This window comes from Diaphorobacter sp. LI3, from assembly GCF_022807955.1.
GTDB classification, from domain to species: domain Bacteria; phylum Pseudomonadota; class Gammaproteobacteria; order Burkholderiales; family Burkholderiaceae_C; genus Diaphorobacter; species Diaphorobacter nitroreducens.
Genome location: NZ_CP094346.1, coordinates 3,599,722 through 3,712,895, shown reverse-complemented (window position 1 = coordinate 3,712,895; position 113,174 = coordinate 3,599,722). Strand labels below are relative to the sequence as shown.

102 protein-coding genes and 1 pseudogene (2 of these 103 only partly in view) are annotated in these 113,174 nt (G+C 66.2%); 43 read left to right on the top strand and 60 right to left on the bottom strand.

From position 1 onward, the window contains the following. Positions 1-115, top strand: partial view of an IS21-like element helper ATPase IstB gene (gene istB / locus MRB47_RS17340; protein ID WP_011805003.1) — the end only. Its footprint begins 623 nt before the window's first position; only the last 115 of its 738 coding nucleotides appear in the window; its start codon lies beyond the left edge, outside the window; its stop codon occupies positions 113-115. Positions 116-240: 125 nt separating this feature from the next. Here istB (MRB47_RS17340) and MRB47_RS17335 read toward each other — a convergent pair whose 3' ends face one another. The 7 genes from MRB47_RS17335 to MRB47_RS17310 form a co-directional block, all read right to left on the bottom strand. Continuing rightward, positions 241-1,542: a nucleotidyltransferase gene (locus MRB47_RS17335; protein WP_252101311.1), complete on the bottom strand. Its 1,302-nt coding sequence runs from the start codon at positions 1,540-1,542 to the stop codon at positions 241-243. 40 nt (positions 1,543-1,582) lie between these two features. After that, positions 1,583-3,523, bottom strand: a complete 1,941-nt coding sequence (locus MRB47_RS17330; RefSeq protein ID WP_411275712.1) for a UvrB domain 3-containing protein — start codon at positions 3,521-3,523, stop codon at positions 1,583-1,585. Next, positions 3,475-3,876, bottom strand: a complete 402-nt coding sequence (locus MRB47_RS20025) for a DEAD/DEAH box helicase family protein (RefSeq protein WP_411275711.1) — start codon at positions 3,874-3,876, stop codon at positions 3,475-3,477. Before MRB47_RS20025 ends, MRB47_RS17330 begins: the two co-directional genes overlap by 49 nt. A gap of 98 nt (positions 3,877-3,974) precedes the next feature. Next, positions 3,975-4,961 (bottom strand): type I restriction endonuclease, encoded by a 987-nt coding sequence (locus MRB47_RS17325; RefSeq protein ID WP_252101310.1) that lies wholly within the window; start codon positions 4,959-4,961, stop codon positions 3,975-3,977. Next, on the bottom strand, positions 4,958-6,769 hold the full coding sequence (locus tag MRB47_RS17320) for a class I SAM-dependent DNA methyltransferase (RefSeq protein ID WP_252101309.1): 1,812 nt from the start codon (positions 6,767-6,769) through the stop codon (positions 4,958-4,960). The genes MRB47_RS17325 and MRB47_RS17320 overlap by 4 nt, the downstream gene beginning before the upstream one ends. A 55-nt stretch (positions 6,770-6,824) precedes the next feature. Continuing rightward, entirely contained in the window at positions 6,825-8,576 is a 1,752-nt protein-coding gene (locus tag MRB47_RS17315; protein ID WP_252101308.1) for an N-6 DNA methylase, read from the bottom strand. 11 nt (positions 8,577-8,587) lie between these two features. Continuing rightward, positions 8,588-8,890 (bottom strand): hypothetical protein, encoded by a 303-nt coding sequence (locus tag MRB47_RS17310; protein WP_252101307.1) that lies wholly within the window; start codon positions 8,888-8,890, stop codon positions 8,588-8,590. A gap of 267 nt (positions 8,891-9,157) precedes the next feature. Between MRB47_RS17310 and MRB47_RS17305 the strand changes: the two genes are divergently transcribed. Both MRB47_RS17305 and MRB47_RS17300 read left to right on the top strand, forming a co-directional pair. Next, complete coding sequence (locus MRB47_RS17305) at positions 9,158-10,273, top strand: transposase (RefSeq protein WP_252101306.1); 1,116 nt, start codon at positions 9,158-9,160, stop codon at positions 10,271-10,273. A gap of 33 nt (positions 10,274-10,306) precedes the next feature. Further along, positions 10,307-10,678 carry a hypothetical protein gene (locus tag MRB47_RS17300; RefSeq protein ID WP_252101305.1) on the top strand — a complete coding sequence of 124 codons (372 nt, stop codon included), beginning with the start codon at positions 10,307-10,309 and terminating at the stop codon, positions 10,676-10,678. On the opposite strand, the gene MRB47_RS17295 is transcribed toward MRB47_RS17300, so the two are convergent. From MRB47_RS17295 to MRB47_RS17280, 4 genes are all read right to left on the bottom strand, one after another. Next, a complete protein-coding gene (locus MRB47_RS17295; RefSeq protein WP_252101304.1) occupies positions 10,675-11,004 on the bottom strand; it encodes a hypothetical protein in 330 nt (109 codons plus the stop codon). The two genes, MRB47_RS17300 and MRB47_RS17295, sit on opposite strands and share 4 nt — an antisense overlap. Then, the gene (locus MRB47_RS17290; protein ID WP_252101303.1) at positions 10,995-11,642 is read right to left on the bottom strand and encodes a hypothetical protein; all 648 of its coding nucleotides are present in this window, start codon (positions 11,640-11,642) and stop codon (positions 10,995-10,997) included. The genes MRB47_RS17295 and MRB47_RS17290 overlap by 10 nt, the downstream gene beginning before the upstream one ends. 116 nt (positions 11,643-11,758) lie before the next feature. After that, entirely contained in the window at positions 11,759-12,178 is a 420-nt protein-coding gene (locus MRB47_RS17285; RefSeq protein WP_252101302.1) for a bacteriohemerythrin, read from the bottom strand. A gap of 259 nt (positions 12,179-12,437) precedes the next feature. After that, positions 12,438-13,448: a LysR substrate-binding domain-containing protein gene (locus MRB47_RS17280; protein ID WP_011804087.1), complete on the bottom strand. Its 1,011-nt coding sequence runs from the start codon at positions 13,446-13,448 to the stop codon at positions 12,438-12,440. Positions 13,449-13,670: 222 nt separating this feature from the next. Here MRB47_RS17280 and MRB47_RS17275 point away from each other — a divergent pair, with 222 nt between their 5' ends. The 3 genes from MRB47_RS17275 (at position 13,671) to MRB47_RS17265 (ending at position 16,436) form a co-directional block, all read left to right on the top strand. Then, positions 13,671-14,039: a DUF2917 domain-containing protein gene (locus MRB47_RS17275; RefSeq protein ID WP_252101301.1), complete on the top strand. Its 369-nt coding sequence runs from the start codon at positions 13,671-13,673 to the stop codon at positions 14,037-14,039. Positions 14,040-14,230: 191 nt separating this feature from the next. Beyond that, positions 14,231-15,661, top strand: coding sequence for a bifunctional UDP-N-acetylglucosamine diphosphorylase/glucosamine-1-phosphate N-acetyltransferase GlmU (gene glmU / locus MRB47_RS17270; protein ID WP_252101300.1), 1,431 nt, complete (start codon positions 14,231-14,233; stop codon positions 15,659-15,661). A 4-nt stretch (positions 15,662-15,665) separates the two neighbouring features. Further along, positions 15,666-16,436 carry a sensor histidine kinase gene (locus MRB47_RS17265; RefSeq protein ID WP_088887648.1) on the top strand — a complete coding sequence of 257 codons (771 nt, stop codon included), beginning with the start codon at positions 15,666-15,668 and terminating at the stop codon, positions 16,434-16,436. A 34-nt stretch (positions 16,437-16,470) separates the two neighbouring features. On the opposite strand, the gene MRB47_RS17260 is transcribed toward MRB47_RS17265, so the two are convergent. The 3 genes from MRB47_RS17260 to MRB47_RS17250 form a co-directional block, all read right to left on the bottom strand. Continuing rightward, on the bottom strand, positions 16,471-16,812 hold the full coding sequence (locus MRB47_RS17260) for a chaperone modulator CbpM (RefSeq protein WP_011804091.1): 342 nt from the start codon (positions 16,810-16,812) through the stop codon (positions 16,471-16,473). Positions 16,813-16,814: 2 nt separating this feature from the next. After that, a complete protein-coding gene (locus MRB47_RS17255; protein WP_047349101.1) occupies positions 16,815-17,810 on the bottom strand; it encodes a DnaJ C-terminal domain-containing protein in 996 nt (331 codons plus the stop codon). A 125-nt stretch (positions 17,811-17,935) separates the two neighbouring features. Further along, positions 17,936-18,427, bottom strand: coding sequence for an Lrp/AsnC family transcriptional regulator (locus MRB47_RS17250; protein ID WP_012655630.1), 492 nt, complete (start codon positions 18,425-18,427; stop codon positions 17,936-17,938). A gap of 136 nt (positions 18,428-18,563) precedes the next feature. Between MRB47_RS17250 and glmS the strand changes: the two genes are divergently transcribed. Next, positions 18,564-20,474, top strand: a complete 1,911-nt coding sequence (gene glmS, locus MRB47_RS17245; RefSeq protein ID WP_252101299.1) for a glutamine--fructose-6-phosphate transaminase (isomerizing) — start codon at positions 18,564-18,566, stop codon at positions 20,472-20,474. 157 nt (positions 20,475-20,631) lie between these two features. On the opposite strand, the gene MRB47_RS17240 is transcribed toward glmS, so the two are convergent. Continuing rightward, entirely contained in the window at positions 20,632-21,267 is a 636-nt protein-coding gene (locus tag MRB47_RS17240; protein WP_252101298.1) for an NAD(P)-dependent oxidoreductase, read from the bottom strand. Between the two features lie 115 nt (positions 21,268-21,382). On the opposite strand from MRB47_RS17240, the gene MRB47_RS17235 reads away from it, so the two are divergent. After that, positions 21,383-22,285 (top strand): LysR family transcriptional regulator, encoded by a 903-nt coding sequence (locus MRB47_RS17235; RefSeq protein ID WP_252101297.1) that lies wholly within the window; start codon positions 21,383-21,385, stop codon positions 22,283-22,285. Positions 22,286-22,557: 272 nt separating this feature from the next. Here the strand turns inward: MRB47_RS17235 and MRB47_RS17230 are convergent, their stop codons facing one another. Continuing rightward, positions 22,558-23,646, bottom strand: a complete 1,089-nt coding sequence (locus MRB47_RS17230; protein ID WP_011803559.1) for an IS5-like element ISDisp1 family transposase — start codon at positions 23,644-23,646, stop codon at positions 22,558-22,560. A gap of 82 nt (positions 23,647-23,728) precedes the next feature. Next, entirely contained in the window at positions 23,729-24,346 is a 618-nt protein-coding gene (locus MRB47_RS17225; protein ID WP_252101296.1) for a DUF4256 domain-containing protein, read from the bottom strand. A gap of 358 nt (positions 24,347-24,704) precedes the next feature. Here MRB47_RS17225 and MRB47_RS17220 point away from each other — a divergent pair, with 358 nt between their 5' ends. Then, positions 24,705-25,766: an NAD(P)-dependent alcohol dehydrogenase gene (locus MRB47_RS17220; RefSeq protein WP_252101295.1), complete on the top strand. Its 1,062-nt coding sequence runs from the start codon at positions 24,705-24,707 to the stop codon at positions 25,764-25,766. On the opposite strand, the gene infA is transcribed toward MRB47_RS17220, so the two are convergent. Further along, positions 25,763-26,032 carry a translation initiation factor IF-1 gene (infA, locus tag MRB47_RS17215; RefSeq protein ID WP_011804098.1) on the bottom strand — a complete coding sequence of 90 codons (270 nt, stop codon included), beginning with the start codon at positions 26,030-26,032 and terminating at the stop codon, positions 25,763-25,765. The two genes, MRB47_RS17220 and infA, sit on opposite strands and share 4 nt — an antisense overlap. 502 nt (positions 26,033-26,534) lie before the next feature. Here infA and MRB47_RS17210 point away from each other — a divergent pair. The 4 genes from MRB47_RS17210 to MRB47_RS17195 are packed head-to-tail and all read left to right on the top strand — an operon-like array spanning position 26,535 to position 32,564. Beyond that, positions 26,535-29,948 carry a response regulator gene (locus MRB47_RS17210; RefSeq protein ID WP_252101294.1) on the top strand — a complete coding sequence of 1,138 codons (3,414 nt, stop codon included), beginning with the start codon at positions 26,535-26,537 and terminating at the stop codon, positions 29,946-29,948. A 41-nt stretch (positions 29,949-29,989) separates the two neighbouring features. After that, positions 29,990-30,823, top strand: coding sequence for a CheR family methyltransferase (locus MRB47_RS17205; RefSeq protein WP_011804100.1), 834 nt, complete (start codon positions 29,990-29,992; stop codon positions 30,821-30,823). After that, positions 30,820-31,419, top strand: a complete 600-nt coding sequence (locus MRB47_RS17200; RefSeq protein WP_088887607.1) for a chemotaxis protein CheB — start codon at positions 30,820-30,822, stop codon at positions 31,417-31,419. Before MRB47_RS17205 ends, MRB47_RS17200 begins: the two co-directional genes overlap by 4 nt. Then, positions 31,416-32,564, top strand: coding sequence for a hybrid sensor histidine kinase/response regulator (locus tag MRB47_RS17195; protein WP_252101293.1), 1,149 nt, complete (start codon positions 31,416-31,418; stop codon positions 32,562-32,564). The genes MRB47_RS17200 and MRB47_RS17195 overlap by 4 nt, the downstream gene beginning before the upstream one ends. 51 nt (positions 32,565-32,615) lie before the next feature. On the opposite strand, the gene MRB47_RS17190 is transcribed toward MRB47_RS17195, so the two are convergent. Further along, a complete protein-coding gene (locus MRB47_RS17190) occupies positions 32,616-32,987 on the bottom strand; it encodes a response regulator (RefSeq protein ID WP_012655640.1) in 372 nt (123 codons plus the stop codon). A 159-nt stretch (positions 32,988-33,146) separates the two neighbouring features. Continuing rightward, complete coding sequence (gene alkB, locus MRB47_RS17185; protein ID WP_252101292.1) at positions 33,147-33,809, bottom strand: DNA oxidative demethylase AlkB; 663 nt, start codon at positions 33,807-33,809, stop codon at positions 33,147-33,149. Positions 33,810-33,991: 182 nt separating this feature from the next. Between alkB and MRB47_RS17180 the strand changes: the two genes are divergently transcribed. After that, positions 33,992-35,566 (top strand): AMP-binding protein, encoded by a 1,575-nt coding sequence (locus MRB47_RS17180; protein ID WP_252101291.1) that lies wholly within the window; start codon positions 33,992-33,994, stop codon positions 35,564-35,566. A gap of 71 nt (positions 35,567-35,637) precedes the next feature. Next, entirely contained in the window at positions 35,638-36,300 is a 663-nt protein-coding gene (locus MRB47_RS17175; protein WP_252101290.1) for a DsbA family oxidoreductase, read from the top strand. A 68-nt stretch (positions 36,301-36,368) separates the two neighbouring features. Here MRB47_RS17175 and MRB47_RS17170 read toward each other — a convergent pair whose 3' ends face one another. From MRB47_RS17170 to cphA (MRB47_RS17160), 3 genes are all read right to left on the bottom strand, one after another. Continuing rightward, positions 36,369-36,875, bottom strand: coding sequence for a CreA family protein (locus MRB47_RS17170; protein WP_012655644.1), 507 nt, complete (start codon positions 36,873-36,875; stop codon positions 36,369-36,371). Beyond that, positions 36,872-39,457 (bottom strand): cyanophycin synthetase, encoded by a 2,586-nt coding sequence (gene cphA / locus MRB47_RS17165; protein ID WP_252101289.1) that lies wholly within the window; start codon positions 39,455-39,457, stop codon positions 36,872-36,874. Before cphA (MRB47_RS17165) ends, MRB47_RS17170 begins: the two co-directional genes overlap by 4 nt. A 94-nt stretch (positions 39,458-39,551) precedes the next feature. Continuing rightward, positions 39,552-41,723 (bottom strand): cyanophycin synthetase, encoded by a 2,172-nt coding sequence (cphA, locus tag MRB47_RS17160; RefSeq protein WP_252101288.1) that lies wholly within the window; start codon positions 41,721-41,723, stop codon positions 39,552-39,554. A 251-nt stretch (positions 41,724-41,974) separates the two neighbouring features. Between cphA (MRB47_RS17160) and MRB47_RS17155 the strand changes: the two genes are divergently transcribed. From MRB47_RS17155 to MRB47_RS17145, 3 genes are all read left to right on the top strand, one after another. After that, a complete protein-coding gene (locus MRB47_RS17155) occupies positions 41,975-44,287 on the top strand; it encodes an ABC transporter ATP-binding protein (RefSeq protein WP_252101287.1) in 2,313 nt (770 codons plus the stop codon). Positions 44,288-44,303: 16 nt separating this feature from the next. After that, entirely contained in the window at positions 44,304-44,810 is a 507-nt protein-coding gene (locus MRB47_RS17150; protein ID WP_123674986.1) for a DUF1854 domain-containing protein, read from the top strand. Positions 44,811-45,005: 195 nt separating this feature from the next. Continuing rightward, complete coding sequence (locus tag MRB47_RS17145; protein WP_012655649.1) at positions 45,006-45,446, top strand: hypothetical protein; 441 nt, start codon at positions 45,006-45,008, stop codon at positions 45,444-45,446. A 100-nt stretch (positions 45,447-45,546) separates the two neighbouring features. Here the strand turns inward: MRB47_RS17145 and MRB47_RS17140 are convergent, their stop codons facing one another. The 4 genes from MRB47_RS17140 to MRB47_RS17125 all read right to left on the bottom strand — a co-directional run bounded on the left by MRB47_RS17140 (position 45,547) and on the right by MRB47_RS17125 (position 49,216). Continuing rightward, entirely contained in the window at positions 45,547-45,924 is a 378-nt protein-coding gene (locus MRB47_RS17140; protein WP_252101286.1) for an EF-hand domain-containing protein, read from the bottom strand. 31 nt (positions 45,925-45,955) lie between these two features. Further along, complete coding sequence (locus MRB47_RS17135) at positions 45,956-46,897, bottom strand: 5'-nucleotidase (protein WP_011804114.1); 942 nt, start codon at positions 46,895-46,897, stop codon at positions 45,956-45,958. Then, positions 46,894-48,123 carry a type II secretion system inner membrane protein GspF gene (gene gspF, locus MRB47_RS17130; protein WP_252101285.1) on the bottom strand — a complete coding sequence of 410 codons (1,230 nt, stop codon included), beginning with the start codon at positions 48,121-48,123 and terminating at the stop codon, positions 46,894-46,896. Before gspF ends, MRB47_RS17135 begins: the two co-directional genes overlap by 4 nt. Positions 48,124-48,184: 61 nt before the next feature. Continuing rightward, positions 48,185-49,216 carry an LLM class flavin-dependent oxidoreductase gene (locus MRB47_RS17125; protein ID WP_252101284.1) on the bottom strand — a complete coding sequence of 344 codons (1,032 nt, stop codon included), beginning with the start codon at positions 49,214-49,216 and terminating at the stop codon, positions 48,185-48,187. A 196-nt stretch (positions 49,217-49,412) separates the two neighbouring features. Here MRB47_RS17125 and MRB47_RS17120 point away from each other — a divergent pair, with 196 nt between their 5' ends. Further along, a complete protein-coding gene (locus MRB47_RS17120; protein ID WP_252101283.1) occupies positions 49,413-49,949 on the top strand; it encodes a CZB domain-containing protein in 537 nt (178 codons plus the stop codon). Between the two features lie 117 nt (positions 49,950-50,066). On the opposite strand, the gene MRB47_RS17115 is transcribed toward MRB47_RS17120, so the two are convergent. The 10 genes from MRB47_RS17115 to gspG form a co-directional block, all read right to left on the bottom strand. Beyond that, on the bottom strand, positions 50,067-51,455 hold the full coding sequence (locus tag MRB47_RS17115) for a GspE/PulE family protein (protein WP_252101282.1): 1,389 nt from the start codon (positions 51,453-51,455) through the stop codon (positions 50,067-50,069). Between the two features lie 11 nt (positions 51,456-51,466). Beyond that, complete coding sequence (gene gspD, locus MRB47_RS17110) at positions 51,467-53,809, bottom strand: type II secretion system secretin GspD (RefSeq protein WP_252101281.1); 2,343 nt, start codon at positions 53,807-53,809, stop codon at positions 51,467-51,469. Positions 53,810-53,813: 4 nt separating this feature from the next. Beyond that, positions 53,814-54,626: a type II secretion system protein N gene (gspN, locus tag MRB47_RS17105; RefSeq protein WP_012655654.1), complete on the bottom strand. Its 813-nt coding sequence runs from the start codon at positions 54,624-54,626 to the stop codon at positions 53,814-53,816. A gap of 16 nt (positions 54,627-54,642) precedes the next feature. Then, the gene (gene gspM / locus MRB47_RS17100; protein ID WP_252101280.1) at positions 54,643-55,188 is read right to left on the bottom strand and encodes a type II secretion system protein GspM; all 546 of its coding nucleotides are present in this window, start codon (positions 55,186-55,188) and stop codon (positions 54,643-54,645) included. After that, a complete protein-coding gene (gene gspL / locus MRB47_RS17095; protein ID WP_252101279.1) occupies positions 55,185-56,414 on the bottom strand; it encodes a type II secretion system protein GspL in 1,230 nt (409 codons plus the stop codon). Before gspL ends, gspM begins: the two co-directional genes overlap by 4 nt. Positions 56,415-56,473: 59 nt before the next feature. Further along, positions 56,474-57,619, bottom strand: a complete 1,146-nt coding sequence (gspK, locus tag MRB47_RS17090; RefSeq protein ID WP_411275710.1) for a type II secretion system minor pseudopilin GspK — start codon at positions 57,617-57,619, stop codon at positions 56,474-56,476. Continuing rightward, positions 57,616-58,293, bottom strand: a complete 678-nt coding sequence (locus MRB47_RS17085; RefSeq protein ID WP_012655658.1) for a type II secretion system protein J — start codon at positions 58,291-58,293, stop codon at positions 57,616-57,618. Before MRB47_RS17085 ends, gspK begins: the two co-directional genes overlap by 4 nt. 151 nt (positions 58,294-58,444) lie before the next feature. Continuing rightward, positions 58,445-58,843: a type II secretion system minor pseudopilin GspI gene (gene gspI, locus MRB47_RS17080; protein ID WP_252101277.1), complete on the bottom strand. Its 399-nt coding sequence runs from the start codon at positions 58,841-58,843 to the stop codon at positions 58,445-58,447. Beyond that, the gene (locus MRB47_RS17075) at positions 58,840-59,385 is read right to left on the bottom strand and encodes a Tfp pilus assembly protein FimT/FimU (protein ID WP_196995986.1); all 546 of its coding nucleotides are present in this window, start codon (positions 59,383-59,385) and stop codon (positions 58,840-58,842) included. The genes gspI and MRB47_RS17075 overlap by 4 nt, the downstream gene beginning before the upstream one ends. A gap of 33 nt (positions 59,386-59,418) precedes the next feature. Continuing rightward, entirely contained in the window at positions 59,419-59,871 is a 453-nt protein-coding gene (gene gspG / locus MRB47_RS17070) for a type II secretion system major pseudopilin GspG (RefSeq protein WP_187148606.1), read from the bottom strand. Positions 59,872-59,921: 50 nt separating this feature from the next. Between gspG and MRB47_RS17065 the strand changes: the two genes are divergently transcribed. Beyond that, entirely contained in the window at positions 59,922-60,371 is a 450-nt protein-coding gene (locus tag MRB47_RS17065; RefSeq protein WP_047349130.1) for a type II secretion system protein N, read from the top strand. Positions 60,372-60,428: 57 nt separating this feature from the next. Here the strand turns inward: MRB47_RS17065 and MRB47_RS17060 are convergent, their stop codons facing one another. From MRB47_RS17060 to ilvA, 3 genes are all read right to left on the bottom strand, one after another. Next, a complete protein-coding gene (locus tag MRB47_RS17060) occupies positions 60,429-61,040 on the bottom strand; it encodes a histidine phosphatase family protein (RefSeq protein WP_252101276.1) in 612 nt (203 codons plus the stop codon). After that, positions 61,037-61,849 (bottom strand): adenosylcobinamide-GDP ribazoletransferase, encoded by an 813-nt coding sequence (locus MRB47_RS17055; RefSeq protein WP_252101275.1) that lies wholly within the window; start codon positions 61,847-61,849, stop codon positions 61,037-61,039. The genes MRB47_RS17060 and MRB47_RS17055 overlap by 4 nt, the downstream gene beginning before the upstream one ends. Before the next feature lie 66 nt (positions 61,850-61,915). Beyond that, positions 61,916-63,478 carry a threonine ammonia-lyase, biosynthetic gene (gene ilvA, locus MRB47_RS17050; RefSeq protein WP_252101274.1) on the bottom strand — a complete coding sequence of 521 codons (1,563 nt, stop codon included), beginning with the start codon at positions 63,476-63,478 and terminating at the stop codon, positions 61,916-61,918. Positions 63,479-63,801: 323 nt separating this feature from the next. On the opposite strand from ilvA, the gene MRB47_RS17045 reads away from it, so the two are divergent. Beyond that, positions 63,802-64,251, top strand: a complete 450-nt coding sequence (locus MRB47_RS17045) for an OsmC family protein (RefSeq protein WP_252101273.1) — start codon at positions 63,802-63,804, stop codon at positions 64,249-64,251. Positions 64,252-64,536: 285 nt separating this feature from the next. Here the strand turns inward: MRB47_RS17045 and coq7 are convergent, their stop codons facing one another. Further along, complete coding sequence (gene coq7 / locus MRB47_RS17040; RefSeq protein ID WP_252101272.1) at positions 64,537-65,154, bottom strand: 2-polyprenyl-3-methyl-6-methoxy-1,4-benzoquinone monooxygenase; 618 nt, start codon at positions 65,152-65,154, stop codon at positions 64,537-64,539. Between the two features lie 261 nt (positions 65,155-65,415). Between coq7 and MRB47_RS17035 the strand changes: the two genes are divergently transcribed. Then, on the top strand, positions 65,416-66,456 hold the full coding sequence (locus MRB47_RS17035) for a porin (protein WP_252101271.1): 1,041 nt from the start codon (positions 65,416-65,418) through the stop codon (positions 66,454-66,456). A 584-nt stretch (positions 66,457-67,040) separates the two neighbouring features. Here MRB47_RS17035 and MRB47_RS17030 read toward each other — a convergent pair. Then, a complete protein-coding gene (locus MRB47_RS17030; protein WP_252100595.1) occupies positions 67,041-68,948 on the bottom strand; it encodes a hypothetical protein in 1,908 nt (635 codons plus the stop codon). Between the two features lie 363 nt (positions 68,949-69,311). Here MRB47_RS17030 and MRB47_RS17025 point away from each other — a divergent pair, with 363 nt between their 5' ends. From MRB47_RS17025 to MRB47_RS16975, 11 genes are all read left to right on the top strand, one after another. After that, complete coding sequence (locus tag MRB47_RS17025) at positions 69,312-70,511, top strand: porin (RefSeq protein WP_252101270.1); 1,200 nt, start codon at positions 69,312-69,314, stop codon at positions 70,509-70,511. A 147-nt stretch (positions 70,512-70,658) separates the two neighbouring features. Continuing rightward, a complete protein-coding gene (locus MRB47_RS17020; RefSeq protein WP_252100595.1) occupies positions 70,659-72,566 on the top strand; it encodes a hypothetical protein in 1,908 nt (635 codons plus the stop codon). A gap of 724 nt (positions 72,567-73,290) precedes the next feature. Beyond that, positions 73,291-74,871 (top strand): ABC transporter substrate-binding protein, encoded by a 1,581-nt coding sequence (locus MRB47_RS17015; protein WP_252101269.1) that lies wholly within the window; start codon positions 73,291-73,293, stop codon positions 74,869-74,871. A 149-nt stretch (positions 74,872-75,020) separates the two neighbouring features. Next, entirely contained in the window at positions 75,021-76,004 is a 984-nt protein-coding gene (locus tag MRB47_RS17010; protein ID WP_012655668.1) for an ABC transporter permease, read from the top strand. A gap of 1 nt (position 76,005) precedes the next feature. Then, positions 76,006-77,232 (top strand): M20 aminoacylase family protein, encoded by a 1,227-nt coding sequence (locus tag MRB47_RS17005; protein WP_088887584.1) that lies wholly within the window; start codon positions 76,006-76,008, stop codon positions 77,230-77,232. Between the two features lie 40 nt (positions 77,233-77,272). Further along, a complete protein-coding gene (locus MRB47_RS17000; RefSeq protein ID WP_252101268.1) occupies positions 77,273-78,844 on the top strand; it encodes an ABC transporter substrate-binding protein in 1,572 nt (523 codons plus the stop codon). Between the two features lie 47 nt (positions 78,845-78,891). Then, positions 78,892-79,803, top strand: coding sequence for an ABC transporter permease (locus MRB47_RS16995; protein WP_011804140.1), 912 nt, complete (start codon positions 78,892-78,894; stop codon positions 79,801-79,803). A 182-nt stretch (positions 79,804-79,985) separates the two neighbouring features. Next, complete coding sequence (locus MRB47_RS16990) at positions 79,986-80,963, top strand: ABC transporter ATP-binding protein (RefSeq protein WP_172206219.1); 978 nt, start codon at positions 79,986-79,988, stop codon at positions 80,961-80,963. Continuing rightward, complete coding sequence (locus MRB47_RS16985; RefSeq protein ID WP_047350968.1) at positions 80,960-81,994, top strand: ABC transporter ATP-binding protein; 1,035 nt, start codon at positions 80,960-80,962, stop codon at positions 81,992-81,994. The genes MRB47_RS16990 and MRB47_RS16985 overlap by 4 nt, the downstream gene beginning before the upstream one ends. Before the next feature lie 179 nt (positions 81,995-82,173). Next, positions 82,174-84,087, top strand: a complete 1,914-nt coding sequence (locus MRB47_RS16980) for a bifunctional metallophosphatase/5'-nucleotidase (RefSeq protein WP_011804143.1) — start codon at positions 82,174-82,176, stop codon at positions 84,085-84,087. 78 nt (positions 84,088-84,165) lie between these two features. Next, positions 84,166-84,660 (top strand): YbhB/YbcL family Raf kinase inhibitor-like protein, encoded by a 495-nt coding sequence (locus tag MRB47_RS16975; RefSeq protein WP_011804144.1) that lies wholly within the window; start codon positions 84,166-84,168, stop codon positions 84,658-84,660. 268 nt (positions 84,661-84,928) lie between these two features. Here the strand turns inward: MRB47_RS16975 and MRB47_RS16970 are convergent, their stop codons facing one another. Continuing rightward, a complete protein-coding gene (locus tag MRB47_RS16970; RefSeq protein ID WP_088887581.1) occupies positions 84,929-85,774 on the bottom strand; it encodes a MurR/RpiR family transcriptional regulator in 846 nt (281 codons plus the stop codon). Beyond that, entirely contained in the window at positions 85,768-87,243 is a 1,476-nt protein-coding gene (gene zwf / locus MRB47_RS16965) for a glucose-6-phosphate dehydrogenase (RefSeq protein ID WP_088887580.1), read from the bottom strand. The genes MRB47_RS16970 and zwf overlap by 7 nt, the downstream gene beginning before the upstream one ends. A gap of 195 nt (positions 87,244-87,438) precedes the next feature. On the opposite strand from zwf, the gene tal reads away from it, so the two are divergent. Both tal and pgi read left to right on the top strand, forming a co-directional pair. Continuing rightward, the gene (gene tal, locus MRB47_RS16960; protein ID WP_012655675.1) at positions 87,439-88,389 is read left to right on the top strand and encodes a transaldolase; all 951 of its coding nucleotides are present in this window, start codon (positions 87,439-87,441) and stop codon (positions 88,387-88,389) included. Further along, positions 88,386-90,002, top strand: coding sequence for a glucose-6-phosphate isomerase (gene pgi, locus MRB47_RS16955; RefSeq protein ID WP_252101267.1), 1,617 nt, complete (start codon positions 88,386-88,388; stop codon positions 90,000-90,002). The genes tal and pgi overlap by 4 nt, the downstream gene beginning before the upstream one ends. 30 nt (positions 90,003-90,032) lie before the next feature. On the opposite strand, the gene MRB47_RS16950 is transcribed toward pgi, so the two are convergent. The 7 genes from MRB47_RS16950 to metK all read right to left on the bottom strand — a co-directional run bounded on the left by MRB47_RS16950 (position 90,033) and on the right by metK (position 97,787). After that, the gene (locus tag MRB47_RS16950) at positions 90,033-91,199 is read right to left on the bottom strand and encodes a GGDEF domain-containing protein (RefSeq protein ID WP_252101266.1); all 1,167 of its coding nucleotides are present in this window, start codon (positions 91,197-91,199) and stop codon (positions 90,033-90,035) included. 270 nt (positions 91,200-91,469) lie between these two features. Continuing rightward, on the bottom strand, positions 91,470-93,110 hold the full coding sequence (gene groL, locus MRB47_RS16945; RefSeq protein WP_252101265.1) for a chaperonin GroEL: 1,641 nt from the start codon (positions 93,108-93,110) through the stop codon (positions 91,470-91,472). A gap of 90 nt (positions 93,111-93,200) precedes the next feature. Further along, positions 93,201-93,491, bottom strand: a complete 291-nt coding sequence (locus tag MRB47_RS16940) for a co-chaperone GroES (RefSeq protein WP_011804151.1) — start codon at positions 93,489-93,491, stop codon at positions 93,201-93,203. Between the two features lie 210 nt (positions 93,492-93,701). Continuing rightward, complete coding sequence (locus tag MRB47_RS16935; RefSeq protein ID WP_252101264.1) at positions 93,702-94,736, bottom strand: bifunctional nicotinamide-nucleotide adenylyltransferase/Nudix hydroxylase; 1,035 nt, start codon at positions 94,734-94,736, stop codon at positions 93,702-93,704. A gap of 55 nt (positions 94,737-94,791) precedes the next feature. Further along, a complete protein-coding gene (locus tag MRB47_RS16930; RefSeq protein ID WP_252101263.1) occupies positions 94,792-95,649 on the bottom strand; it encodes a cysteine hydrolase in 858 nt (285 codons plus the stop codon). A gap of 66 nt (positions 95,650-95,715) precedes the next feature. After that, positions 95,716-95,901 carry a DUF1328 domain-containing protein gene (locus MRB47_RS16925; protein ID WP_011804154.1) on the bottom strand — a complete coding sequence of 62 codons (186 nt, stop codon included), beginning with the start codon at positions 95,899-95,901 and terminating at the stop codon, positions 95,716-95,718. A gap of 704 nt (positions 95,902-96,605) precedes the next feature. After that, positions 96,606-97,787: a methionine adenosyltransferase gene (metK, locus tag MRB47_RS16920; RefSeq protein ID WP_012655683.1), complete on the bottom strand. Its 1,182-nt coding sequence runs from the start codon at positions 97,785-97,787 to the stop codon at positions 96,606-96,608. Between the two features lie 132 nt (positions 97,788-97,919). On the opposite strand from metK, the gene MRB47_RS16915 reads away from it, so the two are divergent. Both MRB47_RS16915 and MRB47_RS16910 read left to right on the top strand, forming a co-directional pair. Continuing rightward, positions 97,920-98,795 (top strand): lysophospholipid acyltransferase family protein, encoded by an 876-nt coding sequence (locus MRB47_RS16915; protein WP_252101262.1) that lies wholly within the window; start codon positions 97,920-97,922, stop codon positions 98,793-98,795. After that, positions 98,792-99,664 (top strand): lysophospholipid acyltransferase family protein, encoded by an 873-nt coding sequence (locus MRB47_RS16910; protein ID WP_011804158.1) that lies wholly within the window; start codon positions 98,792-98,794, stop codon positions 99,662-99,664. The genes MRB47_RS16915 and MRB47_RS16910 overlap by 4 nt, the downstream gene beginning before the upstream one ends. 47 nt (positions 99,665-99,711) lie before the next feature. Here the strand turns inward: MRB47_RS16910 and MRB47_RS16905 are convergent, their stop codons facing one another. Both MRB47_RS16905 and yihA read right to left on the bottom strand, forming a co-directional pair. After that, complete coding sequence (locus MRB47_RS16905; RefSeq protein WP_252101261.1) at positions 99,712-100,641, bottom strand: alpha/beta fold hydrolase; 930 nt, start codon at positions 100,639-100,641, stop codon at positions 99,712-99,714. A gap of 48 nt (positions 100,642-100,689) precedes the next feature. Then, the gene (yihA, locus tag MRB47_RS16900) at positions 100,690-101,412 is read right to left on the bottom strand and encodes a ribosome biogenesis GTP-binding protein YihA/YsxC (RefSeq protein WP_047350979.1); all 723 of its coding nucleotides are present in this window, start codon (positions 101,410-101,412) and stop codon (positions 100,690-100,692) included. Positions 101,413-101,495: 83 nt separating this feature from the next. On the opposite strand from yihA, the gene MRB47_RS16895 reads away from it, so the two are divergent. The 5 genes from MRB47_RS16895 to MRB47_RS16875 all read left to right on the top strand — a co-directional run bounded on the left by MRB47_RS16895 (position 101,496) and on the right by MRB47_RS16875 (position 107,536). Further along, positions 101,496-102,134, top strand: coding sequence for a c-type cytochrome (locus MRB47_RS16895; RefSeq protein ID WP_012655688.1), 639 nt, complete (start codon positions 101,496-101,498; stop codon positions 102,132-102,134). A gap of 168 nt (positions 102,135-102,302) precedes the next feature. Next, entirely contained in the window at positions 102,303-104,456 is a 2,154-nt protein-coding gene (locus tag MRB47_RS16890; protein WP_252101260.1) for a cytochrome c biogenesis protein ResB, read from the top strand. Continuing rightward, positions 104,453-105,787: a c-type cytochrome biogenesis protein CcsB gene (gene ccsB, locus MRB47_RS16885; RefSeq protein ID WP_252101259.1), complete on the top strand. Its 1,335-nt coding sequence runs from the start codon at positions 104,453-104,455 to the stop codon at positions 105,785-105,787. Before MRB47_RS16890 ends, ccsB begins: the two co-directional genes overlap by 4 nt. A gap of 91 nt (positions 105,788-105,878) precedes the next feature. Beyond that, positions 105,879-106,877 carry a protein-methionine-sulfoxide reductase catalytic subunit MsrP gene (gene msrP, locus MRB47_RS16880; RefSeq protein ID WP_047350982.1) on the top strand — a complete coding sequence of 333 codons (999 nt, stop codon included), beginning with the start codon at positions 105,879-105,881 and terminating at the stop codon, positions 106,875-106,877. Next, on the top strand, positions 106,877-107,536 hold the full coding sequence (locus tag MRB47_RS16875) for a sulfite oxidase heme-binding subunit YedZ (protein WP_252101258.1): 660 nt from the start codon (positions 106,877-106,879) through the stop codon (positions 107,534-107,536). Before msrP ends, MRB47_RS16875 begins: the two co-directional genes overlap by 1 nt. A gap of 66 nt (positions 107,537-107,602) precedes the next feature. Here the strand turns inward: MRB47_RS16875 and MRB47_RS16870 are convergent. The 6 genes and pseudogenes from MRB47_RS16870 to lptM all read right to left on the bottom strand — a co-directional run. Then, positions 107,603-107,713 (bottom strand): annotated as a pseudogene (locus MRB47_RS16870) (MBL fold metallo-hydrolase); the annotation flags it as partial. 153 nt (positions 107,714-107,866) lie between these two features. Then, positions 107,867-108,604 (bottom strand): IS21-like element helper ATPase IstB, encoded by a 738-nt coding sequence (gene istB, locus MRB47_RS16865; protein WP_011805003.1) that lies wholly within the window; start codon positions 108,602-108,604, stop codon positions 107,867-107,869. A gap of 36 nt (positions 108,605-108,640) precedes the next feature. Continuing rightward, on the bottom strand, positions 108,641-110,185 hold the full coding sequence (gene istA / locus MRB47_RS16860) for an IS21 family transposase (protein WP_252100662.1): 1,545 nt from the start codon (positions 110,183-110,185) through the stop codon (positions 108,641-108,643). Between the two features lie 144 nt (positions 110,186-110,329). Then, positions 110,330-111,100, bottom strand: a complete 771-nt coding sequence (locus MRB47_RS16855) for an MBL fold metallo-hydrolase (protein ID WP_252101257.1) — start codon at positions 111,098-111,100, stop codon at positions 110,330-110,332. Between the two features lie 64 nt (positions 111,101-111,164). After that, the gene (lysA, locus tag MRB47_RS16850; protein ID WP_252101256.1) at positions 111,165-112,460 is read right to left on the bottom strand and encodes a diaminopimelate decarboxylase; all 1,296 of its coding nucleotides are present in this window, start codon (positions 112,458-112,460) and stop codon (positions 111,165-111,167) included. Then, complete coding sequence (lptM, locus tag MRB47_RS16845; protein ID WP_088887569.1) at positions 112,457-112,666, bottom strand: LPS translocon maturation chaperone LptM; 210 nt, start codon at positions 112,664-112,666, stop codon at positions 112,457-112,459. The genes lysA and lptM overlap by 4 nt, the downstream gene beginning before the upstream one ends. Positions 112,667-112,678: 12 nt before the next feature. Between lptM and cyaY the strand changes: the two genes are divergently transcribed. Continuing rightward, positions 112,679-113,008: an iron donor protein CyaY gene (gene cyaY, locus MRB47_RS16840; RefSeq protein WP_012655694.1), complete on the top strand. Its 330-nt coding sequence runs from the start codon at positions 112,679-112,681 to the stop codon at positions 113,006-113,008. Positions 113,009-113,083: 75 nt separating this feature from the next. Here the strand turns inward: cyaY and MRB47_RS16835 are convergent, their stop codons facing one another. Then, on the bottom strand, positions 113,084-113,174 hold the end of the coding sequence (locus MRB47_RS16835) for a penicillin-binding protein 1A (RefSeq protein WP_376785885.1). It continues 2,249 nt past the right edge of the window; 91 of the gene's 2,340 nt are visible here — the last part of the coding sequence; the start codon falls outside the window, past its right edge; the stop codon is at positions 113,084-113,086.

Sequence of the window (113,174 nt, the reverse complement as noted above, 5' to 3'; positions counted from 1 at the left end):
CGCCTGGCTGGACGAGCCCACGCTGGCCGACGCCATCCTGGACCGCATCGTGCACGGCTCGCACAAGATAGCCCTCAAGGGCGAGTCGATGCGCAAGCTCACCAAGGCCGTCTGAGCCGGCCGCGCCGACCGCCATTCCACGCTGATGGCGGACACTTCGGCTACGATTTGAGCGTCACTCAGGACACCCGCGCAACGTGTCCGCCATCGCCTGGAACGCTGTCCGCGATGGGAATGGAATCACTGTCCGCCATCAGTGGAATGCGCAGTCAAAGGCCTCGAAAATCCTTTTCCCGTCCAAGTCGCTTTAGAAATGGACGCAGTGCCGGTACGACTCGTCGGCCACGGTACGGCCTGCTTGTGTGCGGCCGAGAACAGACTGACGGCCCCTCCATACAGGCCGGCCAGGCTAATCGACCGATTGACTGCTGTTCCACCGGCGGCGCGCGCTTGGCGTTCGCCAAACGCCTGGCCAGCAGCCTCAACAATGCGTTGAGGATTGTGTTGGGTGGCAATCGTGGCAAAGTCTTCGCGCGCCTTTCGAATCCAGCGATAGAAGTTCACGCGCTTCTCGGGAGCACCGCGCCAGCGGTCAGCAAAGTTCTCTTGTGGGTCGGTGGGATTCGGTATGAAGACAGTGCCCTGCGCGTCCTGTTTAATGTTCGCTTCCATCCGCTGCAGGATGCCGGCCAGGGCCTCCGCGACGCTTCTTTCTCCAAGATAGGAAAGGCCAGCAAGGGTGGTAATGATGACCGAAATGGGTTTGTGCTCAGGGTCATCGGCGAACATCATGTCCCGATGCCTCTTGAGAATCTGCACCGCCTGCTGCAGTGGCGTCTTCACCGCATAAGATGGGATTTCCTCTACGCTGGCCCTCGCTTCGAGCGCCATGGCCTCTCGAATCTGACGGAAACTGGTCTCCATCCTGCTTCGAAACCAGTTGGTGTATCCCCTGGGATTCGAATGCGGCCATCGGTCCGTGATGTCGCGGTAGCGCGGGTGTTCGTTATCAGTGATGGCAATTGCGGTTGTTGCCCAATCGGCTTTTAGTTTTGCTTCCACAAGAAGCTGTCGCTTGCTTTGACCATCAGGAACGGCAGGTAGCGCGTCGAGGTGAAACTGGGCACCCTCTGCATAGTCCAGTGTCCAGCAGCGCCGGCCCTCGCCGACTTCCTGCATGTTATGGGCTTTCGCGTACAGCCGCATCTCGTGTCCGAGCATTGCTTTCAGCTGTTGTTGGCTGATGCCTGTCTTGGAGGCGGCGAGCTCGCAGACCAAATCAATGTCGTAGTGTTCGTTCTCGTTGACCGGCCGAATTGGCGTCCCTAGTCGAAAGGAGCCCTGAACGTACACGTCTGGGTTTAGGTCTTTGAGTATCGACTCGTCGCGGCATAGCCAGCTACCCACTGACTCATACCGTTTGGCTGCTTCTTGGTAGCGAGAAACCGGAACGTCCAACTCTCTCGCCAGACGTTCCAGAAACTGCGCACCCGGCCCGGTGGGTGTCGCAGACCATGCATTCGGAATTTCGTTCACTTTCATTCTCCCTCCCGCGGATTGCACGTGCTGTCACCCCGGGAAGTCATTGCTGCATCCCCGCCTGCTGGAACTGCTTCCACACCATCTTGGCCAGCATCTTCTGCATAACCCCCATGATGCGTTCGTCCTTGAGCATCTGCTCGGCGATGCTGTTCTGGGCGTCTTGCGCTTCAATCACCACATCCATGAACTCGTCCTTGAAGCTGCCCAGTGCGAATTGCTCCTCTGAGTTGTTCTTGGCCTGCGCCGCTAGGGTGTCGCTGGTCATCAGCCGACCTTGCCAAGTGGTCAGTGACCCGATGAAGTCGGCCTCGGTGATGTCGCCAGCGAACAGGTCGTTCATCTTGGCGACAATCTCCTTCAGTTCCTTGCGCTCATCCTCATTCGCCGCACCGGTGCCGGCCTCCTTGATGCCAGGCAGCTTGACCACCTCCGCCTTCTCCAGGTCCAGGGCCTGCTCGCCCATCTTCTGCAGCCGGTAGTGGGTCAGCTTCACGTCCTCGTCCAAGGACAGTTGGTCCTTGCGGCCATGCTCCGACAGACGGGGCATCAGGTTCTTGCCGAAAACGAACAGCTTTTCCAGCTCGGGGTCGTTGTACGGGATGATTTGCGACAGGAACTCGTACAGGCGCAGGAACGACCCCAGGTCCTTTTTGAAGAGCTGCTGTTCCTCGTCTTCCAGCTCTTCGTAACGGTCGAAGGCCGGCTTGAGGACGCCGTGCAGGGCAGCCTGGGTTTTCACCTTGGGATTGAAGAACGCCTCGGCAAAGGTCTCCACTTCGCTCCAGAAATAGACCTTGGCCTTGTTGAGCTTGGCCATCAGCTCATGCACCAGGTTCGGGTCCGTGACCTCCTCAATCTGGGCGGTCCGGTAGTAAGGCTGGAAGCTGGCCAGGATGTCGGCCGGCTTGTTCACAAAGTCCAGGACGAAGGTGTCTTCCTTGCCCGGGTAGCGCCGGTTCAAGCGTGAGAGGGTCTGCACCGCCAAGACGCCGGACAACCGCTTGTCAACGTACATGGTGTGCAGCAAGGGCTGGTCGAAGCCGACTTGGTACTTGTTGGCCACCAGCAGGATGCGGTACTCGTCCTGCTTGAACGCCTCGGAGGGCTCCTGCCCCTTCACATCGTTCATGTTGGACTCGGTGAACTCGTCTGTGCCCGAGTCGGGGTCGTTCACTGCGCCAGAGAATGCCACCAGGGTTTTGAGGTCGGTGTATTTCTGGTCCTTGATGTATTTGTCGATGGCCAGCTTGTAGCGCACCGCGGCTTTGCGGCTGTCGGTCACCAGCATGGCTTTGGCCTTGCCACCCATCTTGGCCGCCACGTGCTCGCGGAAGTGCTCCACGATGACCACCACCTTCTGGGAGATGTTGTGGGCGTGCAGCTTGGCGAACTGAGCCAGGGCCTGTTTGGCCTTTTTCTGGGGCACCAACTTCTCATTGGCCACAGCGCCCAAGTTGTAGAACATGGCGTAGCTGGTGTAGTGCTTGAGCACGTCGAGGATGAACTCTTCCTCGATGGCCTGGCGCATCGAGTAGACGTGGAAAGGCACCGGCAAGCCGTTGGCATCCTTGCGGCCAAACAGCTCCAGCGTCTTGTTCTTGGGTGTGGCGGTGAAGGCGAAGTAGCTGACGTTGTCAGGCTGCTTGCGGGCGTCAATCACCGCGTTGATGACGTCCTCTGACGTCAGGTCTTCAGGGTCGATTTCCACGTCAGCCTCGACTTGCACCTCCTCGCCATCGATGACCTCCACCGCTGTGGCCTTGGGCTTGTCCTTGGTCAGGGCCTCGCGCAGCTTGCGCGCAGCGGCGCCCGACTGGCTGGAATGTGCCTCGTCGATGATGAGCGCAAAGTTGCGCTTGCCCAGGTCCGACACGGCATCCAGGATGAACCCGAACTTCTGCAGCGTGGTTACCACGATGGGCGCGCCGTCGTTCAGGGCCTTGGCCAGCTGAGCGCTGTTTTCGCTGATGACCTGGACCACACGCCAGATTTGTGTTCAAACTGGCTGATGGTCTCCTGCAGCTGCTTGTCCAGCACACGCCGGTCGGTGATGACCACGACCGAGTCGAACACCTTTTTGTCGTTGGCGTCGTGCAGGTTGGACAGGCGGTGGGCGGTCCACGCAATCGAGTTGGACTTGCCCGAACCGGCCGAGTGCTGCACCAGGTAGTTGTGACCCGGGCCTTCTTTGGCGGCATCGATTAGCAGCGATTTAACAGCAACCAGCTGGTGGAAGCGCGGGAAGATGAGCGATTCTTTGGCGGCCTTCTTCTTGGAGCCAGGCACCTCGACTTCTTTGACTTCAAGGTGCATGAACTCGCCCAGGATTTCCAACCAGACCTCGGGATTCCAGACGAAATCCCACAGGTAGTAGGTCGGGTAGCCTTTGCCAGCTGGAGCGGGTGGGTTGCCTGCACCGGCGCTAAAGGTGTCTACGCCGTCGGGCTTGCCGATGTTGAAGGCAGGAAGGAGGTCTCGTCGCCGGCCAGCTTGGTGGTCATGAAGGCCTGGTCCGATGAGACCGCGAAATGCACCAGGGCGCGAGTCTTGAATTGCAGCAGTGCCTCTGGCTCCTTGGTCTTGGGGTCCTTGGGCAGCCTGTCTTTCTTGTACTGTGTGATGGCGTCCTTGACGCTTTGGGTCAAGTCGGTCTTGAGCTCGCAGGTTGCCACCGGCAGGCCGTTGACGAAGAACACTAGGTCGATGCTGTTTTCGTTATGCAGGCTGTAGTGCAGCTGGCGGATGACGGTCAGTCGGTTCTTGGCGTAGAGCTCCACCAGTTTGGGGTTCTTGCCATGGGCCGGTTTGAAGGCGCACAGGGAGAACTTGGCGTCCACGTCCTTGAAGCCGTGACGCAGCACATGCAGCGTGCCGTGGGTGTCGAGCTGCTTGGCCACGCGCTTGACGAACATCGCTTCGGACTGCCCGTTGTGCCATTTCTTGAACTTGGCCCATTCAGTGGGCTGGGTGTCCTGCACGAAAGCCAGGAGGTCGGCCGCGAAGATGCCCGTCGCCGCCGTGGAGTAGTACGCCTTGACCTCGGCGGACTGCAAAGCCCAGTGGAGATACCCGCCATAAAGCCGTTCATCGCTGGGGCGAAGGACAGCCAAGTGATACCCGCACACGACGCCTGGCAAGGAACTCGGCACGTAGGCGGGGATGCCGATGTCTGTTGGCTCCTCAGAGTCCTTTGTGACAATTACATCGTGAGCTTGGAGAGTGAACCGGGAAACTTGTGCCTCCGTTGCGGTTGCCTCCATGAAATTGAGGGCGTCGGTGATGCGCTCATTTTTGTAGACGTCAACGTAGTTGCACAGGCTGACCTGCTGCTCCCCATCCACAGAATGCTTGTCGACGTTACTTGGCATGACTGCAGCGAGGCGTTTCAAAGGAATGACGGGGTTCGCTGCCAAAGTCATACCAACACCCCCTTCATCAGCTCCACGAACCGCTTCTCCATCTCCCGAATCTCCTCGGCGATGACGTGCGGGGCGCGCGGCGCCTTGTAGACGTAGAAGTAGCGGTTGAAGTTGATTTCGTAGCCCACCTTCCCGGGCTGACCGTCTTTGTCGTCCTTGACATCAACGTTCACCCAGGCATCCGGCACGTGCGGAAGCACCTCGCGCTTCATGTAAGCGGTGACGTCCTCAGTCAGCGGAATGTTTTCGGTGTCGCGCAGGTCTTTGTCGTAGGGCTTCTCGCCCTTCTTGAACTTGCCTACCTTGCCATCAGCCAGCGGGCGGTCGACGGTCACCTTGCGGTAGCCGAAGAACTTGGTGCCGAACACTTTTGACACCACACGAGGCGGCTCAGCCTCTGACGGCTCTGCACCAGCCTTGACCGGCTCCTTGTACTCCAGCGAAAACGACACATTGGTCGCGCCCTTGGCGTACACACCGACCACCTCGGCAATCTGCTCGTCGGTCATGTAGACCCGCTTGTTGCCAAGGCTCTTCTTCATCTTGGCGTACATGCGGGTGGCATCAATCAGCTGCACCTTGCCTTTGCGGTCAGCCTTCTTATCGTTGTCCAGAATCCAGATGTAGGTCGCAATGCCGGTGTTGTAGAACAGGTCGTTGGGCAGTGCGATGATGGCTTCGAGTAGGTCGTTTTCCAGAATCCAGCGGCGGATTTCGGACTCGCCAGAGCCGGCGTCACCTGTGAACAGCGGGGAGCCATTGAGAACAATGCCAATGCGGCCGCCGCCTTCTTCCTTGGGGCGCATCTTTGAAATCAGATGCATCAGGAACAACAAGGAGCCGTCCGACACACGAGGCAGACCAGGACCGAAGCGCCCAGCGAACCCCCGCTTTTCGTGCTCGGTCTTGACGAAATCCAACACCTTCTTCCAGTCCACACCGAAGGGCGGGTTCGCCGCGCCGTAGTCGAACTTGTCATTCGGGAAGCCGTCGGCCGACAGGGTGTTGCCTCGGACAATGTTCTTGGGGTCTTGCCCCTTGATGAGCATGTCCGCCTTGCAGATGGCGTAGGACTCGTCGTTGAGCTCCTGGCCAAACAGCTTGATGATGGCCGAGCTGTTGATGCTGCGTGCCACCGCCTCGCCCACGGACAGGATGCCCCCGGTGCCGGCGGTGGGGTCGTACATCGAGCGCACCACGCCCGGCTTGGACAAGGCCTCGTCGTCACCTGCAAACAGGCAGTGCACGATGAGCTGAATCACCTCACGCGGGGTGAAGTGCTCACCGGCCGTCTCGTTGGAGGCTTCAGCAAACTTGCGGATGAGCTCCTCGAACACCAGGCCCATGGTCTCGTTGGGCACGGCGTCCGGGTGCAGGTCCACGTTGGCGAACTTCTGCACCAGCTGGAACAGCAGGTCCTTGTCTTCAAGCTCGGCCACGCGTTCGGTGAACTTGAAGCGCTCGAACACGTCGCGGGCGTCCTCAGAGAAGTCGCCAACGTAAGCGATGAGGTTCTGGCGCACGTGCTTCTGGTCATCCAGCAGGCCGGGCAACGTGAAGGGGCTGGTGTTGTAGAAGGCCTGCGCCGACTTGCGCTTGAGGCGGTGGTCAAGCCCGGCGCCGCTGTGCTTGTGGGCCTCGTACTCCTTCAGGACAGCGTCTTTGGTGCCCTCCAGCACGCAGTCCAGACGGCGCAGCAGCGTGAAAGGCAGGATGATTTTTCCGTAGTCGGCCTGCTTGTAGTCGCCGCGCAGAAGGTCGGCAACTGACCAAATGAAATTCGCAAGTTCGGTGAAGTTTTGTGCCATGGTGATTGTGTCTAGGATGCTGTTTTATCAGTTGTGAGCTACTGGGCAATGTCCGTCAGATAGTCCAACGGCTCTGGGCTATTTCGGTCATCTGCTGTTGAAGGCGCTCGATGTCCTGCTCCAGTTGGCACAGGTGTCGGTAATCGGCCTCTACGGCGGCGCGCTCCTCGGCTGTGGGCATAGGCACCAAAAACGACGTCAGCAGGCTCTGAGGGCTGACGTGTTGCACGGTGGCACCCGCTTGCAAGGATTCCAGCTGGGCTTGCCCGGCTTCGGACCGCAGGTACATCAGCAGAAACTCGGCTGACACCTTGTCGCGCTGGCTCGGCGCAATGCGCAGTGCCACGCAGCTTTGGGAGACCACCACCGCCTCCGGCTCGACTTCGCCAACCACGCCAGCCTTGCCGATGGACCCTTTGATGGACAGCACCACGTCTCCTCGCTCCAAGGTAGGCAGGTCTCGACGGCCTTTGACCCGGGCCTTCTTTTCCAAGCCGTGTCCGACGCAAGTCCAGCCCCCCAACTCAGGGATGCCCAGCTCCAGAAGTTCCACGGCCTTCTCGTCACGAGCCAGGATTGGTGCCCGGACGACCTCACAGAGGGCTTCCAGCGGTACGGCGTTGGGCCCCACTTCGACCGACTTGCGTAGGTGGCGGGACGGCGCGAAAGACACCTCGTTGCGGATGATGTCGTCACGGGTGACGCGGCACGCGCGCTCTGGGTCTTCTGCCTGGCCCAGCGCGACCAGGCGATGCGTCCTGACCAACTCGTCCAGGTTAGACAACGAGCGCTTGGACAGCCCTAGGTCCACCATGAGGATGTCGTCGTTGCCCTGGTCAGGCGTCAGCACCATCACAGCAGTGCCCAAGCCGGTCCCGGAAACCGCTCCGCTGGGCAGCGCCACCACGCTGTGCAGCTCATTGCACTCGCCCCCTCGGTGCAGCAGGTACTCGCGCAAGCGCTGCTCCTGCCCGCGGGTGAACAGCACACCAGGCGGCACCAGAAAAACGGCTTTTTTCGACGCACGATTCACGAGTTCGCGCACCGCCCAGGTTTCGCTGCGAACAAAGCGGTCTGCAGCCTCGCTGTTGCTGGAATCCCATTGGGCCAGTCTGGAATCGTGCACTGACATGCCAAACGGGGGGCACGCCAGGACACACGCGGCCCGGGTCAGAGGGCGGCCTTCACGGTCTCGCTCAACCTCGGTCTCCAGCAGATGCGTGCGGGGCTGCCCGAACTCGATAGCCAACAGGAGCGGGAGAACCGAGTCCATTTGCCCCAGCATGGGGGCGGACTTGACGCGCCAACCACGGCGTAAGGCCCGCACCGTCAGCGTGCCCCAGCGGTCGAACGGCACCCACAAATCCTGCGCCGGGGGCTCCAGCATGTCCAGCATCAGTTCGGCCACCTCGGCGCTGACCATTCCTTCCGCATCACGGCTGGCGATGGCAGATGCCGTGAGCGCGGGCAACACGTCCCACGGCTGTGTGCCCAGGTCGCTGACCAGCTCTTTGATGGCATTCTTTCCTGCAGGCAGCAGGCCCATGCCCTCTTTGCTGTCAGCCTGCATCCAGCGAATGACTGGGTGCACCGGCAGGCCCGCGTCAGCCACCGCTTTCCATCCTTCAGGAGTGCCCAAGTCGTCTACAGAGGTGACGCCTGGCACGTTACCCGTGAGCACCATGCGCGCAGCGGCGAGCCAGCTGAGAGCAAAAGTGAGTGCGTCGCTTTGGGACAGCCCGGCTATGCGGACGGCTTCAAGCAAGGCGCGAAATGCACGAGGGATAGGCAGTTCAGTTCGAATCATGATGGTCTTACTCAGCCGTGGCGATGCGCAACGGTGATGATGGTTGGGTCATTAGCACTGACCACTGCGTAGACGCCGGCCAGGGCGTCCACCTTTTGGCTGTGGCCCACCACACGGCGGAGGTTCTCCAGGGCCTTGGCAGTCATCAGGTACCGCACGCCGCCGCGGTTGTCGTGCTCCATTTCGCCAAATGCCACCACGAGGGCGGCGCTACCGGGTGAGATGCCCCGCTGGCAGCCCCGCTTGTGTGCATGAAGGCTCAGTTCCCGCTTGGTGCGCGAAGTGGGCAGGTAGTGTGCGTTTCCGATTGCCATGTCAGACATCCGTTGTTCCATGCTGCGAATTGTAGCGAGCTACTTTTTCGCGTCAACAACAGATTAGAGGTTTTTGAGAACAACTTTTTCCGCCAATGATGAGCGGCGTGGTAGACCAGACGGGCAGTCCGGACCAGCCGTTGTTGACAAGAACTGGCCGCTTCACAAACAAAAACAGAGAGAACTGCGGGTCATCCTGGGCTGGCTTGCTCAAGGAACTGGTTGGGCATACAGTGTTTCTCATCGAACGGCTATTCGGAGTGAGAGATGACGGAGCATGACGAAAAGTACCTGGCCAAACTCAGGACCCACTGGAAGCGACACGCGGCGTTTCCGAGCATGGCCAAGCTGTGCGAGACGGTGGGCCTGTCCTCCACATCGTCGGTGTTTGCTTTGGTGGGTCGCCTGGTGGACGCGGGCTACCTGGAGCGAGTAGACAGCCGCATTGCCCCGACTCGCAAGTTCTTCGCCCGGCCCCTGCTCAGCCCGATACGTGCCGGCCAGCCCCAGCCTGCGTCGCAGGAAGAGCCCGAGGTCCTGACGATTGACGACTACCTCATCGACGACCCCACCCTTGCCCACAAGTTGCGGGAAGGCCTCTTGCGCGGCTTCAACGTGGGCGCGCTGTGCGGCATCCAGGAGATGGACGGCATGGACATCAACGGCCGCCGCTACCGGGAAAAGCGCAACAAGCCGTTGGGCGGTGGCGCTGCGGGCAAACCCAAGATACCCGCTCACCTGCTCAAGCCCTCTGTTGACCCAGAGACCGGGGAGATTCAGGGGCCGCCAAAGCCACCAAAGTGGGACAAGACAGCCAAGCAGCCGGCAGACCGCCGGTTGTTGCTGGTGATTCGCCAGCGCAGTCAGGCCAAGAAGAAGGGTGCTGTGGCCACGCGCATCGGTATTGCCTTGAGTGAGACGGCTGCCACGGTGGTCGCCATGGCCAAGAAGTTCGCATCGGCCGAGTCTTCGGTCATGAGCGATGAGGACCCGGCGTATTACTCGTTTTCCAAGCTATTCACCCAGCACCAGACCATCAACCACTCCAAGGGTTACAGCGACGGCAAGGGGGTGAGCAACAACCTGGCCGAGAGCTTCAACTGGCGCATGCGCCGCTCGGCCGAGGGCATTTACCTGTCGCCGTCCAACAAATACCTGGCGGACTACGCCGCGGAGAACGCCTGGCGCGAGGACACCCGAAAGCTATCCACGCTGGACCGGCTGCGACAACTGCTTCGGACCGTGATGGGTGTCGGGCTGTCGCAATGGTGGCGCGGGTACGTGCAGGGACTGCACCGGGAGCATGAGCTGTTGGTGGAGGGTGAGCAGCCCGCCAAGGGGCGCGGGCGGCCGAAGGGGTGGAGGCCGAGGCCGCCCAGGTGAAAACCTGTCGCTGAGCGAGTGACTACACGGCCTGTGTTCAACAAAACCATCTGCCAAACCGTGTACCGATATCAAGCCAAATGCTTCAGCGAAGCTTGCCGCTCTCTAATGCTTCCTTTTTCTGAAGGGGAAGCGGCGGCTATCGCCAACGCTTTCCATCTGTGCCATAAAGCTTTGGAAGAGCATCGCCTCAAAAAAAGCAAGGTTGAGCGGGAGAGCGTCCAAGCTTGGCTTGACGTGGTTGAAAAGACCATGGACACGGCCGGCCTTGAGGACCCAAACGGAGTTGGGCTCTGGCGCATAAAGGCGCAATCCTTGACAGAGCAAGAAAAGTCAGATTTTTCGGGCGCTGTTTATGAATTGGCTGGCTGGTTTGACATGCAGTTTTGGTCTTCGGCAGGCTAATTCGCAGTTTTCTTCCCACCGTGCGTATTGAAGTAACGGGCCCTCATTACCTTGACGCTCAGTCTCATCTGGCCAAGGCTGCGGGCCCATCCTTCGCTCGGCGCCACAGACTCCACGGCCAACGCTGGGTCAAACACCTGCAACGTGGTCGCGAGAGCCTTGTGCTGTTCCAACAGCACTTCCCGCCGGCCCACCAGCTCAACCGGCGCCCCCGCCTCAGCCATCCACGCTTCGACAAATGCCAGCTCGCCCTTGAGGCTTGCCAAGGTCTCGACCAACTGAGTGAGCGCCGTCTGGGTGCGCGTGCGTGTCATGGTCAAGGCCATGATGCCTCCTGCTCATTCACCTTGTCAGCAAGCTCCCGCAGCTTGTCCATGGAGGCCAGTTCTTTGTAGACCCAGTAGCCCGGGGGATGGCTCTGGGTGGGGCGGAACGGTTCGACCTCACCGGTCTTTGTTTGCAATTGGCGTAGACAAGTGCGTATGCTGAATCTCAGGCGCTGGCGCGACTTGGGCTCAGGGTGCTGGATTCCGAAGTGCAGTTCGACATGGTCGACTATCTGGTGAAGTGCCATTGGCGAAGGGGCCGCGCTCTGAAGCAACTCGAGCAGCAGCTTTGTCAGAGCCCCTCTTTCGCCATACTTTCCTTGCCAGGCTTTGATAACACCGCCGGCGTGCGGGTCGACGGCTGAGTTGACTTGCGCCAACGTGCTGTCCAGCGCCTGGAGCTTTTTGGAGCCAAGTTCCAGGGCTCTTTCGGCTACGGCCAGCTCGTGCTCCGCGCGTGCCAAGTTGGCCAGCGCGAGCTCCACCTGGTGCTGCAGTCGAGGGATGGCATCCTGAGTGGACTGCTGTGCGCCAGCCAGCGCTGCCCTCTCGTTCAAGAGCCACTTGATAGCAGGAGGGGTGCGCGTGCGGGTGCGGGGTGGCTGGGTTGGAAGCAAAGGGGTCACGGTGGACATCATTCAGAGACGATACCGACGTGAAGCCACGGAATGTGGCGGGGACTGCTTAAGTTTTGGGCACAAGGGGGCGGAATACGGGTGCTTGGGCCATCAGAGGCATAACACCCCATGCCCTTTCAGGCCAGGGCGACGGTGCGTTGCGCCTGCAGCGCCTCGCGCATGAACGGCAGGTAGGCGCGGTCCACCTTGCAGATGTGGTGCACCAGCCATTGCTTGAGGAATTCCAGCGCCTCCAGCGTGACCTCCTGCCCGCCGTCAAAGCGCGTCAGCAGATCCATGGCCTTGCGCGTGAAGCCGTCATGCTCGGCCTTATGGGCGGGAGTCTCGGCGTAGTCGTGCTGCTGGAACAGCACCTCCTCCACGATGAAGTGGTTGTGCGTGTAGTCCACCAGGCCTTCCAAAATTTCGCCCACGGCGCTGCGGCGCGGGCTCGCCGCGCTCAGTTCATCGTGCAGGGCGTTGGTCAGCGCGACCAGTTGACGGTGCTGGTCGTCGATTTCGGGCAGGCCAAGCTCCAGTTCCGCGGTCCAGGGCATGAAAGGCATACAGGGTCTTCTCTTTTGTCTATTGGTGTTGTCGGGGGCGGGGCATAGCCTGCCGACGGTCGCAGACCTTTGCGTGACAACCCATAGGGGAAGACCATGCCATTCGCATGGATTTACATGGGCCTTGATCTTTGTCAGACGAAGCGCCCGGCTGCGTGAGCGGTTTGCCACGCATTCCTGAGCAAAAAAGCCAAGCGCGCCCGCCCATCAAGCGCTAGGCGCTATAAATAGAGGAGCGACCGTGCCGCGCTCAGGAGATGTCGTCGTTCAGATCCGTGTCCGGCACTTCGCCGACGGCTTGGCGCGTGGCTTCGGCCTGCAGCAGCAGCCAGGCGCTGAACGCCTGGATTTCGGGGCGCTGGCCGCTGCGCGGGCCGACGACCAGCCAGTACACCAGCGGAGAGTCCAGCCGGTGGCCCGGCAGCACCTCCTGCAGGTCGCCCGAGGCGAGGCTTTCCGCGATCAGCGGCATGCGCGCCAGCGCCAGACCCTGGCCGGCCAGCGCGGCCTGCACGATCTGCTGCGCGTAGTTGAAGTACAGCCAGCGCTTGGGCTGCAGCCGCCCCAGGCCGTGCAGTTCGAACCAGCGCCGCCAGGTGATCCACTCGAAATAGGGCATGCGGTGCGCGTCGCCTGCCTCGATGAGCGTGAACTGCGCCACGTCGGCCGGCGTGCGGATGGGCGGCATGCTGTTGAGGAGCCAGGGGCTGGCCACCACCGCCAGTTGCTCGCCAAACAGCCGCTGCGCGCCCGCGGCCTGCGTGCCGGGCACGCTGGAGCGCAGGGCCAGGTCCACGTCGGCCGTCTCCAGGTCCACGATGGTGTCGGTTGCGTCGATGCGGATGTCGATGTCGGGGTTGTCGCGCTGGAATTCCTCCATGCGCGGGATCAGCCACATGGACGCAAAGCTGGCCCAGGTGGTGATGGCCACGCTCTTGCGCCCCGCCGTCTGGCGCACCAGGCGCACGGCCGCGTCCATGCGCTCCAGCGCGGGCGCCACGGCGCGCTGCAGCTGGCCACCGGCGCTGGTGAGCTCCACGGCGCGTGTGTGGCGCAGAAACAGGGGCACGCCCACTTCGTCCTCCAGCGCCTGGATCTGGCGGCTCACCGCCGACTGGGTCAGGGCCAGTTCCTCGGCCGCGGCGCGGAAGTTCAAATGCCGCGCCACGGCCAGAAATGCGCGCCAATGGCCTACGGCCACGGGCCGGGTGCGCAGATGCGCGATGGGAGGAGCGCTGGCGGGCAAGAGGGGGGAGTTCATGGCAGATTGATGACCATTGGGAATCAAAATGCTAGCGCTTTTTCATCGATCGCGCAGCAGGCTGCTCAGGCAGCAGGTGCACCGCTGGCGGTTGCCGTCCTCCGGGGAAGGGGTGATACCGTGATTGATGCCGTTCCGTAATCGATGAGGCCTTCCGTTTTCATTGGACGGTGCCCGGGCCGCAGTCGCACACTGACGTCACTTCAAAGGGTTTACCAGGAGATGACCGTGACCACCTCGCAAGTTCTGCATTCGCAAGCCTCCAGCGTTCCCGCCGGCGTTGCCGCACCGGAACTGTGCACCATTCCCCAGGGCGCGGCGCGCAGCCTGCACCCCCGCGCGCCGATGCAGTTGCGCGTGGTCAGCGGCCTGGCCTGGGTGACCTTGAGCGACGGCCCCCATGGCTGGCGCGAGGATTCGGGGGACCTCATGCTGCACGCGGGCCAGAGCGTGTGCGTGGCCTCCGGCCAGCACGCCGTGGTCGAGCCGATGGGCCGCGAGCCGCTGCAGTTCCAGTGGCGCAGCGCCGCCGCGGTGCGCGCACCGTCACCGCAGCACGCCGCCCCCCGGGGCGATGTCTGCCGCGCCTGATCGTCCGGCTATCGCATCAAACTGGCTGCTAGCGCCCGAATGACGGGCGCTAGCAGCTATTTTTTTAGGAGCGAACAGAGGCAGTGGTGCAGCCGCGCCGCAGAGGGGCTGCGCATGGGCGGCGGGATAATGGCGGAGGGCTGCCGGCCTGGGCTGGCAGGACACGACGACCTTCCACTCTCCACACCTTCATGACAGCACTGGACATCATCATCATGGCCGCGGGCAAGGGCACGCGCATGAAAAGCCGCATTCCCAAGGTCTTGCAGCGCCTGGCCGGCCGGCCCCTGCTGCACCATGTGCTGGGCCAGGCCGCCAGCCTGCAGGCGCGCCGCGTGGTGGTGGTAACGGGCCACGGCGCTACAGAAGTAGAAGCTGCTTGCGCAGGATTGGCGGGCCATGAGGGCACTTTTGACTTGAAATTCGTGCGCCAGGAGCCGCAGTTGGGCACGGGCCACGCGGTGCAGCAGGCCACGCCCGCGCTGGCGGGCGATGGCACGGTGGTGGTGTTGTCGGGCGACGTGCCGTTGACCCAGGCCGCGACGCTGCGCGCGCTGGTCGAGGCCGGGGCGGGCGAGCGCCTTGCGCTGCTCACCGTGCGCCTGCCCGATCCCACAGGGTACGGCCGCATCGTGCGCGGCGAGGGCGGAACGGTGCAGCGCATCGTGGAGCACAAGGACGCGAACGATGCCGAGCGCGCCATCGACGAGGTCTACAGCGGCATCATGGCCGTGCCCGCGCAGCGCCTGGCGGGCTGGCTGGCGCGTCTGACCAACGACAACGCGCAGGGCGAGTACTACCTGACCGACATCGTGTCAATGGCCGTGGCGGACGGCGTGCCCGTGGCGGCCCACTGCATTGGCGATGCGCTGCAGGTGGCGGGCGTGAACAGCCCCGCGCAACTGGCCGAGCTGGAGCGCGCGCACCAGCGCGCCCAGGCAGCGGCACTCATGGAGCAGGGCGTTCGCCTGGCCGACCCCGCGCGCTTTGACCTGCGCGACGATGCGCGCAGCGGCGCGCGCGGCGAAATCCTCTGTGCGCAGGATGTGGAGATCGATGTGGGCTGCATCTTCACCGGCCGCGTGGAACTGGGCGAGGGCGCGCGCATCGGCGCCTACTGCCACATCAGCAACGCCACCATCGCCGCGGGCGCGGTGGTCCACCCCTTCACCCACATCGATGGCGAGAAGGCCGGCGCCCATGTGGGCGAAGGCGCACTGATTGGTCCCTTCGCGCGCTTGCGCCCCGGCGCGCAATTGGGGCGCGAGGTGCACATTGGCAACTTCGTCGAGGTGAAGAACAGCACGCTGGCCGACGGCGCCAAGGCCAACCACCTGGCCTACCTGGGCGACGCCAGCGTGGGCGAGCGCGTGAACTACGGTGCCGGCAGCATCACCGCCAATTACGACGGTGCCAACAAGCACCGTACGGTGATCGAGGCCGACGTGCACATCGGCAGCAACTGCGTGCTGGTGGCGCCCGTCACCATTGGGGCGGGCGGCACGGTGGGTGGCGGCTCCACCATCACCAAGGACACGCCACCGGGGGTGTTGAGCGTGGCGCGTGGCCGGCAGGTGAGCATCGCGAACTGGAAGCGCCCCACCAAACAGGCCAAGGGTTGAAGCCATGACCGGCGAGGGCATTCCACCGGCGGACACGCTGGCGCAGCTGCGCAGCGAACTGGCCCAGGCGCGCCAGCAGATCAGCGATATGGCGGCGGCGCAGGAGGACTTTCTACGGGGCGTGTCGCACGACCTGCGCGCGCCGCTGCGCCACGTCACCTCTTATGGCGCGCTGGTGCGCGAGGTACTGCAGGAGCAGCCGCCGCAGGTGGACGAGGCGCTGGGTTTCCTGGCCACGATGGAGCAGTCCGCGCGCCGCATGGCGCAGATGATCGACGGGCTGCAGGCCATCGCCCGCGCACGCAGCGCTGCGCTGCGGCCCCGGGCCGTTGCGCTGACCGCGGCTGTGCAGGAGGCTCGGCAGGCTTTGGGTGCGGCGGCCGAAGGCGCGGCATGGAACATTGCGCCGGATCTGCCCGTCGTGCAGGCCGATGCCGAGCTGCTGGCCCAGTTGCTGGTGCAACTGCTGGGCAATGCGGTGAAGTTCTCGCGCGGCGTGGCGCAGCCCCATGTGCAGGTGCAGGCTGAACCTGCGGCGCAGGGCGGTGTGCGCATCACCGTGCGGGACAACGGCGTGGGCTTTGATGGCACGCGCGCGCAGCAGCTCTTTGGCGTGTTCCAGCGCATGCACCGCGAAGCCGAATTCGAGGGCGTGGGCGCGGGTCTCGCGCTGTGCCAGGCGATCGCGCAGCGCCATGGCGCCCACATCCAGGCCACCGCGGCGCCCGGTGCGGGCTGCACGGTGGCGCTGGAGTGGCCGGCTGCGGCGCGGTAGCGGCCTGCGCTTGCCGCGCTTCCCGCCGCCGCGCTCAAGGCATCGCCGCAGGCAGGCCCAGGCGCGTCTGCAACTCGCGCAGGCGCTGGCGCAGCGCAGTCACTTCCTCGATCAGGTCTGCCGTCAGTGCGGCCAGCTCGGGGTCGGCGTCAAAAGTGGATTCCAGGCGTGCCAGCCGCCGCGCGCGCACCACGCTCGCGCTGCTGAACCGCCAGTGCCCGCCTGCCTGCTCGCCTTGCAGCAAGCCGGCCTCCAGGCGCTCCACGACCCAGTCGGGGCCCATGCAGCAGGTGCGCGCCAGGTCTTCCAGTGTGAGGCGGGGCTGCTCGTCCAGCAGCTCGGCCAGGGCATGATCAACAAATGGGGGCGTGGGCATGCTCAGGCTCCTTGCGTAGAGGGCTTGCGGGGCTGAAATTGCGGGAAGGCCTGCGCGAACGCGCGGTAGGCCTGCTGCTGGGCCTCGTTGGTGGCGGGGGGCAGGGCCACGTGCAGTTCCAGGTACAGGTCGCCGGGCGTGGCGGCGGGAATGCCGCGCTCCTTCAGGCGCAGCTTGCGGCCGGGTTTCCAGCGCGGCGGCACGGTCACTTCCACGGTGGCGCCGCCGGGTGTCTGCACCTCGACGGGGCCGCCCAGTTCGGCCTCCCAGGGCGCGAGGGTGACGGACTGGTACACGTCGCGGTCTTCGGCGCGCCAGCGTGCGTCGGGCTTGAAATGCACCTCCAGGAACAGGTCGCCCGCGGGCGCGCCGCCCAGGCCCGGGCCGCCCTGGCCGCCCAGGCGGATGAGTTGGCCCTCCCGCACCCCCTTGGGGATGTTCACCTGCAGCTGGCGTTCTTCATTGACCAGGTGGCCGCTGTCGTCCAGCCGCGCACCGCGCAGCGTCAGCGTGCGCTCGGCGCCCAGGTAGGCATCGCGCAGGTCCAGCTCGATGCTGGCGTGGTGGTCGCGCCCGCGCTGTGGTGAGGTTCTGCCGCTTCCATCATGGGCCGACGGGCCCGCGTGCCGGCTGCGCTGGGCGCGGGCGGCGCGGCCGAAGAGCTGCTCGAAAAAGTCGCTGAACTGCGCCGCGTCCATGCCCTCGGCGCCGGGCGTGCCGGTGAACTCGAACCCTGCATCCCAGTTCGGCGGCGGGCGGAAGTCCTGCCCCGCGCGGTGCGGTGCCTCGCGGCCGAGCGCGTCGTAGGCGGCGCGCTTCTCCGGGTCCGATAACACGGTGTTGGCCTCATTCACCTCGGCCATGCGGGCCGCGGCATCGGCCTCCTTGCTCACGTCGGGGTGGTACCGGCGCGCGAGCTTGCGGTAGGCCTTCTTGATGTCGGCGGCAGTGGCGTCGCGTGCCACGCCGAGGATCTGGTAGTAGTCCTTGAACTCCATGCGTCCCTCCATGCATGGCCGGCCCGCAGTGGGCGCGGCCTTGAGGTTCACAGAGTGGAGTCGATGTCCCGGAAGGTCAAGGGGTCGTGCAGGATTGCTATAAATTCAATAGCTGTTGGCGCTTGCTAGATAAGCGCTAGAGGTACTTTTGTTTCAAATTTTGCACGGTGGACCGAGAAGAACGCCTTCACGTTGCGCACATTGGCGTCCTGCGTGAATAGCCGCTGCGACAGGGCCAGGTAGCCCGGCATGTCGCGCGTGTGCACGATGAGCACGAAGTCCGGCCCCGGCGAGACACGCCAGCATTGCTGGACCTCGTCTTCGGCGACGGCGCGGGCCTCGAACGCGTCCAGGTGCTCGGCACCCTGGCGGTCCAGTGCAACCTCGACGATCGCAGCCAGCCCGTGGCCCTGCAGCGCGGCCAGGCGGTCGGGCTGCAACAGCGCCACCTGCCGCTCGATCAGGCCTAGGGTGTGCAGCCGCCGCACGCGGCGCAGGCAGGTGGGTGGGGAGACATGCACTTGTTCTGCCAGAGCTTGGTTGCTGAGGGAGGCGTCGCGCTGCAGCAGGTCCAGCAATTGCAAATCCACGGCATCCAGCGAGGAATCAGATTCCATCAAAGTGTGTTTTATGAAGAAATATTTCTTAGATTATGACGGAAGAAATTTTTGTTCATATGTCATGAAAATCAGATCAAAAATTTCTGGAGAGGCCGCCTAGCATCTCGCCCATTCTTTCATCGGAGCAGTAGTTATGTGCGGCATCGTCGGCGCGGTATCCACCCGCAATATCGTTCCCATCCTGGTGCAAGGCCTGCAGCGGCTGGAGTACCGCGGCTATGACTCCTGCGGCGTCGCCGTGCACGAGGCGAGCCTGGGCGAAATGCCCGCGGGTGGCCTGCACCGTGCGCGCAGCACTGCCCGCGTGGCCGAATTGCTGGCGCAGGTGAACCATGAACACCTCCAAGGCGCCACGGGCATCGCCCACACCCGCTGGGCCACGCACGGCGCCCCCGTCGTGCACAACGCCCATCCCCACTTCAGCCACGGACCCGGTGCCGCGCCGGCGCAGGCAGAGCGCCCCGGTCGCGTCGCGCTGGTGCACAACGGCATCATCGAGAACTACGAGGAGTTGCGCGCCGAGTTGCAGGCGCGCGGCTACGTGTTCTCCAGCCAGACCGATACCGAAGTCATCGCGCATCTGGTGGACAGCCTGTACGACGGCGACCTGTTCCAGGCCGTGCGCGCGGCGACTGCGCGGCTGCACGGCGCGTTCGCCATTGCCGTGATCCACAAGGACGAGCCGCACCGCGTGGTGGGTGCGCGCGCGGGCTCGCCCCTGGTGCTGGGTGTCGGTGAGGGCGAGCACTTCCTGGCCAGTGATGCCATGGCCCTGGCCGGTGTGACCGACCAGATCGTGTACCTGGAAGAGGGCGACCTGGTGGACCTGCAGTTGGGCCGTTACTGGATCACCACGGCCGACGGCCAGCCGCTGGACGCCGGCAGCCGCCCCGTGCGCACCGTGCACGCACACAGTGGTGCGGTGGAGCTGGGGCCCTATCGCCACTACATGCAAAAGGAAATTTTCGAGCAGCCGCGCGCCATTGCCGACACGTTGCACGGCCTGCAGGGCATCGTGCCCGAGCTGTTCGACGGCGTGGGCCAGCCCGGACAGCCGGGCGCGGCAGCCTGGCGTGTGTTCAAGGAGATCGACTCCGTGCTCATCCTCGCCTGCGGGACCAGCTACTACAGCGGCTGCACCGCCAAGTACTGGCTGGAGGGCATCGCGGGCATTCCCACCCAGGTGGAAGTGGCCAGCGAATACCGCTACCGCACCAGCGTGCCCAACCCGCGCACGCTGGTGGTGACCATCAGCCAATCCGGCGAAACCGCCGACACCCTGGCCGCGCTGCGCCATGCGCAGAGCCTGGGCATGCGCCACACGCTCACCATCTGCAACGTGGCCACCAGCGCCATGGTGCGCGAGTGCGAGCTGGCCTACGTCACCCGCGCCGGCGTGGAGATTGGCGTGGCGTCGACCAAAGCCTTCACCGCGCAGCTGGCGGGACTGTTCCTGTTGACCCTGGCGCTGGCGCAGTCGCGCGGGCGCCTGACCGAGGAGGCCGAGGGCAACTACCTGAAAGCCATGCGCCACCTGCCCGCCGCACTGCAGGCCGTGCTGGCGCTGGAGCCGCAGATCATCAGCTGGTCCGAGGACTTCGCGAAGAAGGAGAACGCCCTGTTCCTGGGCCGCGGACTGCACTACCCCATTGCACTGGAGGGTGCCCTCAAGCTCAAGGAGATCAGCTACATCCACGCCGAGGCGTACCCTGCGGGTGAACTCAAGCACGGCCCGTTGGCCCTCGTCACCAGCAGCATGCCGGTGGTGACCGTGGCGCCCAACGACGCGCTGCTGGAGAAGCTCAAGAGCAACATGGAAGAAGTGCGCGCCCGTGGCGGCGTGCTCTACGTGTTGGCCGATGCCGATACCCATATCGACAGCAGCGAAGGTCTGCACGTCATCCGCATGCCAGAGCACTACGGCGCCCTGTCGCCGCTGCTGCACGTGGTGCCGCTGCAACTCCTGGCCTACCACACGGCCTGCGCGCGCGGAACGGATGTGGACAAGCCCCGTAACCTGGCCAAGAGCGTCACGGTGGAGTAAGGCCAAGCACACCGGCGGCGTGGTGGTTGCCGCCGCCCGGTTGTGGTATTCCAACGATGCCTATCGCCGGCATCGGTGATTCATTGGTGCAGCGAAAGCCGGGGCAGAGGATCGGCCCGGGTCGGGCGCGAACCGGCACGGGGCTTTTGGTTCGTTCTCAGTGCGCCACAGTGAAGCGCCGGCCGCGGTGTTTCGCGGGCTCTGCTTCATCCACCATGGCGACCGCATAGTCCTCCAGCGAGATGTCGCTGGGCCCGCTATCGCACATGATCACGGCATCGTTCGCGGTCCGGTACTGTCCGGTGCGGGTTCCCGGGTGGATCATGGGCGGGGGGCTCAGCACCGTCCAATCCACATCGGGTGTTTCGCGCAGCAGTTTCAGGGCTGCTCGGGCACCCTCGGCCGTCGCTTTCCATTGTTCAGGGAACGACGGTGTGTCGAGCAATTGCACGCCGGGCTCGACCTCCAGACTGCCCGCCCCGCCGACGACCAGCAGGCGGACGCCCGTGGCACGCGCTGCATCGATGATGGAGTGCATTCCTTTGAGGTAATAGCCATATACGTCGGAGTTGGCATGGCCACTGAATGCGCTGATCACCACGTCGTGCCCACGGAGAACCGCGCGCAATTGCTGAGAGTCCAGGGCATCTGCGCCCTGAACCTCAAGGCCCTGCGCGGCGGGGAGTCTTGCGGGGTTGGACACGATGGCGGTCACGTGATGACCGCGCGAGAGCGCCTCTTGGCGGATGGCGGAGCCGATAAAGCCAGTGGCACCGATCAGTGCGATACGCATGGAATGATCCTTTCTTTGACCCGCGGATTCGGGGTGCGGGGTCAATGATCCTCTTGCCGCATCGTCAGAAAAAGAGGACAAAAAGAACAATACTGGTATCTAATTCGAACCAATCATGCCATCCCCCGTGGGCGATCTCAACCTGTTGCGCGCTTTCCTGGCCGTCGCCGATGCGCGCAGCTTCACGGCCGCCGCCGAACGTCTGCACATTGCGCGTCCGCAGGTGAGTCTTCAGATTCGCCGTCTGGAGAACGTGCTGGGCGCGGCCCTGTTCCACCGTACGACGCGCACGGTTACGCTCACCGATGCGGGGCAACGGTTGTTCGAAGAAAGCGCGCCTCTCATGCAGGGGCTTGAGCAAGTGCTGCAACACGCCGGATCGCGTGGATCGGGTCTGCGTGGCCGCTTGCGTGTCAGTGCGCCTGTTGAATATGCCGTTCAGGTCATGTCGCCGGTGGTGGCGGAGTTCGCTGTCCGCCATCCCGAGGTCAGTTTGGAACTTGTGGTCAGTGACAAGGTGCAAGACCTCGTTGGCGAGGGCATCGACGTGAGCATCCGTGTGGGGTGGTTGCGCAATTCAAGCGCGCGGGTTGCGAAACTGGGGGAATTTGGGCAGGCGGTCCTGGCGTCACCCGAGTATCTGGCCCGCTGTCCGCGTCCGGAGGCTCCCGAGGACCTGGCGCATCACCGGTGGATCGCGCTGACCTTGCTGCCGGCGCCCCTCACATGGTCATTCACGAACGGGACAAAGGACATCACGGTGCGCATGGCGCCCAAGCTGCGCACCGATTCCGCTGTTGCCTTGCGCGCCTTGCTGCTCAATGGCGCAGGCGTTTCGGTTGGCAGTTTGCTTCACTTGGAGAGTGACATCCGCAGTGGAGCGCTGGTTCGGCTGCTCCCGGAATGGGCATTGCCCAAAGGAGGCGTCTATGCCGTGTACCCGCCCGGCACAGCCATTGCACCTGCGGCGCGCGCCTTCGTCGAGCTTCTGAAGGGCGAAATGCTCCGGAGGGCTTGATGCAGGCGGCAGGCAAGAAGTGGGGGCACTGCGGCAACGCCCGGCAGCGTGGTCAGTAATGCGTGGATCGCCTGGGGTTCGGCCACAGGCGAGGAAGCACGGCGGGTGGCGGCGCGGCCTAGCAGGCCGTTGAAAAAGTGCTTTTCGAACGCATCAGGGACGCTGAGTGCGAAGACACGAGCTGCCCAGACGCGTCTGCGCAGCGATTGCAACGGCCCATCTGGCCGGTTTGCAGGCCCTCCCGCCCATTTCGGGCGCACGTATCCCTGGGCTCACGCATGATGCGCGTCCCACCAGCCGCCGATGCTGCCCATTCGCACAAGGTTGTAGGTGGCAAAGCACAGCAGCGCCTGGCCCGTGAGCTTGGCCTGACCGATCAGCTTGGTCTTTGCCAGACCACCGACGGTCTTGATCCAGCCAAAGGCCTCTTCGATGCGCTTGCGCACCTTCAGGCTGGTCTTGTAGCCCTCGTGCCGTGTCACTCGCGCATCCACCGCCGAGTGTTTGTCCTTGGCCGCCACGTGGGGCGTGACTTTGAGCTTTCTGCAGCCTTTGATGAAGGCCTTGCTGTCGTAGCCCTTGTCGGCACCGACCGTGGCCCGTTTGTTCCTGTTGCCCCGACGCTCCAACATGGCCAGCGCCGCCTCGCGCTCGGCCGTGCCGCTGGCGTGGGTGATCTCGACATCCACGATCAGCCCGTTGCGGTTCTCCATGAGGATGTGCCCCATGTGGCACAGGCGGGATTTGTCGCCCTGGCTCTTCTTGAACAGCCGGGCATCGGCGTCCGTGGTGCTCTCGTGGGTGTCGTTGCAGCGCTCCTGCCCCTTGAAGTCCACCTCGGGGTTGCGCCCAGGCGGCGTGCCGCTGTCGTCGTCTTTGCGCTTGAAGCTCTTGTGCGAGGCCCAGGCGTCAATGAGCGTGCCGTCCACGCTGAAGTGCTCGTCGCTGGCGAGCTTGCCCCACTGGGCACTGAGCTTGACGCGCTCGAAGAAGGCGCGGGCGAGGTCTTCGTTGAACAGACGTTCGCGGTTGGCGCTGAAAGTGGAGTGGTCCCAGACCTTGTCTTCGATGTTCAGGCCCACGAACCAGCGGTACAGCAGGTTGTAGTTGATCGCTTCGACCAACTGGCGCTCGCTGCGGATGGAGAACAGGATCTGCAGCAGCAAGGCCTTGAGCAGCATCTCCGGTGGCACCGATGGGCGGCCACGGCGGGCGTACACCGCTTCGAACTCGCGGTTCATGGTTGCCAGCAGCGCATCAACCACCGCGCGCAACTTGCGCAGCGGGTGTGCCTGCGGCACGCGCTCTTCAAGGCTGATGTAGCTGAACATCGCCCCCTGGAAATCTTGACTGCCTCTCATCGTCCTCGTCTGGGTCGTTCACCGATGGCTTCAGATCGTAGCGGCCAACGCGGGCGTCGGCGGGGGATTTTTCAACGGCCTGCTAGACGCTCAGCGACGTTCTGAATCCTCGCGCTGCGTAGTACGACTCGGCGCCGTTGTGGTACACGAAAACCCGGCCGTAGCGCCTGTCGCAAAAAAGCGCGCCACCGCGCTCGCGCACGTCTGGCGGGGTCCAAATCCAACTCGAAGTCTTCTGGTCGAAATCCTCTACCTCCTGTAGTGCGCGGTACTGCGCCTCTGTCAGCAGGGTGACGCCCATGGCCGCGGCCGCTTCGATGGCGCTGTTCTGCGGCTTGTGCAGCTTGCGGGCATGCAGGGCCTGTGCGTCGTAGCACAGGCTCCTGCGCCCGCTCGGGCTCTCCGCCGTGCAATCGCAGAAAAGGTAGGTTCCGTCCGCGGCGGCACTGCCGACGACGTCGGGCTCGCCGCCCGTTGCCTCCATGTCCTGCAGCGCCTTCAGTTTGTTGGCATTCAAGCGTTCATGGACATCGGCCCAGGCGACGGTGGGGTGCCGGTGCATGTGGCTCTCGAACCGCTTTTTCAGCGTCTGGACAAGGACATCACGTTGTGCTGTTTTCATGTCTGCTCCTGGCAACGGCGCCTTCAGCGCCTGGGTGGTGGCTTGTTGCATCGTCAGCGGGCCCAAACGACGACGCATGGCGTGTCCAGCGGCGACCTATTTGGACGCGAGCGCTGTGGGATGCCGAACCCGAGTAGGCTGGCATAGACGTCACGGTTTCACGCCACCGGGCCGGTGCGGAGGTGGGCAAGCAGCCGTTTCACCACCGCACGGTGTGGGGGTGTCATCGTGTCCTTCATGTCAACTCCTTGGTCGGGGGCATGGCCAGGCTGAGGGGCCGTTGACGCGGTTCTACTCCAGCAACGCCCTGCCTTCCAGCGTCGCCCGGAGGAAGCCAGGCTCTGCCTCAGGCCGGAAGTGCCGATAGGATTCTGTTCCGAAACGCATCGGACCGAACCTGTACAACAGGGGCGTGAGCCATTCACAGGAGAACCCCATGACCGTCAAAGCCTACGGCGCCCACGCGAGCGACCGTCCATTGCAGCCCCTGGAGATCGCACGGCGCGCGCCGGGCGCGCACGACGTGCAGATTGGCATTGCCTATTGCGGTGTGTGCCATTCCGACCTGCACCAGGTGCGTTCGGAATGGGCGGGCACGCTGTATCCGTGCGTGCCGGGGCATGAAATCGTCGGGCGCGTAGTGGCCGTGGGCGCGCAGGTGTCGGCGTTCCAGGCGGGCGACCTGGTCGGCGTGGGCTGCATTGTCGACAGCTGCCGGCATTGCCAGGATTGCGACGAAGGGCTGGAGAACTATTGCGGCCACATGGTCGGCACCTACAACGGCCCGACCGAGGACGCACCCGGCCACACGCTGGGTGGGTACTCGCAACAGATCGTCGTACATGAGCGCTATGTGCTGCGGGTGCGCCATCCGCAAGGGCAGTTGGCCGCGGTTGCTCCGCTGCTGTGCGCGGGCATTACCACCTACTCGCCCTTGCGCCATTGGAAGGTGGGTCCGGGGCATCGCGTGGGTGTGGTCGGCATCGGCGGGCTGGGCCACATGGGCATCAAGCTGGCGCACGCAATGGGGGCGCATGTGGTGGCATTCACCACCTCTGAATCCAAGCGCGCTGCGGCGCTCTCGTTAGGTGCGCACGAAGTGGTGGTTTCCCGTCATCCGCAGGAGATGGCCGCGCATGCCAACAGTCTCGACTTCATCCTCAACACGGTGGCGGCGCCGCACGACCTGGATGCCTTCCTTCGCCTGCTGCGGCGCGACGGTGCGATGACGCTGGTGGGTGCGCCGGCGTCGCCCCATCCGTCGCCCAATGTGTTCAACCTCATCATGAAGCGGCGCACGCTGGCTGGCTCCTTGATCGGCGGCATTCCCGAGACCCAGGAAATGCTCGATTTCTGCGCGGAGCATGGCATCGTGGCGGATATCGAGTTGATCCGCGCCGATGAGATCAATACCGCCTATGAACGCATGTTGAAGGGCGACGTGCAATACCGCTTCGTCATCGATATCGCCACGCTGGCCGAATCGGCCTGGGCCTAGCGGCGATGGGGCGAGGGGCGGCGCGGCGCGCCGCCGGCACGCGGCTCCAGGTGACGGAAGGTGATACGGCCCTTGGTGAGGTCGTAGGGGGACATCTCCAGCGACACGGTGTCGCCCGCAAGCACTCGAATGCGGTGCTTGCGCATCTTTCCGCCCGAATAGGCGATGAGGGTGTGTCCGTTCTCCAGGACCACACGAAAACGGGAATCCGGCAGCACTTCGTCTACCTTGCCTTGCATTTCAATCAACTGCTCTTTATTGGACACGGAACTCCTTTGAGATCAACGGCAAGAGCCAGCATGGGCATGCCCTTGCCTGGGGGCCTGTGAGAGCACAGGCTGCGGAACGCGCCGGCCGTCCGGCGCGATAGACGAGGTATTGCCCGTCTTTTGCTGCGCTGGCGCGTTGCCGCCTGCGGCAGTGAAATGAAGGGCCGTATGCGCGCTGCAGAACGCACAGTGCGGCGGATCACCGAGGGAAGGGGTAGGAAGCCGGCGCTTGCCGCTGCGGGGCTGCTTCCCCGGGCGCGCGTAACGCGGGAAAGGGTGGGAGTTTAGGACGATTACCTAACCCTTGCTGACCAGTGGTGGATTGGCCCTGCTGGCAGGTGCGACATAAGATCGCTAGAGGGATACGCTGCGGTGAAGACGTTGCCCTACAGGAGCAAGGGACCCGTTGCTCCTATCATCGCGCGGCAATGTTTACTCCACGTCACACATGACTGTCTCCAGTTCCGATGCTCGGCCCCGTGCGGCCATTCGAGGGGGCATGCCCGTCCGCCTGATGGTGGGATTTGCTTTGGCGGCATTTGCCGCCCTGTTGATCGCCGTGCTCACCTACCGGTCCAACGACGAGCGCGCGAAAGCCGTGGACAATCTCAACGCGACGGTCGAACGGATCACGCAGATCCAGATGGTCTGGTCGCATTTGAAGGACGCTGAATCCGCCAAGCGGGGCTACCTGCTGTCGGGGCAGGAGCAGACGCTGGGCTTGTTCACCGTAGCCCAGGCCGCCGTGCCGGTGGCCCTGGAAAAGCTGCGCGGGATGACGCGCGGGAGTCTCTTGGAGCAGCAGCGCTTCGACCAATTGCAGGGGTTGGCCACCAAGCGCATGACCGAACTTGCGCACATCGTTGCGCTACAGCGCGAGGGCCGGCGCGAGGAGGCCCTGGAGGCCATGCGCGGCGACGGTCAGGCCACCATGGAAACCACCCGCACGCTGGTGCGCGAGATGCTCAACACTGAACAGCAGCAACTGCAGGCCCAGCGGGAGGTGTGGGAAGGAGCGTTTGGCATCTCGGCCTACCTGACGTGGGGCAGTGCCGCCGTGCTGTTGCTGCTGACCTGTGCGTCCGCGGTGATGACCATGGCGGAGTACCGCAGCCGCGAGGTCGAGAACTGGATCAAAGGCAACCTCGTAAGGCTGGGCACGCGGCTGCAAGGTGAGCAGCGCATCCATGACATGGCGGGTGCTGTCATCGGCTATCTGGCGACGGAGTTGGATGCCAGGGTAGGGGCCATCTACGTGACGCAAGGCCACGGCATCTTTGAGCGCATGGGCGGCTATGCACTGGCGCCCGACACCGGCCCTGCGGCCGTGCGGGCGGGAGAGGGCCTGCTGGGCCAGGCGCTGCAGAGCCGCACTCTTCAGCATGTGCGCCACGTGCCCAGCGGCTATCTGCCGGTGACCTCCGGCACGGGCCAGGCCACGCCCGCCGAATTGGTGATGATGCCCATCGTGCTCAATGGCGTAGCGCTCGCGGTGGTCGAGATGGGGTGGTTCCGCACGGTCGCTCCGCATGAGGTTGACTTCCTTGTGCGCGCCGGGGAGCAGTTGGCCCAGGCTGTTCGGGGCGCATTGGATCGCTCGCGCCTGGAGAGTCTGCTGGACGAGACGCAGCGCCAGGCGGAGGAGTTGCAGGCGCAGCAGGAAGAGCTGCGCGTCAACAACGAGGAACTGGAGCAGCAAAGTCGCATGCTGCAGGAGTCCCAAAACCTGATGCAGGCGCAGCAGGCGGAGTTGGAGCACAGCAACGCCCAGCTGGAAGCGCAGACCGAGCAGCTGCAGTACCAAAAGCAGCGCCTGCTGACTGCACAGGACGCCCTGGAGGCCAAGGCGCGCGATTTGGCGCAGGCCAGTCAGTACAAGAGCGAGTTTTTGGCCAACATGAGCCATGAATTGCGCACACCGCTGAATTCCAGCCTGATCCTGGCCAAGCTGCTGGCCGACAACAAGCAGCAGAACCTGACGGCGGAACAGGTCCGCTATGCGCAGACCATCCACAACGCTGGCACCGATCTGCTGAACCTCATCAACGACATCCTCGATCTGGCAAAGATCGAGGCGGGGCAGACCTCGGTCGAGATTGGCCCGGTGACGGTGGCCAAGGTGGTGGCGGGCGTGATGGAGCCGCTGCGGGCCCAGGCGCAGGACAAAGGCCTGCAATTCAACGCGGTGGTGGAGCCGGGCGTGCCGGCATTCATAACCTCCGACGCGCAGCGCCTGGCGCAGATTCTCAAAAACCTGCTTTCCAATGCGCTCAAGTTCACCGCGCGCGGCGAAGTGACTATGCGCGTCTTCGCAGGAGACAACGACACGCTGTGCTTTGCTGTGCGGGATACGGGCATCGGCATCGCGCCCGACCAGCAAGAGCGCATCTTCGATGCCTTCCACCAGGCCGATGGCAGTACCCATCGCAAATACGGCGGCACGGGCTTGGGCCTGTCGATCTCCCGGGATCTGGCGCAGTTGCTCGGCGGCAGCATCGCGGTGCAGAGTGCGCAGGGCGAAGGCAGCGTCTTCACGCTGACCCTGCCCGTCACGGCGCCCCTTGTCAGCGATGCAGGCGAGCGCCAGGCAAAGATGCCAGTGGCGCCGACGCCTGCCGGACGCGCTGCCGAACCACCGCATGCGAGCCAGCCAGAGGCCCCGGCGGCAAAACCATGCGTCCCCGTGCACGTCGTGCCGGATGACCGGGAGCAGTTGGAACAGGGGCGTTACACCATCCTGGTCATCGAGGACGACCCTCGGTTTGCGCGCATCCTTTGCGACCTCGCGCATGAGATGGGTTTTCAGTGCGTCATCGCCTCGACGGGCAGCGACGGCCTGGCGGCTGCGCTGGAATACGGCCCCAGCGCGGTGGTGCTGGACATGAACCTGCCGGATTTCTCCGGCCTGGGCGTGTTGGACCAGCTCAAGCGCAACCCGGCCACGCGCCATATTCCTGTGCACGTGGTCTCGGTGGCCGACTACATGCAGGAGGCCATGGAGCGCGGCGCCATCGGCTATGCGCTCAAACCCGTCAAGCGTGAGGAGCTGGAGCAGGCGCTGCGCCACATGCAGGCCAAGTTCACCCAGAGCATGCGCCGCGTGCTGGTGGTGGAGGACGACGCGCGCCAGCGCGAGAGCGTGCGCCACCTGCTGGCAACCGACGGCGTGGAGATCGTGGGCGCCGCTACCGCGCGGCAGGCATTGGACCTGCTCAAGGGCAGCACGTTCGATTGCATGGTGATGGACCTGCACCTGCCCGACCTGAACGGGTACGAGCTGCTGCAGCAGATGGCCGAGCAGGAAGAGGTGTCCTTTCCGCCCGTCATCGTCTATACCGGGCGCAACTTGTCGCGCGACGAGGAACAGCAGCTGCGCCGCTTCTCCAAGTCCATCATCATCAAGGACGCGCGCTCGCCCGAGCGCCTGCTGGACGAAGTCACGCTGTTCCTGCACCAGGTGGAGTCCACCTTGCCGGACGACCGGCGCCGCATGCTGCAGCTGGCGCGCGACCGTGAGTCCACTTTCGAAGGGCGCACCATCCTGGTGGTGGAGGACGACGTGCGCAACGTGTTCGCGCTGTCCAGCGTGCTGGAGCCCACGGGGGCGCGCGTGGAGATCGCGCGCAACGGACGCGAGGCCCTGGAGGCGCTGGAACGTGCCAACGCCGCCGACGAGAGCACTGTGGACCTGGTGCTGATGGACATCATGATGCCCGAGATGGACGGCTTTACCGCCATGGCGGAAATCCGCCGGCGCCCCGAGTGGCGCCGTCTGCCCATCATCGCCCTGACCGCCAAGGCCATGAAGGACGATCAGGAGAAATGCCTGGCCGCCGGCGCCAACGATTACATCGCCAAGCCGCTGGACGTGGAAAAGCTCCTGTCGCTGATGAGGGTGTGGATGCCCAAGTGAGCGTGCGCCAGCGCGAGGACCCACGATATCGGAGCCAACACTTGCCGCACCAACGCAAGACCGCAGAGATCGAGCAGCAGCTGCTGATCGAGGCCATTTACCTGCGCTACCACTACGACTTCCGCGGGTATGCGCAGTCGTCGCTCAAGCGCCGGCTCCAGGCCGCGCTCACGCGGTTCGACTGCGAGACGCTGTCCCAACTGCAGCATCGGCTGCTGCACGAGCGCGCGGTGTTTCCTGCGCTGCTGGACTACCTCACCGTGCAGGTCAGCGATGTGTTCCGCGACCCGGAGTACTTTCGCGCGCTGCGCGAAAAGGTGGTGCCGCTGTTGCGTACCTACCCCTCGCTCAAGATCTGGGTCGCGGGCTGCAGCACGGGAGAGGAGGCGTATTCGCTCGCCATCCTGCTGCGTGAAGAGGGGTTGCTGGAACGCTCGTTGATTTACGCCACCGACATCAACAGCACGGCACTGCAGCGTGCCGAGGCGGGCGTATACGACATTGAGCGCGTGCCCGGCTTCACCGAAAACCATGCGCGCTCGGGCGGGCGTTCCTCGCTGTCCGACCACTACAGCGCCGCTTATGGCCGCGTGGTGTTCGACAAGAGCCTGCGCCGGCATATCGTTTTCTCCGACCACAGTCTGGCGACCGACAGTGTATTTGCCGAGGTGCACCTCATCTCCTGCCGCAACGTGCTGATCTACTTCGACCGTACGCTGCAGGACCGCGCCCTGGGCCTGTTCCGCGAGGCGCTGTGCCGGCGTGGATTCCTGGGCCTGGGGGCCAAGGAATCCCTGCGCTTTTCCTCGCACGCGCCGGCATTCGAGGACTTCGTGGCGCCCGAGCGCATCTTTCAGAAGAGAGGTGACGCATGAGGCAGGCGGCTTCGCCACGCGTGCGCCTGGACGCCATTGCCATTGGCGGGTCGGCCGGCAGCATCGAAGCGCTGGGCGCGGTGCTGCCCGCGCTGCCTGCGGGTTTCCATGCGGCCCTGCTGGTCGTGCTGCACCTGCCGCGCGAGCGGCCCAGCCTGCTGTGCAACATCTTCCGCCAGCGCTGCGCCCTGCCGGTACGCGAGGCCCAGGACAAGGAGCCCGTGGAGCCGGGCACGGTGTATTTCGCGCCGCCTGACTATCATTTGCTGGTGGATTCGGGGCCGAGGCTGTGCCTGTCCGTGGATGCGCCGCTGAATTTTTCGCGCCCGTCGATCGACGTGTTGTTCGAATCCGCCGCCGATGAATATGGGCCGCGGCTCATGGCCGTGCTCCTGTCGGGCGCGAACAGTGACGGAGCGCGGGGCTTGCGCGCAGTGCAGGCCGCTGGCGGCGCCACGGTGGTGCAGTCGCCCGACAGCGCTTCGTCCATGGCCATGCCGCAGGCGGCGCTGGCCCTGATCCAACCCGATCAGGTGCTGCCCCCGGCACGCATCGCCGCGCTGTTGACCACCTTGCATAAGGAGGGACTTTCGTGATTTTTGCCCCACCGGCTGCACAGGCCGCGAGTCATCGAACCGGCGCGTGCGTGAAATGCCTGATCGTGGATGACGTTCCTGAAAACCTTGTCGCATTGCAGGCGCTGTTGAAGGATGAGGACGTAGAGATCCTCATGGCCGGCTCCGGCGCCCAGGCGCTGGAACTGCTGCTGGCCCACAACGACGTGGCGCTGGCGCTGCTGGACGTGCAAATGCCCGAGATGAACGGTTTCGAACTGGCGGAGTTGATCCGCGGCAGCGAGCGCACGCGGCACATCCCGCTGATCTTCATCACCGCCGGCTCGCGGGACCAGGGCTGGCAGTTCCGCGGCTACGAAAAAGGTGCGGTGGACTTCCTCTACAAACCCGTCGACCCCCACATGCTGGTCAACAAGGCCCGGGTGTTCTTCGACCTGCAGCGCCAGCGGCATGCACTGGCGCGCGAGCTGCAGGAGCGCACCGAGGCGTTGTACATCAACGAGATGTTCATGGCCGTGCTCAGCCACGATCTGCGCAGCCCGCTCAGCGCCATCATGGCCGTGGCCAGTGTGCTGCAGCGCGCTCCCGAGCCCGCCAAGGTGCAGGCTCTGGCGTGCAACGTGCAGCAGGCCGGGCGGCGCATGGGCCGCATGATCGAGGACCTGTTGGATGTGACGCGCGCCCGCCAGCATGGCGGGCTGGCCATCGAGCCTGCACCCATGGACCTGGGGCCGCAGGCGCAGCGCGTGGTGCAGGAAGTCCGTGCCGGCCACCCCGAGCGCCACCTGCGGCTTGAGCAGCAAGGGGATCTGCGCGGCGAGTGGGACGAAGAGCGCCTGGGCCAGATGCTGGCGAACCTGCTGGGCAACGCCATGCACCACGGCACGCCCGACCAGCCGGTGGAGTTGTCACTGGACGGCGCCGCCGCCGATATCGTGGTGCTGCGCGTGAGCAATGGCGGCGGGATTGACGCCGAACTGCTGCCCCGGCTGTTCGCGCCATTTACGGGCCGGCGCAACCGGGCCGGTCAACACCAGGGATTGGGGCTGGGGTTGTTCATCGTGCACCAGATCGTGCAGGCCCATGGCGGGACAATCGACGCCGCCTCGCAGGCGGGGCGCACCTGCTTCACGGTGAAGCTGCCGCGGCGCGCGGTGGCGGCTTGACAGGACGGGGGCGGGGGGATGCCGGGCCTTCAGCGCCGGGCACGTGCCGCCTCAGGCGGGGCTGGCGCTTTGCAGGTGGCTGGCGATCACGTCCAGCAACTCCTCCAGCTCTTCCAGCTCGAACGGCTTGAGCAGGGACCGCACATGCGGGCCCAGCGTGCCCACCCCGTGCTCCAGCGGATAGCCCGAGCACAGCACCACCCAGCGCTGGGGGTTGCTTGCCAGCAGGTGGCGGCACAGATCCAGCCCGCTCATGCCGGGCAGGCTCACGTCGGAAACCACCACGTCGTGCGGCTGGGCCGCATCGCGCTGCAAGGCCTCCTCGGCCGTGGCGCAGGTGACGACGGTGCGGCCTTCTCCCTCCATCAGCAGGCCGATGGTGTCTCGCAGTTCGCAGTTGTCTTCGACGTAGAGGATGCGCAAGTAAGGTCCTTGGGAAGCGGGCTCTGCCGCAGGGCAAAAGGGCATTGTGCGGGGAACGTCTTACGCCGGTGTAAGACAATGTGCCGTTCTGCGAAATTATCGTTAAAAATGGCTACAAGAGCGGCCCAGTAAGCGCAAGCAGCTATCAAACATGTAGCGTCAAGTGGCCTTGCGCAGCGTGAGGTTGATGCGGCATTCGCCCGTTGCCGGGTGCTGGCCCGGCGCCACCGGCAGCACGCCGTGAAAGCGCAGCCGGTCCACCCCGCCCCATACCACCGCGTCGCCATGGCGCAGCGGCACGCGCAAGGCGCGCTCGCCACGTGTGGCGCCACCCCACAAGAAGGTGGCGGGCAGACCCAGCGAGATGGACACGATGGGCGCTGCCAGGTCCTGCTCGTCGCGGTCCTGGTGCAGCGACAGGCGCGTGCCGGGGGCGTAGCGGTTGATCAGGCAGGCGTCGGGCACGAAAGCGGCAAAGCCGGCCTCCTGCGCTGCGGCATGTGCCAGCTGCGCGAAGTCCGCGGGTAGGGCGGGCCAGGGCTTGCCGGTCAGCGGGTCCAGCGCAGCGTAGCGGTAACCGCGCCGGTCGCTCACCCACGACAACGGCCCGCAGCCAGTGGTGGCTACCGACATCGCCTTGCCTCCAGGGGTCTGCATGTGGCGCCACGGCGCTTGGCGCACCACCTGTCGCACTTCTTCCAGCAACTGGGGTGCCTGTGCCAGCGCGAAGCCGCGCAGCAGCATGGCCTGCATGCCCAGCGCCAGCGTGGACGGCTCCGCGGGGTCGTCGGCAAACAGGTCGTCGGAGGGCGCAGATGGCATGCCCGTAGTGTGAGCCAAAAGGGCCCCCAGCGCTTAACCATCCAGCGCAATGTGCTACTGATAAAGGAGCAATCGGTTGGTCGGCGCTCATCCCCGCCAGGGATTTCCCTTGTGTATTTCTGCGACTGTGCGCACTGTCGGCGCTTGCCTATAGTCGCACCAGGAGACAACGCGACAACCCCATGAACATTGCCCACCTGTTGCAGCGCAGCGCGCTGGTGCATGGCGAGCGGCCCGCGCTGCTGGCCGGCACATGCCTGCTGCACGACTACCGTACCCTTGCCGCGCGCGTGGCCGCGCTGGCCGCACACCTGCGCGCGCATTGCGGCGTGCAGCCGGGCGAATGCGTGGCCATCTTCTCGGCCAATGGTCCCCAGTACCTGGAGGCGCTGCACGCCATCCACTGGTGCGGCGGCATCTCGGTGCCCGTCAACTACAAGCTGCATGCGCGCGAGCTGGCTTACGTGCTTGCCGACAGCGGCGCGCGCGTGGTGTGCGTGTCTGCGGCGCTGCACGATGCGGTGCTGGCTGCGGGCGCCGACGCCGCGGCGGTGCAGGTGTTGGGGGCATCCGCCTGGGAGCAGGCGGCGCAGGGTGCGCCGCTGGCGCTGCAGGAGCGCGCCCCCGACGACGTGGCCTCGCTGTTCTACACCTCGGGCACCACCGGGCGGCCCAAGGGCGTGATGCAGACGCACCGCAACCTGCTGGCCATGACCATGGCCTACTTCACCGACGTGGACGACGTGCAGCCCGGCGACGCCATGGTCTATGCCGCGCCCATGTCGCACGGCGCGGGCTTGTACAACTACGCCCACATGCTGCGCGGCGCGCGCCATGTGGTGCCCGCGTCCGGCGGGTTCGATCCGGCCGAGCTGGTGCAATTGGCCGCGGACGTGGGCCGCCTGTCGCTGTTTGCGGCGCCCACCATGGTGCACCGGCTGGTGGAGCATGTGCGCCGCACGGGCGCCAATGTGGACGGCTTCAAGACCATCGTCTACGGCGGCGGCCCTATGTATGTGGACGACCTGCGCCGCGCCATCGACACCATGGGCCAGAAGTTCGTGCAGATCTATGGCCAGGGCGAAAGCCCCATGACCATCACCGCGCTGGCGCGCGAGCACCTGGCCGACACGGCGCACCCGCGCTGGGCCGAGCGCATCGCCTCGGTGGGCGTGGCGCATGCGTGCGTGCAGGTGCGGGTGGTGGATGGCGACGACCAGCCCGTGCCCACGGGCGAACTGGGCGAAGTGGTGGTGCGTGGCGACACCGTGATGGCCGGCTACTGGCGCAATCCCGAGGCGTCTGCGCAGACGCTGCGCGGCGGCTGGCTGCACACGGGCGATGTCGGCAGCCTGGACGCGCACGGGTTCCTGACCCTGCGCGACCGCAGCAAGGACGTGATCATCTCGGGTGGCTCCAACATCTACCCGCGGGAGGTGGAGGAGGTGCTGCTGCTGCACCCGCGCGTGAGCGAGGTGGCCGTGGTGGGCCAGCACGATGCCGACTGGGGCGAGGTGGTAGTGGCCTTCCTGGTGGCGGGCGAAGGCGGCGCCGTGGACGATGCCGCGCTGCATGCGGAGCTCGACGCGGAACTTGACGCGGAACTTGACGCTTTGTGCCTGGACCACATCGCGCGCTTCAAGCGACCCAAGGCCTACCGCTGGGTGCCGGCCCTGCCCAAGAACAGCTATGGCAAGGTGCTCAAGACCGAGCTGCGCGCATGGCTGCAGGCCGAAGGGGCGGGGAGCGGGGCGTAACAAACCCGGGAGCGGCGCGGACATTGCGCCGCCCCTACCATGGGCGCTTTGCCCCGGCTGGAGCCCTTGCCATGAACCAACCCGTCTCCCTCAAGATCGACTTCGTCTCCGACGTGTCCTGCCCCTGGTGCGCCATCGGCCTGCACGCGCTGGAGCAGGCCGCGAAGCGGCTGGACGGCGAGGTGGCGCTGGATCTGCACTTTCAGCCCTTCGAGCTGAACCCGCAGATGGGCCCCGAGGGCCAGGACATCGGCGAACACCTGCAGCAAAAGTACGGCGCCACGCCGGAGCAATCACAGCAAAACCGCGAGGCCATCGCCGCGCGCGGCGCGCAGTTGGGCTTTACCTTCAACATGGACCGGCGCGGCCGCATCTACAACACTTTCGATGCGCACCGCCTGCTGCACTGGCTGGAGGAAGAGGGCACGCCGGAGCAGCAGAGCGCGCTCAAGCATGCGCTGTTCACCGCGTATTTCACGCAGGGCGAGAACCCTGGCGACCACGGCGTGCTGCTGCGGCTGGTGGCGCAGCTGGGGCTGGACGAGGCGCGCGCCCGTGCCGTGCTGGCGTCCCAGGAATATGCCGAGGCGGTGCGCGAGCGCGAGGCCTTCTACCAGGGCCACGGCATCCATTCGGTGCCGGCGGTGATCATCAACGACCGCCACCTGATCCAGGGCGGCCAGCCGGTCGAGGTGTTCGAGCAGGCGCTGCGGCAGATCGCGCAGCAGGCTTGATGCTCTTTTATTGATAGCTGGTAGCGCTTGCCCATCAAGCGCTTCAGCCTGTTTTGGCTTGAAACCTGTCAGCGCAGCGGGATCGGCGTGGCCCGGTCCACGGGCACGGCCGTCACGCTGTTTTGCGGCGAGCCGTCGATGAGCTTTTCGGAGTAGGTCAGGTACACCAGCGTATTGCGCTTGGCGTCCACCATGCGCACCACGCGCAGGCGCTTGAACAGAATGGACATGCGTTCGCTGAACACCTCCTGCTGCGCCTTGAGCGGCTGCACGAAGGTGATGGGCCCGACCTGGCGGCAGGCGATGGAGGCCTCGGCGCGGTCCTCGGCCAGGCCCAGCGTGCCTTTGATGCCGCCGGTGCGCGCACGCGACACATAGCAGGTCACGCCCTGCACGGCTGGGTCGTCATAGGCCTCCACGATGATGTCGTGGTCGCGGCCGATCCACTGGAAGGCGGTGTCCACGGTGCCGATCTTCTCGGCCTGGGCCGCGGCCGGCCCGGCAGCCAAGCCCAGGGCGCACGCCAGCAGGGCCAGGCTTGCCATGCCCGCGCGCAGGCCGCCGCGCGCATTCATGGCGCAACCGCCGAGGCTTCGCTGCAGCGCTGCGCCAGGTGGGCCAGGGCTTCCTCCACCTGGTCCACCAGCACCAGGCACAGGTCGCCCGGTTGCAGGCGCTCCAGCGCATGGTCGATGGCGAGGAACTCGCCGTGGATCTCGGTCACGTAGCGCGTGCGCGGCGCGCCCTGCAGGCCCTGGCGCAGCAGCGCCAGCACCTCGCCGTCGGCACGGCCGCGCTGGCAGGCATCCTGGTACAGCACCACGTCGTCAAAGGCCTGGCCCAGGATCTGGGTCTGCTCGACGATGTCCTGGTCGCGCCGGTCGCCCGCGCCGCTGATCACCACGCTGCGTTGCTGGGCCGGCATGGCCTGCACGGCCTGCACCAGCGCGCGCATGGCGTCGGGGTTATGGCCATAGTCGGCGATCACGGTGGCGCCGCGGTAGTCCATCACGTTGAAGCGGCCGGGCGCGTTGTCGCTGTCGTTCATGAAGCCGGCCAGGCCGCGGCGAATGGTCTGCCAGGGCAGACCCACGCCCCAGGCCGCGCCGATCGCGGCCATGACGTTTTCGACCTGGAAGCCGATCGTGCCTCCGCGGGTGATCGGGATTTCGCGCAGGGGGATGGTCTCGCGCCACGAGCCCTCGGCCGCCACGATGGAGTCCCCATCCACGTAGACCACTCGGTTGCCTTGGGCGCGGTGCGTGGCCATGACGGGGTGGTGGCGGTCGGCGGCGAAGAAGATCACCTTGCCCGGGCATACGCTGGCCATGGCGGCCACGTGCGGGTCGGCGGCGTTGAGCACGCCGTAGCCGTCGGCGGCCACGTTCTGCACGATCACGCGCTTGAGCACCGCCACGTCTTCCACGGTGGTGATGAAGTTCAGCCCCAGGTGGTCGCCCGCGCCGACGTTGGTGACCACGGCCACCTGGCAGCGGTCAAAGCCCAGGCCTTCGCGCAGGATGCCGCCGCGCGCGCATTCGAGCACGGCCGCATCCACCTCGGGGTGGAACAGCACGTTGCGCGCGCTCTTGGGGCCCGAGCAGTCGCCGCTGTCGATCTGGCGGCCGTTCACGTACACGCCGTCGGTGTTGGTCATGCCCACGCGCAGGCCGTGCGCGGCGAACAGCTGGCCGATCAGGCGCGTGGTGGTGGTCTTGCCGTTGGTGCCGGTCACGGCCACCAGTGGGATGCGCCCGTCCTGGCCGGGCGCGAACAGCTCGTCCACCATCGGCACGCCCACGTTGCGCGGCTTGCCGAACGACGGGGCCAGGTGCATGCGCAGGCCGGGCGCGGCATTCACCTCGACGATGCCGCCGTTTTGCTCTTCCAGGGGTTTGAGCATGGTTTCGCAGACCACGTCCACGCCGCAGATGTGCAGGCCGATGGTCTGCGCGGCCTCGATGGCACGCGCGGCGATCTCGGGGTGCACGTCGTCGGTCACATCGGTGGCACTGCCGCCGGTGGACAGGTTGGCGTTGTTGCGCAGCACCACGCGCTGGCCCTGCACGGGCACGGAGTCGGGCGTGAGACCCTCGGAGGCGATGCGCGCGATGGCGATGTCGTCCAGGCGCACCTTGGTCAGCGCCGTGCCGTGGCCCGAGCCGCGGCGCGGGTCCTGGTTGACGATGTCCACCAGCTCGCGAATGGTGTGCTGGCCGTCGCCCAGCACCTGGGGCGGCTCGCGGCGCGCGGCGGCCACGAGCTGGTGGCCCACCACCAGCAGGCGGAAGTCGTGGCCGGGCAGGAAGCGTTCGACCATGATCTCGTCGCCGAATTCGCGGGCGGTCTTGTAGGCGGCCTCCAGCCCCTCGCGGGTGGTGATGTTGACCACCACGCCCTTGCCCTGGTTGCCGTCCTGGGGCTTCACGACCACGGGCAGGCCCACTTCCTGGGCCACCACCCAGGCGTCCTCTACGTCGGCCACCGGGCGCCCCAGCGGCACGGGCACGCCGGCGGCGTGCAGCAGGCGCTTGGTCAGGTCCTTGTCCTGGGCGATGGATTCGGCCACGGCGCTGGTAGTGTCCAGCTCGGCGGCCTGGATGCGGCGCGCCTTGGAGCCCCAGCCCAGCTGTACCAGCGAGCCGCTGGTCAGGCGCCTGAACGGGATGCCGCGCGCCACGGCGGCGTCGACGATGGAGCCGGTGGACGGGCCGATGCGCTCGTCCTCGTCCAGCTCGCGCAGCTCGGCGACCACGGCGTCGGCGTCGAAGGGGGTATCGGCCAGCGCGGACTGCAGCAGGGCGCCGGCGTGCTCCATGGCCAGTCGACCCACGGCCTCCTCGGTGTACTCCACCACCACCTGGTAGGTGCCTTCTTCCAGCGTGGCGTGGGTGCGGCTGAAGGTCACGGGGCAGCCGGCCTGGGCCTGCAGCGACAGGGCGGCCACTTCGAGCACGTGGGCCAGCGACAGGCGCTGGTCGGCGCCGTGGGGCTGCAGGGCGCCGATCTTGGGAAAGCGCGCGCGCAGGCGGTCTTCAAAACCCGCGATGTCTGCGTAGCCACACTCTTGTGGCTCGCAGTGCACAACGGCTTCGATGGCGGTGTTGCGGCTCCAGAGGTTGGGGCCGCGCAGGGCGCGGATGCGGGTGATCTGCATGGTGTTTTCTTTCAGCCCGATTTTTCAGTCAAATTGGCCTGTAGCGCTTGTGGGGTGAGCGGTAGCAGCTATGCTTTTGAAAGCAATTGCGGCGTCACGCGGCATAGTCGAAGGTCTTGATGCCCGCAGCGATCAGGTCCGGCCCGATGTCCATGGACCAGGCCGCGGCAATCGCGGCCAGCATCGCGGCCGTGTCGGGGCGGTGGCCGCCGGGCAGGCTCAGGGCGTCCAGCGTGCCCAGCACGCGTTCGCTGGCGCCCGTGGCCAGCACCACCTGCTCGCCGCGCACGAACACGGCGCGGCCTTCGCCCTCGGCCCGATGCGCGGCGATGAAGGGGTTGTCTGGCGACAGGGAATACAGAAGGACCTCGCCATCACACAGGCGCGCCAGGTCGGCCACCTGCTCGATGTCGGCATTGAGCACGCCTGCGCCCTCGTCCAGCACCACGTCGATCTGGGTGCGCAGCACGCGCGTCATCTGGGCCTGCTCCAGCACGTCATGGTCGGCCAGGCTCTCGAAACCGTCCATGTCGGTCACCACGCCGACCAGGCAGCGGTCGTAGGCCAGGCCTTCCTCCAGGATGGAGCGGGCAGTGGTCTGGATCACGGCGGCCTGTGCCAGTCGGTTGGTCAGCAGGCGGTGCGCGCCGGCCCAGTGGGCGGTGGCGCTCTTTTGTGTGCGGCGGTTGTTGAGGAACATGCCCTCGCTGCTGGCCACGCCCGTGAGCTTGCCCGACAGCTGCAGCAGCCAGCCCACGAAGCGCGCGGTGAACGCGTTGTGGCGCGTGCCCGCAATGCCCACAATGGGGATGCGGCCCGCGCCCGTGCCTTCGTCGGTGACCGGGAACAGGTGTTCCACGATGGCCTGGCCCACGGGGCGGGGCGCACCGCTGGTGGGCTTGAGGTGCATCAGCAGGCCGGGGCCGGCGTTCACCTCGAGGATGGCGCCGCCCTGTTCCTTCATGGGCTTGGAGACATCCTGCAGGATCATGTCCATGCCGGCGATGTCCAGGCCCACGATTTTCGCGGCCAACTGGGCGTAGTAGGCCACGTCGGGGTGCACGTCGTCGGTGCAGTCGATGGCCATGTTGCCGTTGCGCTGCAGCAAGATGGCCTGGCCCGACGGCACCACGGTGTCGGGCGTCACGCCTTGGCGCTTGAGCTCCAGTTGCACGGCGCCTTTTTCCACGTCGATCCAGTCCAGCGGGTACTCCTGCTCGGGGCCGCGGCGCGGGTCTTCGTTGAGCACGGCCACCAGCTCGCGCAGCGTGGACTGGCCATTGCCGTGCACGCTGACCGTCTCGCCCTTGGTGGCGGCGACCACCTTGCCGCCGACCACCAGCAGGCGGTGCTCCACGCCGTCGATGAACTTCTCGACGATGACATCCGAGCCCTCGGGCTCGGCCAGCGCGAAGGCGGCCTTGATATCGGCCTCGCGCGAAAGCTCCAGCGTCACGCCGCGCGCGTGGTTGCCGTCCGAGGGCTTCACCGTGACGGGGAAGCCGATCTCCTGCGCCACTTCCCAGGCCTCATCGGCGTTGCGGACGATCTGGCCCTCCGGCACGGGCACGCCGCAGGAGGCGAGCAGCCGCTTGGTGAAATCCTTGTCCTGGGCGATGCCCTCGGCGATGGCGCTGGTCTGGTCGCTCTCGGCGGTCCAGATGCGGCGCTGTGCGGCGCCGTAGCCCAGTTGCACCAGGTTGCCGTCGTTCAGGCGGATGTGCGGAATGCGCCGGGCGCTGGCGGCGTCCACGATGCAGCCGGTGCTGGGGCCCAGGTAGCGGTCGTTGATGGCGGTCTTGATGGCGTGGATGGCGGCCTTGAGGTCGAATGCCTCGTCATTGATGGCCGCCATCAGCAGGCGGTGGCCATGCTCCAGCGCCACGCGGGCCACGGCCTCTTCGGGGCAGCGGAACACCATGCGGTACACGCCGCGCCGGGAGATCTCGCGCGTCTGGCCGAACTCGGCCGGCATGCCCGAGAGGTTGAGCAGCTCGATGACCACGTGCTCCAGCACGTGCCCCATCCAGGTGCCTTCCTTCAGGCGCAGCAGGAAGCCGCCGCGCTCACCCACGCCGCAGTGGTGCTCCACCAGATCCGGCAGCCAGGTGGTCAGGCGCTCGTTGAGGCCGGGAATCTTGTTGGAGGGATAGTCTTCCAGCTCCCCCAGGTCCAGCCAGACTTCGAGGACCGGGCGGTAGGTCCAGACACTGGGGCCGCGCAGATAGGTGGTGCGCAGGAGTTGGATATCGTTGAATTTGGCCATGAAGTGCAGCGTGGAAGATTCGGATATCTGCCGGGTTGCGGCGGATGTGGCGATGCCCATGGGCAGAGATTGTGCGCCGATACTGGCGCAGCTCAGCACTGGCGGGTGTCAGCCGCGGGCTGATGATGTGCGTTACGAGGGGATACTGCGGCGGCGCAAGGGCCTGGGGCCCGGTGGCCGACAATGCCCCCCATGGGCGCGGACTGGCCCGCCAACGCCCCGTCCGTGCGGGGGTGGACATACAAAACCAAATGCAACATCACCATTCTGTGGACGCCTCGGGTGTCTTGTCTGGCCCCTGGGGGGCCGAGATGCGGGCACTGCTCGCTCTTGACGAAAACGTGCAGGCCGCCTTCGAGGTTGACCTGACGCCCGACCTGCGCTTTGCCCCCGGCCTGCTGGTGCTGACCGAGCGGCGCCTGCTGGCGCGCGCCGGTGACGCGCCGGCGCAGGAATGGCCGCTGGCGCCCGGCATGGCGCTGCGGCTGCTGGACCATGGCGGCGTGGGCACGGTGGAGCTGCACGATGCCGACCGGCGCCTGGCGCTGTGGCGCTTCACGTTGGGGCGCCATCCCCAGGCGCTGCACCTGCAGCAGCGGCTGGACGCCCAGGTGCAGCGCCTGGACAGCCTGCAAGGCGCCATCGCGCCCGAAGCGCAAGACGTGCCGCGCTGCGCCGTGTGCGGCACGCCGCTGCCGCCCGACAGCGACGAGTGCACGGCCTGCGCGCGCCAGCAGGCGCCGCAGACCTCCACCTGGGTGCTGTTGCGCCTGTGGCGTTTCGCACGGCCTTACAAAAAGCAGCTGGCCGCGGGCTTCGCGCTCACGCTGGCCTCCACCGCCGCCTCGCTGGTGCCGCCGTACATGACCATCCCGCTCATGGACGACATCCTCATTCCCTACCAGAGCGGCCAGCAGATCCCCACCGGCATGGTGCTGCTGTACCTGGGGGGGCTGCTGCTGGCGGCGCTGCTGGCCTGGGCGCTGGGGTGGGCGCGCACTTACATCCTGGCCCTGGTGTCCGAGCGTATCGGCGCCGACCTGCGCACCACCACCTACGAACACCTGATGCGCCTGTCGCTCGACTACTTCGGCAGCAAGCGCACGGGAGACCTGATGGCACGCATCGGCTCCGAAACCGACCGCATCAACGTCTTTCTGTCGCTCAACGCGCTGGATTTCGCCACCGACGTGCTGATGATCGTGATGACGGCGGCGATCCTGTTCTCCATCAACCCGTGGCTGGCGCTGGTCACGCTGGTGCCGCTGCCCTTCATCGCCTGGCTGATCCACACCGTGCGCGACAAGCTGCGCACCGGCTTCGAGAAGATCGACCGCGTGTGGTCCGAAGTGACCAACGTGCTGGCCGACACCATCCCCGGCATCCGCGTGGTGAAGGCCTTCGCCCAGGAAAAGCGCGAGGCGGACCGCTTCCGTGCCGCCAACCAGCACAACCTGGAGGTGAACGACAAGCTCAACAAGACCTGGAGCCTGTTCTCGCCCACCGTCTCGCTGATGACGGAGGTGGGGCTGCTGGTGGTCTGGGGCTTCGGCATCTGGCTGGTGGCGCGCAACCAGATCACCGTGGGCGTGCTGGCGGCCTTCATCGCCTACATCGGGCGCTTCTACATACGGCTGGATTCGATGAGCCGCATCGTTTCCGTCACGCAAAAGGCGGCAGCCGGCGCCAAGCGCATCTTCGACATCCTGGACCATGTGAGCAACGTGCCCGACCCCATCAACCCGGTGAAGGTGGACCGCGTGCAGGGCGCCATCGAGATGCGCGACGTGGGCTTTCGCTACGGCAGCCGCACGGTCATCAAAAACCTGTCGCTCACTATCCGCCCCGGCGAGATGATCGGCCTGGTGGGCCACAGCGGCTCTGGCAAGAGCACCCTGGTCAACCTCATCAGCCGCTTCTACGACGTGAGCGACGGCGCCATCCTGGTGGACGATGTGGACATCCGCCGCATGGCGGTGGCGGACTTCCGCCGCCACATCGGCCTGGTGCTGCAGGAGCCTTTCCTGTTCTTCGGCACCATCGCCGAGAACATCGCCTACGGCAAGCCCGACGCCACGCGCGAGGAGATCGTCGCCGCCGCGCGCGCCGCGCATGCGCACGAATTCATCCTGCGCCTGCCGCATGGCTACGACAGCCTGGTGGGCGAGCGCGGCCAGGGCCTGTCGGGCGGCGAGCGCCAGCGCATCTCCATTGCGCGCGCGCTGCTCATCGACCCGCGCATCCTGATCCTGGACGAGGCGACCTCCGCCGTGGACACCGAAACCGAAAAGGAAATCCAGAAGGCGCTGGACAACCTGGTGCAGGGCCGCACCACCATCGCCATCGCCCACCGCCTGTCTACGCTGCGCAAGGCCGACCGTCTGGTGGTCATGGACCGGGGCGAGGTCGTCGAAGTGGGGCCGCACGACGAACTGATGGAGAAGCAGGGTGCCTACTGGCGCCTGTACGAGGCGCAGGCGCGCCGTGCCGAGGAAGACGCCCAGGCCGCGGGCGTGCGCATCGAAGTGCGCGAGCACTCCGCTCACCCCGCGGGCAACACCTGAGCGAGAAAGACACGCGATGACCCTTCACACATCCCTCTCCACCGCTTCGGCACTCGCGGCAGGCTGGGACCTGCACCGTAATCCCCATGGCCGGCTGGTGCTGCGCGCGGCCGACGGCACCGCGCATGTGGGCGTGACGCCCGTGCGCGCCTTCCCCATTGCCGCTCCCGGCGAAGGCCTGTCGCTGGTCGGGCCGGACGGCCATGAATTGGCCTGGGTGCCCCGCCTGGAACAACTGGCGCCTGCCGTGCGTGCGCTGGTCGAGGAGGAACTGGCTGCGCGTGAGTTTGTGCCCACCATCACGCGCATCCGCTCCGTGTCGAGCTTTTCCACCCCCAGTACCTGGGAGGTGGACACCGACCGCGGAGCTACGCAGTTGGTGCTCAAGGGCGAGGAAGACATCCGCCGGCTGGAGGGGCGCACCAAGCTGCTCATCGCCGCCAGCGACGGGCTGCAGTTCCATGTGCCGGATGTCACGGCGCTGGACCGTGCATCGCGCAAGTTGCTGGAGCGTTTTTTATAGCGTCTGGCGCTTGCCTGGCGCGGCCTGTGCCCGTTTGTCCCTGTCATAGCCCACGTCAATCAGACATGGTGGTCGCATGAATTTGTGACAAAAGGCTAATAAGGCCTCAATTTCCCCTTTTGTTTGCCGTAATAAATGTACGACGAGGTGGTAGTTGCGACTGCCGCCGGCCGCATTCACGAGGGGACCCATGCCATGCAACTGCCACCTGTAGACCGATCGCCCGCCCAGTGGCGCACCACGGGCGCTGACTTGTATTCCACGGGCGCCTCGGGGGCCGTGGCGGTGCGGCCCGTGAACGCTGCCAATCCTGTCGAGTCCACGGACCGCCTGGGCGAAGGGGCTAGCCTGCGCGAGCCCACCAAGCCCTCGGCGCCCGACGAAAACAACCGCGACTGGACCCTGGCCGAGGCCAAGAAGGAAGCGCCGAAGGAGCCTGAGGAGCCGCCCAAGGAGCCCATCTACAAGCAACTGCTGGAATTCATCCAGTCGATGTGGCGTGCCAGCGGCAGTGCGGTGGAGCTGGCGCAAGACATCAACAAGAACACCCTCCAAGAGCGACTGGCCCAGCAGGTGCAGGACCGTCAGTCGCTCACGTACTCCGATCCCAAGGTCAAGCGCACGGGCGGTTTGTGAGTTTTGCTGCGGCGTTTGCTATCATATAAGTAGCTGTTAGCGCTTATTGGTAAAGCGCTGGAGGCCAATTAGACTGGTATTTTTGAGTCCGCCGGCGCTCTCAGCGCGCCGCCGCGCGGGCGCGGTCCCGCTCGGCGCGGTACTTGATGGCGAAGGCGCGCACCTCGTCCAGCGTCACGTAGTTGTCGCGGTTGGTGTCCGCATCATCGAACGCCGCAGCCACCTTGGGCACGATGGCCACTTCAGCACGGCTGAGCTTGCCGTCGCCGTTGAAATCCAGCATCTCGAACTGGCGGATCGCCTTGATCTCGCCCTTGGTCAGGGGCGCACTGGCGCTGTGCCGGGGCGCGGTGGCATGGGCCACGCCCTGCGCCTGAGCGGCCAGCGGAGCCGCCAGCGCGCAGGCCATGAGCCACGCGCAGGCTGCCGGGGCCGTCAGCAGGCGTGTAAAGGGGCGGAGGGAGCGTGAAGGCAACATTCAGGAGTAGAGCCGGCGCGCCGCCACAGGTTCAACGCCGCGGGGGGCGGGCTGTATCACCCTGTAGCGCCGCCGCCGTGTTGGCGATGCCGCTGCTGACATGCCCCGCCGGAACATGGCGTGCGGCGGACGCCACGTGGCCCGTCTGGTCATCGAAGAAGAAGTCGGGCTCGAACTCGCGCAAGAAGGGGCCTTTTTCCAGCCCGCCGAGGAACATGGCCTCGTCCACGGTGATGCCCCAGTCGAGCAGCGTGCGGATTGCGCGCTCGTGCGCCGGCGCGCTGCGCGCGGTGACCAGCGCGGTGCGGATGCGCATCTGCGAGGCGTCCGCCTGCTGCTGCAGCCGGTGCAGCGCGGCCAGCAGCGGCTTGAACGGCCCTTCGGCCAGCGGCGTGGCGGCATGGGACACCTCGTGCTGCAGGAAGGCCGGCAGGCCGCCTTGCTGGTACACGCGCTCGGCCTCGTCGGAGAACAGCACCGCGTCGCCGTCGAAGGCGATGCGCACTTCGCGCGGATAGCGGTCGCCCGCGGGCGTGGAGTCGATCATCACCCGCGCGGCGGGAAAGCCGATGGACAGCGCCTCGCGCACATCCGTCTCGTTGGCTGAAAGGAACAGGTGCGCGCCCAACGGCCGCAGATAGGAGAACGGGTTGCGCCCGCGCGTGAACACGCCGCGCTCGATGCGCATGCCCGCCGCCTTGGCCGAGGCGAACACGCGCATGCCGCTGGCGGGATCGTTGCGCGACAACATGACCACCTCGACGCGCGCGGCATCGGGCGTGTTGAACGCCAGCAGCTTTCTCACCAGAGGGAAGGCAATGCCGGGGCGCGCGGGCTCATGCACCAGCTCCAGCTGGCGGCGCATGTAGGCTTGCTCGTCGCCGGCCTCGAACAGGCGGTTCTCTTCCTCGAAGTCGAACAGTGCGCGCGACGAGATCGCGACGACGAGCTTGTCCTGCAGGGTGGCACTCATTTGACGAACTGGTTGAGCTGGATGATCGGCATGAGCACCGCCAGCACGATCAGCATCACGATGCCGCCCATGGCCACGATGAGCAGCGGCTCCAGCACCGTGGCCAGTTGCATGGCGCGGCGCTGCACCTCGGTGCCCAATTGCGTGGCGGCGCGCTGCAGCATGGTGGGCAACTGGCCCGTCTGTTCGCCCAGCCGTGCGAACATGGCCACCAGGCCGGGGAACCGCTTTTTCTGTGCCAGGGCCGAGGCCAGCGGCGCGCCCTCGCGCACCAGCACCAGGGCGTCGAGTGCGTCCGCGCGCAGGGCGCGGTTGTTCAGCGTCTCGGCTGCGGCCTGCAGCGCCTTGAGAATGGGCACGCCCGCGCCTGCCAGCATGGCCAATGTGCCGGCGAAACGCGCCGCGTTGTAGCCGCGCGCCAGCTTGCCGACGAGCGGCAGGCGCAACCAGGCGGCGTCGAACTTCTCGCGCAGCCGCGGCTGGGCCAGCGCGGCGCGGGCGCCGAACGCCAGCAGGACCAGCCCGCCCAGCAACGCCCAGCCGTAGTTGCGCACCACGTCGCTCAAGGCCAGCATGGCCACCGTGAGGAAGGGCAGGGCGCGCTTGGTGCCCGCGAACACGCTGGCTACCTGCGGTACCACGTAGCCCACCAGGAACAGCACGATGACGATGGCGATCACGGTGACGATGGCCGGGTACAGCGCAGCGCCGATGAGCTTGGCGCGCAAGGCCTGGCGCTGCTCCAGATCGTCCGCCAGGCTGTCCAGCACTTCGGCCAGGCCGCCGCTGGACTCGCCCGCGCCGATCACGGCGCAGTAGATGTCGGAGAACTCGCGCGGGTGCTGCGCCAGCGCACGTGCGAAGGTGGAGCCGGCGTTGACCTCGGCGCGCAGCGTGGCCAGCAGGTGGCGCTGGCGCTCATCGTCCGCCTCTTCGGCGAGCGCGGTCAGCGCACGCTCCAGCGGCAGGCCCGAGCCCACCAGCCCGGCGAGCTGCCGCGTCCACACGCCCAGCCCCGTGGCGTTGAACACCGGCCGCGTGAACAGCCGCTGCGCCAGCGTGGGGGGTGTTCCGGGAGCGGCGCCAGCGGCCAGCGCCTCCACATCCAAGGGCACCAGGGCCTGGGCGCGCAGCAGGCTGCGGGCGGCCTTGGGGCTGTCGGCCTCCAGGGTGCCGCGGCGCACATGGCCTTGGGCGTCCAGGGCTTCAAAGGAATAGGCGGGCATGCGGGAAAGTCAGCGGCGGTGGGCGAGCAGGGGCAAACTGGGCGGGCCGCAGTCGACCCGTTCAGCCTGCCATGGTAGCCGCTGCGGGTGACAGTGCCGCGTGCGCCTGGGCGGTGATGTCCAGCGAGCGCAGGCGCAGCGCCGGGTCGTACACGTCGCTCACCAGCATGAATTCGTCGGCCTGCGTGGCGGCCAGCAGCGCCTGCAGGCCCTCGCGCACGGTCTGCGGGCCACCGACCACGCCGACCGCGAGGAAGTCGGCCACGGCGGCGCGCTCCTGCGGCGCGAGGCTCTGCAGATAACCTTCTACGGGCGGCTGCAGCAGTCCGCGCTGGCCGGTGAGAATGCCCAGCACGCGCTGGTAGGTGCTGCTGGCCAGGTACTGCGCCTCGTCATCGGTGGGTGCGGCGATCACGGGCACGCCGATCACCACGTAGGGCTTGGCGCAGGCTGGCGAGGGGCGGAACAGCCGGCGGTAGATGTCGATGGCCGCGTGCAGCATGCGCGGCGCAAAGTGCGAGGCGAAGGCGTAGGGCAGGCCCATCTGCGCCGCCAGCTGCGCCGAGAACAGGCTGGAGCCCAGCAGCCAGAGGGGCACCTGCGTGCCGGCGCCCGGCACGGCGATGATGCGCTGGCCCGGCTGCGCGGGCGCCAAGAGCTGCTGCAGCTCGGCCACGTCGCGGGGGAAGTCGGCCTCGGTCTCCACGCGGTCGCGGCGCAGGGCGCGCATGGTGGCGCCGTCGGTGCCGGGTGCGCGGCCCAGCCCCAGGTCGATACGGCCGGGGTAGAGCTCGGCCAGCGTGCCGAAGGCCTCGGCCACCACCAGCGGCGCATGGTTGGGCAGCATGATGCCGCCCGAGCCCACGCGGATGGACCGCGTGGCCCCGGCCACGTGGCCCACCAGCACGGCCGTGGCAGAGCTGGCGATGCCCGGCATGTTGTGGTGCTCGGCCAGCCAGTAGCGCTTGAAGCCCAGCGCCTCCACATGCTGCGCCGTCTGCACGGCGATCTGCAGTGCCTGGGCCACGGTGCCGCCCTCGCGCACGGGCACGAGATCAAGCATGGAAAGTAAAGGCAGGGAATGTGTGGTCATGGCACCGATTGTGGGCAGCGGGTGAAATCCGTGCTGCGCCGCGGGTATGGTGGTGCAGTGGTCCCCGAATGATGCATAGCGTTTTGCTATTGATATACTGAATTTGTTTTAAATCAACACACGAAACATATTGTCACTTTTGGCGTCCTGTGCGACGCTGCCAGGAAGTGATGCACGGGGCGTGCGGGGGGTGTCTATGGGGTTCTTCAGCCGTTTGTTTCAGCCGCGTGCCGACGGCCTGGCCGCGCCTGAGGACTGGACTTCGCTGCCTGCGAGCGAGGCCAGCGCGCTGGTGCTGTACGACGAAGAGGCTTCGCGGCTCCTGGCGGCGTTCGACATCGAGGCTGCCATCGTCATGCACGAGCGCTGGCTGCCCTGGCTGGCCCAAGCGCTGGCGGGCGCGCGCGACGAACAGCTGCGCCCCGAAACGGTGGTGGACGACACCTGTTCCGAACTGGGCCGCTGGCTGCACGGCAGCGGGCGCGTGGCGCTGGGGCACTTTCCTGCTTTCGACATGCTGATGCGCCGCCACCAGTATTTTCACCACCAGGCGGCCGTGCTGTTGACGCATCTGGCTGAGGGCGATCAATTGCGGGCCGAGCAGGCGTTCAAGAGCTGCCAGCATGCGTCGCGCCAGGTGGTGCTGCTGCTCAAGGAGCTGCAGCGCGGGCTGGGCCACGGGAAGCGCCCCCCCAGCCGATGGCCGCAGGTGAACGCTGAAATGCGCTATTGATATAGGAGCTACTAGCGCTTGTCTGTAATGGTTTTCAATGCAATTTGTATTGAAAACCCAGTCTTGGCAAGCGCGCCGCGCTCCTGTTTTTGAAAGGCGCCGCTGCGGCCTGTCCGCTCAGTCGCGCGTCACACGCAGCACTTCTTCGCGGCTGGTGATGCCGGCGTGGATCAGCCGCTCGCCATCGTCGCGCATCAGCGTCATGCCGCCAGCCAGGGCCTGGGTGCGCACCTCGGCCTCCGGGGCCTGGTTGTGGATCTGTGCGCGGATGGCGTCGTCCACCACCAGCAGTTCGAACACGCCGGTGCGCCCCGCGTAGCCGGTATGGCCGCAGTGCTCGCAGCCTGCGCCGTGGCACTCGCCGCAATATTTGCGCACCAGGCGCTGCGCCAGCACCCCCAGCAGCGACGAGGACAGCAGGAACGGCTCCACTCCCATGTCGGTCAGGCGCGTGATGGCGCTGGCCGCGTCGTTGGTGTGCAGCGTGGCGAGCACCAGGTGGCCGGTGAGCGAGGCCTGGATGGCGATCTGCGCGGTCTCGAAGTCGCGGATCTCGCCGATCATGATCACGTCGGGGTCCTGGCGCAGGATGGCGCGCAGGGCCTTGGCAAACGTCAGGTCGATCTTCGCATTGACCTGCGTCTGGCCCACCCCGGGCAGCTCGTACTCGATGGGGTCTTCCACCGTCATGATGTTGCTGCGCGCGGCGTCCAGCCGCGCCAGCGCCGCGTACAGCGTGGTGGTCTTGCCCGAGCCCGTGGGGCCGGTCACGAGGATGATGCCGTGCGGCTGCTGGATCAGGTGCGCGAGCCGCGCCAGCACCTCGCCCTGCATGCCCACGGCCTCCAGGTTCAGCTTGCTCTCGCTCTTGTCCAAGAGGCGCAGCACGGCGCGCTCGCCATGGGCGTTGGGCAGCGTGGATACGCGCACGTCGACGGCGCGGGTGCCCAGGCGCAGGCTGATGCGTCCGTCCTGCGGCAGGCGCTTTTCGGAGATGTCCAGGTCCGCCATGATCTTCAGGCGGCTGATCAGCGCGGCGTGCAGCGCGCGGTTGGGCTGCACCACCTCGCGCAGCGTGCCGTCCACGCGAAAGCGCACGCTGGAGTGGCGTTCGTAGGGCTCGATGTGGATGTCGCTCGCGCCGTCGCGCACGGCCTGCGTGAGCAGGGCGTTGAGCATGCGGATGATGGGCGCGTCGCCCGCGGACTCCAGCAGGTCTTCCACCGCGGGCAGCTCCTGCATCATGCGCGAGAGGTCGGCGCCTTCCTCCACCTCGCTCACCACCGTGGCCGCGCTGGATTCGCTTTGCGAATACGCCGCGCTGATGCGCTGCGCCAGCGTGGGTGCGTCCAGCGGCATGAACTGGTGCACGGCATGCTTGCGCAGCACTTCGGACAGCGCGCCGGCGTCCGGCTGCGGGCCGTGCCACAGCATGAGCTGCTGGCCGTCGTCTTCCAGCAGCAGCTGGCTGCTGCGCGCAAATGCGTAGGGCAGGGGGTGGCGCATGCGGCGTGCCCTTACTGCGGGCTGTAGGGCGACTGGCCCATGCTGGGCGGCATGGCGGTGCGCGCGGGCGGCTGGGGTGCGAGCGGCGCCAGCGGCGCAGGTGCGGCCGCGGGCTGCACGGGCGCGGCGGACGAGGCGGGGGTGGGCAGGGGCGGCAGCACCGGCGCCTCGGACACACCGCTCATCATCGTGCTGGGCGCGGGCTGCGTGCTTTGCTGCAGCGCGCGAATGGCCTCGTAGCGGTCCACCATCAGTGCGTCGCTGGTGGCGCTGTCGCGGATCACCATGGGGCGCAGGAAGACCATCAGGTTGGTCTTCTGGCGCGTGCGCTTTTCATTGCGGAACAGCCCGCCCACCACGGGCAGGTCGCCCATCACGGGCACCTTGTCCTGGCCCAGCGCATAGCTGTCTTCCAGCAGGCCGCCGATCACGATCACGCTGCCGTCGTCCACCAGTACCGTAGACTCGATGGAGCGCTTGCTCGTGGAGGGGCCGTTGGCATTGGACAGCGTGCTCTCCGCGACCTTGGAGACCTCCTGGTACATCGTGAGCTTGACGGTGCCGTTCTCGTTGATCTGTGGGCGCACGCGCAGCATCAGGCCCACGTCCTTGCGCTCCACGGTGGTGAACGGGTTGACCGCGCCGCCGCTGCCGCCGGTGTTGGCGTAGGAGCCCGTCACGAACGGCACGTTGTTGCCGATGATGATCTGCGCCTCCTCGTTGTCCAGCGTGAGCAGGTTGGGGGTGGACAGCACGTTGGCATCGCCCGTGTTCTCCAGGAAGTTGGCCAGCGCCCCCAGGTAGTACTTGCCGTTGATGCGCGGCGCGACGGCCAGGTTCATGCCGGCGGCCGGCTTGGCACTGGCGATGGAGGTCACGTTGCCGGTGGCCGCCGCCAGCGCCAGATCCAGGATGTTGCGCCCGGCCACGCTGGAGTTGTTGCCCAGCACGCCCAGCGTGCTGCCGTAATTGCCCAGCACGCCCTGCCACTGGATGCCGAACTCGGCCACCTTGCTGGCGCTCACCTCCACGATCAGGCTCTCGATCAGCACCTGCGCGCGGCGGCCGTCCAGCTTGTCGATCACGGCGCGGATCTGGCGGTACAGCGGCTCCGGCGCGCTGATGATGAGCGAGTTGGTCGTCGGGTCGGCCTGGATGATGCCGCCGGTGGACGGCTGGTTGGCATCGCTGCTGCCGCTGCTGCCCTGGCCCGTTCCCAGGCCCGAACTGCCCAGGCCGCCGGCATTGCCACTGGCATTGGTGCTGTTGCCCAGGCCGCTGGTCTGGCCCAGGCCCGATGCGCCGGTCCGCGTGAGGCCCCCCGACAGGTTGCCGGTTCCCGTGCCGCCGCCGCTGGTGCCGCTGCCCCCCGCGCTGCCCAGCGCTGCGCGCAGGGTGGTGGCCAGCTTCACGGCGTCGGCGTTCTTCAGGTACACCACGTGGATGTTGCCGCTGGCAGCGGAGCTGCCCGGCGCGGCTGGTTGGTCCAGCTTGGCCACCAGTGAGCGCACCAGCGCCACGCGCGCCGGGTTGGCCGCGCGCACGATCAGCGCATTGCTGCGCGGCTCGGCCAGCAGCGTGGTCTTGAACGAATTGTCGGTCTGCCCCTGGGCCACGCCCTGCGCAGTGCCTGTGGCAGTGGCGCTGCCGCCCTCGATCAGGCGCGACACCAGCGGCGCCAGGTCGGTGGCGATGGCGTGCTGCAGCGGGATCACCTCCACGTCGCTGGCGTTGGAGACGTCCATGGCCGCCACGATGCGCGCCAGGCGCTGCAGGTTGTCGGCGTAGTCGGTGATCACCAGCGAGTTGTTGCCGGGGTTCACGTTGATGGTGTTGTTGGGGCTGATCAGCGGGCGCAGCACCGGCACCAGGTTGGCCGCGTTCTCGAAGTTGAGCTTGAAGATCTGCGTGACGACCTGCCCGCCCGCGGGCGTGCCGCCCGCGCCGCCCTGGGACACGCTCACGTTGCCGGTCTGCAGCTTGGCATCGGCCTCGGGCACGACCTTGTACAGGCCCGCCGACTCGACCACCGTGAAGCCCTGCAGCCGCAGCGCGGCCAGGAACTGCTGGAAGGCCGCGTTGGGCTGCACCGCGTTCTCGGTCACCAGCGTGATCTGGCCCTTCACGCGCGGGTCCACCACCACGTTCTTGCCGGTGATGGTGGCCATGGTGCGCGCCACGGCCTCGATGTCGGCGTTGGCAAAGTTCAGCGTCACCGGCTCGCTGGGCCGCACACTGCCGGCGCGCTGCCCGGAGGTTTGTGCATGAATTTGGCTGCTAACGCCCGTCAATAAAGCGCTAGCAGCTATCAAATGAAGAGTGAACCGCAGGGAATGGCGGGGCAAGTTGGTCATAGGGTCAACCCACGGTGATGATGGAGCGCGCGCCACTGCGCCGCCCGATGATATTCAGAAGATTCGCCAGGGCCGCCTCCCGCCCGGGCGCGGCGCTGGCCTCGCCCGTGAAGCGCAGGCGTTTGCCCACCCACTGGCCGTTGCCCGACAGCAGCAGCGCGCCCTCCAGGGTGGACAGCTGCAGCGTGGGCGCGCCGCCGCCCTGCACCTGCAGCCGGTAGCTGCCCATGGGCCGCAGCGTGGACAGGCGCGAGGACAGGCCCAGCGCATCCAGCTGCACCTGGCCCTGCATCTGCAGACGCCCTGCGGCCCATTGCAGCGCGAACGCCTGGGTGCGCAGCTGCAGGCGGCCCTGCGGCTGCACGGTGTTCCAGGGGGTGCCCAGGCCCGCGAGCGCCGCAGCCGGCCACTGGCTCTGGCCATCGGCCACCTGGGCGCGCACGGCACCCAGGCCCATCGCCACCCGCACCTGCAGCGGCGCGGTGGCGGGAATGCAGCAGTCGGCCGTCAGGCGGGCGCTGAGCCCGTTCCACGCGGGGCGCAGCTGCCACTGCAGCCGGCCGGGCAGGGCGGCCTGGTCCTGGCTGTCGGCGCCACCGGTCAGTACCAGGCGGGCCGAGCCGTTCCAGACGGTGCCGCGTGCCTGCTGCAGCTGCAGTTGCCCGCCGCTGGCCTGCTGCACGCCTGTGGCCAGCCAGCGCGCCGGGGCCCACAGCACCAGCGCGGGCAGCGCGCCCAGGCACACGCCGGCCACGGCCCAGCGCCAGGGCGCGCGCGGCAGTGTCAGCGAAGGGGTCGGGCGCAGGGAGCGTGGCACGGGCAGGGGGCGTGGACTATTGCGGGGGCAGCGCCAGCACCAGCGTGCCGTCCCAGCGGACGGCGGCCGCGGCGGCGTTGGCGGGCGCGGCGCTTTGCACCAGGCGGGCTTCCAGCGGCACGGCGCGCGCGGTGCTGCGCGCCTGGTCCAGCCACTGGGCAAGGGCCTCGGCGGGGGCGCCCTTGAGGGTGACGGTGGCGCGGTCGCCCGCGACGTTCATCTGCGCGGCTGCGCCCAATTGCTGCGCCAGCGTGGTCTGCAGCGTGCGCAGGGCCTCGCCGCCGGGTGGGCGGGGCGCGTCCTTGAGCTGCAGCGCTTCGGCCTGCAAGGCCTGCATGCGCTGCAGTTGCGCGTCCACGGCTGCGTGGCGTGCGCCCGAGCCGCGCAACTGCTGCAGTGCGGGCGCCAGCAGCACCCACCACAGCAGGGCCAGCCCCACCACGGCCGCGGCGGCCAGCACCAGGGACTGTTCACGCGGCGCCATGCGGCCCCAGTGGGCGCGCAGCGCGGCCAGCGCAGGGGGAACCGGCGCGGGCGAGGTCGAAGCGGGGCGGGTGTTCATGGGCGGTCCTCGGCGCGCACCAGCAGGGCGCCATCGTGCGGCTGTGCGCTCAGGCTTTCCGCGGCCAGGCGCTGGTTCATGGCGGTGAGTTCCTCGGGTGCCAGCTCCAGGCCGCGCAGGCGCAGCTCGCCATTGGCATATTCGATCTGCGTGGGCACGCGCGGCGGGGGCAGTGCGGCACCTGCGGCGGCCATGAGCGGCTCCAGGTCGCGCCGCGACACGCTGCCGGCGGCCTGGCGCAGCTGCGCCAGTTCGCGCTCCATCTGCACCGGTGCATCCACGACGACCTTGACGTGCGGGAAGGTCTGGGTCAGCGCGTTGCGCACGCCGGCTTGTTTGGCCGCCAGCGTCTGGCGGTCCTGCCACGCCCAGAGATTGAGCCCCACGACCTGCACCACCACGGCCACGGCCAGTGCCCAGCGCGCGGCCCGCCATTGGGGTGCGCGCGCAAAGGCGCTGGCGCCGCTGCCCAGCTTGCGCAGCGCGCGCGTGTGGCCGGTGCTGGCCAGGTCGAACTGCGCCAGGTCCCATTCGCCACGCGCGGCCACCAGCGCGCGCTGGCTGGCGGTGTGCAGCTGCACCGGGCGGTTCAGCAGCCGCTCGGCCAGGGCGGCCACGGCGGGTTCGGCGCGCACGGCGGGCGGCGCATCATCGGCGGGGCGCGCCGCCAGCGCGGCGGCCGCGGCCAGCGGCAGCACGGCCACGGCCTGTTGCGGCCCGTGGCCGGTCAGTACCAGCTGGGCGTCCTCGGGAGTGCCGAGCACGTCGCATTCCTCTTGCCCGCTGGCGGTGGGGCCGGGAGCGAACTCGGGCACCACGCGGTCCACCGGCCGCCCCGCGGCTTCCAGCGCCTGCAGGGCGCCGCGCAGCCAGGCGCGGTCGCACACGGCCACCCAGGCAGGGCTGCCCGGCTGGGCGCCGGGCTGCAGCGCGAAGTGCAGTTGCGCGGGGTCGTCGAGCAGGTGTTCTTCGAGCAGTCCTTCCAGGACCGCGCGCAGCCGGCCGGCCTGGGCCGTCGCACCCTGCGGCAGCGTTACCTGCTGCCATGACAGCGCGCGCGCAGGCACCACGGCCACGATCTCGCCGGCGCGGCCCGGGTCGGGCAGCAAGGCGGCTGTGGTGCTGGCGTGGCGGGTGGCGGTGTGGCCGTCGGCCGTGAGCGTGTAGCTGTATTCGGCGGCGGGCCCCGGCGTTCCCAGGGGCAGGGTTAGGACAAGGGTGCTCATGAATGGGTTAACAGACCATTTTAGGGGCGTGATGTGACGCTTTGTGCCAAGGCGGCCGGTCACCGCGCGCCAGCGGCCGCAGTGCCGGGAGCCGTCGGGCGCACGAGGCCGCCACGTTCGCGCCACAGCGTGCGCACGTCCCCGCGCTGTTTGTAGACCAGCGAGCGCTCTTCGACCACGGCCATGTCCAGGCGCAGTCGCCCGCGCACTTCGAAGTAGCTGGACGACACCGTATGCACCGTGGCCGAGATGCGGCTGGAGTTGCCCAGCAGCTTGGCGGCGTCGGCCTCGCTGCGGAAGTGGTTGGAGTCGCGTGCCTGCACCAGGCGCTGCGCCTCGGCCATGTCCAGCCCGTCGGCGCTGGCCCACAGCACCACCGCGCTGGCGGTGTTGAGGTTGACCTTGGTGCGCACGGGCAGCAGCGTGACGTAAGGCGCGAGCGCATCCACGCTGCGCTGCGGCAGGCCCCACCACCCAAGTTGCGCCACGCTTTGCGGCAGCAGCGGCGCGGCGCTCGCGGAGTCACTGTCCTTGGCCTCGGCGCGCAGCATCTGCCGCGCCAGCATGTCCAGCTGTGCGCGCGGCAGCCCGAGGTATTCGAAGAGCCGCTGGAATTGCCGCAGCGCCGTGGCGTCCACCTGCCCCTCGTTGGCCAGGTTGCGCAGGTTCAGCAGGGCCTGCAGGTCGGTGATCTGGCCCGACAGGAAGGCGTTGGTGGTGTCGGTGCTCGCGTCTTCCACCTGGGCCACGTTGCGGTCGGCCGCGAGGAACGTGGACAGGCGCGCTTCTTCCAGCGGCACCGACCAGGGTTCGGAGAGGTTGTCGGTGCCGTCGCCGCTGCGGGCAATGGAGTCTTCGCGCAGGATCAGGCGGGACCAGTCCAGCGCGCCGATCAGGATCCACGCCGACTGGATACGTGCGCGCTCGGCGGTTTCGACTTCGATGGCGCGCCACTGCTGCCACATGGCCGCGGCCGCGAACGTGGCGACCAGCGTCACGGTGAGCATGGCGGCCAGTAGTGCGGCGCCGGCTTGATGAGAAACACCCCGAGGGGCTTTGCGTCCACCCGCCGCTCCCGTTACGCGGGCGGGGCGGCGCCACCAGTGCGTCGGGGCCCTGGCACGGCGGCCCTCGCCCGGTGCGCGCCAGTCGCGTGTGTCGGAGGCGGCGGGCAGGGCGGCGGATAGCGGGCAGGAATCGGTCACGACTTGCCTCCACCCAGCAGCGGATTGGCCCAGTCCCGCGTGACCACGCCCGAGAGTGCACCACCCGGCGGCAGCGTGAGCTGCAGGCGCACCCCCTCGGGGATGCTGGCGGCGGCGCTGCTCAGCCCGCCGACCGTGCGCGGTGCGCTGGCGCTGGTATCGGTGGACAGCGCATTGGCCCAGGCGCCGCTGCGGTAGTAGTACAGCTGCCAATTGGCCAGCGGCATCAGCACGGTTTCCTGTCGGCGCTCGGCCTCGCCGGGTGTGCGCGCCCACTGGGCTGCGCGCTGCCAGGCGGCATTCCATTCCGCGCGGGTGCGCACCGGGGGGGACTGCCAGCGCAGCCAGCGGGCGGTGCCGTCCACGCTGCGCCGCGCCCAGGCGACGACCAGCGCACCCTCGTCGGGCTGGCGCGTGCCGCGCCGCGTAAGGCGCAGCACCTGGCCGTCCCAGGCGATGGGTTCGGTATGGTCGATGGCCTGCAGGGCATCCAGGTCGGCCGCCCACTGGGCCAGCACGGTCTGCAGCACCAGCAGCTCGTCGGTGCGCTCGCGCGTGAGCTGCTGCGAGCGCGCCATGCCATCCAGCCCGCGCCAGCTGGCGATGGCGAGCAGCGCCATTACCGCGATGGCCACGAGCAGCTCCACTAGCGTGAAGCCGCGCGCTGCTTGCATGGGGGACTCTGCGCAAACCCGGTGCCGCGCTTGATCTGCCGGAAGGCCGCGGCGCAGGCCGCGCGGGCGGACGCCATGGAACTGGCTTTGCCAGGCCACGGGCGTCGTCCCCCCCGGGGGAGTAGGCGCGAAGCGACTCAGGGGGGGCATCTCAATACCGCCCCACGATGGTGGACAGCCGCAGCACGGGCAGCGTGGCCTCGAAGACCTGCGCGTCCACGCGGCGGAACTGTGGATTGGGTGTGGGCGAAACCGTCACCGCCACGTCGTAGCGCCGACCCGCCTGTTCGCAGGCCACGCGCGTGTCGCCGATGGACGGCATCTGCGACGACAGGCGTACCCGGCTCAGCTCGTTCTCGGCGCACAGGTGGGCCAGCACCACGTCGGTCTGGCGCGTGGCGTTGCGCGTGAGGGCGGAGGTGGCCTGCAGCCCTGCCATGAGGGCGATGGCGACGATGCCCAGTGCCACCAGCACCTCCACCAGCGTGAAGCCGCGCGCCGCGCCGCGCCGGCGCCGCGCCCCCTTCCCCCGTCGCGCGCGGTGGCTCATGGCAGCGCCTGCACGGCAAACGGGCGCAGCCCGTCGGTGGCCACGCGCACCGCGCGGTCGGGGTGCGCGCCGCTCACGATCACCACTTGTTGCGGGCCGATGAGGGGTTCCGGCCCCAGCCACAGTTCCGCAGGGCCCTGCACGCCGGTGGCGCTGTCCAGCCAGCGGTTGGGCAATGTGTCGGGCGGCACGCCCTCGAAGCGAAAGCCCTGGGCATCGGCACGCCAGCGCACCGCCGCGCCGGAGGCGCGCGATTGCGCGCGCGCCGACTCCAGCAGCGCTGCCAGCCGCTCGCCTTCGCGCTGCAGTTGGGTGGCGCCGCTGTCGCGCAGTGCCAGGCCCACGCCGGCGGTCGCCAGGGCGATGATGGAAATGACCACCAGCAATTCAAGGATCGTAAAACCCCGCTGGGCGACAGCTGCGCGGCTTTGCCTGTCTCGCCTGCTGCGCAAGGGACGCGGGGAGAAGCCGGCGCGGCGTAGTGGCGCAGCCGGCCGAGGCCCCTGCGCGGCGTCCGCTGGGCTGGGGTGTACCCGTGTCATGCGTGGGATGGCGCCGGCGCCGGGCCCTGCGGCTTACTGCCAGCTGCCGATGTCGGCATCCTTGCCCTCGCCGCCGGACTGGCCATCGGCGCCGAAGGACATCACGTCCACCTCGCCCTTGATGCCGGGGCTCAGGTACTGGTAGGGGCGGCCCCACGGGTCGTTGGGCAGCTTCTCCAGGTAGGGGCGCCAGTTGTTCGGCACCGGGCCGGCGCTGGGCTTGGCGATCAGCGCCTGCAGGCCCTGTTCGGCCGTGGGATAGCGCTGGTTGTCCAGGCGATAGAGCTTGAGCGCCTGCATGATGTTGGTGACGTCGGTGCGCGCGGCCGTGCTGCGCGCGTCGTCGGCGCGGTCCAGCACGTTGGGCACGATCAGCGCGGCCAGCACGCCGATGATGACCAGCACCACCATGAGCTCGATCAGGGTGAAGCCCGCGGACAGGCGGCGGCGGGCGCGTTGCGCGAGGGAGGAAGGGCTGGGCTGCATCTCGAAGCGGCGACTCGGAATGGACATATCCGGTCAATCATAATCGTGCAATGGTGACAAACACATACGGCCGCTGGGCCCCGCGCCTGGCCACGCTGCTGCTCTGGGCGCTGGCGGGCGCGACTGCTGTCTATTGGGGGTTGAAGCTGTCCGCAAGCCCGGGCGGCACGGCGCCGGCGGCCGCGGCGCCCGAGCCGGTGGTGACCGACACGCAGGCGCTCGCGCGCCTGCTCGGGGCCAGCCCGGTGCTGGCGGCCGCCGAGGCGGCACCCTCTGCAGCCAGCCGCTTCGTGCTCATGGGCGTGCTGGCCGGCACGGCCAGCGGCGGCGGCGCCGCGCTGATCGCGGTGGACGGCAAGCCGGCCAAGCCCTACCGCGTGGGCGCGAATGTGGAGCCGGGGCTGGTGCTGCAGTCCCTGGGCAAGGGCGCTGCGCGGCTGGGGGCGTCGATGGACGGCGCCACGACGCTGGCGCTGGAGATGCCGCGCAAGCGGCCCTGACCTGGCGGGGATCCCGCGCCGGCGGGGGACTGCATATCCGACGGGAGCGCCCATAACCTAACCGCGCGCCGGTGCTGCCTGCGGTTGGCCCTTCAGTGGCAGAAGTACCGTGGTCCAGGCGCCGTAGCCCGGAGCCGATTGCGGCCATTCATGGGACAGCGGCATGCGTGCGGCGCCGTGCGTCAGCAGCCAGTGCACGCAGCGGGCCACCCCGGCATGCGTGATCCAGACCACATCGCCACCGCCGGCGTGCGCCTGGGCCGCGGCCTCGTCCAGCGCGGCGGACACGCGCGTGAGCATGGCCGCCAGGGGCTCGCCGCCGCCGGGCGCATGGTGGCCGAAGCGCGTGGTCCAGGCGTCGATGTCCGCACGGGCGATGTCGTTCCACGCGCGGCCCTCCCACTGGCCGAAGTCCATCTCGGTGATGCGGGGCTCAGCCTTTGAAGCTAAATCGGCCCGCAGGGCAAGCAGGTACTGCGCAAGCAGCTCACATCTTTGTAGCGGAGAGTGGTGCAGGGCGGCCAGACGGGGTGGCAGCGCCTGTGCCAGAAGGCGTGCGCTCTCGCGGCTATGGCGCGCGTCGGCGGCAACGTCCAGGCGGCCGTAGCACAGGCCGGGTGCCACCTCGGGGCGCGCATGGCGCACCAGCCACAGGCGCGGCGCGCTCATGCCGCCCGTTGCGCCAGCGCGATGGCCGCGCCCAGATAGAAGCCGATCTCGCCCACCTGCTGCGTGGCGCCCAGGCAGTCGCCGGTAAAGCCCTGCAGTCGACGCGCAAAGCGCCACAGCATCCAGGCCGCACCGGCGGCGCTGGCCAGCAGGCTTGCTATCAATACAAAAGCGCCCAGCGCTTGATATACAAGCGCTAGCGCCGGAAAACACCACAAGGCCGCGGCCGCCAGCGCGCGTACGGAGATCTGGTCCGCCAGCGGCTTGCTCTTGGACGTGGCCGTGTCGCCCACATGCGGCAGCGCGCGCACGATGACGAGCGGCCACAGGCGCGACAGCACATGCCCCCCGGCCAATGCCGCCAGCGCGCTGGACAAGCCGAGGTGGCCGAGCTGCGCCAGCAGGGCCACCTTGGCCAGCAGCGCCAGCACCAGCGCCATGGCCCCGAAGGCGCCGATGCGCGAGTCCTTCATGATCTCCAGCGCGCGCTCGGGCTGGTAGGCGCCGCCCAGTCCGTCGGCCACGTCGGCCAGGCCGTCCTCGTGGAAGCCCCCGGTCACCAGCACCGTGGCGATGGTGCAGCCCACCGCCGCCGCCAGCGGTGCAAAGCCTGCGCCGCCCAGCCCCAGCCACAGTGCCGCATAGCTGCCCACCGCCACGGCGGCCACCAGCCAGCCCACACCGGGGAAATGTGCGCTGCTGGCGCGCAGCATCGCAGGGCTGTAGCCCACCCACGTGGCCAGCCGGCCCGTGACGGGGATGCGCGTGAAGAACTGCACGGCCAGCAGATAGTGGCGCAGAGCCTGCATGAACACTATTAAATCAATAGCTGTTAGCGCTTGATAGACGGGCGCTGGAGGCCAAAATGGCTTGCATCATGCGCCGTTGGCCTGCAGGAACAGGCGGTAGGCCGGGTTCTGCGTTTCCTCGACATAGGGGTAGCCCAGCGTCTGCAGGAAGGCATCGAACTGCGCTGCGTCGTCGGCCGGCACCTGCATGCCCACGAGGATGCGCCCATAGTCCGCGCCCTGGTTGCGGTAGTGGAACAGCGAGATGTTCCAAGTGGGCTGCATCAGGCTCAGGAACTTGAACAGCGCGCCGGGGCGCTCGGGAAAGGTGAAGCGCATCAGCCGCTCGTCGCGCGCCAGCGCCGAATGGCCGCCGACGAGGTGGCGCAGGTGCTCCTTGGCCAGTTCGTCGTGCGTGAGGTCCAGCGCCTCGAAGCCATGCTTGTGGAAGTTGCGCGCGATCTTCTCGGACTCGCCGCGGCCCGTGGTGGACAGGCCCACGAACACATGGGCACGCCGTTCGTGGCTGATGCGGTAGTTGAACTCGGTCACGTTGCGCGGTCCGCCGGGCAGGGCCCCCACCACCTCGCAAAAGCGCTTGAAGCTGCCGCGTTCCTCGGGGATGGTGACGGCGAACAGGGCTTCGCGTTCCTCGCCCACCTCGGCGCGCTCGGCCACGAAGCGCAGCCGGTCGAAGTTCATGTTGGCGCCGCACAGGATGGCGGCGTAGGTTTCGCCCTTGGTCTTGTGCTTGGCCACGTACTGCTTGATGGCGGCCACGGCCAGGGCGCCCGCGGGCTCCACGATGCTGCGCGTGTCCACGAAGATGTCCTTGATCGCGGCGCAGACGGCATCGGTGTCGACGATCACGTAGTCGTCCACCAGGTTCTGCGCGACGCGGAAGGTTTCCTCGCCCACCAGTTTCACGGCCGTGCCGTCGGAGAACAGGCCCACGTCCGGCAGCGTGACGCGCTGATGCGCCTTGACCGATTGCGCCATGGCGTCCGAGTCGTTCATCTGCACGCCGATGACCTTGATGCCAGGGCACACGGCCTTGATGTAGTTGGACACGCCGGCGATCAGCCCGCCGCCGCCGATGGCGACGAACACGGCATCCAGCTTGCCGCCCAGCTGCTGCACCTGCCGCAGGATCTCCATGGCGATCGTGCCCTGGCCGGCGATCACGTCCGGGTCGTCGAAGGGGTGCACGAAGGTCAGGCCTTCTTCCTTTTGCAGCTGCGCGGCGTGCTCGTAGGCGTCGGAATAGCTCTCGCCGCTCAGCACCACTTCGCCGCCCAGCGTCTTCACCGCATCGATCTTGAGCTGCGGCGTGGTGGTGGGCATCACGATCACGGCGCGCGTGCCCAGCTTGCTGGCGCTCATCGCCACGCCCTGCGCGTGGTTGCCGGCCGAGGCGCAGATCACGCCCCGCGACAGCTGCTCGGGCGAGAGCTGCGCCATCTTGTTGTAGGCGCCGCGCAGCTTGAAGCTGAAGACGGGCTGCTGGTCTTCGCGCTTGAGCAGCACCTTGTTGTGCAGCCGCCGCGACAGGGCGCGGGCGGGCTGCAGGTCGGACTCCACCGCCACGTCATAGACACGCGCGGTGAGGATCTTTGTCAGGTAATCGAACGGGGTGAGAGGCTGGGTCATGGTGCAAACCGGCGGGCGGCGCTGCGGTGTGGACGGGGCGTCCAGGGCGCGCTCAGCCGGGCGCACATCATAGGACGGCGCGCCCGCAGGGTTAGGGACGGCTCACCGCAGGGCAAAAAAAAGCCCCAAGCGGTAAAGCCTGGGGCTGAATCCATCCTTTGAGGAGATGGAGGAGACAATCGGTGCGAGCCCCGCTGTGCGAACAGTGCGAAGCGGGTAACGCATGGGCGCATTGTAGCGCTGCGGTTGTTGCGTTGCAGCAAAATCGCACCTGCGTTCATCATTTGCTACAGATTCACCCCCAACTTTTGGAGAAAAACAACATGGAATGCACCGTCAGCTGGACCGGCAACGCCGGCACGCACTCCGGCATGGGCTTTGTTGCGGAGACCGGCAGCGGTCATGTGCTGGCCATGGACGGGGCGCCCGACGCCGACCGTCCCGAGAACGGCGGTCAGAACCTGGCCCCGCGTCCCATGGAGACCGTGCTGGCCGGCACGGGCGGCTGCACGGCCTACGACGTGGTGCTGATCCTCAAGCGCGGCCGGCACGATGTGCGCGGCTGCAGCGTGAAGCTCACCTCCGAGCGGGCGCAGGTCGATCCCAAGGTGTTCACCAAGATCCACATGCAGTTCACGGTGACCGGGCGCGGCATTCCGCCGGCGGCCGTGGAGCGTGCCATCGCCATGAGCCATGAGAAATACTGCTCGGCCAGCATCATGCTGGGCAAGACCGCGCAGATCACGACGGGCTTTGAGATCGTCGAGGCCTGAAGCGCGGCGGGACGTACTAGGGCCTGTTCACACTATTTTTGCCAGTGCGAATGGCGTGAAAACCGCGCCAATCTAGGCGCGTGACGACGCCAAGGCCGGGGCCTTGGCTAGGAGGGCAACGACGAATGGCGCGGTTTTCACTCCGTTCCCTCCGGGTTGCGATCAAAAATGGGCCATTCGCGGCGTTGCCAAGCCTCGCTGGGGTAGCACCCCAGCTTCGTTTGGCGCCTTGCGCCTGGCCCTTTTTGATCGCAACGCATCTGGCAAAAATAGTGTGAACAGGCCCTAGATGTAATGTGCAGTCGTCGTCATGACCTTGGCGGCGGCTTTCATCAGCCAACGCGCCGGGGGCGGTAGAGGAAGGGCTCCCGCCGCCTGCGCCTGGGCCGCGTGGCGTTCTTCATCCCGCTGCATGCGGTCGACGATGGCGCGAGAGGGCAGGTCCGCCTCCGGCAGGCGGCGCAGGTGCCCTTGCAGATGGGCGGATACCTGCCGCTCCGTCTCCACCACAAAACCCAGACTGGCCTGGTCGCTGACCCGGGCCGCCACCAGGCCGATGGCGAAGGCGCCAGCGAACCACAAGGGGTTGAGGAGACTGGGCCGGCTCCCCAGGGCGTCGAGCCGCTCGCGGGTCCAGGCCAGGTGGTCAGTCTCCTCGCGCGCCGCGGCCAGGAGATCGCTGCGCAGCTGGGGGTCGCGCGTCACGCAGGACTGGGCCATGTACAGCGCCTGGGCGCATACCTCCCCGACATGGTTGACGCGCATCAGGGCGCCGGACAGCCGTTTTTGCTCCGGCGAGAGTTCGGCGTCGGCCACGGATGCGGCGGGCGAGAGCTCACCCGCCTTCGGGGTGGCGAACAGCGTTCTCAGGGCGTTGTCTGCGGCGATCAGAACTCGATCCATGGGACGTAAGAAGCGTGTTTGGAGGCAGTTGACGGGGGTTTCGATCGCGCTCGCGGCAATGTTGCGAGACAACAACGAAAACCCGCCTTTGGCCTCGATTGTGCGGGAATTCCTTTGCGGAACGCGAGTTGCTCTGTTGCAATAAGCGGAACTTCCCCACCAGGAGGTTGGCCCGGGGAACCGGCGGGGCTGTGCCCGAGCCGCATTTTCCCCAAGTCCTCTCGATCCTGTGCCCTCTGTTTAACCTTGGAGTAACTCGTAATGAAAAAATCCCTAATCGCCTTGGCAGTGCTGGCCGCTTCCAGCGCCGCAATGGCTCAGTCTTCCGTGACGCTGTTTGGTATCGTTGACGCTAACGTCGGCTATGTGAACCACAGCGGCGCTGCCAACAAGAGCGTATACGGCGTTGGTACCAGCGGTAATGCCACCAGCCGTCTGGGTTTCCGTGGTACGGAAGACCTGGGCGGTGGCCTGAAGGCAGGCTTCTGGCTGGAAGGCGAACTGTTCAACGACGCTGGCAACCCCGCCGGCTTCAACTTCCTGCGCCGTTCCACGGTGAGCCTGATGGGTGGTTTCGGTGAAGTGCGCCTGGGTCGTGATTACACGCCCACCTACCTTCCCTTCATCAAGTACGACGTGTTTGGCCAGGTCGGTATTGGTCGCAATGAGTCCCTGCTCCGGAACTGGGGCGGCTCCACCACGGCAGACGCTTCCGCCGTTCGCCAGAGCAACATCGTCAGCTACTACTCGCCAAACATGAGTGGTTTCACCGGTGGTCTGGGCTACGGTTTTGATGAAAAGACCACGGGCAAGGAAGGTCGTTACGTAGGTGTTTACGGTGCCTACGACAACGGCCCCCTGAGTGCAGCCCTGGGCTTTGAGCGCCGCAATGTGAATGCCGCCGGTGCAACCGACCAAGACAAGATGACCCTCGGCGCATCCTACGACCTGAAGGTGGCTAAGCTGGTGGGCCTTGTGCAGCAAACCAAGCTGAAGACCGGTTCTGTTAGCAACAAGTACAACGCGTACGCTTTGGGTGTGACTGCACCTGTCGGCGCTGGCGAAGTCAAGGCACAGTACGCCATGTACGACCAAAAGGCCATTGACTCCAAGGCTCACCACCTGTCCCTGGGCTATGTGCATAACCTGTCCAAGCGCACCGCTCTGTATGGTACCGTGGCTTACATGAAGAACAAGGACGCTTCCGCTTTGGGTCTGAACGCTTTGGGCGTGACCGCAGGCGGCCCCGGTGCTGGCAACAACCAGACCGGCATGCAGCTGGGTATCCGCCACTCCTTCTAATCTCGGGCTGGCGTGAGGCCAGCTTGGATAAAGAAGACAAAACCGCTGCCTTCGGGCCTAGCCGTTCCGTTAAGGTGTTGCTAAGCCCTTGATTCAAGCCCCTCTGCTTCGGCACGAGGGGCTTCGTTTCTTTGGTCGCTATAAGGGACATGCTGAATTTCAAGCCCCTTTCCCTAGGCGTCGCGCTCGTGTGTGCCGCCAGCTTCCTCACTGCCTGCAACGACGAGCCCGCTCCGGACTTCAGGGGCAGCACTCCCGTGGCATACGGCAATCGGACTGTCTCTCTGAGCGTTGAGGCTTGGCGAGACAATGGCAGCCAGCCTTGTCGTGTCCTTATCAGAGGCGCTGAAGTAACAAATTGGGTCAAACCAACCGGTATTCTGCCGCGGATGACCCTAGCCCCGGCAGTAGTGCTGGCCTGCACAGGGCGGAGCCCGTACCTTTCCTCGGTGAGCGGCGAGGGTGAAGGGGGTGTAGCCGAATGGGAAGAGTCCTCGGGGCCTGAATCGGGAGCCCCCCTCTCTGTCTACCAAGTGCGAGTGAGCTCCCTGACTGCGGACCAAGCTCACCTCGAACTACGGGTCCTACGCGGCAAGTGACTCGCTTGCGTGAGCCACGGGGCCGGAGGGCTTGAGCGACCGAGCGGCAGGCGCGCGGCGTCTTTCGGGCGGTTCGGGAGTGAAATAGATGATGTCTTCGGGCGCTATGGGTCCGCGCGCCAGCCCCAGCCGCATTGCCGGCGTTTTCCCGTCCCGGCCAACCTCGCAGTAGTTGAAGTACGTCCGGAAGATGCCGAGCACCTTCACCAGGACTTCGGGGTTGTAGGCGCTCTTCCCGAACCAGAGACGTCGGTCGGTGTTGGCGCTGGCCACCGCGCGTTCTGCCAGCGTGAGGCCTCGCCGGACCTGCATAAAGAAGCGGTCGACAGCGGTAAGGGTGGCTTTCAGGTGCAGTAGCGCCTGGTGGCTAAGCTGGAGCCGACGCTTGTCCGGTTCGGTTTCGACCGGGTCGATATCGGTCAGCCAGCAAACGGATTTCTCAGGCTCACGCATCTCCGATATGGGATGGCGGAACCAGCGGTCCCCCCACTTGCCGATGGCAACCATGCGCGCCAGTTCTTCCTCGGCAGCCAGAAGTTCTGCAGCCTCAGGGGTTACCCCGTATTTCTCCGCTAAGCGCGCCAGACGCCGCTTGGTTGCACCAACCAGCGCGCGCTTCATGTCCACTGACATATCTTTGAGCACCTTGACATAGAAAGCGTCAGCCGTCCGGTCCAGAACCCTTTTCGGCACGGCCGTCAGAATGGCCGCACGTATGCCCGACTCCTGGTCTGTGAAGAAGCGAATCTTCTTGGCACGGCAGAGCAGTCGAGTGACAAGCTGGATGTGGGCGTACATCACCACTTGCTCATGCAGCAGCATGCCCTTTACGGGGGCACGGGATGAGTTCGCGGGGCCTTCACCATCTTCTATATCGGGGCGACCTAAGGCTGCGTCGTACGTCTCTTCGATGACCGATTCCATAGGCTTTCGGGAGGTACCTCCGCGAGGCGCCGCCCTCTCAGCCGCAGCATTCCAATCAGCCGGTAGCCAGACTCTCGCGTAGCGGCGAAACGCTCTGGCAAGTGCATGGTCGCCAAAGCGAACCATGTCCTTCTCTACGTCAGCAGAGTCCAGCGCAGGGTCAAAGTTGACGTTGACCCCGAACACATAGCCCGTAGCCTGGTCGGCCGTTGCAATGGACAGCAAAAGTGTGTTCTTTCGCACCTTCTTAGAGTGCCAGTTCACCACCAGCTTTTGCCGGTCAACCGACAGATATCTTGAGCCTAGGTCGTCGCGTCCCATGAGGGTTCGCTCACGCTCGCCGGCGAACATCTGGGCCTGCTCATAGAGGAAGTCGATGCGGTCGTATAGCTGGCTGGGGGAGATATCGAGGACCTTGATGATGCGCCGCAGCGGCATGGCGTTCATCAGATGCACCAAGATATCGCGATTGGAGTGACTGCGACGTTGGCGCTTGGTTGACCGGCCGCCGAAGGAGAACGCCTTCTTGCAGCCGACACACTTGAACCGGGGAGTTCCGTGGGCGTTGGTGCCGAAGCGAGTCACATTCTCAAGGGATGGCGCCCCCTCCGATAGAGAGCAGGCCTCGTTCGGACACTGCGGGAGTACTGGTTCAAGGTACTCCGACATGCGCATAAGCTCCTCGGCAATCGCCAAGTTGCTCTGCATAGGGGTGATTTCCTCGCACAGGCGGCACTTCAGTGCCGGCTGGTCCTTACCGGTAGCGACCACGGTGTAGTCGCCTGGGCCAACGGAAGAAGCTGGAGTACCGGCCCCGCCTCGGGCAACCGCAAGCTTGGGCGGTACGCCGAAGTTACCGCACTTGGGGTTCTTGCAGTGATTGACTTGAATACCCGCCGCGGCCGGCGGAAATCTAGGCGGCCACTTAGTCGGCTTTACTGAAGTTGGATGAGATTTTTCCTTGGACAAAGAAACGCCCTAGTCGTTGACTAGGGCGGAATTTTGAGCCATTACAGCTTTCTTAGCAACACTTTAACAGAACGGCTAGGCCTTCGGGCGGCGGTTTTTTTCGTCTGCGGTTTGGTGTCTCTTGTGCGACGATTTTTCGGGTTAACCCCTGTGGCTGTAAAGCGATGGACTCTTGCCCCTGCCCGGCGGGTTTTCAACAATGAAGCCTCCTCGCTTCCTGCCAAGAACACGATTTGGCCGCAGGGCCCCTGGTGGAGGAGAAGTCGAGTGTTGTGAAGCGAGTGGCGCACGTCCAGTGAGCGAGTTCATCAAGGCGTGGCTGCGAATCTTGAGCCGGTTATCAATCCAAGAGGAGTCTGTCGTATGCAAAAGAAAATTGTGGCTGCCCTGGCGCTGTGCGGCGCGGGCGTGGCAATGGCCCAGTCCGCCGGTACCAGCAAGGTGGAGCTGTGGGGTATCGTGGATGCCGCCGTGCGCCACACCAACAACGAAGGTGCCGGCAAGGATGGCCTGACGAAAATGATAGGCGGCGGCATGTCGCAAAGCCGCTGGGGTATCAACGTCGAGGAAGACCTGGGAGGGGGCAGCAAGGCCCTGGCCTTCCTGGAGAACCGCTTTGATGCCGATGCCGGCAATTCCGCCATCGGCGCGCCGTTCTTCCAGCTGTCCTATGTCGGCCTGCAAGGCCCCTATGGCCGCCTGACTGCCGGACGTCAGTGGAATGTCCTGTTCGACGTGGTGACCAGCACCTACGCTTCGTTCCCGTACTCCCCCTACATGGAAGCCTACAAGCCTGAGTTGGGCATGGCCATGGGCGCGCGTACCAGCAACATGCTGAAGTACACCTTCGCAACGCCGGACCGCAGCTTCGTAGGCTCGCTGCAATATTCGTTTGACGAGAACAACGACACCAAGGCATTGGAAGCTGGCCTGCCTGCCTCGGCGGCGCAAGTGCCTGCCTACGTTGCAGGCACCCTGGGTGGTGGCGCCTGGAAGACGGCTGGCGGCTACCTGCGCTACTCCGCGAGCGGGTTTGCCGTCGGCGGCGGCTACATGCGCACGACGCTGCCAGGCGGCACCGACGTAGACGCCTGGACTCTGGGCGGTTCGTACCGCACGGGTCCGTGGTACTTCAACACGGGCTATGGCCTGAACAAGGCGAAATACGCTACGGTGACCAACCCGATCCAGGGTTTCCGTAACCTCGTAGACGGAGCGATCCTGGGGCAATTCTGGGCCGGCCAGACCAATGGCGGCTTCCAGCCGGGCGACGCCAACAAGCGCCAACTGTTCAAGGTGGGCGTGGGCTATCAGTTGACGCCTCAGCTCAACCTGGGCGCGCACTACTTCCGAGGTAAGCAGTCGGGCTCGGCCACGGGTGCTTCCAACGGCAATGTCAACTTCTACGTGGCCGTGGCGGACTATGCCTTCAGCAAGCGCACCGATGCCTATTTCGGCGTGGACCACACCAGCATCAGCGGCGGCAGCGCGCTCGTGCTGGATGCGGCGAGCGGCGCACGCAGCCGTACCGGCATCACCGTGGGTGTCCGCCATCGCTTCTAAGGCACATTGAGTGGGGAGGGGAAGGGCCCTTGTGGGCCCGCCCCGATTTCAAACAACCTCCTTCGGGACTAGCCGTTCTGTTAAAGTGTTGCTAAGAAAGCTGTAATGGCTCAAAATTCCGCCCTAGTCAACGACTAGGGCGTTTCTTTGTCCAAGGAAAAATCTCATCCAACTTCAGTAAAGCCGACTAAGTGGCCGCCTAGATTTCCGCCGGCCGCGGCGGGTATTCAAGTCAATCACTGCAAGAACCCCAAGTGCGGTAACTTCGGCGTACCGCCCAAGCTTGCGGTTGCCCGAGGCGGGGCCGGTACTCCAGCTTCTTCCGTTGGCCCAGGCGACTACACCGTGGTCGCTACCGGTAAGGACCAGCCGGCACTGAAGTGCCGCCTGTGCGAGGAAATCACCCCTATGCAGAGCAACTTGGCGATTGCCGAGGAGCTTATGCGCATGTCGGAGTACCTTGAACCAGTACTCCCGCAGTGTCCGAACGAGGCCTGCTCTCTATCGGAGGGGGCGCCATCCCTTGAGAATGTGACTCGCTTCGGCACCAACGCCCACGGAACTCCCCGGTTCAAGTGTGTCGGCTGCAAGAAGGCGTTCTCCTTCGGCGGCCGGTCAACCAAGCGCCAACGTCGCAGTCACTCCAATCGCGATATCTTGGTGCATCTGATGAACGCCATGCCGCTGCGGCGCATCATCAAGGTCCTCGATATCTCCCCCAGCCAGCTATACGACCGCATCGACTTCCTCTATGAGCAGGCCCAGATGTTCGCCGGCGAGCGTGAGCGAACCCTCATGGGACGCGACGACCTAGGCTCAAGATATCTGTCGGTTGACCGGCAAAAGCTGGTGGTGAACTGGCACTCTAAGAAGGTGCGAAAGAACACACTTTTGCTGTCCATTGCAACGGCCGACCAGGCTACGGGCTATGTGTTCGGGGTCAACGTCAACTTTGACCCTGCGCTGGACTCTGCTGACGTAGAGAAGGACATGGTTCGCTTTGGCGACCATGCACTTGCCAGAGCGTTTCGCCGCTACGCGAGAGTCTGGCTACCGGCTGATTGGAATGCTGCGGCTGAGAGGGCGGCGCCTCGCGGAGGTACCTCCCGAAAGCCTATGGAATCGGTCATCGAAGAGACGTACGACGCAGCCTTAGGTCGCCCCGATATAGAAGATGGTGAAGGCCCCGCGAACTCATCCCGTGCCCCCGTAAAGGGCATGCTGCTGCATGAGCAAGTGGTGATGTACGCCCACATCCAGCTTGTCACTCGACTGCTCTGCCGTGCCAAGAAGATTCGCTTCTTCACAGACCAGGAGTCGGGCATACGTGCGGCCATTCTGACGGCCGTGCCGAAAAGGGTTCTGGACCGGACGGCTGACGCTTTCTATGTCAAGGTGCTCAAAGATATGTCAGTGGACATGAAGCGCGCGCTGGTTGGTGCAACCAAGCGGCGTCTGGCGCGCTTAGCGGAGAAATACGGGGTAACCCCTGAGGCTGCAGAACTTCTGGCTGCCGAGGAAGAACTGGCGCGCATGGTTGCCATCGGCAAGTGGGGGGACCGCTGGTTCCGCCATCCCATATCGGAGATGCGTGAGCCTGAGAAATCCGTTTGCTGGCTGACCGATATCGACCCGGTCGAAACCGAACCGGACAAGCGTCGGCTCCAGCTTAGCCACCAGGCGCTACTGCACCTGAAAGCCACCCTTACCGCTGTCGACCGCTTCTTTATGCAGGTCCGGCGAGGCCTCACGCTGGCAGAACGCGCGGTGGCCAGCGCCAACACCGACCGACGTCTCTGGTTCGGGAAGAGCGCCTACAACCCCGAAGTCCTGGTGAAGGTGCTCGGCATCTTCCGGACGTACTTCAACTACTGCGAGGTTGGCCGGGACGGGAAAACGCCGGCAATGCGGCTGGGGCTGGCGCGCGGACCCATAGCGCCCGAAGACATCATCTATTTCACTCCCGAACCGCCCGAAAGACGCCGCGCGCCTGCCGCTCGGTCGCTCAAGCCCTCCGGCCCCGTGGCTCACGCAAGCGAGTCACTTGCCGCGTAGGACCCGTAGTTCGAGGTGAGCTTGGTCCGCAGTCAGGGAGCTCACTCGCACTTGGTAGACAGAGAGGGGGGCTCCCGATTCAGGCCCCGAGGACTCTTCCCATTCGGCTACACCCCCTTCACCCTCGCCGCTCACCGAGGAAAGGTACGGGCTCCGCCCTGTGCAGGCCAGCACTACTGCCGGGGCTAGGGTCATCCGCGGCAGAATACCGGTTGGTTTGACCCAATTTGTTACTTCAGCGCCTCTGATAAGGACACGACAAGGCTGGCTGCCATTGTCTCGCCAAGCCTCAACGCTCAGAGAGACAGTCCGATTGCCGTATGCCACGGGAGTGCTGCCCCTGAAGTCCGGAGCGGGCTCGTCGTTGCAGGCAGTGAGGAAGCTGGCGGCACACACGAGCGCGACGCCTAGGGAAAGGGGCTTGAAATTCAGCATGTCCCTTATAGCGACCAAAGAAACGAAGCCCCTCGTGCCGAAGCAGAGGGGCTTGAATCAAGGGCTTAGCAACACCTTAACGGAACGGCTAGTCCTTCGGGAGGTTGTTTTTTTCTCGAAGTACGGGTTTTGCCCCGCCGAGCGTAGATACGCAGTCCGGGCATTGGTTTTGCATTAGCACTGCGGATGAATGGCGGCGCATCTGCGATGCACCATTTCAGGGATTTCCCTTTGCCAGTGGCCACGGCCACGCTGCCATAGTCGCTCCTTTCTATAAAAGAGGATTCCCATGCGAATCAATGCCTTGATCCTTTCTCTTGCGGCCGCCTGCGCGGCGGCCGTGGTTCCAGCGGCGCATGCCAAGACCTTCAAGTGGGCCAGCCAGGGCGAAATCGCCACCTGGGATATCCACTCCCAAAACAACGCGCTGCAAAACGCCATCCATTCGTATGTGTACGAAAGCCTGGTCTACTACAACAGCCGTACCTTCGAGGTCGAGCCCATGCTGGCGACAGCCTGGCGCGAGGTCAGCCCCACACAAGTGCGCTTCACGCTGCGCCAGGGCGTGAAGTTCCACGATGGTTCCGCCTTCACGGCCGATGACGCCGTGTACTCGCTGCAGCGCGCCATGTCCAAGACATCGAACTACACGCCGTATGTGCAAGGCATCGACAAGGTGGTGAAGGTGGATGCGCAGACCATCGACATCTTCCTCAAGTCGCCCAACCCCGTGCTGCTGCGGCAGATGACCGAGTTGCGCATGATGAGCAAGGCCTGGGCCGAGAAGAACCGATCGGTGGAGCCGAAGGACATCAAGGGCACCGATGAGAACTTCGCCCATCGCAACGCCATGGGCACGGGCCCCTATACGCTGGAGACATGGCAGCCCGACGTGAAGATGGTCTTCAAGCGCAATCCGAACTGGTGGGGCCAGATGGAAGGCAATGTGACCGAGATCGTCTACACCCCCATCAAGTCGGCCGCCACGCGCATTGCCGCCCTTCTGTCGGGTGAGGTGGACCTGGTGCTGGACCCCTCACCGCAGGATCTGCCCCGCCTGCGCTCGTCGGGCACCATCAAGGTGGTGGACGGGCTGGAGAACCGTACCATCTTCCTGGGCATGGACCAGTTCCGGGATGAACTCGTGGGCTCCAACATCAAGGGCAAGAACCCCTTGAAGGACCTGCGCGTGCGCAAGGCGCTGTACCAGTCCATCGACGCCAATGCCCTCACGCGCAACATCCTGCGCGGCCTGGGCAAGCCGACGGGTACCCTGGTGGCGCCGCAGGTCGCAGGCTGGTCGGAGGCCGTGGGCAAGCGCATGCCCTACGACGTCGAGGCCGCGAAGAAGCTGCTGGCCGAGGCCGGCTATGCCGACGGTTTCGAGGTGGACTTCGCCTGTCCCAACAATCGCTACATCAACGACGAGGCCATCTGCCAGGCGGTCACCGCCATGTGGGCGCGCATCGGTGTGAAGGCCAAGCTGCGCACGCTGCCGCTGGTGACCTACTTTCCCATGATCCAGCGCAGCGAAGCCAGCATCTACATGCTGGGTTGGGGCGTGCCGACCTTTGACGCGCTGTACAGCCTGCAATCGCTGGTGCGCAGCGTAGGCACTGGTGGCGATGGCAACTACAACGTGGGCCGCTACCGCAATGAGCGCATGGACTACCTGGTGGACCGCATCAAGGCCGAGACGGACGCTCCGGTGCGCGCGCGCATGCTGACCGAGGCGCTGCAGCTCTCCAACGACACGGTCTCGCACCTGCCGCTGTACGACCAGGTCATCCCCTGGGCCATGAAGAAGAATGTGGAGCTGGTGCATCGCGCCGACAACCGCATCGACATGCGCACCGTCAAGGTCCAGTGAGCGGCCGTGCCATAACGTACCGCCTGCGTGCGGAAAGCACCCGCGCAGGCGAACCACGGCCAGGCTAAGCACCCGGCCGCTGCGGGGACGAGCCTTGGCTGCGCCCCGATGCCTGCTAGCATGGCCCGACATCTTGCAAAAGCCCGAGAATGCTTGCCTTCATCCTGCGCCGACTTATCCAGGCCGTGATCGTCATGGTCGCCGTGGCCTTCATCTCGTTCATGCTGTTCCAGTTCGTGGGCGACCCCGTGGTCTTCCTACTGGGGCAGGACGCCACGCCCGAGCAGATCACCGAGATGCGTGCTGCCCTGGGGTTGGACCAGCCATTCATCGTGCAGTTCTGGCACTTTCTGGTGAATGCGGCGCAGGGTGAATTCGGGCTCTCCCTGCGCCAGGGGGCCAAGGTCTCGCGGCTGATCGCCGAGCGCTTCCCGGCCACGCTGGAGCTGGCGCTGGTGGCCGCCTTCATCGCCCTCGCGGTGGGAATGCCCATGGGGGTATATGCGGCGCTCAAGCGCGGCACCTTCACCAGCCAGGTGTTCATGACGCTGTCGTTGCTGGGTGTGTCGCTGCCTACGTTCCTGATCGGCATTTTGCTGATCCTGGTGTTCTCGGTCACGCTCGGGTGGTTCCCGAGCTTTGGGCGCGGTGATGTCACGCAGCTGGGCTGGTGGAGCACGGGTTTGCTCACGGCCAAGGGTTGGCACCACATCACGCTGCCGGCCATCACGCTGGCCATCTTCCAGCTCACGCTGATCATGCGCCTGGTGCGCGCCGAGATGCTGGAAGTGCTGCGCACCGACTACATCAAGTTCGCCCGTGCGCGTGGCCTGACCGACCGCGCCATCCATTTTGGCCATGCGCTCAAGAACACGCTGGTGCCGGTGATGACCATCACCGGCCTGCAACTGGGCGGCCTGATTGCATTTGCCATCATCACCGAGACGGTGTTCCAGTGGCCTGGCATGGGCCTGCTGTTCATCCAGGCCGTGACCTTCGCCGACATCCCCGTGATGGCCGCTTACCTCTGCCTGATCGCGCTGATCTTCGTGGTCATCAACCTGGTGGTGGACCTGCTGTACTTCGCCGTGGACCCGCGCCTGCGCGTGGGCGGCAAGGCGGGAGGGCACTGACATGCAGGCTGTGCAGCAACGCTTGAAGGCAGGCGGACGCGCTTTCGCCCACATCGCGCAGTACCACCCGGAGCTCACCGCATTCCGCCGCGACCTGCATGCCCACCCCGAGCTGGGCTTTGAAGAGGTCTACACCAGCGCCCGTGTGCGCGAGGCGCTGCGGCACGCTGGCGTGGACGAGGTGCACGAAGGCATCGGCCGTACCGGCGTGGTGGGCATCATCCACGGCCAGGGACGCAGCAGCGGCAGCATGATCGGTCTGCGGGCCGACATGGACGCGCTGCCCATGGCCGAGCACAACGATTTCGCCTGGAAGTCCTGCAAGAGCGGCCTGATGCATGGCTGCGGCCATGATGGGCACACGGCCATGCTCGTGGGTGCAGCGCGCTACCTGGCGGCCACGCGCCATTTCGACGGCACGGCGGTGCTGATCTTCCAGCCCGGCGAGGAAGGCCTGGGCGGTGCGCGCGTGATGATCGAGGACGGGCTCTTCGAGCGCTTTCCCGTGCAGTCGGTGTACGCCATGCACAACTGGCCGGCCATGCGGCCCGGCACCGTGGGTATCAACAGCGGCGCCATGATGGCGGCGGCCGACCGCGTCACGATCGAAGTGACCGGGCGCGGCGGCCACGGTGCGCATGCGTACCAGACGGTGGACGTGGTGCTGGTGGCCGCGCACATCGTCACCGCCGTGCAGGGGATCGTCTCGCGCAACGTGCGGCCGCTGGAGAGCGCAGTCATCAGCCTGTGCGCGGTGCAGGCGGGCGACCTGGGCGCGTTCAGCGTGCTGCCGGGCACGGCCACGCTGGTGGGTACGGTGCGCACGTTCGACCCCGCCGTGCAGGAGATGGTGGAGCGCCGCATCAAGGAGCTGTGCAACGCCATCGCGCTGGGCTTTGGCGCTACCGCCACCGTTCGCTACGAGCGCATCTACCCTGCCACCATCAACACCGAGAGCGATGCGCGCTTCGCAGGCGACGTGGCTGCGTCGCTGGTGGGCGAAGAAAACGTGGACCGCGACCTGGAGCCGAGCATGGGCGCGGAGGACTTCTCCTTCATGCTGCAGGCCCGGCCCGGCGCCTACCTGCGCCTGGGGCAGGGCATGGGCGCTGGCAACAGCACCTTGCACAACAGCCGCTACGACTTCAATGACGACGTGCTGCCCCTGGGCGCGGCCCTGCATGCCGGCCTGGTCGAGCAGGCCATGCCCCTGGGGCAAGCGCAGTGAGACCGCACGGTACAGCAGCATGATGCGGAGCACGGTCTGGATGCGAAATATGGCCCTGGCGCTTGTACTGCAAGCGCTAGCAGCTATATTTTTGGTAGCTAATGCGCAAACCATCCGTGTGGCCAACCAGGGCGATGCGCTGTCGATGGACCCCCATGCGCTCAATGAATCGCTGCAGCTCAGCCTGACCGGCAATGTGTACGAGCCTCTGGTGGGACGCAACAAGGATCTGAGCCTGGTGCCTGCGCTGGCGCTGGCCTGGCGTGCGACCACCCCCACCGTATGGCGCTTCGAGTTGCGCCGCGGCGTGTCCTTCCACGACGGTGCGCTTTTCACGGCCGACGATGCGGTGTTTTCGCTGCGGCGCGCGCAGTCCGACGGCTCGGACATGCGCAGTTACCTGAGCGGCGTGCGCGAGGTGCGCAAGCTGGACGCGCACACCATCGAGATCGAAACCCGCGAGCCCACGCCGCTGCTGCCGGCCCTGCTGTCGCACGTCTACATGATGAACCAGCGCTGGAGCGAGGCGCAGGGCATCGCGCAGGTAGGCGACGCCCGCGGGGCCGCGGGGCAGGCCGCCGCGCTGCGCGCCAACGGCACGGGGCCGTTCCGCCTGGCCGAGCGCCGCCCGCAGCAGCGCACCGTGTTCGAGCGCAACACGCGCTACTGGGGCACCATCGAGAGCAACGCACGCCAAGTCGTCTTCCTGCCCATTCCGGACAACGAGGCGCGCGTGGCCGCGCTGCTGGCCGGCCGCGTGGACGTGATGGAGCCCGTGCCGGTACAGGACATCGAGCGCGTGAGCGCCGCCGGACTGGTGCGTGTGGTCACGGGGCCCGAGTTGCGCACCCTGTTCCTGGGCATGGACCAGCACAGCGACGAGCTGCCGTACGCCAGCGTGCGCGGCGCCAACCCCTTTAAGGACCGGCGCGTGCGCCAGGCCTTCTACCAGGCCATCGACATCGATGCGCTCATCAAGAACGTGATGCGCGGCGCTGCCACGCCGGCCGCGCTCATCGTGGGACCGGGCGTCAATGGCTTTCAGCCCGACGTCAAGCGGCTGCCGCACGACGTGGCGGCCGCGCGCGCGCTCATGGCGCAGGCCGGCTATGGCGAGGGCTTCGCGCTCACGCTGGACTGCCCCAGCGACCGCTATGTGAACGACGCGGCGCTGTGCACCGCCATCGCTGCACAGCTGGCGACCCTGCAGGTGCGCGTGACGGTACGCGCGGAGCCCAAGGCGCAGTACTACCCGCGCATCCTGCGACGCGACGCGGGCTTCTACCTGATGGGCTGGACGCCCTCCACCTACGACGCACACGGTGCGCTGAACGCGCTGGCGGCCTGCCCGCGCGGCGAGGGCGCGGGCCACTTCAACCTGGGGGGCTATTGCAACCCGCGGCTGGACGCGCTGCTGCTGCAGGTCCAGACGCAGACCGACAAGACCCGGCGCGACGCGCTTCTGCGCGAGGCTTTGCTGCTGCAGGCCGCCGACATTGCCTACATCCCGCTGCACCAGCAGGCCCTGGCCTGGGGCGTGTCCAAGAAGATCCGCCTGGTGCAGATGGCCGACAACACCATGCCTTTCAAGTGGATGGGCGTGGGCCCCTGACCGTACGACCTTGCCGCCTTCCCCCTTTTTTGCCTGACCCTTCGCCCATGAAACAAACGCTCTTGCGCTGGTACGACAGCGACGTGGCCCACAGCTTTCGCACCTCGCCCGTGGCCATCATCGCGGCGCTGATTGCCGCCGTGTGCGTGTTCTGCTCCATCTTTGCCGGCTGGGTGGCGCCACACAACCCGTTCGACCTGAGCACGCTGGAGCTGTCGGACGCGCGCTTGCCGCCCGTGTGGCAGGCCGAAGGCACCTGGAAGTACGCCCTGGGCACCGATGACCAGGGCCGCGACATCCTTTCGGCGCTGATCTACGGCGCGCGCATCTCGCTGGTAGTGGGCCTGGCCTCCGTGGCGCTGTCGGTCGTCGTGGGCGTGGCGCTGGGGTTGGTGGCGGGCTTTCGCGGCGGATGGGTGGACGGCGTGCTCATGCGCCTGTGCGACGTGATGCTGTCGTTCCCCGCCATCCTGATCGCGCTGCTGATTGCCGGCGTGGGGCGTGCGGTGTTCCCCAACGCGCCCGATTCGCTGGCCTTCGGCGTGCTGATCCTGTCGATCTCGCTCACGGGCTGGGTGCAGTACGCGCGCACCGTGCGCGGCTCCACGCTGGTGGAGCGCAACAAGGAATACGTGCAGGCCGCGCGCGTCACCGGCGTTTCGCCGCTGCGCATCATGCGCAAGCATGTGCTGCCCAATGTGCTGGGGCCGGTCATGGTGCTGGCCACCATCCAGGTGGCCACGGCCATCATCACCGAGGCCACGCTGTCCTTCCTGGGAGTGGGCGCGCCGCCCACGTCGCCCTCGCTGGGCACGCTGATCCGCATCGGCAACGACTACCTGTTCTCCGGCGAGTGGTGGATCACTGTCTTCCCCGGCGTGATGCTGGTGCTGATCGCGCTGTCCGTGAACCTGCTGGGCGACTGGCTGCGCGATGCACTCAACCCGCGCCTGCGCTGAAATGGAACACCTCCTGAGTCGCTTTGCGCCTTCTCCCCGCTCTCGCATGGCTGCGCCATGCGGGCAGGGGGGCGCAGCCGTCGCTGCGGCGCGGCCGGCCCGGACCTTTGCTCGGCTGCCCTCGTTATGGGGGCGCCCGTTTCATGCGATGCGGGCGGCGCGCACCGCACTGGATAACTGATATGTCACTTCTCGAAGTCCACAACCTCGTCGTCGAATTCCCCGGCCGCCGCGGCACGCTGCGCGCGCTGGACAACGTGTCGTTCTCCATCGCACCGGGCGAGATCCTGGGTGTGGTGGGCGAGTCCGGCGCGGGCAAGTCGCTCACGGGCGCGTCCATCATCGGTCTGCTGGAGCCCCCGGGGCGCGTGGCCTCGGGCCAGATCGTGCTGCAGGGCCAGCGCATCGACAACCTGCCGCACGAGCAGATGCGCCACATCCGCGGGCGCAAGATCGGCGCGATCTTCCAGGACCCGCTGACTTCGCTCAACCCGCTGTACACCGTGGGCCAGCAACTGGTGGAGACCATCCTCACCCACCTGCCCATGAGCGCCGCGCAGGCGCGCCAGCGGGCCATCGACCTGCTCAAGGACACCGGCATTCCCGCGGCCGAGCAGCGCATCGACCACTACCCGCACCAGTTCTCGGGCGGCATGCGCCAGCGCGTGGTGATTGCCCTGGCGCTGGCGGCCGAGCCGCAGCTCATCGTGGCGGACGAGCCCACCACGGCGCTGGACGTGTCCATCCAGGCGCAGATCATCCAGTTGCTCAAGAGCATCTGCAAGACGCGCGGCGCGGCCGTGATGCTGATCACCCACGACATGGGCGTGATCGCCGAGACCTGCGACCGCGTGGCCGTGATGTACGCCGGCCGCGTGGCCGAAATCGGCCCCGTGCACGAGGTCATCAACCAGCCCGCCCACCCCTACACCGCCGGCCTCATGGCGTCCATTCCCGACATGGATCAGGACCGCGAGCGCCTCAACCAGATCGACGGAGCCATGCCCCGCCTGAACGCCATTCCCGAGGGCTGCGCCTTCAACCCGCGCTGCCCGCGCGCCTTCGACCGCTGCCGCCAGGCGCGCCCCGACCTCATGCCCGCCGGCGCTACGCAGGCCGCCTGCTGGCTGCACGACGTGACGAGCGAGGTGGCTGCATGAGCTCCACGACGACCACCACCGCACCGCTGGTGCAGGCGCACGACCTCGCCAAAACGTTCGATGTCTCCGCGCCCTGGCTCAACCGGGTCATCGAGCGCAAGCCGCGCGCGCTGCTGCATGCGGTGGACGGCGTGGGATTCACGATCGAGCGCGGCAAGACGCTGGCCCTGGTGGGCGAGTCCGGCTGCGGCAAGAGCACCGTGGCGCGCCTGCTGGTGGGGCTGTACGAGCCCACGCGCGGCGGCCTCACCTTCGACGGGCAGGACGCGCACGCCGCTTTCAAGGGCAAGGATGCGCGCGCCATGCGCCGGCGCATCCAGATGATCTTCCAGGACCCCTATGCCAGCCTGAACCCCCGATGGCTGGTGGAGGACATCATCGGCGAGCCCCTGCGCGAGCATGGTCTCATCACCGACGCTGCACAACTCAAGAAGCGCGTGGGCGAACTGCTGCAGTCCGTGGGCCTGTCGCCGCTGGACATGGCCAAGTACCCGCACCAGTTCTCGGGCGGGCAGCGCCAGCGCATCTCCATCGCGCGTGCCCTGGCCACCGAGCCCGAGTTCCTGGTGTGCGACGAACCCACCAGCGCGCTGGACGTGTCCGTGCAGGCGCAGGTGCTCAACATCATGAAGGACCTGCAGCGCCAGCGGCAGCTCACCTACCTGTTCATCAGCCACAACCTGGCCGTGGTGCGCCACGTGAGCGACCAGGTGGGCGTGATGTACCTGGGCCGGCTGGTGGAGCTGGCCGACAAGAAGGTGCTGTTCGAGAACCCGCGCCACCCTTACACGCGCATGTTGCTGGACGCCATCCCCAAGATGCACGACACCGGCCGCGCGCGCACGCCCGTGCAAGGGGAGGTGCCCAACCCGCTCAACCCGCCGCCGGGCTGCGCGTTCAACCCACGCTGCCCCTACGCCAACGACCGCTGCCGCACCGAGCGCCCCCAGCTCATCGATGACGGCGGCACGCGCGTGGCCTGCCACGGCGTGCAGGAAAAACGCATCCCGTTGGCGGAGTTGGCGGTATGAGGGTTCGATAGAAAAACGGCCCTAACGCTTGTACAGCAAGCGGTAAATGCTCTTTTTATGTGAGCAAAAAGGGGCCGCACGACCCCTGTTCTACGGGCGCGCGCGTGGGGCTTTCACGGCGCTGTCATCCTTGCTTCCCACCATCTCCACTCTGTAACGATTCAACAGGGAGCGAGAACATGGGTTCGTGGATGCAATGGGCCAACAAGCCCTACGGGCGGCGGGTGCGGATGGGCGCGGTGGCGCTGGCGGCGTGTGGCGTGCTGGCGGCATGCGGCGGCAACGATGACGACGAGGCCCAGCCGCTGGAACTGACCGTCCTGCACATCAACGACCACCACTCCACGCTGGACGCCAAGTCCAAGACGCTGAAGCTGTCCACGGGCGGCGCCGCGCCTGTGGACGTGGCCGTCGAAGCCGGCGGCTTTGCGCGCGTCACCGCGGCCTTCGACAGCCTGGCCAAGGCCGCGGGCGCCAACGTGCTCAAGCTGCATGCGGGCGACGCGCTCACCGGCACGCTGTACTTCAACCGCGCTGGCGCGGACGGCGAGGCCGATGCCGCGCTGATGAACACCGTGTGCTTCGACGCCTTCACGCTGGGCAACCACGAGTTCGACAAGGGTGACGCGGGCCTCAAGGGATTCCTGGACCTGCTCAAGAAAGGGTCCTGCAAGACGGCGGTGCTCAGCGCCAACGTGAAGTTCGGTGCCGGCTCGGCGCTCAACGCCACCAAGGCGCCCGGTTACGTGCAGCCTTCCACCGTGGTGGAGCGCAGCGGCCAGAAGATCGGCATCGTCGGCCTGACGATCGCCGGCAAGACCAAGGCCTCGTCCAGCCCCGACGCGGACACCACGTTCGAGGACGAAGTCACGGCGGCCCAGCGTGAGATCGACAAGCTGCGTGCCCAGAGCATCAACAAGATCATCGTCATGAGCCACGTGGGCTATGGCTACGACAAGGAAATCGCCGCCAAGCTCAGCGGCGTGGACGTGATCGTGGGCGGCGATTCGCACACGCTGCTGGGCCCCGACGCGCTCAAGACCACGGGCGTGGGCACGCCCAGTGGCGCCTATCCCACGCGCGTGACCGACAAGGACGGCAAGAACGTCTGCGTGGTGCAGGCCTGGGAATACGCGCAGGTGGTGGGCGAATTGAAGGTGCGTTTTGACGGCAAGGGCGAGGTCACGCAGTGCAGCGGCACGCCGCATGTGCTGATCGGTAGCGACTTCACCATCAACAAATTGCCCCCGACCGACGCCGAAAAGAAGGCTATCGATGCGGACGTCGCAGCCAAGGGCTTTCTGCGCGTGACGCAACCAGCCGCCGCTGCCACCACGGCGCTGCAGCCGTTCAAGGACCGCGTGGCCGTTTTCAACAAGACCAACGTGGCGGTGGTGCCGAAGGAGTTGTGCTTCCGCCGCGTGCCGGGCAATCCCGGCTCGGGCGGCTCCAGCCCCACGTGCAACGCCGAGGGCAGCGTGCATCTGCGCGGTGGCGACATCCAGCAGCTGGTGGCGCAGGCCTACGTGGACGAGGGCAATGCCAAGTACGGCGGCGCCGACATCTCGCTGCAAAGCGGCGGTGGTGTGCGCATTGCGCTGGACGGCACGGTGACAGCAGCGCAGGTGATCCAGGTGCTGCCCTTCGGCAACATGCTGTTCCGTCTGGATGTGACCGGTGCAGAGGTCAAATCCATGCTCGAAGACGGCCTGGAGGCCGTGTTCAAGGCGGGCGGATCGACCGGGCCCTATCCCTATACTGGCGGCCTGCGCTTCGATGTGAACGCCTCGGCCGCCTTCGGCCAGCGCGCCTCCGGCCTCGAAGTGCGCAACGCCGCCACCGGCACCTGGGGACCGATCGATCCGGCCAAGACCTACAGGCTCTTCGTGTTGAGCTTCAACGCCACGGGCGGCGACGGCTACAAGACGCTGGCGGCCGTGCCCGCGGCGCGGCGCCTGGACATCGGCGTGCTGGATGCCGATGTCTTCTTCAGCTACATCGACAAGCAGCCGCGCGACGCCGCTACCGGCCTGCCCGTGCTGAACCGCCTGCCGCACGAGCTCTACAGCACCAAGAGCTTCGCGGGGCAGTGACGGGACCCGTGAAGTGAACGGCGGGAATGCGCGGGCATACTGACGGTTTCCCGTCAACGAACCCCAGGAGTACCGCGCATGACCGCCTTCACCCTCACCAGTCCCGACATCGCCGACGGCAGCACCATTGCACAGAGCTTCGAGTTCGACGGCTTTGGCTGCAGCGGTCGGAACCAGTCGCCCGTGCTGCGCTGGAGCGGCGCGCCCGAGGGCACGAAGGGCTTTGCCGTGAACGTGTACGACCCCGACGCGCCCACGGGCTCGGGCTTCTGGCACTGGTATGTGATCGATCTGCCGGCTTCGGTGAGTGAGCTGCCCGCCAACGCCGGCGCCAAGGGCGGCGCCCACCTGCCGGCTGGCGCGCGCCAGATCCGCAACGACTACGGGCAGTACGCCTGGGGCGGCATGTGCCCGCCGCCGGGCGACAAGCCGCACCGCTACATCTTCACGGTGCATGCGCTGTCGGTGGAGCGTATCGATGTGCCTGACGACGCCCCCGCCGCGCTCGCCGGCTTCATGGTCAACGCCCACACCCTGGCCAAGGCGAGCTTCACCGCCACCTACGGGCGCTGAAACGGCGCTCTGAAAAAGAGAGCTGCTACCGCTTGTTATTGCTTGATTTAAGATGCTTTTCAACCTGAAATCGAAGCAGGACGGGCGGTAGCAGCTATTGTTTTTGTGCTTCCCCATAGGGCGCACGGCATGGAACTGGCGTGCCCCATCCCAGCAACCGCCGCGCAGCGGGCTTGGCCCGGGCGCTGGCGGTGTCCCCCCTCCCGTAGCGCAGCGCGTAGAGAGAGGGGGAAGCGGCGCAGGAGCGCAGCCGCTCAGGGGGGTGCCCTCAGGTATACCGCTTGGCCCGCAGGTTGTTCTTCATCTGCTGCAGCACCGGCTGCAGCGGCTCGCCGATGCGCAGCGCCACGCAGGTGGCGACCACGTCGATGATGAGCAGGTGCAGCAGGCGCGAGACCATGGGGCTGTAGCGGTCGTAGCCCTCGGGGTGGTCGGCCGCCAGGTGGATGCGGCAGGTGTGTGCCAGCGGCGAGCCGCTGGCGGTGATGGCAATGGTGGTTGCGCCGTTCTTGCGCGCGATGTCGGCTGCGTCCATCAGGTCGCGCGTGCGGCCCGAGTTGCTGATGATCACCGCGCAGTCGCCCGGGCCCAGCAGCGTGGCGCTCATCACCTGCATGTGGCCGTCGCTGGTGGAGATGCTGGTGATGCCTAGGCGAAAGAACTTGTGCTGCGCGTCCTGCGCCACGATGCCGGAGTTGCCCGCGCCGTAGAACTCGATGCGCCGCCCCGTCTGCCAGGTGCTGGCGATGGCCTCGGCCGCACGCTCCAGCGCATTGGTACTGGCGGCGTTGCGGTACTGCAGGAAGGCGGCCACGGCGTTGTCCACCACCTTCACCAGAACGTCGTTGGTCTTGTCGTCGGCGTCCACGCTGCGGTGGATGAAGGGCACGCCCTCGCTCACACTGCCGGCCAGCTTGAGCTTGAAGTCCGCCAGGCCGTCATAGCCCATGCTGCGGCAAAAGCGCACCACTGTCGGCTTGCTGACGCGCGCGCGCACGGCCAGCTCGCGCACCGGCAGGTGGGCAAAGGCGCGCGGGTCGTCCAGCACGAGCTGGGCCACGCGCTGCTCGGCGGGGGCGAGCGAGGGCAGGGAAGCGGTGATGCGGTCTAGCATTCTTCCATCCAGGTGTGTCCTTCGCGGGCCACCAGCGCGCTGGCGGCGCTGGGGCCCCAGCTGCCAGCGGCATACGGGCGCGGGCCTTCGCCACGGGCGTCCTGCTCGGCCCAGGCCTGCATGATGGGTTCCACCCAATGCCAGGCGGCTTCCTGTTCGTCGGCGCGCACGAACAGATTCAGGCGCCCGGCGATCACGTCCAGCAGCAGCCGCTCGTACGCGCCCACGCGCTGGCTGCCAAAGCGCTGGTCGAAGTCCAGGTCCAGCTGCACGGGCGCCAGCGCCTGGGCTTCGGAAATGCGCATGCCGCGCTTTTCCTGCCCCGCGGCAAACAGGTGCAGCGCCACGCCGTCGCGCGGCTGCAGGTGGATCACCAGGCGGTTGGCCGCGCCCAGCGGCGTGCGGTAGATGGCGTGGGGCGTGGGGCGGAAGTTGATGGCGATGTGTGCCTCGCGCGCGGCCAGGCGCTTGCCGGTGCGGATGTAGAACGGCACGCCCGCCCAGCGCCAATTGGCGATCTCGGTGCGCAGGGCGACGAAGGTTTCGGTGGTGCTGCCGGGCGCCACGCCGTCCTCGTCGGCATAGGCGCGCACGCCCTCGCAGGCCGTGGTGCCGGTGGAGTATTGGCCGCGCACCACGTCCTGCAGCAGCGTGGCGGGTGTCCACGTACTCAGCGAACGCAGCACCTTGAGCTTCTCATCGCGGATGGCATCGGCATGGGCGTTGATGGGCGGCTCCATGGCGATCGCGCACAGCAGCTGCAGCGCGTGGTTCTGCACCATGTCGCGCAGCGCGCCGGTCTGGTCGTAGAAGGCGCCACGCTGCTCCACGCCCAACTGCTCGGCCATGGTGATCTCGATGCTGGCGACGGTCTCGCGCCGCCATAGGGGTTCGAACAGCGCGTTGCCAAAGCGCAGCGCCAGCAGGTTTTGTACCGAGGGCTTGCCCAGGTAGTGGTCGATGCGGAAGATCTGCCGTTCGTCGAACACGCTGCGCACCGCGGCGTTGATGGCACGGTTGGAAGCCAAATCGTGCCCCAGGGGCTTTTCCAGCACCACGCGGGTGGCGGGCGTCGCCAGGCCGGCAGCGCCGAGCTGCTCGCAGACGGTGGTGAACAGCGCGGGCGCGGTGGCCAGGTACATCACCACCGTGTCGGCGTGGCGCTCGCGCAGGCGCCGCGCCAGCAGGGCGTAATCCTCTGGCTGGGACAGATCCATGCGCTGGTACTGCAACAGCGCGGCAAAGCGTTCGAATTCTTCGTCGCTGGGGCGCTTTTCTCCCTCCACATCGGCAAAGCGCCGGGCAATCAGCGCGCGGTAGTCGTCGTCGCTCAGCGCGTCGCGCGCCACGCCGATGATGCGTCCCTGCGGCGGCAGCGACCCGTGGCGAAAGGCCTGGAACAAGGCAGGCAGCAGCTTGCGCCAGGCGAGGTCGCCCGTGCCGCCGAAGAGGACCAGATCAAAGCTCATGAGCCAGCTGCGGTGATGTGTGGAGGGTTGATCGATGGGAAAACGGTGCCTGCTTGTGCTCCGTATCCAGTGCACGATGTTATCGAGTTTCATGGTCGGCATTGACCGACACGGGGCGGGCCGTGGCCGCGCATACACTTGCCGGTTACGCGCCGGGGCTGGGCTCCCCGCGCCTTTCTCCCTGGACAACACGCCATGAACCAACTCGACGCGCTCAAGCAGTACACCACCGTGGTGGCCGATACCGGCGATTTCAAGCAGCTGGCCCAGTTCCAGCCGCAAGACGCCACCACCAATCCTTCGCTGATCCTCAAGGCCGTGCAAAAGCCCGAGTACGCGCCGCTGCTCAAGGACTGCGTGACGCGCTGGCATGGCCGCGCCATCGACGAGTTGATGGACCGCCTGATCGTGCGTTTCGGCTGCGAGATCCTGTCGATCATCCCCGGTCGCGTGTCCACCGAGGTGGATGCACGCCTGTCGTTCGATACCGCGGCGACCGTGGCGCGTGCGGAGCGCATCGTGGAGCTGTACCAGGCCGAAGGGCTGCACATCGACCGCGTGCTCATCAAGATCGCCGCCACGTGGGAGGGCATCCAGGCCGCGCGCCAACTGGAGCAGCGCGGCATCCACACCAACCTTACGCTGCTGTTTTCGTTTGCACAGGCGGTGGCCTGTGGTCAGGCGAAGGTGCAGCTCATTTCGCCTTTCGTCGGACGCATTTACGACTGGTACAAGAAGCAGGCCGGCGCAAACTGGGACGAGGCCGCCATGGCTGGCGCCAATGACCCGGGCGTGCAGTCCGTGCGCGCCATCTACAACCATTACAAGCACTTCGGCATCGGCACCGAGGTCATGGGTGCGAGTTTTCGCAACACCGGGCAGATCGTCGCGCTGGCGGGCTGCGACCTGCTGACCATTGCCCCCGAACTGCTGGCCCAACTGGCCGCCAGCGATGCACCGGTGGCACGCGTGCTCGACCCCGAGGCGGCACGCCGCGTTGCGCTGCAACCCGTGCAGTACGACGAGGCGGGCTTTCGCTATGCGCTCAATGCCGACGCCATGGCCACCGAGAAGCTGGCTGAAGGCATCCGCGCATTTGCGGCGGACGCGGCCAAGCTGGAACAACTGATGCAAGCCGCTGCATGAATTTTGACGATCCCCGCACCCGCTGCGACCACACGACCGCGTGGCAGCGCCTGCGTGCCCATTACGAAAGCGCCGGCCGCAGCTTCGACCTGCGCTCCGCATTTGCGCAGGATGCGCAGCGTTTCGAGCGCTTTAGCCAGGACGCTCCGCATGTGTTTGCGGACCTGTCCAAGAACCTGATCGACGCGCCCACCGAAGCGCTGCTGCTGCAGCTGGCGCGTGAATGCGGCGTGGTGGCCTATCGCGATGCGATGTTCGAGGGCCTGCCGATCAACAACACCGAGCAGCGCGCGGTGATGCATTGGTTGTTGCGAAAACCGGCTCCAGGGCATACAGGTCAAGCGCAAGCAGCTATCGATACAGTAGCGCCTGAAATCGCCTCTGCCTTGCACGACGTGCACGCCACGCTGCAGGACATGCTGGCCCTCGCCGAGCGCGTGCGCGCTGACGACGGCATCACCGACATCGTGAACATCGGCATCGGCGGCTCGGACCTGGGGCCGGCGATGGTGGTCAAGGCACTGGACGACCTGCGCCACCCGGGCAAGCGCCTGCACTTCATCTCCAACGTGGACGGCATGGAGCTGGGCAGCCTGTTGCGCCAGCTGCGGCCCGAAAGCACGCTGTTCCTCATTGCGTCGAAGACCTTCACCACCGCCGAGACCATGTCCAACGCACAGGCGGCGCGTGCATGGTTCCTGGACCAAGGCGGCAGCGAGGACGCGCGGGCGCGGCTGCCGCTGGCGCGCCATTTCTATGCACTGACGACCAACCTGGAAGCGGCGGCGCAGTTCGGCATCACCACCACGCTGGGCTTCTGGGACTGGGTGGGCGGACGCTATTCGCTGTGGTCCGCCATCGGGCTGCCGATTGCCATTGCCGTGGGCGCGCCGCACTTTCGCGCACTGCTGGCGGGTGCACATGCGATGGACGAGCATTTCCGCACCGCGCCGTTGGAATCCAACCTGCCCGTGCGGCTGGCGCTGCTGGACCTGTGGTACCGCAATTTCCACGGCTTCTCCAGCCGCAGCATGGCACCTTATAGCCATGGCCTGCGCCGCCTGCCGGCGTACCTGCAGCAATTGGAGATGGAGAGCAACGGCAAGGGGGTGGATGCGCACGGCCAGCCGCTGCCCTATGCCACTTCTCCCGTGGTTTGGGGCGAGCCGGGCACCAATGGTCAGCATGCGTTCTTTCAGATGATCCACCAGGGGCCCGACACCGTGCCCGTGGAGTTCATCGCGCTGCGCGAGCCGGGGCGTGATTTGCCGGACCAGCACCCGCGTCTGGTGGCCAACGCTTTGGCCCAGGCACGGGCGCTGATGATGGGACGGCCCGAAGAGGCCGACGGCCACCGGCGCTTCAGCGGCAACCGGCCGAGCACATTTCTGCTGCTGGAGCGTCTGGACCCGGCGTCGCTGGGCGCGCTGATCGCGCTGTACGAGCACCGCGTGTTCACCAGCGGGGCGCTCTGGGGCATCAACAGCTTCGATCAGTGGGGTGTGGAACTGGGCAAAGGCATCGCCAAGGACCTGGAGCCGCGTCTGGCCACGGGTGATGTGCAGGGGCTGGACCCGTCCAGCGCGGGGCTGTTGCGCCGTCTGGCGGCCTGAAACGGGGTGCGCTTCCCGCTCTGACGGGGCTCAGGCGCGCGCTGCCTGGGGCATGGCCGGCGCATCATCTAGAGGCGCCGGCTGGAGTTCTGGAGCCAGGGCGACCCGGTTGCGGCCCTGGTCCTTGGCGGCGTAGAGCGCCTGGTCGGCACGCTCCAGCGTTTCCTGGGGTGACGAATGGGGCAGGTGCAGCGCCAGGCCGGCGGACATGCTCAGGCGCAGGCCCGGCGGTGCGTTGGGCACGGGCAGGGCAGCGATGGCTTCGCGCGTGCGCTCCAGCAGGGTCTGGGCGCTGCGTGGCTCGATGTCGCTGAGCAGCAGCAGGAACTCGTCGCCGCCCCAGCGCGCCAGCACATCGGTTTCGCGCACATTGGCGCGCAGGGCGTCGGCGAACACCCGCAGCACATGGTCGCCCATGGCGTGGCCGTGGTGGTCGTTGACGCGCTTGAAATGGTCCACATCGATCATGGCGAACAACAACGTGCCCTGCCCGCGACGGCGCCGCCGGCACTCCAGCTGGATCAGCTCGACCATGGCGCGGCGGTTGTACAGGCCCGTGAGCTCGTCGCGCATGGCCAGCGCCCGGTTTTCCGCGAGGGCTTCGGCCAGCGCCACACGTTGTCGGTCCAGGCGCTGGCGCATCTGCTGCACGCGCAGGTTCACCACCATGCACCCGGCCAGCACGATCAGGATCATGGCTGCGTAGGCGCCATCCATGACGTCGAATGTTGTTGCGTAGAAACGCGGCGAGACGACCACCGCCACCGAGAACGCCGCCATCGCGTAGAGCCCGATGCCCACGACCTGGCGCGGCGACAGGCCCAGCGCACCGAAGAACAGGATCATGGCCAGCACGGAGGGCACCACGCCTCGGCCTTCCCCTGCCAGCACGTAAGCCACGGCGCTGCTGGTGATGGTCCACGCCATTTGCACCAGGGTCAGAGACGGATCGCGCAGCCGCTCGGACCAGCCGGTGCGGATCAGCAGCGTGATGACTGCGAGCCCCCCCACCGAAAGCGCCGCCCACCACCGCACAGCGTCCAGGTGGTGGTTTGCGCTGGGGTGATGCAGCAACAGCATTACCAGGGCGCTGGAGCTCATCAGCAGCAGCGCGAGCAGCGCCATGCCGACGCGCACACGCCGGTAGGGGTCGCGGGAGAGGAGGCGGGGAAAGAGACGGCGAGGGGTCGTGTGCATGGCGGAGGCTCCTGCGAAGGGCCGTGCGATGGCGGTACGGCCAGAGTGAACCGCTAGCAATATATTACTACTATTTACATATAAATACAATTATGCAAGGAGCGCAAAGCTTGCTTTTGTGTAGGGGTATTGGGGAAAGGCGGGCCAGATCCGCGCGCAGTGCGCCGCGGAAGGTCGCCCGCCACACACGCAGGCGAAAAAAAACCCGCAAGCACTGCTTGCGGGTTGGGTGCTGCCTGCGCCTTCAGGGCGCAGGCAGGGTCCTGGCAATTACATGCCCATGTCACCCATGCCGCCCATGCCGCCGGGCATGGCGGGGACTGCGGACTCGTCCTTCGGCGCCTCGGCCACCATGGCTTCGGTCGTCAGCAGCAGCGAGGCCACGGAAGCGGCGTTCTGCAGGGCCGTGCGGGTCACCTTGGTGGGGTCGAGGATGCCCATTTCCAGCATGTCGCCGTAGGTGTCGTTGGCTGCGTTGAAGCCGTAGTTGCCCTTGCCGTTCAGCACTTCGTTCACGACCACCGACGGTTCGCCACCGGCGTTGGCCACGATCTCGCGCAGGGGCGCTTCGACAGCCTTCAGCACCAGCTTGATGCCGGCGTCCTGCTCAGGGTTGCCGGTGGACAGGTTGCCCACGGCCTGCTTGGCGCGCAGCAGTGCCACGCCGCCGCCGGCCACGATGCCTTCTTCCACGGCAGCGCGGGTGGCGTGCAGGGCGTCTTCCACGCGGGCCTTCTTTTCCTTCATCTCGACTTCGGTGGCAGCGCCCACCTTGATCACGGCCACGCCGCCGGCCAGCTTGGCCACGCGCTCTTGCAGCTTCTCACGGTCGTAGTCGCTGGTGGCTTCCTCGATCTGGATGCGGATCTGCTTCACGCGGGCTTCGATGTCGGCAGCGGCACCAGCACCGTCGATGATGGTGGTGTTTTCCTTGCCCACTTCGATGCGCTTGGCCTGGCCCAGGTCGGCCAGCGTCACCTTCTCCAGCGTCAGGCCCACTTCCTCGGCGATCACCTTGCCGCCCGTCAGGATGGCGATGTCTTCCAGCATGGCCTTGCGGCGGTCGCCGAAGCCGGGCGCCTTCACGGCCACGACCTTCAGGATGCCGCGGATGGTGTTCACCACCAGCGTTGCCAGGGCTTCGCCTTCGACATCTTCAGCAATGATCAGCAGAGGACGGCCAGCCTTGGCCACTTGCTCCAGCGTGGGCAGCAGGTCACGGATGTTGCTGATCTTCTTGTCGAACAGCAGCACGAAGGGGTTGTCCAGGATCGCGGACTGCTTCTCGGGGTTGTTGATGAAGTAGGGCGACAGGTAGCCGCGGTCGAACTGCATGCCTTCCACGACTTCCAGCTCGTTTTCCAGCGACTTGCCGTCTTCCACGGTGATCACGCCTTCCTTGCCCACCTTGTCCATGGCGTCGGCAATGATCTTGCCCACGGACTCGTCGGAGTTGGCGGAGATCGAACCCACCTGGGCGATTTCCTTGGAGGTGGTCGTGGCCTTGGAGGCCTTCTTCAGCTCTTCCACCAGGGCCGCCACGGCCTTGTCGATGCCGCGCTTGAGGTCCATGGGGTTCAGGCCGGCGGCCACGTACTTGGAGCCTTCGCGCACGATGGCCTGGGCCAGCACGGTGGCGGTGGTGGTGCCGTCACCAGCGATGTCGTTGGTCTTGGAAGCCACTTCCTTCACGAGCTGCGCGCCCATGTTCTGCAGCTTGTCTTTCAGTTCGATTTCCTTGGCCACGGACACGCCGTCCTTGGTCACCGTGGGGGCGCCGAACGAGCGCTCCAGCACCACGTTGCGGCCCTTGGGGCCCAGGGTCACCTTGACCGCGTTGGCCAGGATGTTCACGCCTTCAACCATGCGAGCGCGGGCTTCGCCGCCGAACACTACGTCTTTTGCTGCCATTTTTGGCTCCTACAAATTTGAATCAAATGGGCTGCCAACGCTGGTCTATCAAGCGCAGGCAGCTATGAAAAATGAGTTGACCAGAAGGGATTACTTCTCGACGACCGCGAACAGGTCGTCTTCCTTCATCACCAGCAGCTCGTCGCCATTGACCTTCACGGTCTGGCCGCTGTATTTGCCGAACAGCACGCGGTCGCCGACCTTCACGTTCAGGGCGATCAGCTCGCCCTTGTCGTTCTTCTTGCCAGGGCCAACGGCCAGCACTTCGCCTTGATCGGGCTTTTCCGCAGCGTTGTCGGGGATCACGATGCCCGAGGCGGTCGTGGTTTCGCTTTCGATACGTTTGACGATCACGCGATCGTGCAGGGGGCGAAGATTCATTGCATCTCTCCTGATAACAAAAAGGATTGCGACATCAAACAACGCGCCCTCAACGCGGGCGCAGGGAACTGACACAGCGGTGTTGTTAGCACTCATCTGTTTCGAGTGCTAATGATAGAGGCATTCGTGACAGTTTCAAGGCCGCAGTGTCGGCAGGGCCTGCGATCAAGGTGCGGAAGTGCGGAGGGCAGCCGCACTTCTCCGGCCGCCTCAGTGGACTGTGAGGCGCAAGAAGTGGTCCAGCATGTGAAAGTGGTCTTCAAAGAACGCTTCTTCCATGCCCGCGAGCCGGTCGATGGCCACCCACTCGGCATGCGCCGCGTCGTCAGCCGCCTGCACCGGGGGCAGCGGAGCGTCCTGCAGGTCGAAGTAGTGCGCGTGGGTGATGGTGCGGCCGCGTTGGCTGCGGTCGGGGTGGTCGAACACCGTCACACTGCGCAGCGCCGCGCGCAGCGTGGCCTCGGGCAGGGCGCAATTCGTTTCCTCTGCCAGTTCACGCAGGCAGGACTGCCACAGCGTCTCGCGTTGTTCGATGAAGCCGCCGGGCACCGCCAGCAGGCCACGCCCTGGTGCGTTGGCGCGGCGGATGAGTAGCACGTGGTCCTGGCAGCGCAGTACCGCGTCCACGGTCACGAACACGGGCGGGTAGGGCGCCGTTGCCCAGGCGGCGCGGTAACCGCGCAGCATCTGCCATTCCTGCTGCAGTGTGGCGAAGTGCGGCGTGTGGGCGAATTGCTCCAACAGCGCTTGCGTGGCGGGCGGCAGCATGGGCGCCAGCGGCTGCAGCGCATGGGCCACGGTGGCGGGTGTGGCGCCGAAGTAGGCGTCGCGGATGGCGGTCGCGTCGATGCGGCCCTGGCGCTCCATGCGTATCAATTCCCAGCCCGGAAAGGCGCTGAGGTAGCTGCTCGTGGCGTCCTTGAAATGGCCGACCAGTCCCACGCGCGCCTGCGGCGGGCTGTGGCGCGCCACCGCGTTGCGCACGGCTTCCACCCACACCGCCTCGTTGTAGTAGTCGCGCACCGGCAGCACGGTGAGGCGCGTGCGGTCGCCCTCGGGCAGAGCACCGCGCAGCATGGCTTCGCGTTCGTGCCAGGTGAACGGGTTCTTGGGTGTGCGCGCCTGGAAGGCCGAGCCGACGATGACGATGACCTGCCGCGCCTGTACCAGCGCTTCGCGCAGCAGGGCGAGATGGCCGGTGTGGACGGGCTCGAAGCGGCCGATGAGGATGGCGGTGTCGTACATGCGGCGATTCGTGTGTTCTCAAAAAAGTGAGCTGCTCGCGCTTGATGGATAAGCGCTAGAGGCAAATTTCGCTTGAAGTCGCCAGCCGTGCACCCTGGGCGTGCATCGCCTCCAGGAAGGCCTCATGCTGCGCCTCGAAGCCGGCCACGGGGCTCATGCAATCGGTGAGCAGCACCAGACGCCGCGGGCTCCACCCGGGGTGCAGGCGGGCCAGGTGCTGGATGATGTGCTCGGTGGTGGCGCGCACGCAGTGGCTGCTGGCCTCGCCTGCGATGAGCAGCAGGTCTGCGCTGGCCAATTGGTCCAGCAGATGGGTGTTCAGGGCGGTGTGCGGGTCGGCCGCGTCGGGTACTTCGGCCTGTACGGCGCTGTAGTGCTCGGTCCAGGGGCTCATGCCCTTGAAGACGGACTGTACGGCGCGCACGCGATGCGCCTGCCAGTCGCTGCACGCGGCCAGCACGTCGGTATGCACGCCATGGCCCCAGCTGCCGATTTCGCAATGCACGGGCCAGACCATGAGGGTGTAACGGCCCTGGGTTTCCAACGTGTCCAGGTAGTCCAGTGTGCGCGCCAGCGCGGCAGGGTCACGCGGCGCAAACGCACCCGCGCGGACCTGCGCAGCGGTGATGGCGGTGAAGGGCGCCACCGCGCCCCCGTCGCTGCGCTGCCAGTAGGCGGGGTGCGCCACGTCGTACCGCTGGTGCGAGTCGAGGGTGACAGTGATGTGGTCGATACCTGCCCCCTGCGCGCGGATGAACGCTGCCAGGCGCTGCATGTCCGCATGCGCGCCGGGAACGGGCAGCGCCGGGGCGGTTACCGCGCCGCCATGGGGATCGCGCGAGTGCCACGCGGCGGGCAGATCGCAGAAGTCGTTCTGAGGATCAATGGCGAGCAGGTGGACGGTGCGGGTCATGGCGCGGATGCGAGCGTGCAGGGCCTGCAGTGTAGGCAACTGCGGGGCCGCATCCGGCCGGCACCGCTATTTGATGGCTTTGCGCGCGGCCCCGATACCCAGCAGCGCGAGCACCACGAACAGCACGGCCAATACCAGGAACACCACGAACAGCACCTTGGCGATGGCGGCCGAGCCAGCGGCCACGCCGGTGAACCCGAGCGCGCCGGCAATGAGCGAAATGATGGCGAAGATGATCGCGTACTTGAGCATGGGATAGGCCTCCTTGGGATGGGCCGCCGGCGGGTGCGGCGGCTGGGCACCAGAGTAGGGGCGCCGGCGCAGGCACTCCGTCATCTGGCGAAACCGCAGCGTGTAGGAGGGTGTTGACAGTGCTGCCGGTTATCGCAGCGCATGCAGTGCCACGCCGCCGGCGATCGGCAGCAGCACGGCGCCCGTGCGTTCTGTGGCGGCCATCCGCAGAACCCATCCCAGCATGATGGCAACCGTCCAGGCGCTGTACAGCCGCTGCAGCACAGGCGGCGTGCCCGCCAGCAGCAGGAACAGGTTGGCGTGAACAGCGCATTCTCAGGCAGCCTGGACGCGGGGGGCAGGGGGTGTATTGGAAAAAATGGCGTCTGCAAGTGCATACATGCGCGGCCTTGCCCAGCAGGGCATCGCTGCGGCCCTGCAGCAGGCCGCCGCCCTTAGCGCCGAGAATCTCCCGGCGCAGCCGCCACGCGTTCGCGCAATGCGTTGTGGAAGTGGCGCTGGTCCTCAAAGCCCAGTTCCTGCGCCACCGTGGCCGGCGCACCTCCAGCGGCCAGCAGCGCGCGCGGCGTTGATACCCGCGCCTGCACAGGCTTACAAGCCGGCCGCTTGGCGCCGCGCGGCGGCGTACTGGTCTGCGTTCACAACGCGGCGGGATATGAACTCCGCCCCCAAGCTCAGTGATTGCCTGGACGCAGACGTGGGGTTCATAGCCCCGCCGCTGCACGCAGCGCGGCAGCCTTGTCCGTCCTCTCCCAGGTGAACTCGGGTTCCTCGCGGCCAAAGTGGCCGTAGGCGGCGGTCTTCGCGTAGATGGGGCGCAGCAGGTCCAGCATCTGGATGATGCCCTTGGGGCGCAGGTCGAAGTGCTCCTGCACCAGCTGGGCGATCTGGTCGTCGGGGATCACGCCGGTGCCCTCGGTGTACACGGTGATGTTCATCGGGCGCGCCACGCCGATGGCATAAGCCACCTGGATCTGGCACTGGCGCGCCAGGCCGGCGGCCACGATGTTCTTGGCCACGTAGCGCGCAGCGTAGGCGGCGCTGCGGTCCACCTTCGTTGGATCCTTGCCGCTGAATGCGCCGCCGCCGTGCGGGCAGGCGCCGCCGTAGGTGTCCACGATGATCTTGCGGCCCGTCAGGCCGCAGTCGCCCTGCGGCCCGCCGATGACGAAGCGACCCGTGGGGTTGATGAGGTACTTGGTGTCCTGCAGCCATTCCTTGGGCAGCACCGGCTTGATGATCTCCTCGATGATGGCCTCGGTGAAGCTGGCCTTCATCTTGGTAGCCGTCTCGCTCTGGTCGGGGCTGTGCTGGGTGGAGAGCACCACGGTGTCGATGCTGTGGGGCTTGCCGTCCACGTAGCGCATGGTCACCTGGCTCTTGGCGTCCGGGCGCAGGAAGGGCAGGCGGCCGTCCTTGCGCAACTGGGCCTGGCGCTCGACCAGGCGGTGCGCGTAGTAGATGGGCGCGGGCATCAGTTCGGGCGTCTCGTCGCAGGCGTAGCCGAACATCAAGCCCTGGTCGCCCGCGCCGGTGTTCAGGTGGTCGTCGCTGGCGTGGTCCACGCCCTGGGCGATGTCGTTGGACTGCTTGTCGTAGGCCACGAGCACTGCGCAGCCCTTGTAGTCGATGCCGTACTCGGTGTTGTCGTAGCCGATGCGCTTGATGGTGTCGCGCGCCACCTGGATGTAGTCCACGTGTGCGTTGGTGGTGATCTCGCCGGCCAGCACTACCAGGCCGGTGTTGGTCAGCGTCTCGGCTGCCACGCGGCTGCGGGGGTCTTGCGTGAAGATCGCGTCCAGGATGGCGTCGGAGATCTGGTCCGCCACCTTGTCGGGGTGGCCCTCAGAGACCGATTCGGACGTGAAGAGGAAATCGTTCGCCATTTGAATAAACTCCGTGTTGTCAGCATTTGGGCGTTGCCCAGAGCCTCATGGAGCCTCGGCGAACGCTTTAGCAGTTGTGTTTAACGTCGCCCTGCAAGTTGCTCATTTAACTCGGCGACGACCGTCATTGTAATGTCATCCCTCTTTCGGCTCGTTTCCGCGCTGCCCTTGTGGTTGCTGCATGTCATTGGCGCGGCGCTTGGCTGGGTGGCGTTTTGCGCATCGCCCACCTACCGCCGCCGCTTCATCGACAACGCCGCGCGCGCGGGCTATGCCTTGCGTGACGTGCGTGCGGCCATAGCGCACGCAGGGCGCATGGTGGCTGAGGCGCCGCATCTGTGGCTGCGGCCCGAGCCGCCGGCCTGCGAGATACGCGGGGCCGAATGCGTGCAACGGGCCTGGTGCCAAGGCCGCGGCATCGTGTTCCTCACGCCGCACATCGGTTGTTTCGAGTTGTCGGTGCAGGCGGCGGCGCGGCGCTGGTCGCCGGAGCACGGCCCCATCACCATCCTGTACCGGCCCGCGCGCCAGCGCTGGCTGGCCGAGGTGATGCAGACCGCGCGCAACCGCCCCGGCATCCAGGCCGTGCCCACCACGTTGCAGGGCGTGCGCCAGATGATCAAGGCGCTGCGGCGCGGCGAGGCGGTGGGCCTGCTGCCTGACCAGGTGCCGCCGCAGGGGCTGGGGGTGTGGTCGCCGTTCTTCGGCCGCCCGGCCTACACCATGACGCTGGCTGCGCGCCTGGTGCAGCAGACCGGTGCGGCGGTGATCCTGGCGCGGTGCGAGCGCCTGCCACGCGGGCGCGGCTATGTGCTGCACCTGGAGGATTTGCCCCAGCCGCTGGCGCCTACACTCGACGCGGCCGTGCTGCAGCTCAACCAAGCCATGGAATACCTCATCCGCCAAAGCCCCGACCAATACCTGTGGGGCTACGCCCGCTACAAGCAGCCCCGCGCGGAGATGCATACCTCTGCCGGGGCCGATGCGCCGCCGGAGGGCCGCGCATGATGGCGCGCGCGGGCATCGCGCTGCTGAATCTGCTGGGCCGCCTGCCGCTGCCGGCGCTGCGCGCGCTGGGGCGGTTCATCGGCCGGGTGCTGTTCGTGCTGGCCGTGCCGCGGCGCAGGGTGGCGCTGCGCAACCTGGCCCTGTGCTTCCCGGAGGTGCCCGAGTCGCAGCGCCGCGCGTGGGCGCGCGAGTCCTTCGTGGTGTTCTGCCAGACCTTCCTGGACCGCGGCTGGTTGTGGTCGGGCTCCGAGGCGCTGGTGCGCAGCCGCGTGAAGCTGGTGGGCGCGCTGCATGAGCTGGAAGGCGACACGCCGACCATCGTCTTCGCGCCGCACTTCTACAGCATGGACGCAGGCGGCCTCGCCTTGCCGCTGAACACGCGGCGTGAGTTCACCTCGATCTTCGCCACCAACCCCGACCCGGTGCTGGACGCATGGTTCATGGCGGGCCGCCAGCGCTTTGGCAACGTGCGCATGCTCAACCGCGCCGACGGCGTGAAACCCATCATCTCGTGCCTGCGCAAGGGCGGGCTGCTGTACCTGCTGCCCGACATGGACTACGGCAGGAACGACTCGGTGTTCGTGCCCTTCTTCGCCATGCCGGACGCGGCCACCATCCCGTCACTGTCGCGCTTTGCGCGCCTGGGGCGCGCCAAGGTGGTGGCGCTGTACAGCCGCATGACGCCCGAGGGCTACGTGGCCGAGCTGACCCCCGCCTGGGACCACTTTCCCACCGAGGACCATGTGGCCGACACGGCTCGCATGAACCGCGAACTGGAAGCCGCCATCCGCACCATGCCCGCGCAGTACTACTGGGTGCACAAGCGCTTCAAGACCCGCCCCGAGGGGCAGGATTCGGTGTATCAGTAAAAAAATGGCTATAGCGCTTATCTGGTAAGCGCCAACAGCTACGAAAATCATAGTGCCTGGCGAAGAAAATCCGCCAGGGTGTCGCGCACCAGCCCCGGCTGCTCGTGCACCACCCAGTGCGTGGCGCCTGGCACTTGCTGCACCTGCAGGCGTGGCACCCAGGCTTGGAGCCCGTGCAGCAGACCGGGCAGCAACGCGGGGTCGTCCATGCCCCACAGCACTTGCGTGGGTACGGACACCTGCAGCATGTCGGCGGGCAGCGTGAGGGAGCGGATGTCCGGCGTCCCGTCGTCCTGGGAAGACGAGGGCAGCGGCGGCCGCAGCGGACTGGCACGGTAGTAGTTGCAAGGCCCGGCAAGCCCCGCAGCCCACTGCGCGCGGTAGTGCGCGCGCAGTGCAGGGGTGAGCCAGCCGGGCGCGCTGCCATCGGCGCGGCGAAAGAAGCCGAACAGGCGCGCGAAATCGTTCTCGGCCAGCAGCGACTCGGCATCGTGGCGGCACAGGAAGTGCATGTACGCACTGGCCTCCTGCTGTGCGGCACTGCCCTGCAACTCGCGCAATAGGGCGCCAGGGTGAGGCGCGTTGATGACCATCAGGCGCTTGAGCAGTCCGGGATGCTGGTTGGCCAGGTTCCAGGCCACGGCCCCGCCCCAGTCGTGTGCCACCAGCGCCGCCAGCGGCGTGCCGGCACCGGCTTCCTGGGCGATCAGCGCGGCGATGTCCTGCACCAGATGTTTGGGGCGGTAGGCCTCTATTGCAGCCGGCGCGCTGGAGGGTGCATAGCCGCGCAGCCAGGGCGCCACGCAGCGGTAGCCGCCGTGTGCCGGATCGGCGAAATGGCCCAGCAGCGCATCCCAGATGAACGCGCCTTCGGGAAAGCCGTGCAGGAACAGCAACACCGGGCGCCCTGGCATGCCGGCCACGCGGCAGTGCAGCGTGATGCCGTGCGGCAGTGTGTGGGTGATCGTCTCCGCCATACGCTACGCCTTTCATAGCTGCCAGCGCTTGATGGACGGGCGCTGGCGTCAATTTTGGTCTTCAGATGGCGGCAGGGCTTCCACGGCCGCATCCTCTTTTTGGACGGGGTGGGCCCACTGCCACAGCAGTTGCGCCACTTCGTCCACGCCCTGCTTCTTGAGCGCGGAGAACATCCTGACCTCACCGCCGCCGGCCTGCAGTCGCGTGATGGACAGGGCCTTGGCCTGCTCGGCGCGCGTGAGCTTGTCGGCCTTGGTGAGCAGCACCAGGAACTTGAGCCCTGCCTCCACGCGCGGCCGCACGGCGTTCAGCAGCGCCTCGTCCAGCTCGGTCAGGCCCAGGCGCGGGTCGCACAGCAGCACGATGGCGGTGAGACTTTCGCGGCTCACCAGGTAGCTCAGCATCACTTGCTGCCAGCGCAGCTTGTCCGAGCGCGACACGGCCGCGTAGCCGTAGCCCGGCAGATCGGCCAGCACCGCGTCCGTCGCGCCCTGCTTGCCCAGCGCGAACAGGTTGATGTGCTGGGTGCGTCCGGGCTTCTTGGATGCAAACGCCAGTTGGCGCTGCTGGGTGAGGGTGTTGATGCAGGTGGATTTGCCTGCGTTGGAGCGGCCCACGAAGGCGATCTCGGGCACCTCGATGGCGGGCAAATGGTGCAACTGCGCGGCCGTCGTCAGGAAGCGCGCGGTGTGCATCCACCCCATGGCGACCTTGGCGTCCGGCGCTGGCGGGAGGGAGCCAGCAACTGGCGCATGTGATGTGGTCGGCATATATGGGTTTTCCAAGGGATAGGGCGAAACAGGGGCATTGTAGAATCGCGGGGTTTTGCGCTCATAACACAAGATCCCCCGATATGAAGTTGCTCGCCTCCCTGCTGATGGCTGCCGCACTGGCAGTCCCCGCTGCCTCGGCCCTTGCCGCAGGCGAAACCCCGGCGCCGCAAAAGGCAGCGAAGCCTGATCTCGTGAAGGGCGAGGCCAGCTACGCCGCCGTGTGCGCCGCCTGCCACGCCGCCGACGGCAATTCCACCATCGCAGCCAACCCCAAGCTGGCGCAGCAGCACCCGGAATACCTGGTCAAGCAGCTGCAGGAGTTCAAGGCCGGCAAGCGCGCTGACCCGATCATGCAAGGCATGGCCGCCATCCTCTCCGAGGACGACATGCGCAACGTGTCGTGGTGGCTGGCCTCCAAGCAAGCCAAGGAAGGCTTTGCCAAGGACAAGGATCTGGTCGCCATGGGCGAACGCATCTACCGCGGCGGCATCCAGGAGCGCAACATTGCCGCCTGCGCCGGCTGCCACAGCCCCAACGGTTCCGGCATTCCTGCCCAGTACCCGCGCCTGTCGGGCCAGCATGCCGACTACACGGTCAAGCAACTGGTGGACTTCCGCGACGGCAAGCGTGGCAACAACGTGCAGATGCGCGACGTGGCCGCCAAGCTCAACGACCGCGAGATCAAGGCCGTGGCTGACTACATTGCCGGTTTGCGTTGATTCACGTCAAATTTCCAGGGGTGCTCCGATGCGCCTTTGGAACCTACCGCCGATAATCGCACCCAAGACGGGCGGGCTCATCTGAACGGATGGCCCGCCCTTTCTCATGGGCCTACGCACGCAGGGTTGACTGGCGTAGGTGGATTCCTCCCGGCCTTCGCGTCTTTCATGTCTGACACCACTTTCGGTCCTAGCAGCGCCCCCCGGACGCACGCCATGCGGTCGATGACCGAGCTGCTGGCGTCCATGCGCTTCGCGATCGCGTTGCTGACCGTGATCTGTATTGCCTCGGTGATCGGCACGGTGCTCAAGCAGCACGAGCCGGCCGTCAACTATGTGAACCAGTTCGGCCCGTTCTGGGCGGAGGTGTTCCTGGCGCTCAAGCTGAACGCGGTCTACAGCGCCTGGTGGTTCCTCGTGATCCTGGGCTTTCTGGTGGTCAGCACCTCGCTGTGCATTGCCCGGCATGCGCCCAAGTATCTGGCGGATCTGCGTACCTACAAGGAAGACATCCGCGAGAAGAGCCTGCAGGCGTTCCACCACAAGGCCAGCGCGGAGCTGCCGGCCGAAACGCCCGAGGCGGCCGCGCGCCGCGTGGGCCAGCAACTGGTTGCCAAAGGCTGGAAGGTGCGCCTGCAGCAGCGCCAGACCCCGGCAGGTGACGGCTGGATGGTGGCCGCCAAGGCCGGTGCCGCCAACAAGCTGGGCTATATCGCCGCGCACAGCGCCATCGTGCTGGTGTGCCTGGGCGGCCTGCTGGACGGCGATCTCGTTGTGCGGGCGCAGATGTGGTTTGGTGGCAAGACGCCCTATGCGGGCTCGGGATTGATCTCCGAGGTCAAGCCCGAACACCGGCTGTCCGAGCGCAATCCCACGTTCCGCGGCAATCTTGTGGTGGCCGAGGGCACGCAGTCCGGCACCGCCATCCTGAGCCAGTCCGACGGCGTACTGCTGCAAGAACTGCCGTTTGCCGTCGAGCTCAAGAAGTTTATCGTGGAGCATTACTCCACCGGTATGCCCAAGCTGTTCGCCAGCGAGATCGTGATCCACGACCGCGCCACGGGCGAGGCCACGCCGGCGCGCGTGGAGGTCAACCATCCCGTGAGCTACCGGGGCATCGAAATTTACCAATCCAGCTTTGACGATGGCGGCTCCGAAGTGCACCTGCGTGCGCGTCCCATGGTGCCTGGCGCGGAACCCTTCGATGTGCAAGGCGTGATCGGCGGCTCCACGCGCCTCACGCACTCGGGCTCGGGCGAAGGCATGACGCTGGAGTTCACGGGGCTGCGGGTGCTCAATGTGGAGAACTTCGGCGATACCGGCGCCAGCGGTTCGGGCGCTGACGTGCGCAAGGTGGATCTGCGCGAATCGATCGAATCGCGCCTGGGTGCCGGCAACAAAACCGTGAGCAAGCGCGAACTGCGCAACGTAGGCCCCAGCATCACCTACAAGCTGCGCGATGCCGCGGGCCAGGCGCGGGAGTTCCACAATTTCATGCTGCCCGTGGACACGGGCGACGGTCAGCCCATGTATTTGCTGGGTGTGCGTGAGACCCCCGCGGAGCCCTTCCGCTACCTGCGCGTGCCGGTGGATGCCGAGGGTGGCATGGACGGCTTCTTGCGCATGCGCCTGGCACTGGCCAATCCGCAGATGCGCGAGCTGGCGGTGCGTCGCTACGCGGCAGCGGCCGTGGATGGGGCGCGCCCCGAGCTGGCCGAGCAACTCGCGCAGTCGGCAGGGCGCGCGCTCGCGCTGTTCGCCGGTGCGATCGACGAGCCTGCTGCGGCGGCCGGCCGGCCGCGTGGCGGGCTGCAGGCGATCTCGGACTTCATGGAGGCCAATGTGCCCGAAGACGAGCGCAACCGCGCCAGCGAGGTGCTGGTGCGCATCCTCAACGGCGCCCTGTTCGAACTGGCGCAGATCACCCGCGAACGTGCAGGCCTGGCCCCCTTGCCACAGAATGGCGCAACGCAGGCGTTCATGACGCAGGCGGTGTTGAGCCTGAGCGATGCACAGGCCTATCCGGTGCCCCTGGCGTTCGAGCTGCGTGACTTCAAGCAGGTGCAGGCCAGCGTGTTCCAGGTGGCGCGCGCGCCGGGCAAGAACGTGGTGTACCTGGGCTGCGCGCTGCTGATCATCGGCGTGTTTGCCATGCTCTACGTGCGTGAACGCCGCGTATGGGTCTGGCTGGCGCCGCAGGACGCGGGCGCCCGCGCGACGATGGCGCTGTCCACCAACCGCAAGACGCTGGACGCGGATCGTGAATTCGCGCAGCTCACCACCCAATTGATCGGAACATCCCCGCACGGAGGTGCCTCATGAATACAGCCACGACCACGCTCACGTTGAGCGAAGGGTATTTCGCACGCCGCAGCTGGTGGGACTGGCTGTTTGCGTTGTTGGTGGTCGCGGGGGGCGTTTTCGCGCTGCAGCGCTATGCGGTGTACATGGATGTGTATGAGAAGGCCATTTTGCTGGGCTCCATTCCCAGCGCGATCTGGCTGGGCTGGTTCTGGCGCCCGCTGAGCACACTGATGCTGATGGTGGCCGCGTGCTCGCTGCTGGCCATCGGGCTGTACCAGAACAATGGCGCGGGCGACCTGGCGCGCGCGGACACGGTCTTCGGACTCAAGTACTTTCTGTCGAGCCAGTCGGCCATCCTGTGGATGAGCATGCTGTTCTTCATGAGCACCGCGTTCTATTGGGTGGGCATGCTCTCGCGCGGTCAAGGGCAGACGATGATGCGCATCGGCTCGCGCATTGCGTGGGTGGCCGTGGCGCTGGCATTGATTGGCACCATGGTGCGCTGGTACGAAAGCTACCAGATCGGCCCGGATATCGGCCACATCCCGGTGAGCAACCTCTACGAGGTGTTCGTCATGTTCTGCTGGATGACGGCCGTGTTCTACCTGTACTACGAGGAGCAGTACGAAACCCGCGCGCTCGGCGGCTTCGTGATGCTGGTGGTGAGCGCCGCCGTGGGCTTTCTGCTGTGGTACACGGTCGTGCGCGAGGCGCATGAGATCCAGCCGCTGGTGCCCGCGCTCAAGAGCTGGTGGATGAAGCTGCATGTGCCGGCCAACTTCATCGGCTACGGCACCTTCGCGCTGTCAGCCATGGTGGCCTTTGCCTACCTGATCAAACAGCAGGCGAGCGAAACGCGCTGGTGGAAACTGGCACCGCTGTGGCTGTTGGGCGTGGTGCTGTGCTTTGAGCCCATCGTCTTTCGCCAGGGCGCGGCCGACAACGGCGGTGGCTACTGGATGGTGTATTTCGGCGTTTCTGCGCTGATCGTGGCGGGCATCTTGCTGGCGCGCCGGCGCATTGCCGAGCGGTTGCCGTCCTTCGAGATCCTGGACGATGTGATGTACAAGTCCATCGCCGTGGGCTTTGCGTTCTTTACCATCGCCACGGTCCTGGGAGCGCTGTGGGCCGCGGAGGCCTGGGGCGGTTACTGGAGCTGGGACCCCAAGGAAACCTGGGCGCTGATCGTGTGGCTCAACTACGCGGCATGGCTGCACATGCGGCTGATGAAGGGTTTGCGCGGCACCATGTCGGCGTGGTGGGCGCTGGTGGGCCTGGCGGTGACCACCTTCGCCTTTCTGGGCGTGAACATGTTCCTGAGCGGGCTGCACAGCTACGGAACCTTGTAACCCTCGGCGTCCAAGGGGGGAACCTGCGGGCCCTGCGGGCAGTCTGTGTCTCATGCAGACTGTGGCAGATGCGGCTGCCAGAAGGACCCCCATGTTGATTCCTACCCGAGACAACGGTTATATCCACCCTTGCGCCGGCGAGATCACGCCGCGCGCCGTCTATGAGCAGCGACGCGCCATGCTCCGCCTGCTGGCAGCGGGTGCTGGTGGCGCGGCGATGGCCGGCTGGGCAGGGCGTGTTGCCCTCGCTGACCAAGTCCGCCGCCCGGGGAGGCTCGCACCCCTGCCGGGTGCGCCGTCCGCCGTGCCGGGCGCGGTGACCATGGAGAAGGTCACCGAGTACCAGGACGCCACCACGTACAACAATTTCTACGAATTCGGCACGGACAAGAGCGACCCCGCGCGCAACGCCCATACCCTGAAAACCCGCCCCTGGACCGTAGAAGTGGAAGGCTTGGTCAACAAGCCACGGCGCTTCGATATCGACGAGCTGCTCAAGCTCAGTGCGCAGGAGGAGCGCATCTACCGCCTGCGCTGCGTCGAGGGCTGGTCCATGGTGATCCCCTGGGTGGGGTACTCGTTGGCAGAGTTGATCAAGCGGGTGGAGCCGCAGGGCAGTGCGAAGTACGTCGAGTTCGTCACGTTGGCGGACAAAGCCACCATGCCTTACGTGGGCTCGCGTGTGCTGGACTGGCCTTACACCGAAGGCCTGCGCTTGGACGAGGCCATGCATCCGCTCACGCTGCTCGCCTTCGGCATGTATGGCGAGGTGCTGCCCAATCAGAATGGCGCACCGGTGCGCATCGTCGTGCCGTGGAAGTACGGCTTCAAGAGCGCCAAGAGCATCGTCAAGATCCGCTTCGTCGAGAAGGAGCCTGGTACCGCTTGGAACAAGGCTGCACGGCAGGAGTACGGCTTTTATTCCAACGTGAATCCAGATGTGGACCACCCGCGCTGGAGCCAGGCCACCGAACGGCGTATCGGCGAGGGCGGACTGTTCGCCAAGAAGCGCAAGACCCTGCTGTTCAATGGCTACGAGGCCCAGGTGGGACAGCTCTACGCGGGCATGGATCTGCGCAAGTTCTACTGATGGTGCATGCACGCCTTTCGGGCAGTACTCCCGCGCTGGCGGGTCGCGGCTGGGGTGCGCGCGTGTTGTTGCACCCGGCAGCCAAGCCGGTGCTGTTTGTGCTGTGCCTGCTACCACTGGCCTGGCTGGTGTATGGGGCGGCCGCCGATCGCCTGGGCGCCAACCCTGCCGAAGCCCTGATCCGCTCCACGGGCGACTGGACGCTGCGCATGCTGTGCCTCACCCTGGCAGTCACACCCCTGAGGCTGGCGCTGGCCCAGCCGCCGCTGGCACGCTTTCGGCGCATGCTGGGTCTGTACACCTTCGCCTACGCGGCACTCCACTTGCTGTGCTACGGCTGGTTCGACATGGGGCTGGATGTGCCGGAAATCCTTCGTGACGTGCTCAAGCGCCCCTTCATCCTGGTGGGCATGGGCTGCTTTGCGGTGCTCCTGGCGCTGGCGGCCACGTCGTTCAACCGGGCCATGCGCTGGATGGGCGGGCGGCGCTGGCAGCAACTGCACCGCGGCGTGTACCTGGCCGCGGGGCTGGCGATCCTGCACTTTTTCTGGATGCGGTCGGGCAAGAACGACTTTGCCGAGGTGGCGGTCTATGCCGCCATCCTGGCGGCGTTGCTGCTCGCTCGGCCTTGGTTGCGCCGGCGCCGCCGTGCCGTCTGATTGCTATTAATTAGATAGCTGCTAGCGCTTTCTGGGTAAGCGCTAGAGCCGATTTTTATCAAACTTTCAGGCGCGCACGGCCTGCAGCGCAGGGCGCACCTGGCGGGTGACGGGATCGATGTGACCCGTGGGGATCTGGTAGGCGCGGTCATCAAACAGGTCGATGCCACACATCAGTGCGCATTCCACTGATGGCGGACAGTGATTCCATTCCCATCGCGGACAGCGTTCCAGGCGATGGCGGACACGTTGCGCGGGTGTCCTGAGTGACGCTCAAATCGTAGCCGAAGTGTCCGCCATCAGCGTGGAATGGCGGTCGGCGCGGCCGGCTCAGACGGCCTTGGTGAGCTTGCGCATCGACTCGCCCTTGAGGGCTATCTTGTGCGAGCCGTGCACGATGCGGTCCAGGATGGCGTCGGCCAGCGTGGGCTCGTCCAGCCAGGCGTGCCAGGCCGTCACCGGCAACTGGCTGGTGATGAGCGTCGAGCGCGTGCCCACCCGGTCGTCCAGCAATTCCAGCAGGTCGTTTCGCTCGTGCGCGGCAATCGGCGCGATGCCGAAGTCGTCCAGGATGAGCAGGTCCAGCCGCGCCAGTTGCGCCAGCCGTTTGCCCAGGCTGCCATCGCCGTGGGCCACGTGCAGCTCCTGCAGCAGCCGTGGCGCGCGGGTGTAGAGCACCGAGAAGCCCAGGCGCGCGGCCTGCTGCCCCAGTGCGCAGGCGAGCCACGTCTTGCCGCACCCGGTGGCGCCGGTGAGCAGCACGTTGTGGCCATGGCGCAGCCAGTCCCCGCCGGCCAGGCTGGTGATGACCTCTCGGCTCAGGCCCCGGCTGGCGCGCCAGTCGATGTCCTCCAGGCAGGCACTGGAGACCTTCAGGCGGGCCGCCTTCAACAGGCGCTCCAGGCGCTTGCTGTCACGCCAGTCCACCTCGCGCTGCACCAGCAGCGCCAGGCGTTGTTCAAAGGGCAGCTCGCTGGCCGTGATGTGGGTGGCCGCGTCGCTGAGGGCGGCCACCATGCCGTCCAGGCGCAGGGCGCGCAGTTGGTTCAAGGTCTGTTCGTTGAGCATGGTTCTTCCTTGTTAGGTTTGCTTGCACGTTGGAGTTCAGTGGTAGTAGCCCGGCCCGCGCACGTTCTCGTGCAGCGGCAGGCTCGCCTGTGCGGCCATCGGCGCATCCAGCGGCCGCTGGTCCAGGCCGCAGCCCAGGATGGAGGCGATGCTCTTGTAGGACGGTGAGCGAATCGACTGCGCCCGCGCACAGGCGGCCTCCAGCCGGTCAGCCCCGTACTCACGGCCCAGGCGCATGAGGCCCAGACAGGAGCGGTAACCCTGCTCGGGATGCTGGCGGTGCTCCATCTGCCAGCGCACCACGGCGGCGGTGGCCGCGCCCACGCGCTCACCCCAGGCGATGAGCTTGGCCGGCGTCCACTGCAGGTGCGCCCGGTGCGAGGCCGGCATGTGCTCGGGCGTGGTGGTGTGTGCACCCCGTCGGGGATTGAGGGCGTGGGCGGCCACGCGTTTGCTGCCGTGCAGGACTTCGAGCGTGCCGGCCGTGATGCGCAACTCCACCGGCTCACCCACCAGGGCGTGGGGCACCGAGTAGTAGTGGCCATCGAGCTCAACGTGGTAATCGATGTTGACGCGGGCGGGTTTGAAGCGCGCGATGGGCATGCGCACCGGCGGCAGGGGGCGCAGGGCTGGCCGGTCGAGTTCGGCGAAGGCGCTAGTGCGGTTGCCCGGCAGCTTCTTGAACGCGCGCTGGTTCAAGTCCACCAGCAAGGCGGCAATCGCCCGGTTGAGCTCGGCCAGGCTGAAGAAGGTCTGGTGGCGCAGCCTGGCCAGAATCCAGCGCTCGACCACCTGCACAGCGACCTCCACCTTGGGTTTGTCGCGTGGCTTGGCCGGGCGCGCGGGCATCACGGCCAGGCTGTAGTGCGCACAGAGCTCTTCGAGCAGGCGGTGCGCGGTGGGCTCGTAACGGTCGGGTCGGGCCATGAGGGCGCGCGGCTGGTCAGGCACCAGCAGGCGGGGCACGCCGCCGATGAACTCCAGCGCGCTAATGATGCTGGCCACCCAGTCGGTGGTCTTCTGGCTGGCGGTGGCGCAGGCGTAGGTGTAGTTCGATGCGCCCAGCACGGCCACGAAGACCTGGGCCTGGCGTATCTCGCCAGTGTCGGCATCCACCACGGGAACGGTCTGGCCGGCGTAGTCCACAAAGAGCTTGTCACCGCCCGTGTGGGTCTGGCGCATGGAGCGCTGCAGGCGCCGGGCCCAGGCCTTGTACTTCTCGCAGAAGGCGCTGTACTTGTACGCCTGCCCGCTGTGCTGTTGCTGGTATTCCTCCCAAAGCAACTGCAGCGTCACGCCAGGTCGGCGCAGTTCGCGGTGGATGTGGGCGTGGTCGGGTTCAAGGTGCCGGGACTCGCGCGCCACGGGTGGCTTGTAGAGCCGGGCCTGGAGTTCGTCGTCGTTCAGGCTCTGGGCCAGTGCCCAGTCCACGCCGGCCACGCGCGCGTAGCTGGCTATCTCGCTGACAGTGGATTTGGAGATGCCGAGGGCGGCACCGATTTGACGGGTGCTCAAGGCCCCGCGGTGCAGCAGTTGCAGTGTGTGTCGTAGTTTGCTCATGGTGACCCTGGGTGTGGGCATCGCTGGTTCCGGTCAAAAAACCGGGCAGCGTATGCCGCGTTCGGGTCACTCAGAACACCCCGCAGGTGTCCGCCATCAGTTTGGAATGCTGTCCGCCTTCAGCGTGGAACACTGTCCGCCATCACGCTGGAACACTGTCCGCCATCAGCATGGAATCGTGTCCGCCATCGCGTGGAATACGCACATCAGGCTGTCGAGCCATTGGAAGAAGTCGTCGATGGCCGGCTTGCCCATGATGGGCGCGCCGTGCTGCGGAACCACCATGGCGATGTCGAGTTGCCGCGCCATGCGCGTCCACAGGCGCAGGATCTTGTTGGAGACCATGTAGCGGCGGTGAAAGCCTTCCATGCGTGGAATGTGCGGTGCCAGATGGGTCACCGGCACGCGCGCGTCGGCGCCCGAGGTCATGGAGACGCCCAGGTCGCCCGTGAACAGGATGCGGCTGACCGGGTCGTAGAAGTGGAAGTTGCCTTCGGAATGCATGAAATGCGCGGGCAGCAGCACCAGCTCGTGCCGGCCCAGCGGCAGGCGGCCGCCGCTGTCGGGCACCCCGATGATGCGGTTCTCGGTTTTGCCGAGCTTGGTGAAGTGCGGCGCGAAGCGCTCCCAGATGCGTGAGATGACCAGCGTCGCCTTGGTGCTGCTCAACCAGCGGTCCAGCGAGGCGATGATGTCGGGGTCGGCGTGCGACGCAATCAGGTAGGACAGCTTGTGGGGCGGAAAGTGCTTGGACATGCCCATGAACAACTCGTTGAACGCCAGATTGCCGCCCGGGTCGATGATGGCGCCCGTGTCGTCGTCCACGATCAGGAACTGGTTGGCCTGAACCGCCTGCCCATCCTCCTCGACAAGGTCCGAGAACATCAGACAAGTGTGGTTCTTGTCCCGGTAGAGTTCAAGAGGTTCCTGAGGCATGCAGGTGACTCCGCAATGAAAGTGCAATAGTACTCAGAGCGAAATGGTTATTCCTTGATAGTTATCAAGGGTTGCCCTGCGGTACCAGCTTTTCGCTGCGGAAGATGTCGTTCACGCTTTCGCGCGTGCGGATGAGGTGGGCTCGCGCTCCGTCCACCAGCACCTCGGCGGGTCGGGGGCGGGTGTTGTAGGTGCTCCCCATGGAACTGCAGTACGCCCCGGCGGACAGCACCGCCAGCATATCGCCCGCTGCCACCGCCAGGTTGCGGTCACGGCCGATCCAGTCCCCGCTTTCGCAGATCGGGCCGACGACGTCATACACGTGCGACACGGCCGTGGGGGCTGTTGCCTGCAGGGGCACGATGGCGTGGTAGGCCTGGTACATCGCCGGACGCGGCAAATCGTTCATGGCCGCATCGACGATGCAGAAGTTCTTTTGCTCGCCGGGCTTGAGGTAGAGCACCTCCGTCAGGCAAACACCGGCGTTGCCCACCAAGGAGCGACCGGGCTCGATCATCAATTGGCGGTCACCGTAGCCGCGCGCGTCCAGTTTGGCCAACAGCTTGGCCCACAGCGCGTCGGCCCGTGGTGGCGTGTCGCCGTTGTAATCGATGCCCAGACCACCGCCAAAATCGATGTGGTGGATCGCGATGCCTGCGGCCTCGATGGCTTGCACGAGGTCCAGCATGCGATCCATGGCGTCCAGATACGGGCTCTCTTCCGTGATCTGGGAGCCGATGTGGCAATCGATGCCCACCACGCGCAAGCCGGGCAGGGCGGCTGCGCGCTGGTAGGTGGCAACCGTGCGTTCATGGGCGATACCGAACTTGTTGCCCTTGAGGCCCGTGGAAATGTAGGGGTGGGTCTTGGCGTCCACGTTGGGATTGACACGAATGCTGATCGGTGCGCGCAATCCCATGGATTGGGCCACTTCGCTCAGCACGTCGAGTTCTGCCTCGCTCTCCACGTTGAAGCAGCCAATGCCGACCTCCAGCGCCTGGCGCATTTCTGCGCGCGTCTTGCCTACGCCGGAAAAGATCACCTTCGCCGGGTCGCCGCCGGCTGCAATCACGCGTTGCAGTTCGCCGGCAGAAACGATGTCGAAGCCGCAGCCATGGCGTGCGAAAAGCTGCAGGACAGCGAGCGACGAGTTCGCTTTCATGGCATAGCAGATCTGCACCTTGCGCCCAGCGAACCCGCGCTGGTAGGCCCCCAGGGCGTCCAGCATGGATGCCTGGGAATAGACGTAGAGGGGCGTGCCGAACTCCCGGGCCAGGTCGGCAAGGCGAAGGCCCTCCAACTGAAGCGCTTGGTCGTGGTAGTGCAAGTGGGGGTGGCCGGGCAGAAGGGGATGGGTCATGGACGGGTGGTAGAAGCGGAATCGGCTGGCGACGAGGCGGGAGCCCGCGAGGCGGCGGGGTTGAGGGTTTCAGGGAGTGTGGCGCGCTGCGCGGCAGCCGGGTCCGTGGGCAGGTAAAGCGGACCCCGTTGGCCACAGGCCGCGAAGGCTGCCGTGCTCACAGCAAGGACAATCGTCCTGACTAGAATTTGACGAGCTCTGAACATACGCAAATTGTAATGACCGACCTCGAATTCATGGACCGTGCAGAAAAGCTGCTGCTGGCGGTGGAACAAAGCTGCGACCGTATCAACGACACCACCGACGCTGATCTGGATGGCCAGCGTACGGGGGGCATGGTGACCATCACTTTCCGCAACCGCAGCCAGATCGTGATTAACCTTCAAAAGCCGCTGCACGAGATATGGATGGCGGCGCAATCCGGCGGATATCACTTCCGCCATGACGGGACGGCGTGGATGGATACCAAGGGTGCCGGCGAATTCTTTGCAGCGCTCAGCCACAACGCCACTTTGCAAGCGGGGGAAGCGCTCCAGTTCACCGATTAGCGGCGACAGCGCGGCTCGATCCACGAGCGAAGGGCTGCGCAATTGATTGCGCGGGCGCACGGGCCCGCCTCTTCATCAATTACGGAATAGGTCGAGGATGCGGTTGCGCTCTTCGGGGGGAGGCGGTGTTCCCGGAGCCGGCGCACCATCGGTGGGGGTGGCGCTC

Bases quoted from the DNA above. Each gene is read 5' to 3' on its own strand.
- MRB47_RS17335 (WP_252101311.1), bottom strand. From the start codon at position 1,542: ATGAAAGTGAACGAAATTCCGAATGCATGGTCTGCGACACCCACCGGG.
- MRB47_RS17325 (WP_252101310.1), bottom strand. From the start codon at position 4,961: ATGACTTTGGCAGCGAACCCCGTCATTCCTTTGAAACGCCTCGCTGCA.
- MRB47_RS17320 (WP_252101309.1), bottom strand. From the start codon at position 6,769: ATGGCACAAAACTTCACCGAACTTGCGAATTTCATTTGGTCAGTTGCC.
- MRB47_RS17315 (WP_252101308.1), bottom strand. From the start codon at position 8,576: ATGATTCGAACTGAACTGCCTATCCCTCGTGCATTTCGCGCCTTGCTT.
- MRB47_RS17310 (WP_252101307.1), bottom strand. From the start codon at position 8,890: ATGGCAATCGGAAACGCACACTACCTGCCCACTTCGCGCACCAAGCGG.
- MRB47_RS17305 (WP_252101306.1), top strand. From the start codon at position 9,158: ATGACGGAGCATGACGAAAAGTACCTGGCCAAACTCAGGACCCACTGG.
- MRB47_RS17295 (WP_252101304.1), bottom strand. From the start codon at position 11,004: ATGGCCTTGACCATGACACGCACGCGCACCCAGACGGCGCTCACTCAG.
- MRB47_RS17290 (WP_252101303.1), bottom strand. From the start codon at position 11,642: ATGATGTCCACCGTGACCCCTTTGCTTCCAACCCAGCCACCCCGCACC.
- MRB47_RS17285 (WP_252101302.1), bottom strand. From the start codon at position 12,178: ATGCCCTGGACCGCGGAACTGGAGCTTGGCCTGCCCGAAATCGACGAC.
- MRB47_RS17280 (WP_011804087.1), bottom strand. From the start codon at position 13,448: ATGAACTCCCCCCTCTTGCCCGCCAGCGCTCCTCCCATCGCGCATCTG.
- MRB47_RS17275 (WP_252101301.1), top strand. From the start codon at position 13,671: ATGACCGTGACCACCTCGCAAGTTCTGCATTCGCAAGCCTCCAGCGTT.
- glmU (WP_252101300.1), top strand. From the start codon at position 14,231: ATGACAGCACTGGACATCATCATCATGGCCGCGGGCAAGGGCACGCGC.
- MRB47_RS17265 (WP_088887648.1), top strand. From the start codon at position 15,666: ATGACCGGCGAGGGCATTCCACCGGCGGACACGCTGGCGCAGCTGCGC.
- MRB47_RS17260 (WP_011804091.1), bottom strand. From the start codon at position 16,812: ATGCCCACGCCCCCATTTGTTGATCATGCCCTGGCCGAGCTGCTGGAC.
- MRB47_RS17255 (WP_047349101.1), bottom strand. From the start codon at position 17,810: ATGGAGTTCAAGGACTACTACCAGATCCTCGGCGTGGCACGCGACGCC.
- MRB47_RS17250 (WP_012655630.1), bottom strand. From the start codon at position 18,427: ATGGAATCTGATTCCTCGCTGGATGCCGTGGATTTGCAATTGCTGGAC.
- glmS (WP_252101299.1), top strand. From the start codon at position 18,564: ATGTGCGGCATCGTCGGCGCGGTATCCACCCGCAATATCGTTCCCATC.
- MRB47_RS17240 (WP_252101298.1), bottom strand. From the start codon at position 21,267: ATGCGTATCGCACTGATCGGTGCCACTGGCTTTATCGGCTCCGCCATC.
- MRB47_RS17235 (WP_252101297.1), top strand. From the start codon at position 21,383: ATGCCATCCCCCGTGGGCGATCTCAACCTGTTGCGCGCTTTCCTGGCC.
- MRB47_RS17230 (WP_011803559.1), bottom strand. From the start codon at position 23,646: ATGAGAGGCAGTCAAGATTTCCAGGGGGCGATGTTCAGCTACATCAGC.
- MRB47_RS17225 (WP_252101296.1), bottom strand. From the start codon at position 24,346: ATGCGTCGTCGTTTGGGCCCGCTGACGATGCAACAAGCCACCACCCAG.
- MRB47_RS17220 (WP_252101295.1), top strand. From the start codon at position 24,705: ATGACCGTCAAAGCCTACGGCGCCCACGCGAGCGACCGTCCATTGCAG.
- MRB47_RS17210 (WP_252101294.1), top strand. From the start codon at position 26,535: ATGCCCGTCCGCCTGATGGTGGGATTTGCTTTGGCGGCATTTGCCGCC.
- MRB47_RS17200 (WP_088887607.1), top strand. From the start codon at position 30,820: ATGAGGCAGGCGGCTTCGCCACGCGTGCGCCTGGACGCCATTGCCATT.
- alkB (WP_252101292.1), bottom strand. From the start codon at position 33,809: ATGCCATCTGCGCCCTCCGACGACCTGTTTGCCGACGACCCCGCGGAG.
- MRB47_RS17180 (WP_252101291.1), top strand. From the start codon at position 33,992: ATGAACATTGCCCACCTGTTGCAGCGCAGCGCGCTGGTGCATGGCGAG.
- MRB47_RS17175 (WP_252101290.1), top strand. From the start codon at position 35,638: ATGAACCAACCCGTCTCCCTCAAGATCGACTTCGTCTCCGACGTGTCC.
- MRB47_RS17170 (WP_012655644.1), bottom strand. From the start codon at position 36,875: ATGAATGCGCGCGGCGGCCTGCGCGCGGGCATGGCAAGCCTGGCCCTG.
- cphA (WP_252101289.1), bottom strand. From the start codon at position 39,457: ATGCAGATCACCCGCATCCGCGCCCTGCGCGGCCCCAACCTCTGGAGC.
- cphA (WP_252101288.1), bottom strand. From the start codon at position 41,723: ATGGCCAAATTCAACGATATCCAACTCCTGCGCACCACCTATCTGCGC.
- MRB47_RS17155 (WP_252101287.1), top strand. From the start codon at position 41,975: ATGCAACATCACCATTCTGTGGACGCCTCGGGTGTCTTGTCTGGCCCC.
- MRB47_RS17150 (WP_123674986.1), top strand. From the start codon at position 44,304: ATGACCCTTCACACATCCCTCTCCACCGCTTCGGCACTCGCGGCAGGC.
- MRB47_RS17145 (WP_012655649.1), top strand. From the start codon at position 45,006: ATGCAACTGCCACCTGTAGACCGATCGCCCGCCCAGTGGCGCACCACG.
- MRB47_RS17140 (WP_252101286.1), bottom strand. From the start codon at position 45,924: ATGTTGCCTTCACGCTCCCTCCGCCCCTTTACACGCCTGCTGACGGCC.
- MRB47_RS17135 (WP_011804114.1), bottom strand. From the start codon at position 46,897: ATGAGTGCCACCCTGCAGGACAAGCTCGTCGTCGCGATCTCGTCGCGC.
- gspF (WP_252101285.1), bottom strand. From the start codon at position 48,123: ATGCCCGCCTATTCCTTTGAAGCCCTGGACGCCCAAGGCCATGTGCGC.
- MRB47_RS17125 (WP_252101284.1), bottom strand. From the start codon at position 49,216: ATGACCACACATTCCCTGCCTTTACTTTCCATGCTTGATCTCGTGCCC.
- MRB47_RS17120 (WP_252101283.1), top strand. From the start codon at position 49,413: ATGGGGTTCTTCAGCCGTTTGTTTCAGCCGCGTGCCGACGGCCTGGCC.
- MRB47_RS17115 (WP_252101282.1), bottom strand. From the start codon at position 51,455: ATGCGCCACCCCCTGCCCTACGCATTTGCGCGCAGCAGCCAGCTGCTG.
- gspD (WP_252101281.1), bottom strand. From the start codon at position 53,809: ATGACCAACTTGCCCCGCCATTCCCTGCGGTTCACTCTTCATTTGATA.
- gspM (WP_252101280.1), bottom strand. From the start codon at position 55,188: ATGAACACCCGCCCCGCTTCGACCTCGCCCGCGCCGGTTCCCCCTGCG.
- gspL (WP_252101279.1), bottom strand. From the start codon at position 56,414: ATGAGCACCCTTGTCCTAACCCTGCCCCTGGGAACGCCGGGGCCCGCC.
- MRB47_RS17085 (WP_012655658.1), bottom strand. From the start codon at position 58,293: ATGCAAGCAGCGCGCGGCTTCACGCTAGTGGAGCTGCTCGTGGCCATC.
- gspI (WP_252101277.1), bottom strand. From the start codon at position 58,843: ATGAGCCACCGCGCGCGACGGGGGAAGGGGGCGCGGCGCCGGCGCGGC.
- MRB47_RS17075 (WP_196995986.1), bottom strand. From the start codon at position 59,385: ATGACACGGGTACACCCCAGCCCAGCGGACGCCGCGCAGGGGCCTCGG.
- gspG (WP_187148606.1), bottom strand. From the start codon at position 59,871: ATGCAGCCCAGCCCTTCCTCCCTCGCGCAACGCGCCCGCCGCCGCCTG.
- MRB47_RS17065 (WP_047349130.1), top strand. From the start codon at position 59,922: ATGGTGACAAACACATACGGCCGCTGGGCCCCGCGCCTGGCCACGCTG.
- MRB47_RS17060 (WP_252101276.1), bottom strand. From the start codon at position 61,040: ATGAGCGCGCCGCGCCTGTGGCTGGTGCGCCATGCGCGCCCCGAGGTG.
- MRB47_RS17055 (WP_252101275.1), bottom strand. From the start codon at position 61,849: ATGCAGGCTCTGCGCCACTATCTGCTGGCCGTGCAGTTCTTCACGCGC.
- ilvA (WP_252101274.1), bottom strand. From the start codon at position 63,478: ATGACCCAGCCTCTCACCCCGTTCGATTACCTGACAAAGATCCTCACC.
- MRB47_RS17045 (WP_252101273.1), top strand. From the start codon at position 63,802: ATGGAATGCACCGTCAGCTGGACCGGCAACGCCGGCACGCACTCCGGC.
- coq7 (WP_252101272.1), bottom strand. From the start codon at position 65,154: ATGGATCGAGTTCTGATCGCCGCAGACAACGCCCTGAGAACGCTGTTC.
- MRB47_RS17035 (WP_252101271.1), top strand. From the start codon at position 65,416: ATGAAAAAATCCCTAATCGCCTTGGCAGTGCTGGCCGCTTCCAGCGCC.
- MRB47_RS17025 (WP_252101270.1), top strand. From the start codon at position 69,312: ATGCAAAAGAAAATTGTGGCTGCCCTGGCGCTGTGCGGCGCGGGCGTG.
- MRB47_RS17015 (WP_252101269.1), top strand. From the start codon at position 73,291: ATGCGAATCAATGCCTTGATCCTTTCTCTTGCGGCCGCCTGCGCGGCG.
- MRB47_RS17010 (WP_012655668.1), top strand. From the start codon at position 75,021: ATGCTTGCCTTCATCCTGCGCCGACTTATCCAGGCCGTGATCGTCATG.
- MRB47_RS17005 (WP_088887584.1), top strand. From the start codon at position 76,006: ATGCAGGCTGTGCAGCAACGCTTGAAGGCAGGCGGACGCGCTTTCGCC.
- MRB47_RS17000 (WP_252101268.1), top strand. From the start codon at position 77,273: ATGCGAAATATGGCCCTGGCGCTTGTACTGCAAGCGCTAGCAGCTATA.
- MRB47_RS16995 (WP_011804140.1), top strand. From the start codon at position 78,892: ATGAAACAAACGCTCTTGCGCTGGTACGACAGCGACGTGGCCCACAGC.
- MRB47_RS16990 (WP_172206219.1), top strand. From the start codon at position 79,986: ATGTCACTTCTCGAAGTCCACAACCTCGTCGTCGAATTCCCCGGCCGC.
- MRB47_RS16985 (WP_047350968.1), top strand. From the start codon at position 80,960: ATGAGCTCCACGACGACCACCACCGCACCGCTGGTGCAGGCGCACGAC.
- MRB47_RS16980 (WP_011804143.1), top strand. From the start codon at position 82,174: ATGGGTTCGTGGATGCAATGGGCCAACAAGCCCTACGGGCGGCGGGTG.
- MRB47_RS16975 (WP_011804144.1), top strand. From the start codon at position 84,166: ATGACCGCCTTCACCCTCACCAGTCCCGACATCGCCGACGGCAGCACC.
- MRB47_RS16970 (WP_088887581.1), bottom strand. From the start codon at position 85,774: ATGCTAGACCGCATCACCGCTTCCCTGCCCTCGCTCGCCCCCGCCGAG.
- zwf (WP_088887580.1), bottom strand. From the start codon at position 87,243: ATGAGCTTTGATCTGGTCCTCTTCGGCGGCACGGGCGACCTCGCCTGG.
- tal (WP_012655675.1), top strand. From the start codon at position 87,439: ATGAACCAACTCGACGCGCTCAAGCAGTACACCACCGTGGTGGCCGAT.
- pgi (WP_252101267.1), top strand. From the start codon at position 88,386: ATGAATTTTGACGATCCCCGCACCCGCTGCGACCACACGACCGCGTGG.
- MRB47_RS16950 (WP_252101266.1), bottom strand. From the start codon at position 91,199: ATGCACACGACCCCTCGCCGTCTCTTTCCCCGCCTCCTCTCCCGCGAC.
- groL (WP_252101265.1), bottom strand. From the start codon at position 93,110: ATGGCAGCAAAAGACGTAGTGTTCGGCGGCGAAGCCCGCGCTCGCATG.
- MRB47_RS16940 (WP_011804151.1), bottom strand. From the start codon at position 93,491: ATGAATCTTCGCCCCCTGCACGATCGCGTGATCGTCAAACGTATCGAA.
- MRB47_RS16935 (WP_252101264.1), bottom strand. From the start codon at position 94,736: ATGTACGACACCGCCATCCTCATCGGCCGCTTCGAGCCCGTCCACACC.
- MRB47_RS16930 (WP_252101263.1), bottom strand. From the start codon at position 95,649: ATGACCCGCACCGTCCACCTGCTCGCCATTGATCCTCAGAACGACTTC.
- MRB47_RS16925 (WP_011804154.1), bottom strand. From the start codon at position 95,901: ATGCTCAAGTACGCGATCATCTTCGCCATCATTTCGCTCATTGCCGGC.
- metK (WP_012655683.1), bottom strand. From the start codon at position 97,787: ATGGCGAACGATTTCCTCTTCACGTCCGAATCGGTCTCTGAGGGCCAC.
- MRB47_RS16915 (WP_252101262.1), top strand. From the start codon at position 97,920: ATGTCATCCCTCTTTCGGCTCGTTTCCGCGCTGCCCTTGTGGTTGCTG.
- MRB47_RS16910 (WP_011804158.1), top strand. From the start codon at position 98,792: ATGATGGCGCGCGCGGGCATCGCGCTGCTGAATCTGCTGGGCCGCCTG.
- MRB47_RS16905 (WP_252101261.1), bottom strand. From the start codon at position 100,641: ATGGCGGAGACGATCACCCACACACTGCCGCACGGCATCACGCTGCAC.
- yihA (WP_047350979.1), bottom strand. From the start codon at position 101,412: ATGCCGACCACATCACATGCGCCAGTTGCTGGCTCCCTCCCGCCAGCG.
- MRB47_RS16895 (WP_012655688.1), top strand. From the start codon at position 101,496: ATGAAGTTGCTCGCCTCCCTGCTGATGGCTGCCGCACTGGCAGTCCCC.
- MRB47_RS16890 (WP_252101260.1), top strand. From the start codon at position 102,303: ATGTCTGACACCACTTTCGGTCCTAGCAGCGCCCCCCGGACGCACGCC.
- ccsB (WP_252101259.1), top strand. From the start codon at position 104,453: ATGAATACAGCCACGACCACGCTCACGTTGAGCGAAGGGTATTTCGCA.
- msrP (WP_047350982.1), top strand. From the start codon at position 105,879: ATGTTGATTCCTACCCGAGACAACGGTTATATCCACCCTTGCGCCGGC.
- MRB47_RS16875 (WP_252101258.1), top strand. From the start codon at position 106,877: ATGGTGCATGCACGCCTTTCGGGCAGTACTCCCGCGCTGGCGGGTCGC.
- istB (WP_011805003.1), bottom strand. From the start codon at position 108,604: ATGCTCAACGAACAGACCTTGAACCAACTGCGCGCCCTGCGCCTGGAC.
- istA (WP_252100662.1), bottom strand. From the start codon at position 110,185: ATGCCCACACCCAGGGTCACCATGAGCAAACTACGACACACACTGCAA.
- MRB47_RS16855 (WP_252101257.1), bottom strand. From the start codon at position 111,100: ATGCCTCAGGAACCTCTTGAACTCTACCGGGACAAGAACCACACTTGT.
- lysA (WP_252101256.1), bottom strand. From the start codon at position 112,460: ATGACCCATCCCCTTCTGCCCGGCCACCCCCACTTGCACTACCACGAC.
- lptM (WP_088887569.1), bottom strand. From the start codon at position 112,666: ATGTTCAGAGCTCGTCAAATTCTAGTCAGGACGATTGTCCTTGCTGTG.
- cyaY (WP_012655694.1), top strand. From the start codon at position 112,679: ATGACCGACCTCGAATTCATGGACCGTGCAGAAAAGCTGCTGCTGGCG.